The following is a 108961-nucleotide window of genomic DNA, read 5'->3' as shown; positions in this document are numbered from 1 at the left end:
CGACCAGCTTCGGGATCTGAACCGTGGGGTCGTTGCGCTGCCAGGCCGGGTCGCTCGACGGGCCCCACATGGCGTCGGGCTTGTAGCCGCCGGCGTCACCCATCGCCAGGCCGATCAGGCTCGGGCCCATTCCCGAAGACGGGTCCATCAGGGCCGACAGCGAACCCGCGTAGATGAACTGGCCCGGGTGGTAGGCGGCGAGGATCAGCGCCGAGGAGCCCGACATCGAGATGCCGATCGCGGCGCTGCCGTTGGGCTTGACACTGCGGTTGGCGTTCAGCCATTGCGGCAGCTCGCTGGTGAGGAAGGTCTCCCACTTGTAGGTCGAGCAACCGGCCTTACCGCAGGCCGGGCCGTACCAGTCGGCGTAGAAGCTGGACTGCCCGCCGACCGGCATGATGATCGAGAGGCCGGACTTGTAGTACCACTCGAACGCGGGGGTGTTGATGTCCCAGCCGTTGTAGTCGTCCTGGGCCCGCAGACCGTCGAGCAGGTACACCGCCGGGGAGCCGTTTCCACCGCTTTGGAATTGGACCTTGATGTTGCGGCCCATCGCGCCGGACGGCACCTGCAGGTACTCGACCGGCAAACCGGGGCGCGAGAACGCCCCCGCGGTCGCCGCGCCACCGGCAAGACCGATCAGGCCCGGCAGGGTGACAGCCGCAGCTGCACCGACCAAAAGCCGGCGCCCCCAGGCCCGGATCTTCTCGCTCACGTCTGTCATACCTGCCCCTTGTCCGTATGTGATGGCGGTCTCAGCAGGAATTTACCGGGTTATTCGGCCAAATGTCGATTGGGACGCGGTGTTGTCTCGGTTTTATATCGAATTTCGCATTGTGGATAAATGCCCGGCCGCGGGGGCGTATCGGCCGAAACGCCAGGCAGCGGGAGCCGCGACGCCAGGGCGCATGGCGCGACGGGCCCCCGCGACGACCTTTGTAAAGGGCTTCTTGCCGAATGGCGAGTCGATTTGCTCGACGCGGCCCGCCGGATACCGGTCAGCCGAGCCTGCGGGGCCGCCGCCCGCCGATCATGCGCATTTTCGGCGGCCACAAACGGCGATTTCGGGGCGCGGCGCGGGGCCCGGGACCCGCTGCGCGGGGCGCTCACGGGCGTGGCCTGCGAGTTCAACGCGAATTCAATATCGGGGCAGCCGAACTTGCGCAGACCGCGTAGGCTCTCACGAAGCAAGCCGATGGAGACCACACATTCCGGTCCGTTCCGGCCCTCACGAACTGCCGCGCCAGCGAGCTTTTGGCGCGCAATCGCGGGTGAGGGTGGCGGAGGTCCGGGCCGATTGAGGTGCAAGTTTGGACACGGTACTGGGGCTATCACTGACGCCGACCACCGTCGGGTGGGTCCTCGCCGAAGGACACGGCGCCGACGGCACGATCCTGGATCATCAGGAGTTGAGCCTGCCCAGCGGCCGTGGGGTCCGCGCCCTGAGCACCGCCGAGCTGGTGGCGGACGAGGTACTGCGCGTGGATGCGCTGGCCGCCTCGGGCGAGCGTCGAGTGCGCGTGATCGGGCTGACCTGGAGCGACGAAGCGTCCGCACAGGCGGCGCTGGTGTTGGAGGCGCTGACCGACGCCGGGCTGGACAACGTCGTGCCGGTCCGGATGCTCGAGGCCGTCGAGACGCTCGCCTGCGCGATCGCGCCGGTCATCGGCCACGAGCAGACCGCCGTCTGCATCCTCGAGCATGAGTGGGCGACGGTCGTCATGGTCGACACCCACGACGGCGAGACGCAAACGGCCGTCAAGCAGGTGCGTGGCGGCTTCGACGGGCTGAGGTCCTGGCTGAGCGGGATGTTCGAGCGACGGACCGGCTGGCGCCCCGACGCGGTGGTGGTCGTCGGCGCGGACAGCGACCTCAACGGGTTCTCGTGGCAGCTCGAAAAGGCCTTGCCCGTGCCCGTTTTCGCCCAGACCATGGCCCAGGTGACCATCGCGCGGGGCGCGGCGCTCGCCGCGGCCAACAGCACCGAGTTCACCGACGAACGCCTGGTCGCGCACGTCAGTGAGCCCGTCGCCGCGCCCGCGGCGCGGCCCCGGAGGTTGTCCTACACCGGCGCCGCCACGGCATTGGCCGCCGGCGCAATCACTTTCGTCTCGTCGCTGTCGCTCGCCCTGGGTATACAGCTCGCCCCGGCCAGCGAGTCCGCGCCGGCAAAGCGCGTCGTGCACGCGCCGCCGCCGCAGATCGTCGAGGCCGTCGCACCCGCCGTCGCGCCGCCACCCGAGGTGGCCCCGCCCGCGCCGAAGTCGAAGGCACCCGCGGGCGAACCCGCCCCGGAATCCGGGGCCGGCGGGGAGCAGCAAGGCACCCCCGACGAGCCGCAGCCGGACGCGAGCGGCCGCCAGCCCTACTTGACCCGGGTGCTCGAGCACATCCCCGGCGACGCCGGTGACTCGGCGGCCCGCACCCCGACGCCCTAGCGACGCGCGGCCGAGCTCAGGCCTTGGGATGCGTCGCGGTGAACGACACCGACACCTCGTCGGCGACCTTCACCGAGCCCATCAGCAGTGAGTAGGGCTTGACGCCGTAATCGGTTTGCCGAACGGTGCATTCGACCGACATGCGCCACTCGTCGCCGAGATCGGTTGTGCGCAAGTCGATCACGTGCTTGCGGGACTTGCCGCGGATGTGCAGCTTTCCGGTCAGGCGGTACCCGTCGTCGGCCTTGTCGATCGTGTCGGCGGCGAAGCGGATCTCGGGATAGCGCTTGGCGTCCAACGACTTCAACGCGTTCGACTTCACCAGGACCTTCTCCGGACCGGACAATCCCTTGACCCCGCCCTCGCCGTGCAGCACCTCGAACGAATCGACGTCCACGGCCAGCTCCGCGGTGACCGGTTCGGCGCCGGCCCACGCCACGGTGGCCTCCCAGCGCGTCATCGCGATGATGAGCCGATGGCCCATCCGCGCGGCCCTACCGGTCACCCCGGTGCGGATCGACAACTCGCCGTCGGATGCGGTCAGGGTCCACAGGTCGGTCACAGACCGACTGTAGTCACATCGTCAAAACGGTGCGGAAGTGCGCTCGCCCCTGCTCCAGCGCCGCGAACCCCTCGGCCGCCTGCGCCAGCGGCAGCTCCTCGATCCACGCCCGAACGCCGGACAGGACCGCGAAATGCATGGTGTCCTCGACGTCTTTGGCCGTACCGGAGGGATGACCGACGATGCTGACTCCGGGTCCGATCAGCTGGATCGGACTGATCGGCAACGGTTCAGGCGTGACCCCGACGGTGACGAGTTCACCCCGCGGCGCGATCCCGCCGACGGTTGCGGCCATCGCCGGCGAGTTGCCCGCGGTCGCCAGCACCACCGCCGCGCCGCCCAAGGCCTTCAGGGCTTCCGCGGGATCGGTGGCGGTGGAGTCGATGTAGTGGTGGGCGCCCAACTTCCGGGCGTCCTCCTCCTTGCCGCTGCCACGGTTGATCGCGATGGTCTCGAACCCCATCGCCCGGGCGAACTGCACCCCGAGGTGGCCGAGCCCGCCGACGCCGAGGATGGCGACCCGGTCGCCGGGCACCGCCCTCGTGTGACGCAACGCGTTGTAGGTGGTGACGCCGGCGCAGCCCATCGGCGCGGCCTCAGCGTCGGTGAGCCCCGCCGGTATCCGGGCGAGCGCGTTGCCCGGGACGGTCACCGACTCGGCGTACCCGCCCGGGTACTGGTAGCTCGGGACCTTGCCGTTCTCGCAGTGAATGAACTGGCCTTTCCGGCACTGGTCGCAGTGGTAGCAGCAGCCGCCGAACCACCCGACCGCGACGCGATCGCCGACCTCGAAACCCTCGACGCCGGGACCGAGTTCGGCGATCGTCCCGGCGATTTCGTGCCCGGGGGTCAACGGCCACGTCATGCCCGGAAAGCCGCCCGCGACGAAGTGTGCGTCCGTGCCGCAGATCCCGCACGCGGTGACCGTCAGCCGCGCCTCGCCACGGCCCGGCGGCGTGGTTTCGACATCGACCAGTTCTAACGGTGCCCCGGCCGACTTGACGTGGACAGCTCGATGGGTAGCCATGCGGTCGATGCTAGTGCGCGGCAGGTGCTTTCGCGCCGTCGGTGTGGTAATCGACCTGCCAGTGCTTGATCCCGTTGAGCCAGCCCGAGCGCAGCCGTTCGGGTTTTCCGATCGATTCCAGGTTAGGGATGCCGTCGGCGATCGCGTTGAACATCAGGTCGATCGTCATGCGCGCCAGGTTCGCCCCGATGCAGTAGTGCGCGCCGGTGCCGCCGAATCCCACGTGCGGATTGGGGTCGCGCAGGATGTTGAAGGTGAACGGGTCGTCGAACACGTCCTCGTCGAAATTGGCCGAGCGGTACACCATCACCACCCGCTGGCCCTTCTTGATCTGCACGCCGGACAGTTCGTAGTCCTCCAGCGCGGTGCGCTGAAACGACGTGACCGGGGTGGCCCACCGCACGATCTCGTCGGCCGCGGTGGCCGGGCGCTCCCTTTTGAACAGCTCCCACTGGTCGGGGAAGTCGGTGAAGGCCATCATGCCCTGGGTGATCGAGTTGCGGGTGGTCTCGTTGCCGGCCACCGCGAGCAAGATGACGAAGAAGCCGAACTCGTCGTCGGACAGCTTGTGCCCGTCGATGTCGGCCTGCACCAGCTTCGTGACGAGGTCTTCGCCCGGGTTCTTCGCCCGATCGGCGGCCATCTGCATGCCGTACATGATGAGTTCGACCGACGCGGTGATGGCGTCGTTGTTGGCGAACTCGGGGTCCTGGTCGCCGACCATCTCATTGGACCAGTGGAAGAGTTTCTTGCGCTCTTCCTGTGGCACACCCATCAACCCGGCGATGGCCTGCAGCGGCAGCTCGCACGAGACCTGCTCGACGAAGTCGCCGCGGCCCTCGGCGGCGGCTTGCTCGACGATGTGTCGGGCGCGCTCGGCCAGGTCGTCGCGCAGGCGCTCGATGGCCCGGGGCGTGAAGGCGCGCGAGATGATCTTGCGCAGCCGGGTGTGCTGCGGCGCATCCATGTTGAGCAGGACGAACTTTCCGCGCTCGACCTGCTCGCCGACGGTGCCGTCCTTGTAGCGCGGCAGCGCGGTCTTCTCCAGGCTGGAGAAGACGTCGCTGCGCAGCGAAACCTCTTTGACGTCCTTGTGCTTGGACACCACCCAGAAGCCGCCGTCGTCGAATCCGCCCGCCCCGATCGGCTGCTCGTTCCACCAGATCGGCGCGGTTCGGCGCAGCTCGGCCAGCTCTTCCACCGGCAGCCGCTCCGCGTGGATGTCCGGGTCGGTGAAATCGAACCCGGGCGGCAGATTGGGGACCGGCTTGGCCGTTGGCTCTGCGGTTGACATGGCGCGCTCCTCGATACGAAGTCCTCTAGGCATCCTTGTGCAAGGAAACCATTGCTACACCACGGTTGGGAAGCGTTGCAGCAAGATCGACGGCCCGAATTGCAACACGTTCAGCCTCGATGAGTTTCGCGGGCCGCGCCGGTCTGTATGGGAAGCGACAGCACCGATCGACCGAAAAGGGAGCCCATGCGCATCGTTCTCAGTCACTTCATGAGCCTCGACGGGATCGTCCAGGCCCCGGGCGGTCCGGGCGAGGACACCGACGGGGGATTCGCGCACGGGGGCTGGTCCATGCCGTACTTCGAACCGGAGACCATGGGACCCGCCGTTGCCGACACGATGGCCGGCACCGATGCGCTGCTGTTCGGCCGTCGCACGTGGCAGACGATGGCGGCCGCCTGGCCGGCGCGCGCCGGTGACCCCTTCGCCGACCGCATGAACGAGATCCCGAAATACGTGGCGTCCCGCACGCTCACCCAAGACGATCTGAGCTGGACCGGCTCGGCGCTGTTACCGCCCGACGACGCGATCGGCGCGATCCGTGAGCTGCGCGCCCGCGACGGTCGGGTCCTCCAGGTGATGGGCAGCCCGTCGCTGGCCGCGCAGCTGATCGAGCACGACCTGGTCGACGAATACCGGCTGATGATCGAACCGATCCTGCTCGGCGGCGGCAAGCGGTTGTTTCCCGGCGATGGCCGGGCCCGCGCGCTTCAGCTGGTGTCGACGACGGCGACCGGGACCGGCGTGTTGATCTGCACCTACCGGCGTGTTTGACCGGCGGATATGCTTTGGTCCTGGTCACCGGCGACAGGTGGGGTGGAAGATGATTCGGGAACTGCTCAGTGCCGCTTCGATAGCGGGCATCGCGATCGGCATGGCGCCGTCCGCCGCGGCCGATCAGCATTACAACGGCGACGTGCCGGGGATGAACTACGACGCCTCACTAGGTGCGCCCTGCGACAACTACGAGCGCTTCATCTTCGGACGCGGCCCCAGCGGGCAGGCCGAGGCCTGTCACTTCCCGCCGCCCAACCAATTCCCCGCCGCGACGACCGGCTACTGGGTCATCTCGTATCCGCTGTACGGCGTGCAGCAGGCCGGCGCGAAGTGCCCCGGCCCGCAGGCGGCGGCGCAGTCGGATCGCGGACTGCCCATGCTGTGCCTGGGGGACCAGGGGTGGCAAGAGGGCTGGTTCACCGGGGCGGGATTCTTCCCGCCATCGGGATAACCGGCTGAGGCCATGAAGCCGGCAGAGCCCGCCCAGGCGCCGATCCCGCGCTGGCTGCGCTTCGTCCTGGCTTCCGATCGCGCCGGCTCGGCGTGGTACATCGGGGCCGGTTTCTTCTTCGCGCCGGTGCTCGCCGTGCTGTCGCCGTGGCCGGCGCTCACCGCCGCGCTGTGGGCTGTCATCGGGCTGGCCGGCCTGTGGCTCGGCCTGCTCGGCGTCGCGATGGCCGTCGGCCTCGCGCGCGTCTTGCGGTCCGGCGCCGAGATCCCCGAGGACTACTGGCGCACCCTGGTGAACTACTGACGCCCGGGCCCCCGTCTAGAGTCGTACCAAAGACCTTGCAACGAAAGGGAACCGATGGGCTTCAACCCCAGGGACGCAGTCGACGCGGTCAGGGACATCGCGACGAATGCCGTCGAAAAGGCTTCGGACATCGTCGAACACGCCGGCGACATCATCCGCGGCGACGTCGCCGGCGGCGCCAGCGGCATCGTCCAGAACTCGATCGACATCGGCACCTACGCGGTCGACCGCACCAAAGAGGTTTTCACCGGTCCCGGCGCGGAGGACGCTGACGACGTCGACGACGTCGACGACGAATAGGCGTCAGACGGAGGCGGCCTCGTTCAACTCGTCGAGCCTGTTGGTCGCTTCCAGGTACTCCCGCACCCAGCGCTCGATGACGGTCGCCGTCTTCTCCACCTTGGTGAACTGCCCGACCACCTGACCGACCGGGTTGAACGCGACGTCGACGGACTCGTTGGGATACCGGTTGGTGGCCCGCACCGCCATGCCGGAAACCATGTACTGCAACGGCATACCGAGCGGCTTGGGGTTGTCCGGCTGCTCCCACGCCTCGGTCCAGTCGTTGCGCAGCATCCGGGCCGGCTTGCCCGTGAACGAACGGCTCCGCACGGTGTCGCGGCTGCCCGCCTTAACGTAGGCCTGCTGCTGCACCGGCGTGTTCGACGATTCCTCGACCATCAGCCACTGCGAGCCGGTCCACGCGCCCTGCGCACCCAGCGCCAGAGCGGCCGCGATCTGCTGACCGCTGCCGATGCCCCCCGCCGCCAGCACCGGCACCGGGGCGACCTCCTTAACGACCTGCGGCCACAACACGATTGAGCCCACCTCGCCGCAGTGTCCGCCGGCCTCGCCGCCCTGGGCGATGATGATGTCGACGCCCGCGTCGGCGTGCTTGCGGGCCTGGGACGGCGATCCACACAGCGCGGCCACCTTGAGTCCGGCGTCGTGGATGTGCTTGATCATGTCGGCCGGGGGAGTGCCGAGCGCGTTGGCGATCATCTTCACCTTCGGGTGCTTCAACGCCACTTCGACCTGCGGGGTGGCCGTCGCCTCGGTCCATCCGAGCAGTTGCAGGCTGTCGGCGTCGCTGTCTTCGACCGGCACCCCGTGGTCGGCGAGGATCTTCTTGCCGAAGTCCAGATGCTCCTGCGGCACCATCTTGCGCAGCGTCTCGGCCAGCTCCTCCGCGGAGAGGTGGGAATCCATGCCCTCGTATTTGTTGGGGATGACGATGTCGACCCCGTAGGGGTGATCGCCGATGTTCTCGTCGATCCAGTTGAGCTCGATCTCCAGCTGCTCGGGCGTGAAGCCGACGGCGCCGAGCACGCCGAAACCACCGGCCTTGCTGACGGCGACCACGACATCACGGCAGTGGGTGAAGGCGAAGATCGGGAACTCGATACCAAGCTCGTCGCAAATCGGGGTGTGCATGCCTACTCCTGGAAAGCTTGACCGACGCTGGAAGAACTGAAACGTGTTCTAGTTTAGTACCTGCTGCCCTGACGTGGCCAGCCGCCCCCGGCCGGCTCCCCGGCACTACGACGTTTCAGGTGGCTGTCAGGCGCAAGCGCGGGCCGTCCACACGACCAGGAACGCCAGCATGCCCGCGAAGCAGATCAGGTGATCGCGGCAGATGGCCCGCGCCAGACGGGTCTGTTCGGCCGGACCGTCCGTTCGGCGCCCGAGCCGAACGGCGCTCGGGACCGTGTGTGTCAGCGCCAGCAGCACCGGCACCCCGGCGAGCGCGGCCGAGGTCCCCATCAGCCATGCCGGGTCGTGGCCGCGAGCGGCCTGAAACCCCAACGCGGCCAACAAGATGAGCATGACGGCCGCGATGAGGTGGCTCATCGGTCGCGACGTGGTCGTGGCGCGGTGGTAGTAACCCGCGATGGAGACGAGCGCGCGCTCGGGCAATTCCTCAGTGGCACTTCGATATTGGAAGACCTGGACGTCGAAGATCAGATCCATCCACAAGACCGCGAGCAAAAAGCCGCTGCAGGCCGTGAGTAGCGGGGCCACGCCGCTCATCTAACTCCTGTTCACCCGGACGCAAGGAAGGTCGGTGCGACTTCTGGCAAGCTCCTGCCAATTGTTGTAAACATGTCGAATTGGACACCTGCGGCGCCTACCATCCGCTCAGGGCGGGCTAGCTGGAGGTTGTCACATGTCATTTGTGGTTGCAGTGCCCGAGGCAGTCGCGACGGCCGCAGAGAACGCGGCGGGCATCGCGTCGTCGTTGACCGCCGCCAATTCGGCAGCCGCCATCCCGACCACCGGCTTGCTGGCCGCAGCCAGTGACGAGGTGTCGACGGCGATCGCCTCCCTGTTCGCCAGCCATGGCGCGCAATACCAGGCGCTCAGCGCCCAGGCGGCGGTGTTCCACACCCAGTTTGTGCAGGCGCTCAACGCCGCGGGCGGCGCCTACGCGGCAACCGAGGCGGCCAGCGCAAATCCGCTGCAGACGCTGGCGCAAGACGTGCTGGGGGTCATCAACGCGCCGACCAACACGTTGTTGGGTCGCCCACTGATCGGCCCGGGCACCGACGGCGCACCCGGGACCGGGGCGAACGGTGGTGCGGGCGGGATCTTGTGGGGACGCGGCGGAAACGGCGGCTCCGGCGGCGCCGGGCAGGCCGGCGGCGCCGGAGGGCCGGCTGGTTTGTTGGGCGTCGGCGGCATGGGCGGGACCGGCGGTCCCGGCATGGCGGGCGGCCACGGCGGCACCGGCGGGTGGCTCTGGGGCAATGGCGGGCTCGGTGGCGCCGGTGGGACCGGCGGCGGGGCCGGCGGGGCAGGGGGCAACGCCCTGCTGTTCGGCTCCGGCGGCTTCGGCGGGGCCGGTGCGGCCGCCGGGGGTGCCGTGACCAGCGGCGGAGCCGGTGGCGGCGGCGGCCGCGCCGGCTTCTTCGAAGGCATCGGCGGCGCCGGCGGGGCCGGCGGCGACGCCACGACCGGGACCGGCGGTGCTGGCGGGGCCGGCGGCAACGGAACCGGCCTCTTCCTTGGCTTCGGCGGCGCTGGCGGGCACGGCGGCGCCGCCACCGCTGCCGGGGGTACCGGCGGCATCGGTGGCGCGGGCGGCCAGGGCTTCGCCCGCAGCCCGTTGGGGATCGACCTGAGCATGGGCGGCGCCGGCGGGCACGGTGGCGACGCCACTGTCGCCGGGGCAAACGGCGGCGCCGGCGGCGCGGGCGGCGCCAGCGCTTCCTCCGGCTTCTTCGGCATCGACTTGACCCAGGGCGGCGCCGGCGGCGTGGGCGGCGCCGCTGTTAACTCGGGCACCGCCGGGGCCGGCGGCGCCGGCGGTGCCGCGGGGGCCCCAGACTTCATCGGGTTGGGCGCCTCCATCGGCGGCAACGGCGGGGCCGGCGGCGCCGCCAGCGGCAACGCGACGGGCGGCGCCGGCGGTGTCGGGGGCGAAGCGGCCACGGTGACGGGCATCGCCGGCGGCGGCGTCGGCGGGGCCGGCGGCGCCTCGGCCCAGGGCAACGGCGGCGTCGGCGGGGCCGGTGGCCTGGGTGCCGGGCTGGTGGCGGGCATCGGCGGCAACGGCGGGCACGGCGGCGCCGCTCCCAACGGCAATGGGTTCAACAACGGCGGCGACGGCGGCGGCGGCCTTGGGTTCTTCGGCCAAGGCGGCCAAGGCGGCGACGCCGGCACCGGCGGCGGCCCCGCCAACGGCGGCAACGGCGGCAACGCCGGGACCATCGACATGGGGACCTACACCCCGTCGATATTCGGCCTCGGCGGCAACGGCGGCAACGGTTTCGGCGCCGGGCACGGCGGCACCGGCGGCCAGGGCGGCGTATTCGGCGCCCCCGGCGCGAACGGAAAGCCCTAGCGGCACATCCGACGGGCGGCGCGCCGATCCTTGATCGTCTGCGCCGCAACGGGGTAGCGTGGTGCCGGCAATTACGAAACGCCCAGTAGCGTAATTCACGGCCCCCGCCTACCGGAAGGATCGGCTTGATGCGCAGCCGCTACGCCGGCCAGCCCTTCACCACGCCGACGGACGAGATCGCCGCCGCGCTCGAGGATGTCAGCATCCCAACGCTGCTGCTCTCGCTCGTCCACATCACCGGCGACCCCCGGTTCATCCGCGACTTCAAGCCGATGGGCATCTTCCTCAACGAGGTTCAAGGCTTCATGTCCGAGGAGGACAAGGCGCGGGCCCGCGCGGCGGCGCTGCCGGTGCTCACCGACTACCGGGACCGCGGTTGCCCCGAACCCGAGCCGCTGAGCCTCGACCTGATTCGGGAGATGATGGACTGGGCGGCCTGCGAACACGTCACCGACGACTACCTGCCGCTGGTCCTGGAAGAGATGGATCTCGAGGGCGTCGACCCGCGCCGCCCGGCCGCCCTGCCGGCGGAGTCCGCCGCCGAACTGCCCGTGCTGGTGATCGGCTGCGGCGAGTCCGGTCTGCTGGCCGGCGTCCGGCTCAAGCAGGCCAACATTCCCTTCACCATCGTCGAGAAAAATGCCGGGCCCGGCGGAACCTGGTGGGAGAACAGCTATCCCGGAGCCCGCGTGGACGTCGCAAACCACTTCTATTGCTACAGCTTCGAACCCAACAACGACTGGACGCACTTCTTCGCCGAGCAATACGAGCTGCGCGACTATTTCACCCAGGTGATGAACAAGCACGGCCTGGCCGAGCACATCCGGTGGAACACGGAAGTCGTCGAGGCGCGCTGGGACAATGCCAACGGGTCGTGGAACGTGACGCTGCGCGGCCCGGACGGCCAGACGAGCACGATCACCGCGCGGGCCGTCCTGACCGCAGTCGGCCAGCTGAACCGGCCCAACATCCCCGAGTTCGACGGCGCCGATACCTTCGAGGGTCCGTCGTTTCACTCGGCGGCCTGGGACCACTCGGTTGACCTGACCGGCAAGCGGGTCGCGCTCATCGGCGCCGGCGCCAGCGGCTTCCAGATCGCGCCGGCGATCGCCGGCCAGGTCGAGAAGCTCACCGTGTTCCAGCGCACCGCCCAGTGGATGTTCCCGAACACCATGTACCACGACGAGGTCGGCGACGGGGTGCGCTGGGCGATGCGCCACCTGCCCTTCTACGGCCGCTGGTACCGGTTCCTGGTGCTCTGGCCGGGCGCCGACAAGGGGCTCGACGCCGCGGAGGGCGACCCCAACTACGCCGATCAGGACTACGCCGTCAGCGACATCAACGCCGCCGCCCGAATGATGTTCGCGCAGTGGATCACCAGCCAGGTCGGCGAAGGGCACGAGTTGCTGGACAAGGTCTTGCCCGACTATCCCGCGACCGGGAAGCGGACGCTGCAGGACAACGGCAGCTGGCTGCAGACGCTGCAACGCGACAACGTCGAGTTGGTGCGCACGCCGATCCAGCAGATCACACCGCACGGCGTGGTCACGCAGGACGGCGTGACGCACCCGGCCGACGTCATCGTCTATGCGACCGGGTTTCGCCACACCGATGTGTTGTGGCCGCTAAAAGTGATCGGCCGCAATGGGATTGACCTGCACCAGATGTGGGGGAGCCGGCCGTACGCCTATCTCGGGATCACGGTGCCGGGATTCCCGAACTTCTTCATCATCTACGGGCCCGGAACGCATCTCGCCCATGGCGGCAGTTTGATCTTCCAGTCCGAGCTCCAGATGCGCTACATCGACCAGTGCCTCCAGCGGCTGGCCGAGGAGAACCTGCTGTCGATGGAGCCGCGGGCCGAAGCGGCCACCGAGTGGCATCGGCGGACACAGACGCAGATCAAGAAGATGGTGTGGTCGCATCCCGCGGTCAAGCACTCCTACTTCAAGAACGCCGACGGGGAGATCCACACGGTCAGCCCGTGGCGCCTCAACGAGTACTGGGCCGCGGTGCGCGAGCCCGACTGGTCCCAATTCGTCCTGCGGCAAGGAAAGTGAGCGCGTCACCATGCGAACGGTAGTCCTCGACGGGCCACGCAATATCGAGGTCGACACGCGCCCCGATCCGGCACTGTCCGGCCCGGACGGAGCGATCGTCTCGGTCACCGCCGCCGGAATCTGCGGATCCGATCTGCACTTCTACGAGGGCGACTATCCGCTGGCCGCGCCCATGACGCTGGGCCACGAAGCGGTCGGCACCGTCGTCGAAGTCGGGCCCGAGGTGCGCACCGTGAAGGTCGGCGACCAGGTCATGGTGTCATCGGTGACCGGCTGCGGCGCCTGCCCGGGATGCGCCACGCGCGACCCGGTGATGTGCTTTTCCGGATTTCAGATCTTCGGTGGCGGCGTGCTTCCCGGCGCGCAGGCCGACCTGCTGGCCGTGCCCGCGGCCGACTTCCAGCTGCTCAAGACGCCCGACGGGATCAGCACCGAGCAGGCGCTGCTGCTCACCGACAACCTGGCCACCGGCTGGGCGGCGGCCCAGCGGGCCGATATTCCACCCGGTGGGACGGTGGCGGTCATCGGCCTGGGCGCGGTGGGCCTGTGCGCCCTGCGCAGTGCATTCTTTCACGGCGCCGCAACGGTTTTCGCCGTCGACCGCGTCGACGGGCGGCTGGACCGCGCCGCCGCGTGGGGAGCGACGCCCGTCAAGCCGCCGGCGGTGGAGGCCATCCTGGCCGCCACGGGCGGACGCGGCGCCGACGCCGTGATCGACGCCGTCGCCACCGACGCGTCGCTGACCGACGCGCTGAATGCGGTGCGGCCGGGCGGCACCGTCTCGGTTGTCGGTGTGCACGATATGAATCCGTTTCCCCTCAACGCGCTGGGCTGCCTGATTCGCAGCATCACGCTGCGGATGACCACCGCGCCGGTGCAGCGCACCTGGCCGGAGCTGATCCCGCTGCTGCAATCCGGGCGGCTCGACGTCGACGGCGTCTTCACCACGACGCTGCCGTTGGACGAGGCGGCCAAGGGCTACGAGACCGCCCAGGCGCGGTCCGGCGACGAGGTGAAGGTCCTGCTGACGCCCTAACGCCGCCTCCGGACTCGGCGGCGGCCAGACGCGAGGCACATCACCGGCCACCCGTGCGCCGCGGCCGCCGCGGCGAGCCCGGAGCGGGGGTTCACCGGCCGCGGACACCCGACGACCGACATCGACGCCGCATCCTCGTCACCGTCGGCGTAGAAGTAACTCCGCTCCACCGCAACGCCGTTGGCGGAACAGAATTGCTGCACGGCCGCGGCCTTGGTGGCCCCCCACACGATCGGCTTGACGATCCCGCCGGTCAGCCTTCCGTGCTCGTCGAGCTCGAAATGGTTGCACTGCACGTTGGAAATGCCGAGGAAGCGTGCTACGGGCAAGGCCTGAATGGACAGCGCCGACGAACTCAGCACGACGGTGTGCCCGCGCGCCTGGTGCGCCTGGACGATGTCATGCATGTGCGAATACAGCCGCGCGGCAACGCGTTCCGTGAAGAGGCGATCGCCCAGGTCGTTGAGCTCGGTCAGCGACTCCCCGCGCAGGTAACCGGCCGCCCGCACGATGAGGTGTTCGAACTCCAACCGACCGAAGCGGAACCGCAGCGCCGCTTCGAACACCCCGAGGAGTTCGCCGAGCCCGGCCTGGCGCCGACGAATCCGATCACCGACGTGCACCGCGGCGGTGAAGCCGTCCACCAGCGTGCCGTCGAGATCGAAGAAGGCGCCGATCCCGGGCCCCGGTGTGCTGGCGCCGATCTCCGCGATGGCGTCGGCGGGCGAGAGCCTCGTGAGCGGCACCATTCGGCTCACCCCGACCGCGTCGCCGTGATGTATTGGGACCGCATGAACGCGTCGATCTTGACGTCCACCTCCGGCGGGGTCATCCCGTAGCCGGCCTGCAGGTCGAGCGTGTTGCGGACGGGTTCGACGGCCCAGCCGTGCGCGGCGAGCCATTCCGCGGGCTCGCCCTTGGGCTCGTAGGTGAGGGCGGAGAAGTCCACATCTCCGGACATGTTGACCCCGGGGTGGTCGGTTTCCAGGGCGGCGAGCTGCTCGCGGTCCAAGCGGGATCCCAGCGCGCCTATGGCGATTCGGCTGCCCGGGGCGCTGAGCCCGCTGATGCGGGTGAAGAGGGCGTTCTGGGCTTCGTCGGTCAGATAGGGCAGCACGCCCTCCACCGACCAGGCGCTGGGGGTCTCGGTGTCGAAGCCCGCCGTTTCCAACCGCCGCGACCAGTCGGTCCGCAGATCGGCGCCGACCTCGATCCTGCGGGCTTTGGGCGTGGCGCCATGCTCGCCGAGCACGCGCCCCTTGAACTCGAGGACCTTCGGCAGGTCAACCTCGAAAACCGTTGTGCCAGCGGGCCAGTCAAGGCGGTACGCGCGGGAGTCCAATCCCGCGGCGACGATCACCGCCTGCCGGATGCCCGCCGCGCCGGCGGAGGCGAAGAAGTCGTCGAAGAACCGCGTCTGCACGCCGTAGAGGCGCGGGAATGCCGTCTCGTCCTCCGTGGTTCCCGGATTGGCAAGCACGCCCGCCAGATACGGGTCCTGCGCGGCGGCGATGAAAACCCGCGCGTATTCGTCGCGGACCAGCGGCTCCGGGCTGAGGGCGTGCAGCGCACGCCATCCCGCCACCAGCAGCGCGGTGTAGCCCACGCCGCTGACGATGTCCCACTGATCGTCATCGGAGCGAAGCGACCCGAATTCAGGGGAAGTGCTCATGGTCGCCCCCTCACGTCAGGTTCGGTCACCAAGCCGACCTCAACCAAGGTACCTGCGGTGGTGCGGTCAAATCTCGAGAATCACCGTGACCGGTCCGTCGTTGACCAGCTCGACCTGCATATTCGCGCCGAAGACGCCGGTCTGCACGTCGGCGCCCAGCGCGCGCAACGCCTCGGCGAACGCTTCGACCAGCGGTTCGGCCACCGCGCCGGGGGCGGCCGCGTTCCAGGACGGGCGCCGGCCCTTGGCGGTGTCGGCGTACAAAGTGAACTGGCTTACCACCAGGATCGGCGCCTGGACATCGGCGGCGGCCCGTTCGTCGGCGAGAATCCGTAGATACCAGAGCTTTTCAGCCAAACGTCGCGCCTTGCCGGGATCGTCGTCGTGAGTGACCCCGACGAAAGCCAGCAGGCCCTGACCGGCCGGCCGGATAGCGCCCACCAGCCGGCCGTCGACCGACACCGATGCCGACGAGACCCGTTGCACCAGAACCCGCATGGCCCTCGATGCTGCCAGGCCCGGCTCGATAACGGTGGGTAGGCTCGTGACGTGTCCGTACTCGTCGCGTTTTCCGTCACCCCGCTGGGCGTTGGCGAGGGCGTCGGAGAGATCGTTGCCGAGGCGGTTCGGGTGGTACGCCAATCCGGGCTGCCGAATAAGACCGATGCCATGTTCACCGTGATCGAGGGCGACACCTGGGAGGAAGTGATGGCCGTCGTGCAGCGCGCGGTCGAGGCGGTGGCCGCGCGGGCGCCCAGAGTCAGCACGGTGATCAAGGTGGATTCGCGGGCCTCGGCCCGGGACGCGATGACGCAGAAGGTCACCTCCGTCGAGCGCCACCTGTCCGGCGGCTAACCCGACACGGCGTCCCGGAACGCCCGCTCCGCCGCGTCGCCGTGCACGGCGAACACGACTTTCTCCAGCGAGGTCGCCCGGTGCTGCCGGACGACGTCCACCATCAGCCGTGCCGCCTCGTCGAACGGAAAACCGCCGACGCCGGTGCCGAACGCGACCAGGGCCAGCGAGCGGCAGCCCAGTTCGTCGGCCTTGCGCAACGTGGCGCCGGTCGCCCTGGTGATGATCTCGGCCGAGGTCGGGCCGCCGAGTTCCATAGTCGCCGCGTGGATGACGTAGCGCGCCGGCATGTCGCCGGCGGTGGTCTCCACGGCCTCCCCGAGCCCGATCGGCGCCTTGTCGGTCGATTCGCGCTGCACGTCGGGTCCGCCGGCCCGGGCAATGGCCGCGGCGACGCCGCCGCCGTGCCGCAGCTGGGTGTTGGCGGCGTTGGTGATCGCGTCGAGTTCGAGCTTGGTGACGTCGGCCTGCACTACCTCTAACTCGATCATCGGTTCATTGTCCGCCCGTGTGCATTTCCGCTGGAGCTAGCTCTCGCAAACCGGGACGAATACGCTGGTCTGGCTCCACGGAGAGGCGGGTGTGAACGGAATGACCAGCGAAACACCGATGAGTGGCGGGCCCGGCCAACCCGATGAGGCCGGCGGAGCCGGAGGCGTGGGGGGAGCGGGCGGCGCCGGGGGAGCAGGCGGCGCCGGCGGCCGAGGCGGTGACGGAGGCCCAGGCGGTGACGGAGGCGCGGGCGGCCCCGGCGGCCGGGGCGGCGATGGCGGCCGAGGCGGTGACGGAGGCGCGCCCGGCCGCGGCGGCCAACCCGGCCAACCGGGTCAGCCCGGTCAGCCCGGTCAACCGGGCCAGCCCGGCCGGTAGACGAGCCCGACGCGATCGCCACGGCGAGGCTGCGGAGCCTCGCCACGGCCGCACGCCGGTTCAGTAGGCTCATGCCGGTGAGCGCACGCGCGGGCATCGTTGTCACCGGAACCGAAGTCCTCACCGGACGCGTCCAGGACGCCAACGGCCCGTGGATCGCCGATCGCCTGCTGGAACTGGGCGTCGAGCTGGCGCACATCACGATCTGCGGCGACCGCCCCGCCGACATCGAGGCGCAGCTGCGATTCATGGCCGAGCAGGGCGTCGACCTGATCATCACCAGCGGCGGCCTGGGTCCCACGGCCGACGACATGACCGTCGAAGTCGTGGCCCGGTTTTGCGGCCGCGAGTTAATCCTCGACGAGGCAACCGAGAACAAGATCGCCGACATCTTGAGACATCTGATGGCGCGCTTCGAGGGCGTCGACTTCGAGGCCGTACGCGCGGCCAACCGCAAGCAGGCGATGATCCCCGAGGGCGCGCACGTGCTCGATCCGGTGGGCACCGCGCCGGGCGTCGTCGTACCGGGCAAACCCACGGTGATCGTGCTTCCCGGGCCGCCGCGCGAGCTGCAGCCGATGTGGCGCAGGGCCATCGAAACCCCGACCGCGCAGGAAGCGATCGCGGGCCGAACGACCTACGAGCAGAAGATGATTCGCATGTTCGGGTTGCCGGAGTCGGGCCTGGCCGAAACCCTGCGCGACGCCGAGAAGACCGTGCCCGGTTTCGACGCGCTCGAGATCACCACCTGCCTGCGGCGCGGCGAGGTCGAAATGGTCACCCGGTACGAGCCGGACGCCGCGGACGCCTATCAGCAGCTGACCCAGCTGCTGCGCGACCGGCACGCACCGCAGATCTTCTCCGAAGACGGCTCGAGTGTCGACGAGCTGGTTGCAAAACTGTTGGCGGGCCGCTGGATCGCGACGGCGGAATCCTGCACCGCGGGCCTGTTGGCGGCGCGGCTGACCGACCGCGCGGGTTCGTCGGACTATGTGGCGGGCGGGGTGGTGTCGTATTCGAACGACGCGAAGGCCGGGCTGCTCGGCGTCGACCCCGCCCTGATCGAACAACACGGGGCGGTGTCCGAGCCGGTGGCCGAGGCGATGGCGGCCGGCGCGCTGAAACGCTTCGGCGCCGACACCGCCGTCGCGATCACCGGGATCGCCGGTCCGGGCGGCGGCACACCGGAAAAGCCGGTCGGCACAGTGTGTTTCACGGTGATGCTGGCGGACGGCCGCACAGACACCCGGACGCTGCGGCTACCCGGCAACCGGTCGGACGTCCGGGAACGGTCGACGACGGTGGCGATGCACCTGCTGCGGCGCATGCTCGGCGGCGCCGACTGAATTCACGCCATTTCGGTGGGCAGGAAAGCGCTTTCGGCCGTGCCAAAGCGAATGCCCGTGGCATCCTTGCCGATCCACGTCAGGAAGGCCACGGCGATCAGCACCGGCACGATCGTGGCCGCCAGCGCGAAGGGATAGCCGTGCGACTCGGCCAACCGTTCCTGGATGGGCAGGTTGAACGCGGCCAGCAGGTTTCCCAGCTGGTAGGTCACGCCCGGGTAGAGGCCCCGGATCGCGTCGGGCGACATCTCGGTCAGGTGCGCGGGGATGACGCCCCACGCGCCCTGCACGCAGACCTGCATGAGGAACGAGCCGAGACACAGCATCGCCGCGGTGTGGGAGTAGGCGAACAGGGGCACGATCGGCAGGCCCAACAACGCGCAGAAGATGATCGTGTGGCGGCGGCCGAAGCGCTGGGACAGTGTCCCGAACACCAGCCCGCCGATGATGGCCCCGAGGTTGTAGACGATCACGATCCACTTGACGGTGGCGCTGGACAACGCGGCGCCATGGTTGCCGGTCGCGCCCAGGAAGGTCGGGTACACGTCCTGGGTGCCGTGGCTCATCCAGTTGAACGCGGTCATCAACAGCACCAGGTAGATGAATCGGCGGACGATCGCGGCGTCCCGCAGCACGTCGCGAATCCTGGTGCTGGTGAGGCGCATCCGGTCCTGTGCGGCCTCCCAGACCTCGGATTCCTCCACGCGATAGCGGATGATCAGGCTGACCAGCGCCGGGATGATGCTCAGCCCGAACAGCCAGCGCCACGAGAAGCCCAGCCAATTCATCACCACCAGCGAGGCGACGCTCGCCAGCAGATAGCCGAAGGCGTAACCCTCCTGCAGCAGCCCGGAGAAGAACCCGCGCCGCTCGACGGGAACCTTCTCCATCGCGAGCGCCGCGCCCAGCCCCCACTCCCCGCCCATCCCGATGCCGTAGAGCAGACGCAGGATCACCAGCACGGTGAAGTTGGGCGCGAACGCGCACAGGAATCCGACGATGGAATAGAAGATCACGTCGACCATCAGCGGAAGCCGCCGCCCGACCCGGTCGGCCCACAGCCCGAATATCAGCGCGCCGACGGGCCGCATCAGCAGGGTGGCGGTGGTGACGAACGCGACCTCCGCCTTGCTGATATGGAAGGTCTTGGCGATGTCGGCGTAGACCAGCACGACGATGAAGTAGTCGAAGGCGTCCATCGTCCAGCCCAGCAACGCCGCGATGAAGGAATTCCGCTGATCGGACGTCAACTTCTGGCGGGAAGGTTGTGCGCTCACTTGAGCAATCGTGCAGTACCGGGGGGCGATGCGCGAGAGTAAGTTCCGGATACATGCGAATCATCGATGCCGATGGACACGTCGCCGAGAACTCCTCCCTGGCGATCGAAGCGATCAAGCGCTGGCCCGACCACGTCAAGCCCAGCACCGACGGGCGGCTGCGGCTGGTGTTCGAGGGCCGCAACTATCCGGAGGACCAGGGTCCCGGAGCGGGCTGCCCGCCCGAGCACGGGATCAGCAAGGCGCCCGACATCAATTGCCGCTCACCCGAGGGTGTGCTGGGCGACGCCGACCGCGATCACATCGACACGATGGTGCTGTATCCGAGCATGGGGCTGTGCGCGCCCAGCCTCGAGGACCCCGAATTCGCCGCCGGGTTCTCCCGCCTCTACAACCAGTGGATCGCCGATTACTGCGCCTCGTCCGGTGGCCGGTTGCGCGGCGTGGCCGTGACCCCGATCGAGCACGGCCAGGCGGCCATCGACGTCATGACCGAGGCCAAGGAGCTGGGGCTGGTCGCGACGCTGGTGCCGCCCGCGCTCAAGACCCGCAACCTCGACCACCCGGACCTCGACCCCTTCTATGCGGCCGCCGTCGACCTGGAGATGCCGCTGGGCGTCCACGGGGCTCCAGGCATTCACCTGCCGAAGATCGGCGTGGACCGGTTCACCAACTACATCCAGGTGCACTGCATCAGTTTTCCGTTCGACCAGATGACGGCGATGACCGCGATGGTCTCCGGCGGCGTCTTCGAGCGGCATCCCCGGTTGCGGGTCGCGTTCCTGGAGGCGGGCGCGGGCTGGGTGCCGTTCTTCATCGATCGCCTGCACGAGCATTACGAGAAGCGGGGCGACTGGGTCGAGCGCGGCTGGCGCCGCGATCCGCACGAATACCTGTCCGCCGGCAACATCTTCGTGACGTGTGAGCCCGAAGAACCGATCCTGCCCGGCGTGATCGACGTGCTCGGCGCCGACTTCATCATGTTCGCCAGCGACTATCCGCACTGGGACGGCGAATGGCCGGAGAGCACCAAGCACCTGCGCACCCGCGCCGACATCAGCGAGGACGCGCGCGAAAAAATCGGCGGGCTCAACGCCCAGCGCTTCTACAACCTCAACTAACCTCTCGGCGTTTCGATCGCCCAGTTCGGTTATTACCGCGCTCGACTGCCTTCGGGACGTCCGGCCATGGCGCTCCGCCGGCGCTTCCTGCGCGCACCCATACAGGGGTAGCGTTTTCGGTGCGGGCGAGCAACTCCAGCAGTCACAAACACAGTGAGGGCTATCGGCTTCGAGCATTGACATGGCAGGCGTGAACTTCTGGGCTCCTCCGGAGATCACCTCGGCGCTGATTCATTCAGGACCAGGGCCCGGATCGCTGTTAGCCGCTGCCAATGTGTGGCGCAAGCTGGCGCTCGAGCTTCAACAGACCGCCGCTGACTACGCCTCCATTGTGGCGGGCATTCCCTGGGAGGGACCATCAGCCAGGGCGATGACGCTGTCCACCATTCCCTACGTGTCCTGGCTGAACACCACTGCGGCCCAGGCCGCCCAGATGTCGATGGCGGCCAGCACCATGGCGAGCTCATTCGTCGCCGCCCGGACCGCTGTGGTACTTCCCAGCGTCGTCACCGCCAACCGCACACTGCTGGCTGATCTGATCGCGACGAACTTTTTCGGCATCAACTTCCCCGCCATCGCCGCCACCGAGGCCCAGTACGTGCAGATGTGGGCGGGTAACACCACCGCCATGCTGGGCTACGACGTGACCCGGCTGCAGACCATGACGTTACAGCCGTTCACGCCTCCTCCCGCCACCACCAACCCGGCTGGCGTGGTCGCGCAGAGCGCGGCGGTAACCACTGCGCAAGCCATCAGCCTTCCCACGGATCCGATTTTCGAAAATCCCACCATCGCGCTGTTGCTCGTCCACGAGGAGAGCGTCATCCAGAGCGGGTTCCCGTTCAACCTCGTTGGCGCATTCACGGGAGGTCATGATTTCGTGCCCGGTCAGTACCCGGACGTCCTGGCCCCCACCCCCCGCAACCTGGCCATTGCGTACAACCTCACCGGTCCGGAGGCCGTGGGAGGGGCCCCCAATTTTTATGCACCCGCCGCTGCGACCTCTGCATTCGAGGCGTCTGTCACCGCCTCGCTAGGCAAGGGAATGTACGTCGGAAATCTCGTGGTCCCGCCTTCGGCGGTCACCTCCCCGGTCCAGCTCACTGCCACCGAGGCACCGCTGATGGCAACAACAGCCGAGGGTGCTCCACTGGTCCCGATGTTCGTGCCGCCGATGCCACCGGGAGCACGCAAGGCCCAGCGGGACAAGCCGGAAGAGAAAGGCTATGGACCGCCGATCCCCGGCACCATCATGCGGCGACCTCCGTCAGGTGGGTGAGAGGTAAGGGCCATGCCCGCACCCATTCAGCCGGCGACGACAGGGCCGCCATGAGGGGGCACGAGATGAAGGAACGATGAAGAAGGCATTAGCAGTGGCCGCAGCCGCAGCGGTGATAACCCTGGCACCCCTCTGCATTTCGCCGGCGCAAGCACACGCCGACGATCCCTGCGACGGGATCAGCGATCCCGCTGCCCGGCAGACTTGCATCAATCAATCCACGACCGGTGACGCCACGCCCAGAATGGGCGATTGCCAGGCGAGCCCCGATTACGGAGCGGAGGGCCAGTTTTGTCGGAACTTCTGGATCCGAAACTCTGAGTTCCCCCACGCAAGGCCCGCTATGTGGGACTGACTAGAACCACGCGGGGGCAACCCCTTCTGCCTGCTGCCCCGCGCATCACCCAAAGATGTTCAACGACAACCGATTCGATCCCGCGAGGCCGCCGTCCAGCCTCGATCCGCTTCGTCGCGACCCGCCGAAGCCCACAAGAATCGCCGGTGGAGCGCCCGCCGCCCAATGCACAGCAGGAAAACTCGCCGTAACACATCTGACATCACAAGGTGCTCCACTGTGTCTGGGTGGCGACAACGTGGTGGCCATTGGGGGTTCAGGAGAGGACGAACCGATGAAGAAGGCACTAAAGGGCGCATCGGCGGCAGCGGTGATAGCACTGGTAGCCGTATGCATTCCACCGGCGCAAGCACACGCCGACGATCCCTGTGCCGACATCACGGTTCCCACTGCCCACCAGGCCTGCATCGACAACTCGCATCGCGGTAACGCGGTGCGCAGATACCCTCTGGGCGATTGCGAGGGTGCGAGCCCCATCGACGGACAGGTGGGCCAAGTTTGCGGGTAACGTCGGGGTCCGAACGTCCGCGCCGCCGGAGAAAGGCGGGTTGTGCGGAGGCGTCGATGCCCAGCAGATGACTTGGATGTGCTCGTACTCGGATACCATGGACAGAAGCAATTAGCGTCGAAAACCCTACGCGCACAAGACCATACCGACAGTCGGTCAACTAAAGCCGGGCAGGGGCCGCGCAGGGCTGGCATCGAGCCGGCATGTGACTTCCCGCCCGGCCAGTGGCAGGATCTTTCGGCATGGGCCCTTTTCTGCTTCGCGCCGCATTGACCGGCCTCGCCATGTGGATCGTCACCCTGTTTATGCACGGGATGAGATTCGTCGGCGGCAACACCACGCTGCAGACGGTCGCCATCATCTTCGTCGTCGCCGTGATCTTCGGTCTGGTCAACGCGTTCATCAAGCCGATCGTCCAGATCTTGTCGATCCCGCTCTACATCGTGACCCTGGGTCTGATCCACATCGTGATCAACGCCTTGATGTTGTGGATCACCGCGTGGATCACCTCGCACACCACGCACTGGGGGCTGCAGATCGATCACTTCTGGTGGACGGCGATCTGGGCCGCCATCCTGTTGTCGATCGTCAGCTGGGTGCTGTCGCTGGTCATCCGCGACGTCACGCGGGCCTGAGGGCCCTATACCGTCAGCGGGCCTGCCACCGGGGCGGGCGCTTCTCGGCGAACGCTCGGGGGCCCTCCTTGGCGTCCTCGGTCTCGAAAACCCGGTCGCTGTGCCGTGTTTCGTTGTCGTAGGCCGCCCCGAGGTCGAGCGCCAGACCCTCGACGGCCGACTGTTTGGTCGCGAAGACGGCGAGTGGCGCGTTGGCCACGATGCGCTCCGCGTAGTCATATGCCGTGTCCATCAACCGGTCGGCGGGGACCACCCGGTTGATCAGCCCCATGGCCAGGGCCCGCTCCGCGTCCACCATGTCGGCCGTCAGCAGCAGCTCCATCGCGAGCGGGTACGGCATCTGGCGGGGCAGCCGAACGGTGCTCCCGCCGCCGGCGAACAGGCCGCGCTTCGGCTCCATCACCGCGAAGCGCGCCTCGGGCACGGCGACGCGAATGTCCGTGGAGGTCAACATCTCGAAGCCGCCGGCGACGCAGGTGCCGTTGACCGCCGCGACGATCGGCTTGTACACCGGAAACCGATGCAAGACGGCGTGGATCGCGTCGTCCTTGTTCCAGCCCTCGGGCTTGGGCAGGTCCCCGGTGAGTTCCGGGATGAATTTCTTGAGGTCGGCCCCCGTGCAGAAGTCCCGGCCGACGCCGGTGATCACTGCGACCCAGACGCGGTCGTCGTCGCGGAACGCCGCCCAGGCATGGGCCAGATCGCGGAAATGCGCCATGTCCAGCGAGTTGCGCGTCTCAGGACGGTTGATCGTGATGGTCGCGATATGGCCCGCCAGCGCGAAGTCGATGCTCATCGTGCGCCTGCCTCGACCAGGCGCACCACGTCGCGGGCGCAACCCCACGACAGCGTCACGCCATTGCTGCCGTGCCCGTAGTTATGGATGCACCGGGCCCGCCCGAGCGGCTCCGCCTCTACCCGCACTGCCGGCCGGTCCGGACGCAACCCGGTGATCGTCTCGATCACCTCGGCCTCGCCCAGCCGCGGCTCGATGCGGCGGCACCGCTGCAGGATTCGGTCGGTCACCTGGGGATCCGGTGTCGTGTCCCAGCGGCCGGGAATGCTGACGCCACCGCACACCACCCGCTGCGGGTGGGGGAAGAAGCAGGTCCATTCCCGGCCGTGGCTCAGCTCGATGAACAGTTGCCGCACACCGGGATTCCCCAGGACGACGTGCTGGCCGAACAGCGGCCGCACGGAGTCATCGCCGGTCAGCGCTCCCGCGCCGAGCCCGGCGCAGTTGACGACGATCGGCGCGGCGTCGGCGGCCTCGGCCAGCGACCGCACCGGGCGCACCTCGATCTCGCAGCCGGCCACGGCCAGCCGGCGCGCGAGGTAGTCGAGGTAGCGCGGCATGTCGATCATCGGCATGGTTGCCCGAAATCCGGCGCCGAAGCCGTCCGGCACGTCGGCCGGATCGGCCGGCCGCAGATCGGGGATCAGCTTGGCCGCGGGGGAGGCCGCCTCGGCCCCGATGAATTCCCCGACGGCCAGCGCCGGCGCCAGGAGAACCCCCGTGCCGGGGTCGTCGGCCAGTTCCCGAAACACCCGCAGGGAATGCGCGGTCCAGTCCAGGGTCGCCGCGGCGCGTTCGGCCGGGCGAGGGGGCGCCCAGACCGCACCGGCCACCACCGAGGTCGTTTCTTGCGGCATCGCGGCCGCCCACACCCGCACCGGCCAGCCCGCCTCGGCCAAGCAGATGGCCGACGTCAAGCCGCTGACGCCGGCACCGATGACGACAATCTGTTGCGGGCCGGCCGTGTCACTTGCCAAGGGCAGCAAGCTCCCGTCAGGAATGGGGGGGTGGCGGGCCGCTCTGGCCGCCGAGCAGCCCGTTGAGGATGCCGAGAGTGCCCTGCACACCCGCTGGCGGCGCACTGGCCGGCGGGGTGGCGTCGGGTGTCAGCTGCCAGGGCTGGCAGCCGGTTGTCTTGAACGACTTGTCGGTGGGTTCGATCTGCACCACCTGCGGCTTCTTGCTCAGGGCGTTGTCGACCAGGTTGCCGTCGGGGTTACCCGTTCGCTTCCAGTAGCAGGTGCCGTCGCCGACGGGTCCCGCCGAGCTGTAGATGCCGGGGGCGATGTCGCTTCCCACCGCGAACGTGCCGTCGTGGTCCATCGTGGTCTTCGGCGCGGGTGGCGGCGTCGGCTCCGGATCGGCGACGGCGACCGCCCCGGATGCCACCCAGCCGGCAAGCAGCACCCCGGCGACCAGAGACCGTGCCGCCGCGGATGCGTTGACGTTGAACCCCACGAAGGAGCAGTTTACCGGTGCGGGCAGCGCATTTCACGTAGACGTAGACGAGGGTGAAACGGAAGGCTCGATGCGAGGCTCGTTGCTGGCAACTGTGGCATCGGCGATGTCGTAGCGAGCCCACCCCGCGTTGGCTCCCAGACCTCCCGTCCCAATTCCGGCCGCCTTCAACCCGGTGATGGGCGTGAGCGGGCCGGGGGCAAGCCATCCCCCCGCCCCGGGGCTTGGCGTCGGCGTCGGCGACAGTTGGCCGTCGCTCGGTGGCTGGTCGCCGCTATCGCCCGAGCCAAGCATGTCGTCGGCGAGTTCTTCTGTGGGACTGTGATCCCCGTTTGACACCGAGCAGCCGGGGCAGCTGCCCCAGTAGATGACCTCCGCCCCGTCGAGCTGAAAGCCGTTGGTGTCGGAAACGGACAAGCAGGGATCCGCACCGATGGCGCAGTCGACGTCCGCGATGGCCCCGCAGCTCCGGCAGACCATGTGATGGTGGTTGTCGCCCACCCGAGTTTCGTAGCGCGCGACGGAGCCCGGGGGCTGGACGCGTCGCAACAGACCCACGTCGGTCAGCGCATGCAGGATGTCGTAGACGGCCTGCCGGGACACCTCGGGCAGGCACGCCCGCACGGCTCCGATGACCGTTTCCGTGTCGGCGTGTGGATTCAGGTTCACCGAATGGAGCACCGCGATCCGCGGGCGGGTAACCCGCAGGTCGGCCGCCCGAAGGCTCTCCGCGTAGCGCGCCACCGAGGGCACCTGAACCAGGCGGAGGTCTTTTCTGGAATTGATCAAGCCTTCGACCCTTTCCCTCGGACCGTGAAACCCGCTGGCGTTGCGGAGTCTTTGAGACCGTTATGAAAACCGCGGTTTCACGGCGGAGCCCAGATTAGGGTCCTTCACCACCTTGTGGTGGGTTTCGGACAAAATATCGACACCTTTCTGACCTGCGGTTCCGTCAATTAACCAAATTTTGGGTCCGCCGCTGAGGAGGGTTCTCGGCCGAGCAAAGACGCTTCGCGCGGTGTACTGCTGGCATCGGCCCGGAGCTAAGTTTGGGGCGCCCGCCGCCGCCCGTCTGCGCGACCCGGAGCGGCCCGCGCACCCAGCACCGGTTGCGTGGCTCGACCGTTGTTGAAGCTCGCCGACCACGGCCAGCGGCCCCGCCGGTCGGCCCATACGAGTTGACGCCCCCGCACCCCGCCCCCGTAGAGGGCGACCGCGGCGTTCATGTGCACATCCGGGAACTCGACCTCCACGACCTCGACGAGTGTCGGACCGGGGAGGGTGAGCCGGGCACCGGGCTTGGGCGCGCCGACGTCCCAGGCCGCCCGCGCTGCCGAGTCGGCGAGGCCGCCCAACAGCCCCAGCGCCCGCCGCGGCGAGACGCCGGTCACCAACAACTCGGGCAACCCATGGCCGGCCAGGCCGACGGTGTACGCGTACGGAACCCGATCGTCCTCGACGTATTGCACCGTCCAGCCTCGGTTGCGGATCTTGCCGCGGATCACCTCGAGATAGTCGTCCACGGTGCTCCCCGGGTGGTCGCACATCCAGCACATCGCAGGTCCCCTTTCGTCGTGCCTACCGACACGATGCCCGGGGGGTATGACATGTTTTGGCCGCCCGCCATCCGCGGAACGCGAGAAGCGTTGTCCCGGAAGGGGATTGCTACGTCAGGCGACGCACTTTGCCGGCATAGCCCAACGCGTGCTCGTACGTATCGAGGTTGTCGCGGGAAATCCTCGCGTGCACGGGGCGCTCGAGGAAGAAGCGCAGCACCGGATTGTAGGCGTGGTAGGTCTCGTGAAAGGTCAGCACGGTGGTGCCGTCGGGCTGCTCCTCGAGTTCGTGATAGCCCTCGGCGCGGGACCACAACGGCGCCCCGACCGCGACGTAACGCGACAGCTTGTTCATCTTCGCCTCAGTCACCGTCTCCCACGACCGCGCTCGGCCGCCCGACAGCAGGTACTTCGGGACCGGGAAGACACAGGTGCGCACCAGGCCCTCGCCGGCCTCGTTGCCCTCGTTGAGGATCTCCATGCTGCCCGTCGGCCACGTGAGCACCCGCGGCCGGGGCGCGTCCGGCGGAACCGGCGGATGAAGCACCCGCCACACTTTCCTCGGCGGCGCGTCGACGTGAAATCGCACGGTGTAGGACTGCATCAGCGTTCTCCAACCGGGTGTCCCCAGGTGTCCCAATAGGTGATGGTTTCCGCGGGCGGCCGCTTGGCCGGCCGGAAGTCGGTGCCGATCGTGTAGGCGACGGGGAACAGCGCGGCCTGGGTGGCGCTATCCGGGATGCCGAGCAATTCGGCCACCTCGTGTTCCCTGGCCAGGTGCATCGTCGTCCACACCGATCCCAGGCCCCGGGAGCGCAACGCGAGCAGAAAACTCCAGCCGGCCGGGATGATCGACGCCCAGGCCGACGCGGCCGTCAGCAGGTTCGAGTTGTCGATGCGGTTGTCCAGGCACGGGATGACATGCACGGGCACCCGGGCCAGCGTCTCGGTCAGGGCCAGCGCTCCCGCATACACGCGCTGGGTCTGCGGATCGGACGCCTCCTTGGCCGCATACGCCAGGTACTCGGCGCCGACGCGGCGATAGATCTCGGCGATCGCGGCGCGCTTGTCGGCATCGGTGATCACCAACCAGCGCCAGTCCTGCGCGTTGCTCGCGGTGGGCGCCTGCATGGCGAGGCGGATGCATTCGAGGATGACTTCGCGGCCGACGGGCCGGTCTAGGTCGAGGCGTTTACGGACGGCGCGCGTGGTGCTCAGCAATTCATCGACCGTCGCTATGTCCATTGGTTCCTTACGTTGTTGGTTCGACGCCCGATCAGAGCTCGATGGCGCAGGACTGGTCGACGCCCAGCACCGCCAACGAGCGGCCCAGGCCGAGGAACACCGCGACGCAGAGCGTCAGATCGAGGATCTCCTCGTCGGAGAACGCCGCGCGCAGCCGCTCGAAGAACGCGTCGTCCATCGACGCGTGGTTGGTGGCGAAGCGTTCCGCAAACTCGATGGCAAGGCGCTGCCGCGGCGTGTAACCGGGGTAGCTGGCGTAGGCGGCGACGTTGTCGTAGAGCTCGGGGGCGACGCCGGCGTCGAGCACGGACTGGGCACGGAAATCCGAGCAGGCGACGCAGTCGTTGATCTGGGCGATGCGCATCCGCGCGAGTTCCCGCTCCTCGGCCGGCAGGATGCTTTGTTCGTACGCGCCCCGGATCATCCGCTCGACCATGGCGCCGAGTGGTGGCCGCAGCGTCCAGATCATCGCGGGTTCCCCGCCGGGACCATCCGGCACATCGAGTCGGGCCATCCGTGAACTCCTGCCCGGTGAACGTCGTTACCGTATCGAAGCAAACCAGATTCTCGACTCGGCTGTCTAGGTCGGCGAACGCGCCTCATTGTGCACATGTACACCCGGCGCGAGTGGCGAAAGGCGGCCGGGTTACCGTCCGTTGAACGAGGGCGTTTCAAGGCAGAGCGTCGCGTGTTTGGAGGTGTCGGCGTGCTGTTCATGCACGAGGTACACAAGGTGCGCGGCCGCGCGGAAGACGACTTCGAGGCCGCGTTTCGGGAGGGCTGGATGCCCACGCTCGGCGCCGACGACGACGCCCGGCTGCTGTGGTACGCCGACCACGCCCAAGGCAGCGGACCCGCCTACACCGTCGTCACCATCACCGCCGTGAAGGACGGGGCGGCGTGGGAAAGGCTCGCCCTGCGCGTGCAGCAGGGCGACCTGCAGAAGTGGATCCGCGGTGTCGACGAACTGCGCCACGAGGTCGAGGCCAAGTTGCTGGTCCCGCTCACGTGGTCACCGCTGCAGGAAGTGTCGTTCGACGAGGTGCCGACCGACGGCCGAGAGCACGAGCTGACGCTCTACATGGAAGACACCATGTGGCCGTACCAGGACAAGTTCGAGGAATACATCGAGCGCTGCGGCGACGTCTACGCGCGCAGCCTGGAGCGGCCGTCCTCCATGCTGACCATCCAGGCGGCGTTCCAGCCCGCGCTGGGCAGCCACCTGCGCCGCGAGGTCATCCTGATGCAGCGCATCAAGCGGCCGGAGCAACTGCTCGAACTGCTCCGGACCCACATCCCGTCCGAATACCGCGCGCCGGGCACGTGGATGTACGACGCCCTGGACCTGCGCGACCAGTGGACCAGCCGGCTGCTGCGCACCTCCGCGTGGTCACCTCTGTATTAGCCCCACCGATGAACACCGGGACCATCCTCGACGCCGCCGCGACAGGCGACCCGGCCCGGACCGCGCTCATCATCGACGGGCGCCACATCAGTTACGGCGACCTGGCGGCGACGGTGCGGCGCTGCGCCGCCGCCCTGACAGCTCGCGGGGTCGTGGCCGGCCAGCGCGTCGCCGTCGTCGACCACGGGAGCCTGCTGTCGATCGCGACGGTGCTCGGCGCGGCGCGCATCGGCGCCGCGGCGGCCCTGATGAATCCCGCGCTCACGCCGCCGGAGCTGCAGGGGCTCCTGACGAACGCCGGCTGCGCCGACGTCGCGGTCGCGGGCGAGCCGTACGTCGAGCGCCTCCGCGACGCTGGCGCGCCGGCGGTGTTGACGGACTCCGACCTCCCCGACCAGGGGTACGAACCGGAACCGCCCGCCGACGACCCCGACCGGGACGCCCTGGTGCTGTTCACCAGCGGCACGACGGGGCTGCCCAAGGCCGTCGGCATCAACGACCGGCGGCTCACCGCGAGGATCACCGGAATGGCGGCCCCGTTCCGGGCGGGGGCCAGACCCGCGACGGGAATGATGTGCGTCCCCTTCTTCCATGTCGGCGGGGCGCTGGGCACACTCGGCGGTTTGTACTCGGGCAGCACCTCGGTGGTGCAGCCGCGGTTCGACGCCGGGGAATGGCTGCGCCTGGTGTCGGAGCACCGGGTGGCGGCCACCTTCATGGTGCCGGCGATGCTGCAGCGCATCCTCGACCACCCCGACTTCCCGCACACCGACCTGACGTCCTTGGTCGCCATCGCGTACGGCGCCGCCGCCGCGCCAATCACGTTGGTGCGCAGGGCGATGGCCGCGCTGCCGCACGTGGCGTTCGCCAACGTGTTCGGCCAGACCGAGACGCTCGGGGCGTACACGACTCTGTTGCCCGGCGACCACCGGGACCCGGCCCGCGCCGGTTCGGTCGGCCGCCCGCCACCCGGGGTCGAGGTGCGAGTGGTCGACCCCGCCACCGGCGACGACGTTGCGCCCGGAACGGTGGGGGAGCTGTGGGTGAACAGCGGCCAGAACGTGGCCGAAGGCTGGCTGCGCACCGGCGATCTCGCCCGCCAAGATCCCGACGGTTACCTGTTCCCGTCCGGCCGGCTGAGCGACACCATCAACCGGGGTGGCGAGAAGTTCGGGCCGGTCGAGGTCGAAGAGGCGTTGCGTTCCCACCCTGCGGTGAGCGACGTCGCGGTCGCCGGGCTCGCCGACGAGGAGCTCGGCCAGCGGGTCGGGGCGGCCGTAGTGGCTTGCGCGCCGGTGACACTCGAACAGTTGCGGGAGCATTGCCGCGGGTTGATCGCCTATTTCAAGCTGCCCGAGCGGCTGGCGATCGTCGAGGAGATCCCCTACAACGCGACCGGCAAAGTCAGCCGCCGCCAGATCGCCGCGCTCATCGTGGGCGAGACCTGACCTCAACCTGAAACCCCGGGAGTGCCAGTGCTGTTTCTTCACGAGACCCACAAGGTCGTCGGCGCACGGCAGGACGAATTCGAAGCCGCCTACCGCGACGGCTGGATGCCCACGCTGGCCGAGGAGGACGACGCGCGGCTGCTCTGGTACACCAACCACGCCCACGGCAGCGGGGCGTCCTACAGCGTCGTCACCATCACCGGGATCAGCGACGGCGCGGCCTGGGAAAGCCTGGTCCGCCGGGCCCAGACCGGGGACCTTCGCCCCTGGATGCGCGAACTGGACAACCTCCGCCACGAGGTGACGGGCAAGCTGCTGCTGCCGGTCGCGTGGTCACCCCTGCAGACCGTCGACCTGGCCAGCGTGCCCACCACCGCGCAGACCCACCCGCTGACCATGTTCATGGAGGACACCGGCTGGCCTTATGCGCCGTTGGACGACTACATCCGCTCCTGGGATGAGATCTACTACCGCCCGCTGTCGCAGGCGCCGGCCAGGATGCGCATCCTCGACATCCAGGCGTGCTTCCAGGTGGCCCACGGCAGCTACCGCCGCCGAGAAGCCATGCTGTGGCAGAAGATTGACGACTCCAACAACTATGCGGCCCTGGTCCATCTGCTCACCAAGGAGGTCCCGGCCGAACACCGGGCGCCGGGCAGCTACATGTTCGAGGCCCTGAAATTCCGCGACCAGTGGGAGAGCCGCCTGTTGCGGACGTCGGACTGGTCACCGTTGTACTGAGCTGCGCGGTCGCAGGATGCCGGCGGCCTGGGAGACCATGTCGGCGACGACGTCGGTGGCGGGGCGGACTTGGCGAATGCGCCCGATCGCCTCGCCGATGATGATCGCCGCTGTGTCGAAATCCTCCTCGGCCGTTGCCGTTTCGAAGGCTTTCACCGCTTCGTCGACCGAACCTGAGAGTTGTTCCTCCTTGCCATGCCAGGTGTCGAGGAAGGGGTTGCCCAGCGCGCGGACGGTGTATTCGCCCGGCCAATCCAGCCGCCGCACAACGTCATACACACGGGTGCGCACGGTCTCGTCCCCGTTCGCCCCGACGGCGCGCCGCTGGGCCAGCGGCGACACCAACGCCTCCGGGGTCGCCCAGAATCTGGTGCCTACCAGCGCGCCGTCGGCGCCGAGCGCCAGCGCCGCGGCCAGGCCCCGTCCGTCGGCGACACCGCCCGCGGCCACCACAAGCGTGTCGGGCGAGCGTTCGGCGACCAGGTCCACGACATCCGGAACCAGGGTGAACGTCGAACGCACGGTCATCCCGTGCCCGCCCGCCTCGCCACCCTGGGCGACGATGACCTCCGCGCCGGCGTCCAGGGCCTGGCGCGCGTGGTCGAGGTTTTGCACCTGGGCGGTGAGCGGAACGCCGGCGGCGTGGATGCGGTCGGCGAAGGGCCGCAGCTCACCGAACGACAGCATGATGGTGGCCGGGTGGCGCGCCAGTGCCTCGTCGAGCAGCTCGGGCTCGCGGGCCAGGCTCCAGGTGATGAACCCTGCCCCGACCTTCGCCCCGGCGGACAGCTCGAATTCCCGTCGCAGCCAGTCCTTTTCGCCGTAGCCCCCGCCGATCAGGCCCAGGCCCCCGGCCGAAGTCACCGCCGCCGCGAGCCGCCCGCCGGCGATTCCCGCCATCGGCGCGAGCAGGATCGGGTGTTCGATCCCGAAGTATTCGGTCAGGCGGGTGCCCAGGGTCATGTCAGCTCCCCGGTGAGAAACTGCGCCCGGCCGTTACCGAATGACCAATCCTCGTCACCGTTTTCGGTGATCGAGACGATCAGATCGGCCGGGTCGATCCCGCACTTCTCGGACAGGCTCAGCGCCAGCAGCTCGTAGAACTTCTCCTTCATCGCGCGGGTGCGCCGCCGGCTCACCATGTGCACGATCACCTGCCGGGCCGACCGGGTGATGCCGAGACCGGTGTCCCAGGTGACGATCTCGTGGGCGGGATGGGTGCGCACCACCTGGTAGCGGTCGCGCGGCGGCACGCCGAACGCCTCCACCACGGCCTCGTGGACGGCGTCCAGCAGCGCCCGAACCTCCGCCGGCGTGCGGCCCTCGATGAGGTCGATATACAGCAATGGCATGTTGTGTCCTTCTCTCTATGACCCGCCCACGACGCTACGGTCGAAGTGATCGGCTGTGAAATGCCTGCTGTCATCGATCTATGCTTGTCAGGCATGGGCGCGCTGGACGGTGGCCGAGTCGAGTTGCGTCACCTCCGGGCGTTCGAGGCGGTGGCGCGGCTCAAGTCATTCACCCGGGCCGCAGACGAACTCGTCATCACCCAGCCGGCGCTGAGCCGCACCATCCAGCAGTTGGAAGACGCACTGGGAGTGACGCTGCTCGACCGCAGTTCACGCCACGTCGAGACGACCCAGGCCGGACGGGCGTTCCTCGATCACGTCGAGCGGGCCCTCGCCGAGCTGGAGCGCGGGTTCGGCGCCGTCCGGCGGCAGGCGAGCATCCGCCTGGGATTCAGTTGGTTGTTGCCCGATCCGTGGGCGCAGGACACCGTCGCCAGTTTCGAGCGGGCCACCGGGACGGCGGTCACCCTGATCCGCACCGACGACGCGCTGACGGCGGTGCAGCAGGGAAAGGTCGACGTCGCGGTGGTGCGCGGGCAGCTGACGTCGACCGCGGTGCGGGTCGTCCACCTGTTCAACGAGTCGCGGGTGGCGGTGTGCGCGGTTCACTCGGCCCTGGCCGACCGCGCGGAGCTGGACTGGGCCGAGGTGCCGCGGTGGCCTTTGGTGGTCAACACCGCCAGCGGCACCACCGGGCCATGGTCGTGGCCTGCCGGCGCGGGTCCGGAAACCATCGTCGAGACAACGAATTTCGACGAGTGGATCGAGTCCGTCGCGGCCGACCGCGGCATCGGCGTGATACCCGACGTCGCCGTAAGGCGCAACATTCACCCCGGCGTGCGGTTCATCGCGCTGCGGGGAGCGCCGGAGAGCCCGGTCTCGCTTGCGTTCCTGCCTCGCGCGCGCAACGCCGTGCTGCGCCGCTTTGTCGAGGCGGCCCTAGAGAGTGCTCGGGCGATCTGAGCGTGAACCCACGGCCGGCTTCCTCGGCGTGTCGCCGCCGCGGATTGCTTCGGCTCGCGACCAGAGCGGGTTAGCAAGCGCCCGTCAGGGCTTGCAGGCGGGCTCCAGCGGCAGCACGGGTCCGCCCGATTGCAGCGACAGCAGGTACAGATAGGTCGCGAGCGAATGTTCGCAAATCAAGGTGCAGTTCACCAACCGGACGGGGTTGAGCTCGTACGGCGTGAGCACGTGGTCGTAGCCGGCGAACATGGGAGGCAGCGCGGTGATGACGTCCAGGCGGTTGGCGATGCGATAGGAGTTCTTGACCACCTGGTCGAAGGTGCTGGCGAACAGCGGATCCCCGGTGCGCGGGCTGGCAAAGGTGTAGACGACCGGCTCGGTGAAGGCGCTGTTCGCCGCCACATCGAGGGCCAGCAGTGTCGCCAGGGCTCCGCCCAGGCTGTGGCCGCAAATCGTCACGGAGCCGACGGGTTGCGAAAACGAGAGCGTCGCAAGCGCTTTGACGACCGTCGGCGCGCCCGGGTCGGTGCCGGTCCGCAGCGACAGGTACATGTCGGTGAAGCCGTCTTCGGTGTGGCCGGCGCCGGCCAGGAACGGGCATGGCACCAGCGAGAACTCGGCGTCGTGGATCCACTCCAGGATTCCCTCGGTGCCGCGGAGCGCGATCGCGACGTCGCCGGTGTCGTTCTCCTGGCAGATCAGCCCGATGGACACCTTGTCGTCGATTCGGGCCGGATTCATGTCCGTGGCAAGGTCATTGGCGTAGACGGTCGTGACCACGGTGTAGTCGATGCCGCCTGCGCTCAGGGGCTGGCCGGCCTTGTTCGTCAGATCGCCCGGCGACGTCGCATACGTGGCGTTGACGAGTTGGCCGAATTCGATTGCCTTCGTTGCGTCGAACGCCGGCGGTGTCGCGGGCATCAGCCCGCGAACGTTCCGGTGAACTGCGCCCTTCCGGACGCGGCCTGGGCGATGGCCTGGGCCGCCTGCGGCCCGGCGAGTCCCGGCGGCAGCGCGTACGTGGCCGGGAGCTGGTAGAGGGTGAACCGGTAGTGGTGGACGCCGGTGCCCGCGGGCGGGCAGGGCCCGCTGTAGCCGGCCTGGCCGGCCGAGTTGGGCAGGCTGGCCCCGCCGGCCGGCGTCTGCCCGTCCGCGGTGCTGCCGGCGCCGGGCGGGATTCCGACGACGAGCCAATGCACGTACGGCCCACGCGGGGCGTCGGGGTCGTCGACCACGAGCGCCGCGCCCAACGGCGCCGACCATGTCAACGGCGGCGCGACGTCGGCGCCCTTGCACGTGTACTGCGCGGGGATCGGCGCGCCGTCGGCGATCGCCGGGCTGCTGACGGTCAGCGGCCCGTCCGCGGGCGCCTGCGCGACGGTGCGCCCCAGGGTGGTCACCTTCGGCGTCGGCGAACCCGTCGTGTGGCTGCCACCGTTGCCGCCGCATCCGGGCAGCGCCGCGAGAAGCACCAGACCGGCGGCCGCCGATGCGATGCGGTGAAACGATTCCATAAAGGACAGTGTCGCCCCGGAACCGCGGGTCCGGAAGTTACTTGCCGCCCTTGACTTCGAGCACGCGCTTCCGCAAGCCGTCAGTCGCCGTTTCCATCAATCCCTTGGCGCCCCGTTTGACGAGGAATCCCGGAACCGGAGCGGACAGATCGACGGTGAGGTCGAAACGCACCCGGGTGGAATCGCCGTCGGGCGTCAGCGTGTAGCGGCCCTCCTGCGCGCGTTGCTGCTTCGAGCTCTCCAGCGTCCAGCCGACGCCGTCGTCGTGGACGCAATAGTCCAGGACCTGCTCATCGCTGACTCCCACGATCTTGACCGTCTGCCGCGATTTGCTCGGATGGCCCTCGTCGTCGCGCTCGAGGATCTCGACCTTCTTGTGAAACGAGGACCACTCGGTCAACGACTCGAGGTCGAACAGCACGTCCATGATCTCGTCCGGGGTCGCGTCGATGACGACTTCGCGGGAATCGGTGATAGCCATAACGCACTAAATAGCCACTGTCGGGGCAACAAAAACTCAGGGCACCAGGACGACCTTGCCGACGTTCTCCCGGGCCGCCAGGATGCGGTGGGCCTCGGGCGCCTCGGCGAACGGCACCGCCGCGTGCACGACGGGCGCGATGGTGCCATCGTCGAGCGCCCTGGCCAGGGGAGTGATCCAGGGCTCGAGCGTGCCGCGGTCGTCCCACAGGCGCAGCATGTTGATGCCGATGACGGCCTTCGACTCCGAGAGCTGGTCCAGCAGGTTGAATCCGCGCAGCATTGCCAGCGCGTGCGGCGCGGCCGCGCGCAGCGAGCGCTTCTCCCCGTGCTGCATCGCCGAGACCCCGTAGCCCACCAGCCGTCCGCCCGGGCGCAGCAGGGCATACGACCGGCGCAGCGACGTGCCGCCCAGCGCGTCGAGCACCACGTCGTAGGGGTCGAGGTCCTTCCACCAGCCGTCGCGGCGGTAGTCGATCGCCCGGTCCACGCCGAGCTCGGCCAGCCTGGCGTGCTTGGCGGGCGACGCGGTGCCGTGCACTTCCGCCCCGGCGGCCTTGGCGAACTGCACCGCCGCGATGCCGACGCCACCGGCGGCGGCGTGCACGAGGACCCGCTCGCCGGCGCGCAGCGACCCGTAACCGTGCAGCGCGGCCCAGGCGGTCGCGTAGTTCACCGGCACCGCCGCGCCCTGTTCGAAGCTCAGTTGGTCGGGGAGCCGCACGGAGTCGTTCGCCGCGACGTTGACGACCTCGGCGTAGCCGCCGAATCGCGTGCCCGCCAGCACGCGTTCGCCGACGCGGCCGGCGTCGACACCGTCGCCGACCGCCTCGACCGTCCCGGCGACTTCGTAGCCGACCACCGCGGGCAGCTTCGGCGCGTCGGGATACATGCCGACGCGGGCGAGGTGGTCGGCGAAGTTCACCCCGGCCGCGCGCACGGCCACCCGCAGCTGGCCCGGCCCCGGTGGCGGCGGGTCGGGGCGCTGTTGCACCTGCAAGACCGAAGGGTCGCCGTGCTTGGTGATGACGATGGCGCGCATCGCGGTTCCTCCTCGAGGGCTCAGGCCTGGGCGGCGGCGCCGGACAGGCGGGGGAGAACGACGTCGCGCCAGCCGGGGCCCATGCGATTGAAGGCCTCGGCCATCCTTTTGTCATTGAGGTCAAAGCCGCTGTGCTCCAAGAACACTCGAGTCCCCGCACCTTCCGGCTCCAGGCGCCAGCTCAGCGTCCAGGCGGCGGTGAAGGAATACACGAAGCGGTGCGGCGGATCGACCTCGAGCACCTTGCACGGTTGCCTGCCGTACCCGGGCATGTCCAGGGTGAACTGGTGGCCCACCACGGCGGCCACGTCCCCCTCGGCCCACCAGCGCCGCATCAGCTCGGGTTCGGTCAGCAGCCGCCACACCTTCGCCGGTGGTGCGGCAACGAATTGATCGACCCTGATGGTGGCGGGCGCCGTGCCCGCCACGGGTGTCTCGGTCATTCCAGCTCCTCGGCCGCCTCGGCGAGCCCGGCCAGCCGGGCGCGCCAGAACTTCTCGAACGGATGCAGCCACTCACCGAGTTGCGCCAGCGGTTCCGCGGTCAGGCGGTAGATGCGCCGGCGCCCCTGCGGCTCGTCGGCCACCAACCCGGCGTCGCGCAACACCCTGAGGTGCTCGGCGACAGCCGGGCGGCTGAGCTCGAACCGGTCGCTGAGTTCCCCCGCGGACAGCGGCCGCGCCGTGAGGAGCTCCAGCAGCTCCCGACGCACCGGATTCGCCAGCGCGACGAAGACGCGATCAGTGGTGCCCACGCCGCCAAGATATGTCGGGCTTTCCCGACATGTCAACTTTTTCCGACGCGTCCCGCCGCGTCCCCGCTAGGGCTACCGTCCTTCGTGTGCACTTCGCGTGGGAACGGCTGACCGACACCGTCCATCGCTGCCGGCTGGCGTTCTGCGACGTCACGGTCGGGCTGGTGCGCGGCGCCGGCGGCGCGCTGATCATCGACACCGGCACCACCCTCGCCGAGGCCGCCGCGATCGCGGCCGATGCGCGACGGCTCACCGGACGCCAGGTGACCCACGTGGTGCTGACGCACAAGCACTTCGACCATGTGCTGGGTTCCTCGGCGTTCGGCGCTGCCGAAATCCATTGCACCCCAGACGTTGTCGAGTATCTGTCAACGGATACCGACCACCTTCGCGAACACGCGCTGAGCTACGGCGCGCACGCCGCCGACGTCGATCGCGCGATTGCGGCGCTGCGGCCGCCCCGGGTCGGCGGGTACGACGCCACGATCGACCTGGGCGACCGCACCGTCACGGTCACCCACCCGGGGCGCGGCCACACGACCGCGGACCTGGTCGTGGTGGTGCCCGCCCGAGGCGACGAAGAGGACCCGGTCGTGGTCTTCACCGGCGACCTGGTCGAGGAGTCGGCCGACCCGTACATCGACGCCGATTCGGACCTGGCGGCCTGGCCGGAAACGCTGGACCGGCTGCTCGCGCTCGGCGGCCCCCACGCCCTCTACGTCCCGGGGCACGGGCGGGTCGTCGACGCGGAGTTCGTCCGTCGGCAGCGGGATTGGCTGAGCGCCCGCGCGGCGCCGCTGACGAACCCGCCGGCACGGCGCGGCAACGGTTTCGGCTCGGGACCATTGACCCCTGATTGAACCGCCTGCTACGGGGATAAACTCACGTGCAGCGGAAATCGTGAAGAGGAGCGTAAACCCCATGGCCATCATCGAAACGGACACACCGGTCCGCACGCCGTTCGAACAGGACGTCGAGGCTACGCAGCGATACTTCGAGGGTTCGCGCTTCGCCGGGATCACCCGCCTGTACACGGCCCGCCAAGTCGCCGAGCAGCGCGGCACCATCCCGATCGACTACCCCGTGGCGCGCGAAGCGGCCGCGGCGTTCTACGACCGGCTGCGCGAACTCTTCGCGGCGAAGAAGAGCATCACGACCTTCGGCCCCTACTCGCCCGGCCAGGCGGTGAGCATGAAGCGGATGGGCATCGAAGCCATCTACCTCGGCGGCTGGGCGACCTCGGCGAAGGGCTCCACCACCGAGGATCCCGGGCCGGACCTCGCCAGCTACCCGCTGAGCCAGGTGCCCGACGACGCGGCGGTGTTGGTGCGCGCGCTGCTGACCGCCGACCGGAATCAGCAGTACCAGCGCCTGCAGATGAGCGAACAGAAGCGCGCTGCGGCCAAGGAATACGACTTTCGGCCGTTCATCATCGCCGACGCCGACACGGGCCACGGCGGTGACCCGCACGTGCGCAACCTGATCCGCCGCTTCGTCGAGGTCGGCGTCCCGGGGTATCACATCGAAGACCAGCGCCCCGGCACCAAGAAGTGCGGCCACCAGGGCGGCAAGGTCCTGGTGCCGTCGGACGAACAGATCAAGCGGCTCAACGCCGCCCGGTTCCAGCTCGACATCATGCGGGTGCCCGGCATCATCGTCGCGCGCACCGACGCCGAGGCGGCCAACCTGCTCGACAGCCGCGCCGACGAGCGCGACCAGCCTTTCCTGCTCGGCGCCACCAACCTCGACATTCCCTCGTACAAGGCGTGCTTCCTGGCGATGGTGCGCCGCTTCTACGAACTGGGCGTCAAGGACCTCAACGGTCACCTGCTCTACGCGCTTCCCGAAGGCGAGTACGCGGCGGCGACAGCGTGGCTGGAGCGCCAGGGCATCCAGAGCCTGATCTCCGACGCGGTAAATGCGTGGCGCGAGAACGGAAACCAGTCGATCGACGATCTCTTCGACCAGGTCGAGTCGCGGTTCGTTGCCGCCTGGGAGGACGACGCGGGGCTGATGACCTACGGCGAGGCCGTGGCCGACGTGCTCGAGTTCGACGCGAGCGAGGGCGAGCCGCGCGAGATGAGCTCCGACGAGTGGCGTGCCTTCGCCGCGCGGGCCCCGCTCTACTCCGCCCGGGCGAAGGCGAAGGAGTTGGGCGTCAACCCTGGTTGGGATTGCGAGCTGGCGAAGACCCCCGAGGGCTACTACCAGATCCGCGGCGGCATTCCGTATGCCATCGCCAAGTCGTTGGCCGCGGCGCCGTTTGCCGACATCCTCTGGATGGAGACCAAGACCGCGGACCTGGCCGACGCCAAGCAGTTCGCCGACGCCATCCACGCCGAGTTCCCCGACCAGATGCTGGCGTACAACCTGTCGCCGTCGTTCAACTGGGACACCACCGGCATGACCGACGAGCAGATGAAGGAGTTCCCCGAAGAGCTCGGGAAGATGGGGTTTGTCTTCAACTTCATCACCTACGGCGGACACCAGATCGACGGCGTCGCCGCCGAGGAGTTCGCCACCGCGCTGCGGCAGGACGGCATGCTGGCGCTGGCCCGCCTGCAACGGAAGATGCGTCTGGTCGAGTCCCCTTACCGCACACCGCAAACCCTGGTCGGCGGGCCGCGCAGCGATGCGGCGCTGACCGCCTCCTCCGGCCGGACCGCGACCACCAAGGCGATGGGCGAGGGCTCCACCCAGCACCAGCACCTGGTGCAGACCGAGGTGCCGAAGAAGCTGCTCGAGGAGTGGCTGGCGATGTGGAGCGAGTACTACCAGCTCGGCGAGAAGCTGCGGGTGCAGCTGCGCCCGCGCCGGGCCGGCTCGGACGTGCTCGAACTCGGCATCTATGGCGACGGCGAGGAGCAGCTCGCGAACGTCGTCGTCGACCCGATCAAGGACCGGCACGGCCGCAGCATCCTTCAGGTGCGCGACCAGAACACCTTCGCCGAGAAGCTGCGGCAGAAGCGGCTGATGACCTTGATCCACCTGTGGCTGGTGCACCGCTTCAAGGCCGACGCGGTGATTTACGTGACGCCCACCGAGGACAACCTCTATCAGACGTCGAAGATGAAGTCCCACGGCATCTTCAGCGAGGTCTATCAGGAGGTCGGCGAGATCATCGTCGCCGAGGTGAACCGCCCGCGGATCAACGAGCTGCTAACGCCCGACCGCGTGGCACTGCGGAAGCTGATCACCAAGGAGGGGTAGGCGCCCGCCCTGGGCACGACGCGTCCCCGGGAGAATGCCCGTCAGCAATAGTTGCATAGGTGTAGAATTAGGCCATTGCTCCACAACGAGAGGAGTGGCTCATGAAGGCACCAACCAGGGCGGCGATCGTAATGTTCGGCGGTGCGGCCGCGCTCGCCGTGACCGTCGGATTCGGTGGCGTGGGCGTCGGTCCCGTGGGCAGCGCGTCGCCAACGACCCCGTCGTCGCCCGTGGCACCGGCTCCGGCACACCACGCCGCCGTGCACGCGGCGACCCTGACCGGCTGCATCTCCGGCGAGAACTGCTAGTCCCTTAATCCACCCGGGCCGCTGGATCGACTTCGATCCGGCGGCCCCCGTGCGTTTCGGGCCGTCGCTCCCACGGGCAGCGTTTCCACCCGTTTGCACCTCCGTGCACAGGGGTACGGAGAAGTGGACTGCATGAGAGTGGTGCCAGGGGAGAGTGGGGAAGCTGATGAGATCTGGAATCAGGAACACCGTCGCGCTTGTGGGCGGTTCGGCCATGCTCGTGTTGGCGGTCGGATGCGGCGGCGGCGGCAATAAGGGGCCGAGCAGCAGCACGACGCCATCGACCACGACCACTCCTACGTCCAGCGTCGCGCCGTCCCCCGCACCGGGTGGGGGCGGCGGCACGCCGGGCGGTCCCACCGGCGGCGGGGGCCCGGGCGGCGGAGGCGGCGGCGTACCGGGCGGTCCCACCGGCGGCGGCGGTCCCGGCGGCGGAGGCGGCAGCGTCCCGGGCGGTCCGACGGGCGGCGGCGGCCCCGGTGGCGGCGGCGGCAGCATCCCCGGCGTCGGCGGTGGCGGCGGCGGACCGGGCGGCGGCGGCGGTTGCGTCGGCAACCTCTGCGGCGGCTACTGATCGTCGGCGAAGACTTGCTCCGATAGCCGGTGGGGCCATGTGAATCTGGCCCCGCCGGCTGAGCAATATTGGGCGTCCTCCCTTTCGGCCTAACCCACGGCGAGTTGAGTTATGGTTCTCCGCAACTCGACTGCAAGGGGACACCCATGGCCAAGCTCAGGTTTGGATACTTCATCGCCCCGTTCCACCGGGCGGGCACCAACCCGACCCTTGCCCTGCAACGCGATCTGGAGTTCGTCGAACATCTCGACGCGCTCGGCTTCGACGAAGCCTGGATCGGCGAGCATCACTCCGCCGGGAGCGAGATCATCAGCTCCCCGGAAGTCTTCATCGCGGCGGCCGCCGAACGCGCCAAGCGCATTCGCTTTGGGACCGGCGTCATTTCGCTGTCCTACCACAACCCGCTCTGGGTCGCCGATCGGTTGATGCTGCTCGATCACCTCACCCATGGGCGGATCATCGGCGGGGTGGGTCCCGGTTCGCTGCCCACGGATTCCTCGATGATCGGGCTGAATCCCACCGACACGCGCGAGCTGCTCGAGACCAACCTCGACATCGTGGTTCGGTTGCTGGCGGGGGAGACGGTGAGCGCCAAGACCCCCACGCACCAGCTCTTCGACGCCAAGTTGCAGCTGGCCCCCTACTCCGAAGGCGGGATCCCGCTGGCGGTCGCCGCGGTGGCCTCGCCGACCGGGGCCCGGCTGGCCGGCAAGCACGGCACCGGGCTGCTGTCGATCGGGGCGACGCTGATCGTCGAGGGCTTCGACGCGCTGTCCTATCACTGGAACATCGTCGAGGAGCGCGCCGCGGCCTTCGGCACGCAGGTCGACCGCAGGAACTGGAGCCTGGTCGGTCCCATGCACATCGCCGAGACCGACGAACAGGCCCGCGCCGACGTCAAATTCGGCATCGAGTCGTGGTTCAACTACTTCCAGAAGGTGGCGGCCTTCCCGCAGATGACCATGCCGGGCGAGCAGCTCGACGAGATGATCGACATCATCAACGACAACGGGGCGGGCGTCATCGGCACGCCGGAGCGGGCCCGCGCCCAGGTGCAGCGGCTGTGGGATCAGTCCGGCGGCTTCGGCTGCTTTTTGCAGATGGGCCACGAGTGGGCGAACCCCGCGGCCACCAAGCGGTCGGCCGAGCTGTTCGCCGCCGAGGTCATGCCCCACTTTCAGGGCCTGGCCCAGCCGACGCTGGACGCCGCGGCGCGCGCCGGTCAGGTGCGCGACGACCTGGCGCAGTCGCAGCTGCAGGCCGTCGAACACATGGCCAAGAAGTACGAAAGCGAAAAGGGTAGCGGCTGAGCCGGCGCTTGCCGAGCGTCCGGCGCGAAAGTCAATCCCAGTCGGCTCGGGCAGCCCTCTTGCGATAGCTCCACACCACGAGCGCGCCGCTAGCCGGTCCCGCGATCAAGACGCCGAGCCCGAACCCCGGCAAGCACGCGCTTGCCGTATACGCGGTGCCGCCGCTCACACGAACATCCATCGTCGACCCGACGGACGGCGCACCGAACAGCCGCCCGGTTTCGATGTCGCCGGTCTGTAATTCGCCGTCGAGGCTCCACGTGCCCTTGGTGCTGGCGCCCCTCCCGCCGCCAGGTTGAGTGACGGTCGCGGTTGTCGGTGTCCCGGCGTGATACCCGTAGTAGGCGTGCGCGCCCCAGGCGAATCCGACAATCGCAAATGCCGCGGCGATGAGGTTGCGCCACCACATCCCGGTCGACCGGCGCTCCGTGTCACGCTTGGGCTGCCACGCCGGCGGTGCCGGCGGGCGTTCCTCGGCGTCGTCCGCCTCCATCAGCGGATGATTTCATATGACGGCGATAGCCGCTTCCCAGCGTGCAGCTAGTCACGGGAGCGAGCCTCAACGCATGACGATCCAGGAAACCGGCACGCCGCGTCGGCAATGGCGGCGGCTCCAACTACTTTTCGCCGGGGCCGCGGCCCTTGCGACGCTCGCGCTGTTCGGCACGGCGCGCGCCGACGTGGCCCTGGCCGCTCCGACCAGCGGCCCCGTCGGGGGCTTCGCCGCCGACGACAGCGACGACGAGGCCCAGTTGCAACAACAGCTCGCTCAGCAACAGCTGCAGCAGTCCATGCAACAGGCCGAGGAACAAAACGAACAGGCCCAGCAGCAATTCCTGCAGGACATGCAGCAGGCTCAGCTCACCGAGCAGCAGGCCAACAACCCGTAGCTAGCGTCGAACGACGAGTTGTGTTGGCAATTCCCGGGATTCGTCGACAACAAGTCGACGCTCGGCAGGGAAATTCCTAGGACTCGCGCTCGGCCGCCCGCACCAGCCGGCCCGAGAAGAACCGCACCGCCCCGCCCAGCGCGGCCCGCATCATCGGGCCCGTCCCGCGCGCCCCCTCGACGAACTCGCCCGTCCAGCGGATGTCGGTGCCGCCCGACGCGTTCGGCGTGAAGACCACCTCGCCGAAGTAATCCTTGGCCGGGCTGGGCGGCCCGACCAACTTGTAGGTGTGGCGGCGGTCCTGCTCGTAGGCGACGGTTTCCTCCTGTACCAACAGCGGCCAGACCCCGACCTTGCGGACGGCGCCGACGCCGCCCGGCGCCGGATCCCCTTGTCGCGCCCAACTCGATTGAAGGACGATCGGCTTGGCCCACTTCGACCAGTTGGCGCCGTCGGCGACCAGTCGAAACAGCGTCGCCGCGGGCGCGCTGCTGGTGCGGTTGATTTCGAACGAATACTTGCGACCCGACATGCCGCGTACCCTACGCGCCGAGTGTGCGGCCTACGCGCGGATAGAGGTGGTTTCGCCTACCTGGGGCCCGCCGTCGGTGATCGCGCTGACGGTGCGGCCGTCCTCGAGCTCGATCGTGCTCAGCGCCATGCCGGCGGGCGGGTCCGCGAGCAGGCGCCCCAGGCCGGCTTCCGAGATCCGGAATAGTTCCCCGTCCGACCGCGCCCGTTCGGCGCTGAGGTGGCCGGTGTGGCGGGCGCCGAGTTGTTCGAGTCGCCCGCGGACGGATCTCGAACCCAATAGCGCTATCTCGCAACCGGTTTCGACGAGAAGCGGAGACGGCACACCGCGGAGGCGGGCCGCGATGTCGACCGCTACCTGGTCATGAAACGCCGGGACGACGACCGTCACCCCGAATGGGCCGCCGTCGGCGGTCGGCACACCCGGAACGGCGATCGCGGCCATGTCGAGCGGGTTGCAGAAATTGGTGAAGGTGCCCATGCGGCGGTTAATCGAATAGGGATCGGCCCGCACCTGCTCCAGCGTGGGGTGTTCGGTGGTGGTCGGGAGCAGCACCGCGTCGAACCCGGCGAGCAGCTCTCCGGCGTCGGCCCGCGCGCGTGCCAGCGCATCCAGATCGGCGGCGAAGGCCGGGCCGGTGATCGCGCGCGCCGCGGTGATGATCGACGCCACGACGGGGTCTGCGCCGGCCGGTGCGGTGTCGAGGAATTCGCCGACGGCGGCGTACCGCTCGGCGACCAGCGCGCCGTCGTAGAGCAGCCGCGCCGCGTCCAGCAGCACCGAGATGTCGACCGGTTCGACGCTCAACCCGGCCTCGCCGGCGCGGGCGACGGTGCGCTCGAACGACTCCCGGTAGGCGTCGCTGAGCGCGGTGAGGTTCGCCGCCTGCGGGATCGCCAGCCGCGGCGCGCGGGGCGCGGCGAGTGGGACGTCGGCGGGCCAGCGCCGGCTGCGGGGGTCGCGCGAGTCCGGGCCGGCCATGGTCGCCGCCGCGGCGGTGGCCAGGCCGAGGTCGGCCGCGAGCACGGAGACCGCGTCGAAGCTGGCGCTCGCCGGGACGACGCCGTGGGTGGGGATGATCCCGAGGGTCGGTTTGATGCCGACGATGCCGTTGAGCGCGGCGGGGACCCGGACCGATCCCGCGGTGTCGGTGCCGACGCCGATGTCGGCGATGCCCAGCGCGACGGCCACCGCCGAGCCGGAGCTGGACCCGCCCGCGACCCGTTCGGGATCGAGCGAATTGCGAACGGCGCCATAGGGACTGCGGGTGCCGACCAGGCCGGTGCCGAACTGGTCGAGATTGGTCTTGCCGAGCACGATCGCCCCGGCGGCGTTGAGCCGCTGCACCGCGGGGGCGGTGGTCGCCGGGACGTACGCGAATTCGGGACACCCCGCGGTGGTGGGTAGGCCCGCGACGTCGATGTTGTCCTTGACCGCGACGACCAACCCGGCCAACGGCAGCCGCTCGCCCGCGGCGAGGCATTGCTCGATGGCAGCGGCCTCGGCCAGAGCGTCGGCCCGGTCGCGCACCGTGATCCAGACCTCCGGGCGCTCGACCTCGCCGATCCGCCGGTACGCGGCGCGCACCCGGTCGACGGGGGAGCGACGCACCTCAGATGACATATGGCGCGATCAGGACCGCAACGCTGGAGACGGCAAACCCGATCAGGAAGGCGATGACGGTAAAGCCCATCACCTGGCGGACGTTGAGCTTCGCGATGGCGAGCACCGGCAGCAGCCAGAAGGGCTGAATCATGTTCGCGACGGCCTCGCCGTCCGCGACCGACATCGAGATCAACCCGAGGTAAGTCCGCGAGTGCTGCCCGATGGCCAGCGCCGAGTCAACCGCGATGGGCCCCTGCACCGCCCAGTGCCCACCGCCGGACGGCACGAACAAGGAGATGAGGACCGAACCGACGAAGGTCAAAAACGGCAGCGTGTATTGGTCGGCGCCCCGGACCACCGCCTCGGCGAGCACCGTCTGCAGCGCCTTGCCCGAGCCCGATGGCAGATAGCCCAGCAGGCCGACGATCCCGCCGTACAGCGGATACTGCAGCAGCAGCGGGCCGGACACCTTGGCCGCGCCCGAGAAAGCGCGGATGAACCGGATCGGCGTCCGGTGCAGCAGCGCGCTGGTGATGGTGAACAACATGATCATCGACGAGATGTTGAGCGCGAACCCGCTCAGCACGAAATACGTGATGCCCGCGGCGAACACAATGACGTTGAGGATCCACAAGTTCTCCAGCCACTCGGCGAACGTCCGCCTGCCGGTCGGCGCGGCCGGCTCCGGCTCCTCGTCGAACACGGCCGGATCCGGCTCGAGGCCCTGACTGGGCGCCATGCGCCAGATCGCGACCGAAAGCAGGGCGACCACAGCGATCACCGCGACCCAGTTGTAGGGCTGGAAGACCGTCAACGACAACGGCACCGTCATGCCGGTGATCTTGTGAATCACGTTGATGGGGCTCGTCGTGTCGGTGTTGGCGAGCGCGATCGACGACGACAGGCCCTGCGTCCAGACGATGTACCCCATGAACCCGGTCGCGATGAGGTAGCCGAAGTGCGCACCCCGCAGGCGTTTTGCCACCTGCCGCGCGACCAGCGCGCCGGCCACCAGGCCCAGGCCCCAGTTCAACAGCGAAAAGACCGTGCTGACACCGAAACACAGCAACGCCCCCTGCACCTGGTTGGTCGGCTTGCTCGCGACCCGGACGATCGCGCGCTTGAGAACGGGCGCCTCGGCCAGCGTGTAACCGGTCACCAGGACGAGCACCATCTGGAACGCGAAGGTGAAGATGTTCTGCGCGCCCCACACCCCGCCGTACCACGCCTTGAGCACGCCGGCCGCCGTGGCGCCCCGGACCAGCAGCGCCACCAGCGCGACGACGATCAGGGTGAGGATGACCGCGAACAAGTAGGGGTCGGGCATCAGGCGCTCGACGTACCGGACGCACAGCTCGGTGAACCGCTGGATCAAGCCACGTCGTTCGACCGGACGCGCCTGCGTTGTGGTCATCTGTTTCCTTCGTCTATCCGTTCCGGCAAACCTGGCCCAAGGCAACCCCAAACATATTTCGGCCGGGTGAACTCAGGGCGCTTCGCGGGCGATGACAACTCACGTTGCCAGAGGATGCCGCCCGCCCCTGCCGTGACCCCGGGAAACTGAGGCGCCACATCGCGATGAGTTTCGGTGCCGGAACTTGTCTATATCCGTAGTTCGAAGCCCCTGCACGCCCGTGCGGGGGCTTTTTCAGTTGAGAGAGGTTTGTGATGGACCCAATCGCGGACAAAGCAGTTCTGATCACCGGCGCCAACCGCGGCATCGGCCGGGCCCTGGTGTCGGAGGCCCTGCGCAGGGGGGCGCGGCGGGTGTACGCCGGCACGCGGGGCGTCTCGCCGTCACCCGACGAGCGGGTGGTCGCGCTGACGCTCGACGTGACCGACGCCGCGCAGATCCGCGCGGCCGTCGCCGCGGTCGGATCGCTTGATGTGCTGATCAACAACGCCGGGATCGCGCTCTATGACGATCTGCGCGATCCCGGGGTGCTCGAACGGCACCTCGCCGTCAACCTCTTCGGCACCTACGCGGTGACCCAGGCCTTCCTGCCCGCACTGGTTCGAACCCAGGGCGCGGTGGTCAACAACCTGTCGGTCAACGCCCTGGCGCCCCTGCCGCTCATTCCCGCGTACTCGGCCTCCAAGGCGGCGGCGCTCAGCCTCACCCAGTCGCTGCGCGCCCTCCTGGCCCCGCAAGGCGTGCGGGTGCACGCGATCTTCACCGGCCCCGTGGACACCGACATGAGCCGGGACCTCGACATACCTAAGGCAACCCCGCGGTCCGTCGCCGCCGCGGTGTTCGACGCCCTGCAGCGCGGCGAACACGACATCTTCCCCGACCCCATGTCGCAATCCATCGCCGACGGCTGGCACAGCGGCCCGGCCAAGGAGCTGGAGCGGCAGTACGCCCAGCTGCTCGCGGCGACACCCCCCGCCACGGCACACGCCTGACGGCACAACCAGGAGGACAAGATGAACAACCTATCGGGCAAGACCGCACTCGTCGTCGGCGCAAGCCGCGGGCTGGGCCGGGGCATCGCACTGGCCACGGCCACGGCCGGCGCCGCGGTGATCGCCGTGTCCCGCAGCGCGACAACGTTTTCCGAGTCCAGCGGCGGCGGCAGCATTGAAGCGGTGATCGCCGACGCGGCCGACCCCTCGGTGCCGGGCAGCCTGCTGGACCGATACGACCCCCAGCTCGTGGTTTTGGTGGCCGGGGCGACCCCGCTGGTCCGCCCACTGCAGCACCAAACCTGGGAGACGTTCTCGGCCAACTGGAACACCGATGTCCGCATCGCCTTTCACTGGCTGCGGGAGGCACTGCTGAAACCGCTGCGGCCCGGCAGCACGGTGGTGGTCGTGAGCAGCGGCGCCGCGCTGGCCGGCTCGCCACTCAGCGGCGGGTACGCCGGCGCCAAGGCCACCCAACGCTTTATCACCGGCTACGCGCAAGAGGAGGCGGACCGCGCCGGCCTCGGTATCACCTTCACCGCCGTGCTGCCGCGGATCACCCCGCTGACCGACCTCGGCCGCCCGGCCGTGCGGGCCTACGCGGCCCGCAACGGTCAATCCGAGGAGGAATACGTCAGCCAGCTCGGCGAACCGGTCAGCCCGGGATCGGCCGGTGCGGCGGTCCTGGAGCTCGCGCAGGCCGAGACCGCAAGCCTTGCTCCCGGCTACCTGCTGACCGGCGCGGGGCTGCAGAAGCTCGCCTGAAATGCACTGCACCACAACCGAAAGGCCAACGATGAACATGCAGACACCCCCGATCGCATCGGCGCAGGACTGGGAGGCCGCACGCCAGCAGCTGCTGGTCAGGGAAAAGGAGGTCACCCGGGCGCGGGACGCGCTGGCCGCCCAGCGCCGCCGCATGCCGTGGCTGCCGGTGGACAAGCCCTACCAATTCGACGGGCCCGACGGCAGGGTCGGCCTGGCGGACGTGTTCGCCGGCCGGCGCCAGCTGATCGTCTACCGCGCCTTCCTGGAACCCGGGGTGGACGGCTGGCCCGACCATGCGTGCCGGGGCTGCTCGATGATCGCGGATCACATCGGCAACCTGGCGCATCTGAACGCCCGCAACACCACGCTGGTGTTCGCGTCGCGCGCCGGCCAGCCCGACATCGCCCGGGTGAAGGCCCGGATGGGTTGGCACATGCCGTGGTACACGATCACCGACGACTTCGACCGCGACTTCGGCGTCGACGAGTGGCACGGCACCAACGCCTTCATCCGCGACGGCGAGCGGGTGTTCCGCACCTACTTCATCAACAATCGCGGCGACGAGGCGCTGGGCACCACCTGGAGCTACCTGGACATGACCGCCCTTGGGCGCCAGGAGGACTGGGAAGACTCCCCGCAGGGCTACCCGCAAAGCCCCGCGTACGCATGGTGGAACTGGCACGACTCGTACGGCGACCAGCAACCGCAGTGGTGGGACGACCCCGACCCGGGCGAGCGCGACCCCAACGATCCGCGGCCGCCGCGCCGCGAATCGTGAAAGGCTTCGGAGATGGCGGACACCGGCATCGATGATTTCGCACAGGTCGCCGAACGGTACCGGCCGGAGTTGCGGGCGTACTGCTACCGCATGCTCGGATCCGTCGACGAGTGCGAGGATCTGGTGCAGGACACCTACCTGCGGGCGTGGCAGGCCTACGAGGGGTTCGAGGGCCGATCCTCGGTCCGGCTGTGGCTCTACAAGATCGCCACGAACACGTATTTGAACGTGTTGCAGACCCGCAGGCGCCGTCCCCTTCCTTCCGGGCTCGGCGCTCCGGCCGACACCGCGGCGGTCGCGCTGGCCCCGGCGCAATCGGACATCCCGTGGTTGCAACCGGCACCGGACAGCCTGTTGTACGGCGCCACCGACGACCCCGCCGTCGTCGTGTCCGTGCGCAGCAGCGTCCGCTTGGCGTTCGTCGCCGCCCTGCAGCATCTGTCGCCCCTGCAGCGCGCGGTCCTGGTGCTACGCGAAGTATTGGGTTGGCAGGCAAGCGAAGTCGCCGAAATGCTGGAGACGTCCACCGCCGCCGTCAACAGCGCCCTGCAGCGCGCCCGCGCGCGACTGGCCGAGGCCGGCCCCAGGCTCGACGAGCTCGGCGAACCCAGCGAGCCCGAACTGCGCGACGTGGTCGATCGCTACATGGCCGCCTTCGAACACGCCGACGTCGACGCATTGGCGCAACTGCTGCGCGCCGACGTCGAGCTCGAAATGCCGCCCATTCCAACATGGTTCACCGGACGGGACGCGGTGTGCGCGTTTTTGGCCCGGGTCGTGCTGCACGCCGCGGACCAATGGCGGCTCGCGCCCACCCACGCCAACGGCGCCCCGGCCCTCGCGATGTACAGGCGGGCACCGGACGGTTCCTTCCAGGCCCACGGGCTGGACGTGCTGTCCCTGGCCGGCGGTCGCATCTCGCGCATCGTCGCCTTCAACGACGCGGCGCTGGTGACAAAGTTCGGCCTGCCGGAGACGTACGTGGCGCCGGGGAGCTGAAGGGCCGGACCGTGTCCGACACCGACGAGCGGGCCGTACTGACTGGGGCGGCCCGCTACCTGTTCCAGAATCTCCTTCTGGTTGGTGAGGCCGACCTCTCGGCGCCGACGCCCTGCCGGGAGTGGGATCTGCGCCGCCTGCTGCACCACCTCGGCGCCTCGTTGGCGGAGGTCGCCGACGTGCTGGCCGCGCGCGACGTCGTCGCGCCGACCCTGCCGGCGGCGGGTTCCGATCCGGTGCGCGCGCTGCGGGCCGCGATCGTCGACTTCATGCTCGTCTCGGCTTCGCTGCCCGCGACGGGTCGGTGGTGCGACATCCAGGGCCGGAGGCTGCCCGCCAAAACCGTTGTCCACGTTGGGTCCATCGAGATGGCCGTGCACGCGTGGGACATCGCCCAGGCCTGCGGAATCGACCGGCCCATTCCCTCGGCCATCGCTTCGGCGCTGCTGTGGGTTTCGCCACCCCTGGCCCGGGCCGGGCTGGCCGGGCACGTGTTCGCCGCACCGCTGCCGGCCCCGGCGGCCGCGACGCCAAGTGAGCAGCTACTGGCCCTCTTCGGCCGTCGGCGCGCCCCGTTGTGAGCGCCGGCCGGGGGCGCCTCGCCGCCTCGCGCGGAGCGTCCCGAGCGCCGCGCGGGCGAACCGGTCGGCCGCGGCGGGCACCTAGACTGCGCTCATGGATTGCGGTTCCCGGCACAGCGCCGCGGCTCCAAAGGGCCTGCTACTGATAGAGGACTGCCTGGACGCCGAGGGCGGCGTCGCGCTGCCGCCGGGCACCACCCTGATATCACTCATCGAGCGCAACATCGCCAATGTCGGTGATGCCGTGGCGTATCGCTTCCTGGACTACGCCCGCTCCGAAGGCCACGCGATAGAGGTGACCTGGGCCCAATTCGGGGCCCGGTTGCGGGCCATCGCCGCGCGGGTGCAGCAGTTCGCCGGCGAGGGCGACCGGGTCGCGATCCTGGCGCCGCAGGGCATCGACTACGTCGCCGGCTTCTACGCCGCCATCAAGGCGGGGACCACCGCGGTGCCGTTGTTCGCGCCCGAGCTGCCCGGCCATGCCGAACGCCTGGAGACGGCGCTGCGCGACTCCCGGCCCGCCGCGGTGCTCACCACGGCCGCCGCGAAAGAGGCGGTGGAGGGGTTTCTGCTCAACCTGCCCGATCTGGGGAAGCCGCAGCTGATCGTCATCGACCAGATACCCGACTCGGTGGGGGAGCTGTTCGTGCCGGTCGAACTCGACATCGACCGCGTTTCGCACCTGCAATACACCTCGGGTGCGACGCGGCCCCCGGTCGGCGTCGAGATCACCCACCGCGCCGTCGGCACCAACCTCGTGCAGATGATCCTGTCGATCGACCTGCTGGACCGAAACACCCACGGCGTCAGCTGGTTACCGCTCTACCACGACATGGGCCTGTCGATGATCGGCTTTCCCGCCGTGTACGGCGGCCACTCCACCCTGATGTCGCCCACCGCCTTCGTCCGCAGGCCGCTGCGCTGGATCCACGCGCTGTCCGCCGGGTCGAAGCAGGGCCGGGTGGTGACCGCCGCCCCGAACTTCGCCTACGAGTGGACGGCCCAGCGCGGGCTGCCCGCGCCCGGTGACGACGTCGACCTCAGCAACGTCGTGCTGATCATCGGTTCCGAACCGGTCAGCATCGAGGCGATCCGGACCTTCAACAAGGCCTTCGCCCCGTATGGGTTGCCGCGCAGGGCATTCAAGCCCTCGTACGGCATCGCGGAGGCGACGCTGATGATCGCCACCATCGATTCCTCCGCGGAGGCGTCCGTCGTGTACCTCGACCGCGAACAGCTGAGCGCCGGTCACGCGGTGCGCGTGGCGGCCGACGCCCCGAACGCGGTGGCGCAGGTGTCCTGCGGCCGGGTCGCTCGCAGCCTGTGGGCGGTGATCGTCGACCCCGAAACCGGATCCGAACTGCCCGACGGCGATGTCGGCGAGATCTGGCTGCAGGGCGACAACGTGGGTCGCGGGTATTGGGGGCTGCCCGACGAGAGCCGGCTGGCGTTCGGCGCCACGCTGGGCTCGCGGCTCGCCGAAGGCAGCCACGCCGAGGGCTCGACGGCGGGGCGGCCCTGGCTGCGGACCGGCGACCTGGGCGTGTACCTCGACGGCGAGATCTACGTGACGGGCCGCATCGCCGACCTGATCACCATCGCCGGCCGCAACCACTACCCGCAGGACATCGAGGCCACCGTCGCCGAAGCATCGACCATGGTGCGACGCGGCTACGTGACCGCGTTCTGCGTGCCGGACGGCGGCGAGCAGCGCCTCGTGGTGATCGCCGAACGCGCCGCCGGCACCAGTCGCGAGGATCCCCAGCCGGCGATCGAGGCGATCGGGAACGCGGTGTCCCGCCGGCACGACGTGCCGGTCTCCGACGTGCGCTTTCTGCCGGCCGGCGGCATCCCGCGCACCACTAGCGGCAAACTGGCCCGCCGGGCCTGCCGCGCGCAATACCTCAGCGGCACACTGGGAGTGCACTAACAAGGCGAAGCCGCCCTCGCCGGAAGGCGCTGCGGTGGCATCCTGGCGGGGTGGGTCTGCTCATCCGACTGGCGGAGCTCCTGATCGTGATCCTGCCGCTGACGGGCATGGTGATCGCCGCGGTGCGGGCGTTCACCGCCAACAGGCGGCGCGCTGAACGGCCGCGGGAGCTGGATCAAACGCGCCCGGCGGAAGTTGCGGGAACGCCGAGCAGCAACGCCAATAGCCAAGCGGCGCAATGGCGTTCGCTCCGGCGCGTCATCGAGGAGCACACCCGCACCGACGCGCGGTGGCTCGAGTACGAACTCGACGTCGCCAAGCTTCTCGACTTCCCGCTGATGACCGACATGCGCGATCCGCTCACGGTCGGCTTCCACAAAGCCAAGCTGCGGGCGGACTTCCTGCGCCCCGTCAAGGCCGAAGACCTCCTGGACGATCGGGAGGCCGCGGCGCGGTACCAATCCGCGGTCGAGGACTACGTGACCGCGTTCAACGTCGCCGAGGCCGAGGCCACGCGCAGGCGCCGCAGCGACTTCTCGGCCGAAGGCCGGCAGCGCATCGCGCGCGCCCAGAGCCTGCTGCGGGTGGCCGCGGACCCCGCCGCGGCGCCGCAGGAACGGCAACAGGCGTTCGACCTGGCGCGCAAAGAACTCGACGGCCTCATCGTATTGCCCGCCACGACGCAGGCCAGCATCGAGCGGGGGATCTCCGGTCAACTGGAGGGATAGGCGGCAAAGACGTGCCACGATGATCGCATGGCCGTCCCTCCCGAGCTTCCGGACGCGCGACCGGGTCTCGCGGGGTACCCGGTCACGCCGCCGCGGCTTGCGGGCCGAGTCACCTTCGAGCAGCGCTGGGCCGATCTGACGTTCATCCACTGGCCGGTGCGGCCCGACAGCGTCGAAGCGCTGTACCCGCCGGGCACCCGCCCGGACGTCTTCGCGGACGGGATGACCTATGTGTCGCTGATCCCGTTCGTGCTCGACAGCACCCGGGTTGGCACCGCGTTGCCGTTGCCGTACTTCGGCCGTTTCGCCGAGACCAACGTCCGGCTCTATTCGATCGACGACGCCGACCGGCACGGCGTGTTGTTCCGGTCGCTCGAAACCGCGCGCCTGGCCGCCGTGGCCGCGATACGGATGGGCCTCGGCGTGCCCTACACCTGGGCGAAGATGCGGGTGACGCGCCGCGGCGACCACGTCACCTACGACAGCGTGCGCCGCCTGCCCCACCGCGGCCTGCGCAGCCGGGTGACCGTCGTCCTGGGCGACGTGGTCGAGCCGACACCGCTGGAGGTCTGGCTCACCGCACGGTGGGGCGCGCACACCCGCAAGGCCGGCCGGACCTGGTGGGTGCCCAACGAGCACGACCCGTGGCCGATGCGCGCGGCCGAAATCGTCGAATTGAGCGACGAATTGGTGGGCGCGGGCGGGGTGCGGCCCGCCGGCGAGGGCCTGCGCGCCCTGTTCTCGGAGGGCGTGCGGGCGCGTTTCGGTCGCCCCTGCCTGGCGGACCGACGCGCGATCAGGGGCAGGAATAGCCGCCGTCGATGACGATGTCGGAGCCGGTCATGTAGCTGGACGCCTCGCTGGCCAGATATACGTACAGGGCGCCGAGTTCCTCGGGCCGGCCCAGGCGGCCCATCGGTATCTTCGGCTCCCACTGGGCGTGCAGGTCGACCATGGGCATGACGAGCTCCGTGAGGATGTAGCCCGGACTGACGCTGTTGACCCGGATGTGGTGCGGCGCAAACTCGACGGCCATCGCCTTGGTCAGGTGAATGACCGCCGCCTTGGACGCGCAGTAGTGGCCGACCTGCTGCGGGATGTTGATGATGTGCCCGGACATCGACGCCGTGGTGATGATGGCCCCGCCTCGCCCCTGCGCAACCATCGCGCGCGCCGCGGCCCGGGCGGTCAGGAACACCCCCGTCACGTTGGTGTCCTGGATGCGCTGGAACTCCTCGGGCGGCATGTCGAGCATCGGTGTGACGGTGATGATCCCGGCGTTGCACACCGCGATGTCGACGCCGCCCAGCTCCGCGGTCACCCGGTCCAGCATGCCGTCGACCTGGTCCGGCCGGGTCACGTCGCAAGTGACGGGCAGGACCCGGCCGCCGGCCGCTTCGAGCTCGGCGGCGATCTCCTCCAACGCCTCGGAATGTCGGGCCGCGATCGCCACCTCCGCGCCGGCTTGGACGTAGGCCAGCGCCACTTCCTTGCCGATGCCGCTGGACGCCCCGGTGACCAGAGCCTTCTTGCCGCGCAAGTCGAACAAGTTCAGCACGCCCATGCTTTGTCCCCATTCAGAGCAGTCACCTTGCATCGAAGCACGTTCTAGTGTGTCCGCTATGGGCAAATTCAGCAGGACCGAAATCGAGCAAGCCGTCGACCACTACACGACGGTCGTCGAGGGGTGCAGCGCCTCGGGCGACTGGAGACCGTTCGCGGATCTCTTCACCGAGGACGTCGTCTACACCGAGCACCACTACGGCGTCTTCCACGGCCGCGAGGCGGTGCGGGACTGGATCGTCGCGGTGATGGCGCCCTTCCCGCACATGCGTTTTCCGAACGACTGGATTGCCTACGACGACGACAACGACGCCGTCGTCATCATGATCAAGAACCTGCTCGACCACCCGACCGATCCGGACGGCGAGCCGTTCTGGTTTCCCAACTGGACTCGGCTGGTCTACGCCGGCGACGGCCTGTTCGCCAGCGAGGAGGACATCTACAACCCGAACCGCGACGCGCCGGGTGCCGTGGGGGCGTGGCTGCAGGCCGGCGGCCAGCTGGCGTCTACCGAATTCCTCCAGCCCAACGCGTAGCGGGCCCTGCCGGCCGAGTGTGCAATCTGCGACGCTGCCGCAGCGTGTCGCGTCGTGAAATGCACGCTCGGCGTCGGAATCAGTGCGCGTCCGCCGGGATGGCCCGCCTGCGCCGGCGCGACCGGACCGCACCCAGCGCCTGATCCCATGCCAGCAGGGTGGTGGCCTTCAGGTTGGCGGGCTTGACGCTGTCCCTGGACAGCAGCGCCGTGGCGGCGGCCTTCGTGGTCGCCGACGCCTTGGACATGTGACCGGAGTCGAACGGCGGTTGCGGGTCGTATTCGATCGCGAGCTGGATCGCCTTGGCGCGCCCCTCGCCGCCGATCTGGCCCGCCAACCACAGCGCGAGGTCCAGCCCTGCAGACACTCCCGCACTCGTGATCACCTTGTCCTCGTGCACGATTCGCTCGTCGGACACCGGGGTGGCGCCGAATGCCTTCAGCGCGGGAAGGGCGATCCAGTGGGACGTGGCGCGGCGGTCCTTGAGCAGGCCGGCGGCCGCCAGGATCACCGAGCCCGAGCACACCGACGTCGTCCAGCCGGCGGTCGAATGCGCCCGGCGCAGCCACTCGAGCAGCGCCTCGTCGCGGGCGTGCACCGGGGTCGACGGGCCGCCCGGCACGAGAATCACGTCGGGGGAGGGGGTTTCGGCCAGCGAGTGGGTGGCGCCGATGACCAGCACGCCGGAATCGGCGGTGACGGGCCCGGATTCGTGCCACACGAATCGCACCTCGGCGCCGGGCAGGTTGCGCAGCACCTCGTACGGGCCGATCATGTCCAGCGCCGTGAAGCCCGGGTAGGCCACGATAGCGATTTGGGTCTGGGACATCGGGGGTGATCCTTTCTCGATCAGGCGAAAGCCTTGCGATATTGGTCCGGCGAAATGCCGACGCGCCGAATGAAGTTGCGCCGCATCGTTTCCGCGGTCCCGAAGCCACACCGGGCCGCGATCGCGACGACGGTGTCGTCGGTCTCCTCCAGCTGGCGGCGCGCGGCTTCGGTGCGAATGCGTTCGACGTAGTGTCCCGGGGCCTCACCCACCTCGTCGGTGAAGACACGGGTGAAGTGGCGCGGGCTCATCGCCGCGCGGCGGGCCAGCTCGCCGATGCTGTGCTGGCCGCCCGGTTGGGCCTCGATGGCCTCCTGCACCTCGCGAACGGAGGTGCGTTTGGCGCGCGGCATCCACACCGGCGCCGCGAATTGTGTCTGGCCGCCCGGGCGGCGCAAGTACAGCACCAGCCAGCGGGCGACCGTCTGCGCGACGTCGGTGCCGTGGTCGTCCTCGACCAGGGACAGCGAGAGATCGATGCCGGCGGTGACGCCCGCGGCCGTCCACACCGTCTCCGAGCTACGGACGAAGATCGGGTCCGGATCGACGTCGACGGCCGGGAATTCCCGGGCCAACCGCCCGGCGAACGCCCAGTGTGTGGTCACCCGGCGGCCGTCCAGCAGGCCCGCCTCGGCGGCGAGGAACGCGCCCGTGCAGACCGTGACCACCCGGCGGGCATTCCCGGTGACCCTTTTGATCCAGTCGAGCAACTCCGGATCGGACCGCGCGTCCTCGACCCCGCCACCGCCCGGCAGCACGACGGTGTCGATGGCGTCGCTCGGGTCGGGCAGCGGCCGGGCCAGGAAGGCCAGGCCGGTGGCGGTGGTCACCGGCTGGCCGTCGACCGAGGCCACCAGGACGTCGTACCCGCCGTCGGTCAGCAGCGACGCGCCGGTGAACACGTCGTGGGGTCCCACCACGTCGAGCGCCTGAACGCCGGGAAAGCCGACGATCACAACCCTGCGAGCCATGCAGTCAGTCTCGGCCAGAGGCGGTTATGGCGTCTACGCCTAGTAGCCCACGAATTAGGACATGCGGACCTGACCCGAGGCCTCCGCACGGGGCTTGGCAGACTGTGCCCCATGGCACAGATAACCTTGCGTGGAAACCCGATCAACACCGTCGGCGAGCTCCCTGCCGTCGGATCCCCGGCCCCGGCTTTCAACCTGGTCGGCACGGATTTGGGCGCGGTCAGCAACGACCAGTTCAGCGGTAAGCCCGTGGTGCTGAACATCTTTCCCTCCATCGATACCCCGGTGTGTGCGACGAGCGTGAGGACCTTCAACCAGCGCGCGGCGGACAGCGGCGCGTCCGTGTTGTGCGTGTCGAACGATCTGCCGTTCGCGCAGGCGCGCTTCTGTGGCGCGGAGGGCATCGAGAACGTCAAGACCGGGTCGGCGTTCCGCGACAGCTTCGGCCAGGACTACGGCGTCAGCATCGTCGACGGACCGATGGCCGGGCTGCTGGCGCGCGCGGTGGTCGTGGTCGGCGCCGACGGCAAGGTCGCCTACACCGAGTTGGTGCCCGAGATCGCGCAGGAGCCCGACTACGACGCGGCGCTGGCGGCGGTGGGCTGACACCGTCGTTTGCAGTAGCTCGCGGCCGCATGCTCTGAGCAGTGAGATCGCGGCCGTCGCGTGTTAGCCTCAGCGATGGCAAACCGCAGGGTCACCGTCGTCGCCGGCATGCTCGCAACCCTGGTCGTCGCGACCGCGTGCAGCCCCAAGTCCACCGTCAAACCAGAGGGCGCGGCGCAGTCCGTCGTCGACGTCGTCTCCAGCCAGACGGGCTTTCACCCGACCGACGTGCACTGCCCGTCGGGGGTGGAGGCCAAGGTCGGCCAGGAGTTCGACTGCCACTTCACCGGCCCCGAGGGCAAGCCCTACACCGCGCACATGCGCATCACCAAGGTCGACGGTGAACGGGTCGACTTCGACGTCAGAAGCCGTCCGTCGTAATCGGCCCCAGCGGGGGCGCGGTCACCGGCCGCGCGGGTCGATGAGGTCGCGAAAGCCCGCCGCGGGGTAGACGGAGGCGCCCAGCGTCGCGACCCGATCGGTCAGCCCTTTGTCCGATGTCACCACCCGGATGTCGTGCGGCCGCGCGTCGGCCGCCACCAGTCGGACGATCTCGTCGTCGGCGGAGTTCGCGGCCGGCCTGGGGGCGTACGCGACCTCGATCACGGCCGATTCGATGGCGGTCGCCGGCGGGCGCTCAAACACCACGGTCACCTGCTCTCCTTGCCCCGCCGCCCATCGGTCGAGCCTGTCCACCAGCGTGACCATGGCGCGGCCGCGGTCCTTCCACCACCCGTCGGGCCGTGTTCCGATCACGTTCATGCCGTCGACGATCCACCGCACAGACACACGGTAGGGCACACCGGTTGCAGCGCAGTCATTTCCAGGCCAACTGGGCGAGGCTGAACAGCACCAGCACCGTCAGCGTCAGCAACTGCGGCCAGGGTCGCCACGGCGCGTCCTGGATCGCGTACGACATCTCTTTCAGCGGTGAGGTGGGCGGCGGGGCGGCCCGCTCCCGCGCCACCGGCCGGTGAAACCGGTGGAAGTACAGCTGGATGAGCGTCGCACCGACCCACAGCCCGCCCAGAAAGCCCGCGGGGTCCGCACCGCGCCACAGGAACAGGGCGGCGATCGCCACGGTGAAGGCCATCAGCACCACGTCGGACGTGTCGGTGGCCGAGGCCTTGCCACCGTACTGTTTGTCCAGCAAGGCGCGCCGTCTGCGGTACGGCAGTGCGAAAAACGCGAACTTTGTGATGATGTGCAGGCCGAGTACTACGGCGGCGACGGTCGCGATGGTATTAACTACGGTCACCGGTATCAGTGTTGTCCACTGATGCCTCACACCGATGATGGGAAACGCCGATGACGTCGTTAGCCGACACGGAAGACCGGGTGGTCTCGCTGGCCCGCGGCATGCGGGACCTCGTGCAGGCCCAAGCCGCCGAGTCCGAGCGGGCGCGCACGCTGACCCCGGCGATCGTCGACGAAATGTGGGCCAGCGGGCTGATGTCGTCGTTCAACCCCGCCGAGGCCGGCGGCGTCGAGCCGTCGTTCACCGAGATGATCGAAACCTGGATCGAAATGGCTTGGCAGGACGGATCGTTCGGGTGGATCGGCATCGCCAACCTGCCGTCGTCCTTCGCCGCCGCGGCGTACCTGCCCGACGAGGGCTTCGCGGAGGTGTTCACGGCGCACGACAACCGGGTGACGCTGGGCGGGCAGTTCTTTCCCAATGGGCAGGGCGCCGCGGTCGACGGCGGGTACCGGGTGACCGGGGCGTGGAACTTCGGCTCGGGCATCGGCCACTCTGAGTACGTCGCGGCCGGGTTCCTGCCGATGGACAACGGCGAAATGCGTTGGGTCAGCGAGGGCTTCCCGGAGATGCGCGTCGCGGTGATTCCGCGCGAGCAGATCAGCTTCAACGACGGCTGGTACGTCCAGGGCCTCAAGGGAACCGGCTCGTACGACTACAGCGTCGAGGACGTGTTCGTGCCGTCCAGCCGCACCTTCGAGCTGTTCGTCCGGGAGCCGTACCGCGGCAGCTCACCGGCCACGCGGATGGGGCTGATGCCGGTCACCGCGGCCGGTCACGCCTCGTGGGCGCTCGGCGTCGCCAAGAGCATGCTCGACGACGTCCAGGAGCTGGCGGCGACGAAGTTCCGGATGAGCGACATGGCCTCGCTGGCCAGCCGCCCGACGTTCCAGAAGGGGCTGGCGCACCATCGCGCGGCGTGGCGCGCCGCGCGCCTGCTGGTGATCGACGCGTTCACCACCGCCGAGGCCGCCGTCGCGGCCGGCGACGACCTGACGCCGGCCCTGCGCGCCGACATGCGGGTGGCCGCCGTCTATGCGACCGACACGGCCCGGGCCTGCGCCGAATGGGCGCATCTGGTCGCGGGCACCAGCTCCATCCGTGAGGGCAGCCGCCTGGAGCGCGCCTTCCGCGACATCTACACCGGAACCCAGCACGCCTTCATCAGCGAGAAGGTCGCCATCGACGTGGCGCAGATCTGGCTGGGCATCATCGAGGACCAACCGGGTCTGTAAGCCTCGCTTGGACGCCGAAATCGACGCGAGCGCGCTTGCCACTCGAACTTCTCCGCGCCGGCGTCGATTTCGACGAAGGGCCCTGCCTCAGCCGGTGACACACCCCTGAGCACAATGCGCAAAACCGGGTAATCGTCGCTTATTTCGACTATCGCCCACAACCGCGACACCGGCCACGGCGCGCCGTAATTTCGGTTTCAACAGATAACCGAATACACCGCACCAACGCGGCGCGACGGCCCAATTCGCTTCAGCGCGAACGTGATTCGCAAACTCCGTCCGACGCTGCGCCGAAAAGTGCGGAGCAATGGAGGGACGGGGAATGGTCACATTAGGAAGCATCAACGGATGGCAGCCGGCCGACGGTCCGGTCACCACGTGGATGGCCTCGCCCGCGGCGCGAGCCGCGGCCCACAACGCGCGGCGCAGCGATCTGGCACCGAGCTACCAGCGGATGCGGCACCTGCGGGCCGCGCGCGACGCCAAAGCGAGGGGCGCGCAGCTGCCCCGGCTGATGGTGGTCGCGTGGGAGATCCCCGGCGTCTGCGACATTGCGGCCATGACGGCGGCGATCAACGCGCACGTCCGCCGCCACGACGCCTACCACGACTGGTTCGAATTCGAGGGCGACACCATTGTCCGCCGCACCATCGACGACCCCGAAGCCATCGACTTCGTCCCCATCGACTTCGGGACCATGGACACCGAGCGGATCCGCACCCACGCCCTGGCGACGACTCCGGAGACGCTGCAGTGGGACTGCTTCACCTTCGGCATCGTCCAGCACGCCGACTCGTTCAGTTTCTACGCCAGCGTCGACCATCTCCACATCGACGGCATGTCCGCCGGCCTGATCTTCTTCGACGTCCACCTGATGTACCACCACCTGTCCCAAACCGGGGGACAAGCCAGCCTCCTGCCGGGCGTGGCGAGCTACCGCAGCTTCGCCGCGCGCCAGCACGAGGCGGTGGCGAGCCTGACCCTTTCCTCCCCGGGGATCCGGGAGTGGATCGAGTTCGCCCGCGACACCGGCGGCGAGTGGCCGAGCTTTCCGCTCCCGGTCGGTGACAGCGAGTCCACCACCAAGGGCAACTTCCTCACCGTCGACCTGCTGGACGCCGCCGACACCGAGTCGTTCGAGAGCGCCTGCCGCGCGGCCGGCGCCCGGTTCAGCGGGGGAGTGCTGGCCTGCGCGGCCTTCGCCGAGCACGAGTTCACCGGCAGCGACACGTATCACGGCTTCACGTCGTTCGACACGCGCACTCCGGGCATCGACTCGATGACGGTGGGCTGGTTCGCCAACCTGGTTCCGGTCACCGTGCCGATCTGCACCGCCACGTTCGCCGAGGCGGCCCGGGCGGCGCAGGCGTCGTTCGACGCAGGCAAGCCCCTCGCGGGCGTGCCGGTGGAGCGGGCCATCGAGCTGGCGACTCAGCTGCAGTTGGCGATCAAGCCGCCCACTGCGCGGGCAATGATGGTGTCCTTCATGGACTTTCGCAAGATCCCCGCGGTCGACCTGTTCGAGCAGACCAACTGGGGCACCTACGCGGACAGCCTGTCGCACGGCGGCATCAACCTGTGGATCAACCGGCAGACCGACAAGACCACGGCGACGATCTCCTTCCCGGACAACGCCGAAGCGCGCAAGTCGGTGCACCGTTACCTCGCGGCGCTGACCCAGGCGTTCACCTACGCGATCAAGACCACCCCCGACTGGGTGGATGCCGTTGCGGACCATGCGAATTCGGACCACGGCATACCGGTCATCAGCCGCTGACAAACCCCTGCCACGAAAGGACCAAGCAAATGACCAACGTACTCGACCTGTTCGACCAGACCCTGTTTCGCTTCGAGGAGGCGACCGGCGTGACCAGCGTCGGCCAGTGCGTCTGGGTGTACGACCGCGCGATCGACATCGACGGCCTGCGCCGGTTCCACCGACACCTGCAGCGAGGCAGGCTGGCGCGCCGCATCGAACGCTCGCCCCTGCCGTTCGGGCGGCACCGCTGGGTCGCGCCCGCCGACGCCTCCGAGCTGGAGATCGTCGCGACGCCCCGTCCGCGCGAGGAGTTCGAGGACTGGCTGCGCGAGCAGGCCGCGACGCGCTTGGACGCCGAGCGCGGGCCGGGCTTTCACCTGGCGGTGCTCCCGTTCACCGACGGCGGCGCCGGGGTGAGCCTGGTGGCCCTGCACAGCCTCGCCGACGGCATGGCGGGCTGCCTGGCGGTGGTGGAGGCGGCCTGCGGCTATGACAGCGCCATGGACTGGCCGGCGGCCGGGTCGCGCCGCCGGTGGCAGGCGCTGCGCGAGGACGCCCGCCAGACGGTGCGCGACCTTCCCGAGATCCGCCGCGCCGTGAAAGCTGCTGTCGCCGCGGCACGCTCGGCACGGGGCGACGGTGCCGCTCAGACCGCCCCACCCGCCGGCGGGGACGAGCCCGTCACCATCCCGACCACCACGATCTTCATCGACGCCGACGAGTGGGACGCCCGCGCGGAGGCGCTCGGCGGGACCAGCAACGCGCTGCTCGCGGGGCTGGCGACCCGCCTGGCGCAGCGGGTGGGACGGGTCACGGCCGACGGCTCGATCACCCTGGCGATCCCCGTCAGCGAGCGCACCGCCGACGACACCCGCGCCAACGCCGTCGCCAACGTCGACGTGACCGTCGACCCCGCGCCCGCGGCGACGAACCTGCGCGGCATCCGCGCCGCGATCAAGGAAGCGCTCATTCACCGCCAGGAGGCGTCCGACGAGCGGGAGGCGCTGCTGCCCCTGGTTCCGCTGCTGCCCAAGCGGATCGCCAAGCGGTGCGTGGGCGTCGCCACCGGCAACGCGACCGGGGTCGTCTCCTCGAACCTGGGTGCCGCGCCCGCGGCCGTCAACCGGCCCGACGGCACCGACGCCGACTACGTCTCCGTCACCTCGCTGTACCCGGGCATGACGAAGGCGACGATGGAACGCACCGGCGGAGTGCTGGCCCTGCTGTCGGCGCGCGTGCACGGGCAGGTCTTCGTCTCCGTCCAGGCGTACCAGCTGGGACGGCACAACTCCGAAGACGGTTTGAAGCAAGCCCTTTCGGGCGCGCTCGCGGACTTCGCACTCCACGCGACCAACGGCTGGCCGGCCCCCGTGGCCGCCGCACGATAGAGAGGACCTCACGACCATGAACACCACACTCGACCTCTTCGACCAGACCTTCGCCACCCTGGAGCGGGCGACCGGCGTCCTCGGACAGCTGCAGTGCGTCTGGGTGTACGACCGGGCGATCGACATCGACGGCCTGCGCCGGTTCCACCACAACCTGCGGCGGGGTCGGCTGTCGCGCCGGATCGAGCGCTCGGCCCTGCCGTTCGGCCGCCATCGCTGGGTCGCCGGCGGCGGTCGCTCCGAGCTCGAGATCGCCGCGCCGCGGCCGCGCGAAGGATTCGACGCCTGGCTGCGCGAGCAGGCCGCGACGCCCCTGGACGTCGAGCGCGGGCCCGCATGGCATCTCGCGGTGCTCCCGTTCACCGACGGCGGCGCCGGGGTGAGCCTGGTCGTCCCGCATGCCCTCACCGACGGGATCGGGCTGTGCGACGCACTGGCGGACGCCGACTTCGGGCGCGGCGACCCGATCGACTGGCCCGCCGCGGGGTCGCGGCGGCGGTGGCAGGCGCTGCGCGACGACGCCCGCCAAACCGCGCGCGACATCCCCGGCATCGGCCGCGCCATCAAGGCCGCGGTCGCCGCCGCCCGCCCCGGCGACGACGGCGCCGCGCCGCCCAGCGTGGGCGGCCCCGACGAATCCATCACGCTGCCAACGGAAACGGTCTTCGTCGGCTCGGACGACTGGGACGCCTGCGCGAAAGCGCTTGGCGGAACCAGCAACACACTGCTGGCGGCCCTGGCGGCCCGGCTCGCCCAGCGCGTGGGCCGGCTCACCGCGGACGGCTCGGCGACCGTCGCCATCCCCGTCAACGAGCGCATCGCGGGCGACACCCGCGCCAACGCCGTCGCCAACGTCGGCATCACGGTCGACCCCGCGCGTGCGGTGACCGACCTGCGCGACATCCGGGCCGCAACCAAGGACGCGCTGACCCGCCGTCAGGACGTTCCCGACACGCGGCGCGAGTTGCTGCCCCTGGTTCCGCTGATGCCGCAGCGCCTGGTGCGCCGCATCGTCGGCGTGGCCGCGGGGAGCCCCACCACCGTGGTGGCCTCCAACGTCGGGGTGATCGACCCGGCCGCCTGCCGCCCGGACGGCACGCCGGCCGACCAGTTCGCGATCAAGGCCCCGCACCCGGACACCACCACGGCGATCATGGACCGGTTCGGGGGAATGCTGTCGCTGGCGTCGGGACGGGCGAACGGACAGGTGTTCGTCTCCGTGGTGGCATACCAGCCGGGTCGGGCCAACTCGAACCGGGCCTTGCGCCAGGCGCTTTCGGCCGCCCTGGCCGACTTCGCGCTCACCGCCACGATCGGCTTTCCGCGCCCCGTGCCGGCCGGCGCGGCGGGGTAGCCGCGAGCCGAGCACAACGCGCAAAACCGGTGAATCGTGGCTAATCCCGGCTATCGCTCACAAGCGAGACACGGGTCCGCGCGCCGCCATAAATTCCCAGGTAACCGAAGCGAACTTGAGGGGTTTCACCATGATCGAACAGTCATCCAAGGCGGCCAGCGGCGCGTTCGGGATTCTGGGGCGCGCCGCCGTGCGCGCGCCCTGGCTGGTGATCGCCGCCTGGGCCGCGGTGGTGGCCGTGCTGGCCGTGGCCTTCCCCCCGCTGACCAAGGTGGTCGAGGGCCAGACGGTGCAGCCGCTGCCGGCCAAGGCCATGGCCGCGGCCGAGCAGATGGCCAAGGACTTCGGTGAATCCGCCCAGAACGTCCTGATCGTCGTCCTCACCGACGACCGCGGCCTGCAGCCGGCCGACGAGGACGCCTACGGCAAGCTGGCCGCCGCGCTCCGCGGCCAGGCCGGAGACGTGAGCGGTGTGCAGGACGTCGTCGGCACGCCCGCGCTGCGCCCGCTGCTGGTCAGCGCGGACCACAAGGCGTTCTACCTGGCGGTGATGCTGCGGGCGCCCGCCGGATCGCCCGAGTCGTCGGCGGCGTACCAACGGATCGCCGACGTCGTCAAGCGCTCGACCGCGGGCACCCCGCTGACCGCGAACGTGACCGGGCAGGCCGCCATGGTCGGCGACATGTCGATCGTCACCGCCCGCGACATGCACATGACCGAGATCGTCACGGCGTTGTTCGTGCTGGTCATCCTGCTGGTGATCTACCGGCGGCCCGTGACCGTGCTGCTGCCGCTGATCACCATCGGAGTCTCGGTAGCCTCGGCGCAGGGGGTGGTGTCCGGGCTTGCGCAGGTCGGGCTCGGGGTGTCGGCGCTGACGATCGCGTTGATGACCGCCATGATCTTCGGCGCCGGCACCGACTATGCGGTCTTTTTGATCAGCCGCTACCACGAGTACATCCGGTCCGGCGTCGATTCCGACCTGGCCGTGCGCAAGGCGCTGAGTTCCATCGGAGAGGTCATCGCGGGCTCGGCCGCCACCGTTGCCGTCACGTTCCTGGGCATGGTCTTCACCCGGCTGCCCGCGTTCACGAGTATCGGTCCGGCACTGGCGATTTCGATCGCGATCGCGTTTCTGGCCGCCGTCACGCTGCTGCCGGCCATCCTCGTGCTGGCCGGTCGGCGCGGCTGGGTGGCGCCGCGGTCCCCGTTGACCGGCCGCCTGTGGCGGCGGTCCGCCGTTCAGCTGGTTCGGCGGCCGAAAACCCATCTGCTGGTGAGCCTGTCGGTGTTGATCGCGCTCGCGGGGTGCGCGGCCTTCCTTCGGCCCACCTTCAACGACCGCCTGCAGTTGCCGCAGGCGGCGCCCAGCAACGTCGGCTTTTCGGCGATGGAGAGCCACTTCTCGACGAGCGCCCTGCTGCCGCAGTACATCTACGTCCGCTCGCCGCACGACCTCCGGACGTCGCGGTCGCTGGCCGACCTCGACCAGATGGCGCAACGCGTCTCGCAGTTGCCCAATATCGCTGCGGTGCGCGGCATCACGCGGCCCGACGGCCAGCCGCTCGACCAGGCCAAGCTCAGCTCGCAGGCCGGAGCCGTCGGCGGCAAGCTGCAAGACGCCTCGACGCAGATCAACGACCGGACCACCGACCTCGACGCGCTGACGAGCGGCGCCGACAAATTGGCGGCCAGCCTCGCCGAGGTTCGCGACCAAATCCGGGCCGCCGCCGGGCCCGCGACGCAGCTCAGCGCGACGGTCGCCCAGGTGCAGCAGCAGCTCTCGGGCGCCCAAGGCGTGCTGGACACCATCCGCGGTCTCGCGAACGGGTCGGTGTCGGCACTGGTCGCCACCGTGGCGGCGGCGGCCGGCCCGATGTTCAACGGCGCGACCGCACAACCCGCGGCCAGTGGCATCCAGGCCGGGGTGCAGAACCTGACCGCGCTGTTGGCCTCGGCGAGCAATGGTTTGCGGACGGCGGCGGGCAGCACCGCCGGTGTCCAGCAGAAGATTGCGCAAATGCAGGCGGCCGCCGATCAGTTGGCCGACGGCAGCCGGCGGCTGGCCGACGGCGTGCGCGCCCTCGTCGACCAGACCAAGAAGATGGGCCTGGGCATGAATCAGGCTGCGGACCTGCTGCTGTCGATGAAGCGCGACGCCGCCGGCCAATCCATGTCGGGCATGTACATCCCGCCCCAGGCGCTCAGTTCGGATGACTTCAAGAACGCCGCGAAGCTGTTCTTCTCGCCCGACGGGCACTCCGTGCGCTACCTGGTGGAGACCAAGTTCGACCCGTTCAGCACGGCCGCGATGGACCAGGTCGCGTCGATTCTCGACACGGCCCGCGGCGCCCAGCCGAACACCTCGCTCTCGGACGCATCGATCTCGCTGGTCGGGACGACCGCGATGTACAGCGCGATTCGCGGCTACTACGACAACGACGTCCGCCTGATCGTGGTCATGACGCTCCTGATCGTGTTCGTCATCCTGGTGCTGTTGCTCCGCGCGATCGTGGCCCCGCTGTATCTCATTGCCTCCGTGGTGATCTCGTTCCTGTCGGCCGTGGGGGTGGGAGTCGTCTTCTTCCAGTTCGTGCTCCATCAGCCGATCTATTGGAACGTGCAGGCGACGGCGTTCATCGTGTTGGTCGCCGTCGGGGCGGACTACAACCTGCTGTTGATCACCCGGATTCGGGAAGAGTCGCGCACCGGCGTCCGCTCGGGCATCATCCGCGCGGTGCGTTCGACGGGCGGCGTGATCACCTCGGCGGGCATCATCTTCGCCGCCTCGATGTCCGGGCTGTTGTTCGGCAGCCTCTCGACGATGGTGCAGACCGGGTTCATCATCGGCATGGGCATCTTGATCGACACCTTCGTGGTGCGCACCGTCACGGTGCCGGCCCTGGCGGCGCTGGTCGGCGAGGCCAACTGGTGGCCCGCCAGGCCAAGGCGCGTCGAGCCTGCGCACAGATCGCGGTTGGCCGGCAAAATCGCGCGCTGAACGCAATCTCGACGCGACCGCTTCTGCCAGTCAGCGCGGCAGGCGGGGGCGGCGCTTGTCGGCCGCGGCGAACTCCTGTTCGGGTCGGCCGGTGGTGCCGTAGCGCAGCCCGACGGCGACGTCACCGGCGGTGGCCAGCGCAGCCAGGTAGCGCTGCGCGGTGGCCCGCGAAATGCCGATCGCCGCGGACACCTCCGCCGCCGACATCGGCTTGTCCGAGGTGCGCAACGCTTGCAGGACAAGCTGTTTGGTGGACGAAGCCGCGATGGTGGCGGGCGCCGGGGGAGCGACCCTGGGTCGCAGCGCGTCGAGCGCCGCGTCCACGTCGCCGGAGCTGAGTTCGGGGCCGGCCAGGATCTTGCGGTAGCGGGCGTAGCCGGCAAGCCGCGCGGCCAGCTCGGTGGTCGCGAACGGCTTGACGAGGTAGCTCAGCGCGCCCGCCGACATGGCCGCGCGGATGGTGGCCGCCTCGGTGGCCGCGGTCAATACCATGCTGTCGCCGTGCAATTCGCGGACGAAGTCGACTCCCGAACCGTCGGGCAGGTACACGTCGACGAGGGCGAGGTCGATGTCGGGCGCCTCGGCGAGCGCCTTGCGCGCGGCCTCGAGGGTGTTCACCGTGGCGGTCACGGTGAAGCCGGGCAGGGTGTTGACGACCTCGGCATGCATGTTGGCGACCCGAAAGTCGTCGTCGACCACCAGCACGGTCAGGTCTGCGTCGCCCATTGCGCCTCCTCAACCATCACGCCCGGCAGCCGGGCGATGAATTCCGCTCCGCGCAGCCGCAACTCCGCGTTGCCGGCACTGGCCAGCAAGAGATCGCCGCCGAGCGCGCGAGTGATCTGCCGCGACAGCGCGAGGCCGATGCCCCGGCCGCCCGGTATGCCGGAGTCCGGCTTGGTGGTGGTTCCCTCCGTGAAGAGCTGGTCGACGAAGCCGGGCGCGACGCCGTCACCGCTGTCGGCGACCGTGATGTGCAGCGTCGTACCGTCTTGCAACAGCTCGACTTCCACCTCTTTGACGGCGTTGCCGCTCGTCCGGACCGCGTCGATCGCGTTGTCGAGCAAGTTACCCAGGACCGTGGTGACGTCGACGGGCAGCACGAGCCGGCCGGGCACCCAGGTGTTTTCACCGATGGTGAGCGTCACGCCGGCTTCGCGCGCGGCCGCGCCCTTGGCCGCCAGGAACGCCTGCAGGTACGCGTCACGGATCGCGTCGATGCCCGGCAGGGCGGAGCCCAACGGCCCGGACCCCAGCAGCTCCTCGAGGTATTGCAGCCCCTCCTCGACATGACCGCCGTGCAACAGCCCGGTCAGCAGGTGCAGCCGGTTGGCGAACTCGTGGCGCTGGGCGCGCAACACGGTGCTCATCACCTGCACCGCGTCGAGCTGGCGGGTCAGCGATTCGACGTCGGTTCGATCCCGCGCGACCAGCACGGTGCCCAGCTCGCGGCCCTCGCGCGACACGTGCCGCGCCGAGACGACCACGATGCGTTCGCCGACGGTGGCCAGACTGGGGGTCGCATCCGCGGCCTTGAACACGTCGAGCACCCGCGGAGTGAGCCCGATTTCGTCGACGGGCCGGCCCGGTTCGTTGCCGATTTCGAGCAGCCGGCAGGCCTCGTCGTTGACGAAGGTCGTCTTGCCGGTGGTGTCGGCGGCGACCACGCCCTCACCGATGCCCTGCAGCACCGCCGCCTGGCTGCGCACCAGCCCGGTGATCTCGGCGGGCCGCAGGCCGAGCGTCAGCCCCCGCCATCGGCGCGCCAGCGCCGCGGAGCCGGCGCCGCCGATCAGCAGCGCCACGACTCCCAACGCGGCCAGCACGCGCAGGTTCTTCGAGAACTGGTCGTCGAAAGTCTTCGTGGAGATGCCGACGATCACCACGCCCAGTACGCGATTCGAAACGGGTTCCAGCACTGGGACTTTGGCGACGATCGCCCGTCCGAAGACCGTGGAGTCGTGCGACACCACCTCGTGCCCGGCCACCGCCTGCGAGATATCCGCTTCGATGTGGGCTCCCAGCCTGTTGCGGTCGGGGTCCGCGAGCCGGACGCCTTGCGTGCTGCCGACGACCACGAACCGCACGTGCGTACGCTGCTCGACACGCGACGCGACGCTCTCGATCGGACCGGCCGCCAGTTCGTCGGTCAGTGCGGGGCTTGCCTTCAGAGCCGGATCGTCGTAGCGGGAGATGTTGTTGACGACCGTCGGGGACGAGGCCACCACGCGAGCGATATCCAGCGCGTGGACGTGATATTGGCTGTCCAGGCGCTGACGGTTGAACCACGCGAACATCCCGAACGCGAGGATCAGCGTCAGCGTCACGATGACGAGCTGCAGCAGCATCACCTGGGTGGCGAGCCGCAAATCGATACGACCCCTGGAGGCCATGCCGAGACCCTACCGCGCGGGTGAGCACAATGCGCGAAAGTCGGGCGGCGTCGTTGCCGCGAAGGCACTTTCGTGCCGCGCCGTCCCGTCAGACGGAGGGCTTGTCGCGCAGCCTCGTCGCGCCCGCCGCCGATTCGACGTATTCGGTGACGGCCTCGGGCGCGACCAGCCCGAACCGGACTTGCAGGTCGATCGGATTCAGCCCGAAGTAACTGGCCGCCCGGATCAGGTTGTCGGCGGTGATCAGCCTGCCCTCGCGAGCCGCCTTGTAGTAGGCCGACTTGCGGTAACCGAACGCCGCGTAGACCTCGGTGGCGGCGAGGGGCCGGCCCACCAGGTACCGCAAGACCACCGTCGGGTCCTTGTCGCGGTCGTCCATAATCCGAAAACATAGCCGACGGGGGCTGACGGCGCCTGGTATGAGGACACCGTCGGTCTCGGCGGCCGCCAGCGCCTACTATCAGCGCATGCGCGGCTCAAAGATCTTGATCACCGGCCCGACCGGTCAACTCGCCACTCCCATCGCCCTGGCGCTGGCGTCGGAAAACGAAGTGTGGGGCATCGCCCGCTTCAGCAATCCCGCCGCACGAGAAGCCCTCGAGAAGGCGGGGATTCGGTGTCAGACCGTCGACCTGGCGGCCGGGGACTTCACCGGCGTGCCGGACGACTTCGACTACGTCCTGAACTTGGCGGTCGCCAAGAGCGGGCATTGGGACAAGGACCTCGGCGCCAATGCGGAATCGGTCGGCCTGCTGATGGCCCACTGCCGCGGGGCGAAGGCCTTCCTGCACTGCTCCTCGGCGGCCGTCTACGACCCGCCCGACGACGAACCCCGAACCGAGCAAGCCGCGCTCGGCGACAACCACAAGTTCTTGTTCCCCACCTACTCGATCTCCAAGATCGCCGGGGAGGTCGTCGCCCGGGCGATGGCGCGCATCCTCAACGTGCCGACGACCATCGCCCGCCTCAACGTGCCCTACGGCAACAACGGCGGGTGGCCGTACTACCACATGGAGATGATGCTGGCCGGCATCCCGATCCCGGTCCCGCCCGGCGGACCGGCCCGCTACAACCCGATCCACGAAGACGACATCATCGCCACGGTCCCCAAGCTGCTCGAGGCGGCGTCGGTCCCGGCGACCACCGTCAACTGGTGCGGCGACCAGGCCGTCAGCCTGCAGGAGTGGTGCGCCTACCTCGGCTCGCTCGTCGGCAAGGAGCCGGTGTTCGAGGAAAGCGCGCACGCGCTGCGGGGCAATCCGACCGACGGGGAGCGGATGCACGAGCTCATCGGCGGCACGAAGGTCGACTGGCAGGACGGGTTGCGCCGCATGGCGGCGAAGTTCCATCCGGAACTGGTCGGCGCGTAGGGCGAACGCCCGATCACCGGCGGCCTGACGGCTCGCTCTCGACGGGCTTGACGATGCGGGCGGCCGCCTCGACGGCCGCGGCGCGGCGGCGCGCGACAACCTTCGCGTCAGTCGTCACGGCGGCGGGGTCGGGCCAATGCGCCCAGGCCAGGCCGACCGCGAACAGGAGCACCAGCAGCTGCTGCGGATCCCAGGAAGGGTCGACGTGGCCGTCGGCTTGGGCCTGTTCCAGTGCGGCGAGGGCCTTTTCGGGTGGGTGCTCTCCGTCGAACTCCGGCTTGTCGAGCGGGAAGCCTTCCAGCTGGGCCCAGGTGATCATCCGCAGGTGTTCGGGCCGCCGCTGCGCCAGGTCGAAGACGCCGCCGACGAACTCGGGCACCGCCTCGGGGCGCAATTCGACGGCGTGAAAGAACTCCGCGCCGTCGGTGGCAACGACGTCCCGAAAGAGGGTCTCCTTGTCGCCGAAGTGCGCGTACAGCCGTTCCTTGCTGGCGCTGGCCGCGCGAGCGATGCGGTCGATGCGCGCCCCGGCCAAGCCGTACTGGGCGAACTCGGCACGGGCGGCCGCAAGTATCTCGCCGCGCAACTCGGTCTTGGTCCTCACGGGAATATCATAGACAGACGAACCGGTTCGTTTGTTATGGTGGTGACGAGAACGGACTGACAACGACGAAGGAGGCCGCGATGGCCACGACCGATGTGCTGCAGGCAGACATAGCGACCATGCCCCGGGGCGGCCCCGACGCGTCGTGGCTGGACCGTCAGTTCGAGACGGATGCGCTGGAGTATCTCGACCGCGACGACGTGGCGGACGAGGTCAAGCAGAAGGTCATTCGGATGCTCGACCGGATGGGCACCCTGACCAAGCAGCACGAGAGGCACGCGCGCACCGCGCTGGAAGTCGTCGCCGACATTCCGCATCCGCGCATCCTGGAGATCGGTGCGGGGCACGGAAAGCTTTCGGCGCAGATCCTCGAGCTGCACCCGACGGCCACCGTCACGGTCAGCGACCTGGACCCGACGTCCGTGGCCAACATCGCCGCGGGCGACCTCGGGAAGCACCCGCGGGCGCGGACGCAGGTGATCGACGCGACGGCGATCGACGCCGCCGACGACAGCTACGACCTCGTGGTGTTCGCGCTGGCGTTTCATCACCTGCCGCCGGCCGTGGCCAGCCGGGCGATCGCGGAGGCCACCCGGGTGGGCAAGCGCTTCCTCGTCATCGACCTCAAACGGCGGGGTCCGTTGGCGGTGCTGCTGTTTCCGGTGATGGCGCTGCCACTCCACCTGGCGCTGATGCCCTGGTCGTCGATTCAGCCCGGGCTGCACGACGGTTTCATCAGCGCACTGCGTGCCTACAGCCCGTCGGCGCTGAAGGCCCTTGGCCGCGCCGCCGACCCCCAGATGAAGGTCGAAATGCTGCCCAGCCCAACGCGACTCGGCCCGCCCTCGCAAACCGTCGTGTTCTCCCGTCCGGAAGCCGACGATCGTGGCTGAGAACACCGGCCTGGCCACCATCACGGAGCCCAGCGCGCGGGTGCAGACGCTGCGCCGGCTGCTCGACACCGTGAGCGACCGCCTGCACCCCGTCTTCGCGGTTTCCCGACCCTACGTGGACGGCATCGAAAACCTTCCCGGCGACGGGCGATTCCTGTTGGTGGGCAACCACACTCAGTTCGGCTCCGAGGTCTTCTTGATCTCCGATACGGTGCGACGCACGATCGGAACCCGGGTGCGCCCGCTGGCGGAACGGGGCTTCGGACGGATGCGTGGACTGCCCGCCGACCTGATCGCAGCGTTCGGTGCGGTGGTCGGCGCGCCGGAGACCGCGCGGGAGCTCATGCGCGACGACCAAACCATCCTGGTGTTCCCCGGGGGCGGCCGCGAGATCGCAAAGTTCAAAGGGGAGGAGTACACCCTGCGCTGGCAGGGACGCGCGGGATTCGCGCGGCTTTCGGTGGAAAACGGCTACCCGATCGTGCCGGCCGCCCTTGTCGGCGGCGACGACGTCTATCGCAGCTGGACGACCCGCGATGGCGCGTACGGAAAACTCAGCGAGGCGTTGGGCCGCAGGCTGAACGGGCGCCCGGACATGGCGATGCCCTTGCTGCGGGGGATCGGGCCAACCCTGATTCCCAGGCCCCAGCGCATGTATCTGCGGTTCGGGTCGCCGATCGATACCAGCAGGCCGCTGGGTGTCGACGGCCCGCAGTGGGTCGAGCTCGTCAAGGACCAAACGCAACGCGCGCTCGAGGAAAGCCTGGCGGACCTCCGAGCGCTGCGCGCCACCGACCCATACCGCAACCTCAATCCGTTGGCGTGGCGCGACGCGGCGACGCCCTAGGCCCGGGTGGCAACATGGCCAACGTGACCGCCATGCCCACCCAACAGCAACTGCGCGACCTCGCGCTGCTGCGCCGCGTCCGCGACCGGATCGACCGGGACTACGCGCAGCCGCTGGACGTCGAGGCGCTCGCCCGCGGGGTGCACATGTCCGCCGGGCACCTCAGCCGTGAATTCCGGCGCGCCTACGGCGAATCGCCCTATTCCTACCTGATGACGCGGCGCATCGAACGGGCGATGGCGTTGCTGCGTCGCGGCGACCTCAGCGTCACCGAGGTCTGTTTCGCGGTCGGCTGCTCGTCGCTGGGCACGTTCAGCACCCGGTTCACCGAGCTGGTCGGCATGCCGCCCAGCGCCTACCGGCGTCGGGCGGCCGACGCGACCGCGGGCATACCGCCGTGCGTCGCCAAGCAGGTGACCAGACCGATCAGGAATCGAGAAGCGCCCGTCGGCGGGCCGCACCTAGCCTGACGCCATGGACATCACGATTCACTCGAGCTTCCTCCCGCACGACGACCCGGAAGCCTCGCTGGCCTTCTATCGCGACACCCTCGGCTTCGAGGTCCGCCTCGACGTCGGGCAGGGCAAGATGCGCTGGATCACCGTCGGGCCCCCGGGCCAGCCGGGCACGTCCATCGTGCTGACCCCGCCGGCCGCCAACCCCGGCATCACCGACGACGAACGCCGCACCATCGCGGAGATGATGGCCAAGGGCACCTACGCGATGCTGCTGCTGGCCACCAAGGACCTCGACGGGGTGTTCGAGCAACTGCAAGCCGCCGACGCCGAAATCGTCCAGGAGCCAACCGAACAGCCCTACGGGCTCCGCGACTGCGCCGTGCGCGACCCGGCGGGTAACCTCATCCGCATTCAGCAATTGCGCTGAGCCGACAACGGGAAAAGTCCCGAATCTCAAGCAGATTCGGGACTTTCCGCTTCCGGCGGGCCGGATCAACTGCCCTTGAAATAGCGGGTCAGGAACGCGAAGGCCACGACCCCCGAGATGACACCGATCACGACCCAGAGCAGCAGCTGCGGAATCATGGCGCCGGCGACCCAATCGAAGGTCATTGCCAGGTAGAACCCCCAGATCACGCGGTAGACGCTCCAGACCGCAACCAAGGCGTTCGCGATCCCGATGTACAGGCTGCGCTGACGGTCGACCCGGTTGACCTGCTGTTCGAGGCTGGCGGGAACAAGCTTCATCTGTCTGACTTCCTTTCACGTGGCGCCGCCTGGTTGGCGTCGTCGTTGCGGCAAGTACAGAACGCGCGATTGGCTACCGATCCCAAGAACCCCCGGCCGCGGAGCGGCGTCAGGCGGCCCGGTCGAGTTCGGCCTGGAAGTGGCGGTACCGTTCGGCGCGCCCGGGCCGGCGCCGGACGACGAGCCAACCGGCCGCCAGGGCCACGAACCACAGCGGAAACCACGCCAGGGCGATCGCGGTTTCGTGTTCGGTGCACAGCGTCCAGATCACGAACGCGAAGAAGCCGAGGATGGCCCAGCACATCACCACGCCGGCCGGCATCTTGTACGCGGACCGGGCATGACGTTGCGGGTGGCGGCGGCGGTAGACGAGGTAACTGACGACGATCATCGCCCAGACGAACATGAACAACAGCGACGCCACGGTGGTCACCAGCGTGAAGGCGCCCATCACGGAACCGCCCACGTACAGCAGCGGAATGGCGGTCAGCAGCAGCGCCGCCGTCAGAAAAAGCGCCCTCGCCGGCACCCCGCCGCGGTTCAGCTTCCGAAACGGAGCCGGGGCGCCGCCCTTGTCCGCCAGACCGAAGAGCATCCGGCCGGTGGAGAACACGCCCGAGTTGGCCGACGAGGCCGCCGCGGTGGTGACCACGAAGTTGACGATCGAGGCCGCGGCGGCAAGCCCCGCCAGCGAGAACATCGTCACAAACGGCGACTGGCCGCCGGCGAAGCGGCGCCACGGGACGACGGTGAGGATCGCCAGCAGCGCGCCGATGTAGAAGATCCCCACCCGAAGCGGGACCGCGTTGATGGCCCGCGGCAGCGTGTGGCGCGGGTTGGCCGTCTCGGCGGCCGCGGCGCCGACGAGTTCCACGCCCACGAACGCAAAGAACGCGATCTGGAACCCGCCGACGATGCCCAGGAATCCCGTGGCGAAGAATCCGCCGTCGTTCCAGAGGTTGCCCACCGCCGCCCGATGGCCTTGCGGCGAAACGAAATCCGTCGCCACGAGCACGGCGCCCACCACGATGAGACACCCGATCGCGGCGACCTTGATCAGGGCGAACCAGAACTCCATCTCCCCGAAGTTGCGGACGTTGAACAGGTTCAACGCGAGAATCAGGCAGCCCGCCACCAGCGCCGGCAACCACAGGGGCACGTTGGGCCACCAGAACTTCGAGTAGCCGGCGATCGCGACGATCTCCGCGATCCCCGTGACGATCCAGGCGAACCAGTACGACCAGCCGACGAAAAAGCCCGCCGCGGGCCCCAACAGGTCTGCCGCGAAGTCGACGAACGACTTGTACTTCAGATTCGACAACAGCAGCTCGCCCATCGCCCGTAGCACGAAGAACACGAAAAACCCGATGATCGCGTACACCAGCAGTACCGCCGGGCCGGCGAGCGAGATCGTCTTTCCGCTGCCCATGAAGAGCCCGGTGCCGATCGCCCCGCCGATCGCGATCAATTGGATGTGCCGGTTGGCGAGACCCCGGCGCAGCTGGGGGACGGCGTCCGCGGCCGTCGTGGGTGAGGGAACGCGGGATGCCATGGCGAAGACATTAGAGGCGCGGCCTTGCGACCGCGATAGATATGACTTGGCCCGGCTTATGCCAAAAAGGTGCCTGACGAGGTGATTACGTCCCCGGCGGCAAGATCGTTTTTGTCGAGCGCCTTGAAAAGCAAACCGACGTTGTCACCGGAAGTCGCGGTGTCGATTTTCTTGCGCAGAGCCTCAATCGCGTCCACCCGGACGGTCGGCCCGTCGTTGATCTTCACCTGGTCGCCGACGCGCAGCTCCCCGTACTCCACGCGGCCGGTGGCCACCGCCCCGCGACCGCGGATCACGAACACGTCCTGGACCGTCATGCGAAACATGTAGCTAGCTCGACAATTTCACGACGAGCTTGCCGACGTTCTTCCCGTCGAACAGCATGTTGATCGCCGTCGGCAGCTGCTCGAAGCCCTCGACGACGGTCTCGAGCGGCGTGAGCCTGCCGTCGGCGATCAGGCCCGCGATCTCGCCGGCCGCCTCCGGCGCCCGCCCGAGGTGGTCGAGGACGATGAAGCCCCGCACCGTCGCGCGCTGGATGAGCAGGTTGCCGAAGGCGCGCGGTCCCGGCGGGGGATCGGCCGCGTTGTAGCCGGAGATCAGGCCGCACAGTGCAACGCGCGCACCGATATTCAGCCGCGCGAAGACGGCGTCCATGATGTCGCCGCCGACGTTTTCGAAGTCGACGTCGATGCCGTCGGGGGTGGCCGCGGCGAGCTGGGCGGCCCAGTCGGCGGCGCGATGGTCGACGGCCGCGTCGAAACCGAGCTGCTCGGTGAGCAGGGCACACTTCTCGGGGCCGCCGGCGATCCCGACGACGCGGGCGCCGTCGGCCTTGGCGAGCTGCCCGGCGACCGACCCCACGGCGCCCGCCGCCGCGGACACCACGACCGTCTCGCCCTGCTTGGGCTTGCCGATATCGCGGATGCCGATCCAGGCGGTCAGCCCGGTCGACCCCAGCGCCCCCAAGTAGGCGCTCGGCGAAATGCCCTCGGCGATGTCGACGGGCATCACGAACGCGGTGGGCGAGATGACCGCGTAGTCCTGCCACCCGAGCAGTCCCTGCACGGCCTGACCGACCGCAAAATTCGGGTTCTTCGACGCGACGACCTCACCCAGGCCGGCAGCGCGCATGACCTCGCCGATGCCCACCGGCGGCAGGTATGTCGGCGTGTCGTTGATCCACATCCGGTTCGTCGGGTCGAGGGAGATCCAGCCGACGCGGACCAGCGCCTCGCCGTCGCCGATGTCGGGCACCGCCTCCTCGCTCAGCTCGAAGGTGTTGGGGCCGATGCGTCCGGTGGGGCGTTCGCGGAGCAGGAAGCGACGGTTTCGTTCGGCCATACGCGCACCGTACCCTCCAACCATGTTGCGAGTTGCCCTGATGCCCGTTGCCGTCATGACGGTCGCGGCCCTGTCGCTGGCCGGGCCGGCGGCCGCGGACCCACCGCCCACCCAGCAGATCAGCGTGATGGCCGTCGGGCCCGATGGTCAACCGATGAACGGGTATCGGGAGTCACCCCCGGAGGGCAACGTCGTCACCGTCGAAGGCTGCGAAGCGTCACCGTCGGCGACGGCCGACAACGTCTACTCCTGCTCGCCCAGCGCGGCCGGCGCCGGCACCTGCTGGCCGTCGACGCCCGGATCGCTGCTGTGCGTGAACAATCCCTGGACCAAGACCATGCACCGGGTGAGGTACAACGGTTCCCTCCCGCCGGTGCAGCCCACCGCCACACCCGACCCGTTCGCCCTGACCCTCGACGACGGCACCCAGTGCCAGCTCCGCAACGGCGGCGCGGGAGGTGGCCGCGCCGACGGATACGTGGCCGCCTTCTACTGCGCCGACCCCCACGCAAACGTCAACGTGTTGTGGCTGCCCAGCCAGGGCGCCGGGAGCTGCATCGACCGCTCGTCGGCGACGTGGACGGTCAAGGTGGGTCCGGTCGGCACGCCGGACACCGCCTATCCACCTCCCCAGACCCGCGCGGTGGCATCGGCTTGGTTCGCCGGACCTAAGGCCGGTCAGTAGGGCAGCGGGGCGGCTGCTATAACGCAGGTATGTCAGCCCCCAGACACACGATCACCCACGTCTCGGACACTGCCCGATGGACGGCGTTGCACCGAGCGACCGAATCGGCCCGCCCCGACGCGCTTTTCAGCGACCCGCTCGCGGAGCGACTCGCGGGCGAGCATGGCCGCGAAATCGTCGCCAACGTGCCGCGCTCGACCCGCAACGGCTGGTGGCTCGTCGCGCGCACCAAGCTGATCGATGAGGCCATCGCCGACGCGATCGCCGCCGGCTGCGACCGGGTGCTGAACCTGGCCGCCGGCCTGGACACCCGCCCGTATCGTTTGGAGCTGCCGGCCGATCTGACGTGGGTCGAGGCGGATCTGCCCAAGCTGCTCGAGGAAAAGACGCAGCTGCTGGCCGACGAGACTCCGCGCTGCCGGCTGACGCGGACCGCCGTCGACCTGGCCGACGCGACGGCCCGTGCCGCGTTCCTCGACGAGGCGCTGGCCGGCGCCGGCAAAGCGCTGGTGCTGACCGAAGGCCTGTTGATGTACCTGGAGGAAAGCGACGTGGTTGCGCTGTCCGCGGCGTTCACGCGAACCGAAATCGCTTGGTGGATGCTGGATTTCGGGGGCCCCGGCCTGAAGGAGATGATGAATAAGAAGATGGCCGGAATACTGCAGAACGCGCCGTTCAAGTTCGCGCCCGACAACGGCTTGGCCTTCTTCGAGGACCTCGGCTGGCGCATCGTAGACGCGCAGCCGCTCTACCTCGCCGCCCGCCGGTTCCGCCGATTGCCGCTGTGGATGCGCCCGATGACCTGGCTGCCCGAGCCGGACCCGCGTAACCCCGGCGGCAGGGTCTGGAGCGCAACCGCGCTTCTGACGCACTGATTCCGCGACACCCGCAGCCGACTCCGCTTGTGCGGGCTTGTTTTTCGGGGCTTTGTTCCCCGCGTTCTGGCAGCTCGGCCCCGCCAAGCCGTTCCGCGGGGCGTATGCCCTGCTCGAATTCGGCTGAGCGGCAGCGGGGGTCCTACCAGACTCGGATCCAGTCGATGAGCATGTCCGCGGGATAGGTTCCCGGCCCGGGGTCACCGCCGCCGGAACCGGCGACCGCGAGGTTGAACACCGGGAAAACGGTGTAGCCGGGGTTGTTGAACGGCCAATCCGGCAGGGAACTCGCCGGCACGTCGAAATAGGGCTGCGCCCCGTCGGTGTAGTCCTTCCAGAACCGGATGCCGGCCGCGTCCCACTGGGTCCGCCAGGTGTGCCAGCCGCTGTCGACCGGGATGTTGTGGGTCTTCCACTCGCCGCCGTTCGCTTTGGCGTGCACGGTGGTGGCCGACGGCCAGTTGCCGTTGCCGTACCACTCCATCACATCGATCTCGCCCTGATCGTCGTTGCCCAGCCAGTAGGCGGGCCAGGCGCCGGCGGTCAGGCAATTGAGCTTGATCCGGGCTTCCCACGTGTGGCCGACGCCGCCGCGCCACAGGCTTTGCACCTTGCCGCTGAAGTACGTCGGACCGTCCTTGGCGGCGCGCAGGACGAGGTTGGAGTTGCCGTCGAGAAAGACGTTCTTGCGGTCATCGCGGTACTGCCCGATGTGCTCGGGCAGCTCCCAGTACGTCGGGTCCTTGATCGTCTCGCGGGCTTTCGCCACGGCCCACTTCGACCCGTCGGGGGCCGAGCCGGCCGGGCCGTCGAACTCGTCCTGGAAGATGTAGGACCCGGCCTGGCCGCTGGGCGCGGCGGGCGGTGGGGCCTCGGGCGATCCCGGTCGGCGGGGGGAGGCCTGGGCGTTCGGAAGCGGCAGCGCGGCTGCCAGCACCCCGATCCCGGCCGTCAGCATCATGCGGCGGCGGTCGATCTCTGGCATAAGCAACGCACGATAGCAGCCGGCGCCACCCGGGCGCGAAACGGGAAATCTTGTCGGTGCCCCTCGTCAGGGTGTGGTGGGCCGCGGGCAGCAAGTTCGGATTACGCCAAAATTGAGGGGTCGCGAGGACTCTCTCGGTACCTACTCGCCCGTTTGGTCCTAGTTGCCGGCCGGTCGCAGCTTCCGGCCCTGGCCGTCCTTGACGGCCCCCGTGAACATCATGATCGCGTCGATGAACACCCAGACCGCTACGACAAACATCGTAAAAAAGCCGATCAGCACAACGCTGAGCATGACGCTGACGAGGGTACTGACCAGCTGCAGGACCCCAACCGTGGTTGACCCGATGTAGAACCGGCCGACGCCGAACCAGCCGAGGAAAAGTTGCATCAGTCCAGCGGCGAGCGCGGACTTATCGGACAGCGGTTCTCCGGTGGCCGGGTCGCGTCCGTATGGCGCGGCGGGGTCTATGTAACCGGCTGGGTAGCCCGGCGTCGGATACGCGGGGTGGGCGGCCGGCTGGTTCGGAGCGCCGGGATAACCGGAGTAGTTGGGATATCCGTAGCCGGGCGGCTGGTATGGCTGTGGGCCGTCAGCGAAAGGTTCGTCTGGCTGGTTTGGCGTTGACATCACTCGCTCTCCTCTTTCTCAACGCGCCCGACCGACGTCAGGCGATTGAGGCTCGCTCCGTAGAGGCGCTGACGCCGCGTGTGTCGGGCGCACCGGCAATGCTGCCATTCGCGGCTTGGCCGCGGAGTCTGTTGCTCGAGAATCCGCTGTGAAGCGACGTCGGCCGGCCACAACCTCGGCTACCGGCCCCGAAAGAAATTCATGGCCAATTCTCACCTTGGCGTGTGGTTTGGTCTCAGGAATGCCAGGGCATTCTGGAATCACGAACCGATAACCGCTGTTGACAGTTTCGCGGGTTGCTCGGGAGGAGTTGGAATCGTGGCGGATGCACCGGGGGCGACGGTCATTTTCCTTCAATCTCATCCGGCGTGGATTGCCGCCCGCCGGCTCGAACGCGAGCGCCGCGCAGCGATGCGCCGTCATCCCTCGTACTTGGCCCGCCGGCAGGCGGCCGCGTCGGGCGGGGTCACCCGCGACTTCAAGCTGTACTCGGGCACCGACACTCCGGCCTGAATTTCGCTGGCCTAGAGCGTATCTCAGCGCGATAACTATATCGCCGAAGACATTTGCGGCAGCCCCGCTGTTTCTTATCCGGCGGCCGGCGGCTTTGCCATTACCGCGGGCTTGAAACCGTAGGTGGGAAGAATGCGCCCGTAGCGGTTTGCGCCCAACTGACCGAAGGGGGCCATCGGAAGGGCATTCATGCCTTCCGCCGAGGCCGGCGCCACCGCGTTGGTGAGTGCTCCCACCGCGGGATTGGTGATGGCGTTCACCGGGGCCCAGCTCGGCGGCACCGACAAGGAGCCCAGCGGAAGCGCGTGGCCCAGACCCGCCGCGACGCCCCCGAGATTCGGGGCGGCGTTGGCCGCGCCCGCCCCCGCCGCCGAAGCGGCGCCTTCGAGCGCCTTTGCCGCCGGGGCCAACCCCTTCGCGAAAGTGGTCATCGCCGTAATACCGTTGCTGACCTGCCCGAAGGACTGCGTCGATTGGATCATCGCGGCCAGCGACGAAATGTACGGCGAGAGGTACTTGCTGAACAGCGTCACCGCGTCATCGAGCGGGGTGTTGGCCACGATCCAGTCGTCGATCGGCTTGGCCTGCAAGGGTGCGGACAGGGTTTTCAAGATGTCGGAAACCCTGGGGTTGACGACCGCGCCCAGGTTGGCGGCGCTGCGCTGCACGACATCGTTTTCCGCCTTGAAGACCGCGATGGCCTGGTCGACCAACCCGATCGGGTTCACCACTTCGGCCGGTTCCCCGAATTCGCTCAATTGCGACGCCGCCGCGGCGGATCCCGCGTAGCTGTACATCGCCCCCGCGTCCTGGGCCCAGAATTCGAAGTATTCCGCCTCGGCGGCCGCGATCGCCGGGGTGTTCTGTCCGAGCAGGTTCGTCGCGATCAGCTCGGCCAGCAGGGCCCGGTTGGCCGCGATCACCGGCGGGGGAACGGTCGCCGCGAACGCCGCCTCGTAGGCGGCGGTGGCGGCCCCCGCTTGGCCGGCGGCCTGGGCGGCCTGTTCGGCGCTGGTCTGTAACCAGCCCACGAACGGTGTGGCGGCCGCAACCAGCGACGCTGAGGACGGTCCGAGCCAGGGACCGCTGGTCAGCCCGGAGATCACCGACCGATGACCCGCCGCGGCCAGTTCCAGATCGGCGGCCAGCCCGGCCCACGCCGCCTCGGCGGCGACCAACGAACCCACCCCTGGCCCCGCGTAGATGCGTGCGGAGTTGATCTCCGGCGGCAACAACCCGTAGTCGACCATGGTCAGCCCGCCGACGCCGCGTTCGCCGCCTCGGTGGCCGCATACGACGCCGCACTCGTCGCCAACGTCGCCGCCAGGGCCGCCTGAATCCTGGCCGCGCGCGCACTGAGCTCTTGGAACCGCGCGCCATGGGCGGCGAACTGTGCGGCCGTCAGCAGCGACACCTCGTCGGCCGCGGCGGGAACAACCTCGGTCGTGGGCACGGCAGCGGCGTCGGTTCCGGCGTTCAATGCAGCGCCGACCGACTGGAGGTTGCCCGCCGCCGCGGCGAGCGCCGCGGGATATGCGTTTACGAAAGACAATGGAGTTTCCTTCCGGGAGCGGTGGACTGGCTCGAACATAAACGGGGCATCGGAGGGTTCAATGCGGGCAGGTCGCGACGAATCGAGCTTGATCTTTGTTTTTCGCGAATATTCACGCTGATTTTTACTCTGATATGGCTTTTCGATCCGGACTCTCGGCGTTTGGATCGGATTTGCTGTGGCGCGGGCGGGTCGTCGCGCATGCGGCCCAGGCGTACCGCCGATTCCGGCATGCGCCGCGCGGTCCTGCAGAATCGAGGCGCGCCACGGTTCGTCGCACGATGCTGCCGCCGTCGATCCGCCCTCAAGAAGCGTTGCCAGCCGCGACCGGAAGGTGCCGCGCGTCGGAATATGTGAATCCGACATAAGATTTATCCCCGCGACGGGCCATGTGGCTTTTACGTTCGGTTTGAAAATATCAATTCTATGAGGAAGACAGTAATACTCGAACGAGTTTATGAATTCGGCATGACAATTACGGCATGGTTGTCACCCGCGCAAGGCCATGCCCGGCGATGCCAGGGCGCTGGAAACGGAAATTTCACCAGCGACACCGTGACCGTGGTGTATGGTCCAGCCAGTTCCAGGGGTTGATCAAGCAGTCGGTCCACCACATTCATCGACGCGCTCTGCGGAGCGAAGGGGACCCGATGGCTCTGACGACCGGCGACGCACCCAAGACGGCAACCCTCTCCCTGGGAGCGAGGCTGTCGCGGACCACTATCCGCCTCGCCATCGCGGCCCTGCAGCAGCGGTACGGGCTGGACGACCAGGCGGCCTTCGAAGTACTGCGCGACGTCTCCCAGCGCCGCAACGTCAAGCTGCGCGCCGTAGCCGCCGGATTGCTGTCGCCTACTAGCGAGCGATCCGGCCCGGCCGCGCCGCCGCCGCCCCTGCCGTTCACCATCGGGGGCCGGGCCTGCGCGAACCGCAGCGAGGTCCTCGCGGAGCTGATGCGTGCCGCCGTCAGTCGCTGCGGCGCCGAGCGGGGGACCGTTCAGCTGCGCGACCCGGTGCACGGCGGGCTGCAGATCGAGGGCAAGCGCGGTTTCGGCCAGGACTTCGTCGACGCCTTCAGCTACCTGGACGAGCCGGGGACGCCCTGCGGGCACGCGTTCGGCGATGCCCGGCAAGTGGTGGTCTCCGACGTCGACACCTCGCCGTTGTTCAGCGAATCCGCCCGGGAAGTCCTGCAGGCGAACGAGGTTCGGTCGTGCGTGTCCACCCCGATGGTCGACGCCGACGGGAAGGTGCGGGGCGTCGTGTCGACCCATCAGCGTCAGCGCGACGCCGTTCCGGACGAGACCGACCTACGCCACGTTCGGATGCTGGCCAGCCAATGCGGTCACTGGCTGCAGTGGTACGACGGCGCGGTGCTGCCCGTCATAGTGGGCGAGGTCCATCAGGCCGCGGCGGCCCAGGCCAAGGGCGCGGGCGCCGCTCGGGCCGCGGGTCGCGTGGAGCCGCCCGCCACCGTCGCCGCCGCCGCTCGGCTGCTCTCCGAGCGCTACGGCGTCGAAGCGAGTCACGCCCAGGCCGTGCTTGCGTCACTCGCGGCCCAGCGGGGGATCGCACTCGAGGACTTGGCCGCCCAGCTGGTCGGCTAAAGCTTGCCCGCGACGAAGTCGGCGGCCTGGTTGGCCATGCCGGCATCGATGTACGCGCTGGCCAGATGCTGCGGCCAGTTCTCTTTCCAGGTGTTCGGGTCGGCGGGGTTGCAGATGGGATCCGCGCCGTGGCACAGCTCGATGGTCCTGTCGTTGTAGAGCGGGTTGAAGTTGGTGATCGGACCGACCCACTGGCTTCCGTTGCCGAACAGCGCGACGGCGGCGATGTGCTGGTCGATCCCCGGCGGCAGCGGGCTGTCGAAACCGAAAGCGCTGATGGGCGCCGCCAGCACCACGTCGGTGACCGCCGCGCCCAGCGAGTAGCCGCCCAGCACCAGGCGGGTGTCCGGGCAGTCGTTGACCATGCCCTGGATGTGGTGGCTCATGTCGTTGGCGCCGATGTCGATCTGCGTGTCGGCCGGGTAATTCACGGCGTAGACGCCGATGTTCTTCGACACCTTGGACCGCAGCGCGCTGATGAACGCGTTGCCGAGCGCCCCGACGCCCGGCGATTCGTATCGTCCGCGCGCGAAGACGACCTGAACCGGCGGGCAGCTCGCCGCGGCGGCCGTCGGCGTGGTGGACGGCAGCATCGTCAGCCCGGCTGCGCTCAGGACGACCGCCAAGCCGGCAACAACCCATTTGCGGGCAGACACGCGCACAGCATGATCGTAAAGCGATCGCGACGATCCCGCTGGCCCGATGCTCGACCGCGCCAGATAGGTTCGGCTCATGAGCCGCGCCGACGTCAACTCAACCGAGCGCCTCTTTGCGATGGCCGAGGACGTGCAGGGCTTCATGCCGCCCGACGAGGGACGCGCGCTCTACGACGCCGCGCTGCGGTACCTCAGGGGCGGCGTCGGCGTCGAGATCGGCACCTACTGCGGCAAATCCACCCTGTTGCTCGGCGCGGCGGCGCAGCAGACCGCCAGCGTGCTCTACACGATCGACCATCACCACGGCTCGGAGGAACACCAGGCGGGCTGGGAGTACCACGACGCCACCATGGTCGACGACGTCACCGGGCTTTTCGACACGCTGCCCACCTTCCGCCGCACGCTCGACGCCGCGGGCCTCGACGACCACGTCGTCGCGGTGGTGGGCCGCTCACCGGTGGTGGCGCGAGGCTGGCGAACGCCGCTGCAGTTCTTGTTCATCGACGGCGGCCACTCCGAGCAGGCCGCGACCGAGGACTTCGACGGCTGGGCGAAGTGGGTGGAGGTCGGCGGCGCGCTGTTGATCCACGACGTGTTCCCCGACCCGCGTGACGGCGGGCGCCCGCCCTACTACATCTATCGCCGCGCGATGGATTCCGGTCAGTTCCGCGAGGTTTCGGCCACCGGGTCGCTGCGGGTGCTCGAGCGCACCGGCGGGCAGGCGGGTGCCGCGGTAGACCAGGGCGGGGTCACCAACCCGGGCCGCTGACCACGCATTCGCAGTCGAAGTCGGTCTGCAGCCCCATCGGCAGCCCGTCACCACGGAAGATCGCGCTGCCCTTGGTGGTGTCCGACAGCGCGTCGGCCGCCAGGATCATCGCCGCGCCGGTCCAGGTGGTGCGTTCCTCGGGCCAGCGCTTCCCGTCGGCGAAAACCAGGCCCGTCCAATAGGACCCGTCCTCTTCGCGCAAATGCTGCATCGCGGCGAATTGCCGATGCGCGGCGGACCTGTGGCCGATGGCGTCGAGAGCCATCACCAGTTCGCAGGTTTCGGCGCCGGTCACCCACGGCCGGTCGCCGACGCAGCGGATGCCCAGATCGCCGACCACGAAGTCGTCCCAGCGCTCCTTGATCCGCGCGGCGGCCGCCGGGCCGCGCAGGGCACCACCGAGGATCGGGTAGTACCAGTCCATCGAGTAGCGGTCCTTTTCGGTGAACGCCTCCGGGTGCGCGGCGATCGCATGGCCGAGGCGCCCCAGCGCCAGTTCCCACTCCGGTTGCGGTTCGCCGACGAAGGCGGCCAGGGCCAGTGCACAGCGGATGCTGTGGAACACGCTGGCGCAGCCGGTCAGCAGCGCTTCCGGCAGCGGCCCGTCTTCGCTTCGGGCCCAGGCGATCTCGCCGTAGCCGAACTGCAGGTCGATGACGAAATCGATCGCCTTGTGCACCACCGGCCACATCCGGGCGGCGAACGACTTGTCGCCGGTGATCAGCACGTGATGCCACACACCGGTGGCGATGTACGCGCAGAAGTTGCTGTCGCTGTTGTGGTCTTCGACCACACCGGCCCGGGTCTGGATGGGCCAGGAGCCGTCGAGGCGCTGCGTGCGCCGGCTCCACTCGAACGCGGCCCGCGCCGGCTCCCACAACCCGGCGACCGTCAGCGCCATCGCGCATTCCACGTGGTCCCACGGATCGGTATGCCCACCCTCGAACCAGGGGATGGCGCCCGACGGTTCCTGGGCGGCGGCTATCGACCGCGCGGTCTGCCGGCATTGCTCGGATGTGAGAACACCCGGAACGGCCGGCGCGCTAGCCCGATGCAACTGAATACCCCGGGGCCGCTTCGCTTTCCGTGCCACTCGACTTCGTGAAATACATCGCCACGCTCTTGCCGACGAGCGGGTTGAGCAGCGATTCGGCCAGTTGCGTGACCTTGGGCCGTTGCATCAGGTCCCACACCAGCAGCTTGTGGTAGGCCGCCACCGCGGGATGGTCGGGGTTCGACACGCCCACAGCGCATTTGAGCCACCAGAACGGCGAGTGCAGGGCGTGCGCGTGATGGGTATGCGTCAATTTCATACCGCCGCCGGCGATCTTGCCGCGCAGCTCGCTCGCCTTGTAGATGCGCACGTGGCCACCCTCGTTGGCGTGGTATTCGTCGGACAGCAGCCAGCACACCCGCTCGGGAAGCCAGCGCGGGACGCTGACCGCCAGCGTGCCACCGACTTTGAGGACCCTGATCAGCTCGGCGATCGCGGCGTCGTCCCGGGGCACGTGCTCGAGGATTTCCGACGCGATGACGCAATCGAACGTCTCGTCGGCATACGGCAGGCTCAGCGCGTCCCCGAGGACGACCTTCGCCGACGCCGCCGCCGGCGCCTCGCCGGTTTCGGCCATCGCGCGCAGAATGGTCTCCACGGAACGCAATTCGGACTCGTCGCGGTCGAAGGCGACCACGTCGGCGCCGCGCCGATAGGCTTCGAACGCATGCCGGCCCGCCCCGCAACCGACGTCGATCACCTTGGTGGACGGTCCGATGCCAAGCCGGTCGAAATCGACGGTCAGCATCGCGCGATCGCCCGCTCGTAGACCCGCACGGTTTGAGCGGCCACCGCCTCCCAGCTGAACACGCTGATCGCGCGCTCGCGGCCCGCCTTGCCCATGGTGCGGCGCTTTTCCGGCGAGTCGAGCAGCTCGCCGAGCGCGCGGGTCAGCTCGTCGACGTCGGCGGGCGGCACCAGCTGGGCGCAGGCGCCGTCGGTGCCCAGCACCTCGGGGAGCGCGCCCACCCGGCTCGCCACGATCGGCGTGCCACTGGCCATGGCCTCGACCGCGGGCAGCGAAAATCCTTCGTAGAGAGACGGAATGCAGGCGACCTCGGCCGAGGCGAACAGCGCGGCGAGCGCCTCGTCGGAAAGCCCGCTGGTGATGTGGACGATGTCCGAGATACCCAGTTCGGCGATGAGTTTGTGGGTGGGCCCGTTGGGCTCTACCTTGGCCACCAGCCGCAGCTCGACGTCGCGGCGGGTGCGCAGCTTGGCGACCGCGTGCAGCAGCGTGCGGACGCCCTTCAGCGGGGTGTCGGCGCTGGCAATCGCGATGATCCGGCCCGGCTGCCGGGGCAGCGAACTCGGTTGGAACAGTTCGGTGTTCACCCCCAGCGGCACCACGTGCAACTGCTCGGGGGAGACGCCGAAGTCGGCGACGATGTCCGCGGCCGACGACGACGAGACCGTCAGCAGGTCGGGGATCCGGCGCGCCACCTGTTCCTGCATCTTGGAAAAGCCGTACCAGCGGTGCACCAACGGCTTTCGCCACCACCGCGCGGCCGCCACGTCGAGCACCCGGTCGCGGGTGATCGGGTGGTGCACGGTGGCCACCACCGGGAGCCCCGCGTCGGCGATCGCCAGCAGTCCGGTGCCCAGGCTCTGGTTGTCGTGCACCAGGTCGAAGTCGTTCGCCCGTTCGGCCAGCAGCCGGGCGACGCGCATGGTGAACGTCCGCGGTTCGGGGAAGCCCGCCGTCCACACCGTCAAAAGTTCCAGCAGGTCGATCGAGTCGCGGATCTCGCTGGGGCGCGGCACCCGGAACGGGTCGGGCTCGCGGTACAGGTCCAGGCTGGGCACCTTGGTCAGCCGCACCCGCGGATCGAGCAGCTCGGGATAGGGCTGGCCGGAGAAGACCTCGACGTCGTGGCCGAGCTCGACCAGGCCGCGGCTGAGATGGCGCACGTAGACGCCCTGTCCGCCGCAATGGTCCTTACTGCGATAGGACAGCAGGGCAATTCGCATACTCAACTCTTATCCGCCGACGAAACAACGCGGGCGACCGCCCCCCAGTCCAGCGCTCTCAACGGACTCCCGAACCCCGCGACAGCAAACTGGACATGTGTCCAGACTATAGTTCGCCACCTAAATGACGCAACGAGGCCGGGACCGCGGCGTTTGAGTGTGCGGCCAGGGCTTTCCGTGTGAGCCCAGGGCGCGATGCGGCGCCGATTTACGCCCTCGGCTCACACTCAAAACCGTCAGCGCACAACGGCGTGAACCGCTCGGCTCGGCAATTCGTGCAGTCAGGTATAGGTAGCTATACCCAGCCACGATCGAGGAGCAATCAGTGGGTGCTGTGTTGGAGGCGCATTACGACGTCATCGTGTGCGGGGCGGGGTCGTCGGGCTCGGTGATCGCCGGCCGGTTGGCGGCGAACCCCGACGTCAAGGTGCTGTTGCTGGAGGCCGGCGGCAGCGACGACGTCCCCAGCGTCACCGAGGCCGGCCAGTGGCCGCTGAACCTCGGGAGCGAACGCGATTGGGGCTTCGCGTCCGAGCCGGACCCGCGGATTCACGGGCGCTCGATCCCGTTATCGATGGGCAAGGTGCTGGGCGGCGGCTCCGGCATCAACCTGATGGTGTGGGCGCGCGGGCACCGCAGCGACTGGGAACACTTCGCGGCCGACTCCGGCGAACGGGCCTGGGCTTACGAGCCGGTCCTGGACCTGTACCGGCGAATCGAGGATTGGCATGGGATCGGCGAGCCCAACCATCGGGGCAGGGGCGGTCCGGTGTTCGTACAACCCGCGCCCGACGCGCATCCGCTGGCCGCGGCGACGCTGGGTGCCGCGCGGGCGCTGGGAATTCCCACCTACCAAAGCCCCAACGGCCGCCTGATGGAGGACACCCGGGGCGCGGCCATCGCGGACCTGCGCTGGCGGGCCGGGAAGCGCCTGTCGGTGTTCCGCACCTATACCGCCCCGCACCTGGACAAGCCCAACCTGACGGTGCTGCCGCACGCGCTCGTCGCCCGGGTGGTTTTCCAAGGCAACCGGGCCGCCGGCGTCGAGGTCGTCCACGGGGGAGCGGTGCATCGCATTGCCGCCGACGTCGAGGTCGTGCTGTCGCTCGGCGCGATTCACACGCCCAAGGTGCTGATGCAATCCGGCGTCGGCGACGAAGCGGAACTGCGTGGCGTGGGAGTGACGGTCCGCCAGCACCTGCCCGGCGTCGGACAAAACTTCCAGGACCACTTCGGGTTCGATTGCGTGTGGGAATTTCCAGAGGATCTGCGGGGCAGTACTCAGGTCGCCGCTGCGCTGTTCTGGGACTCCGGGGCGGCCGACATCCAGGGCCCGGATCTGTTCGCATGCTTGGGGCCCTTTCCCAAATCCACGCCGGAGAGCGTCGCGAAATATGGCCTGCCCCAGAACAGTTGGGTCCTGTTCGGCTCGCCGACTCACCCCAGCAGCCGAGGGCGACTGCGCTTGTCGGGCCCCGACCCGTCCGATGCCATCCGAATCGAGGCCAACGCGCTGTCGGACCCCGAAGACCTCAAGACCGCGACCGCCTGCATCGAGACCCTGCGCGAGATCGGCAATGCCCCGGAGCTTCGTCCGTTCGTCGCGCGGGAGGTCATGCCGGGCGACCTGTCGGGCGCCGAGTTGGACCGCTACCTGCGCGACGCCGTGACCACCTACTGGCACGAATCCGGAACGGCGAAGATGGGCCGCGACTCCATGTCGGTGGTCGACGGACGTTTGAAGGTCTACGGGCTGGAGAACCTGCGCGTCGCCGACGCGTCGATCATGCCCCGCATCACCAGCGCCAACACGATGGCGCCCTGCGTGGTGATCGGCGAGCGGGCCGCGCAATTCATCAAGGCCGAGCACGGGATCTGACTTTGTTACCATCGCGCCGTGCGATCGGTTTCACGGCGCGACGTCCTCAAATTCGCCGCACCGGTTCTCCTGGGCCTGGGCGCGGCGGCCGCGCCGGTCAACGAGGCGCGGGCCGCCGACGTGCGGCTGATCGACTTCGCCGAGCGGCGCATCGCGCCGGAGGAGATCAAGGGCGCCGGCTACGCCGGGGTGGTGAACTACGTGTCCGAGTCGCGGCCGGGCGCGAACTTCGAGGCGAAGCCCATCACGCGCCAGTACGCGGACTCGCTGCGGGCGGCGGGTCTGCAGATCGTCAGCAACTTCCAGTACGGCAAGCCCGGCTGGCCCGATCCGTCGGACTCCACCCGCGGCTACGACGGCGGGGTGGCCGACGCCCAGACCGCACAGCGGCTGCACGCCGCGGCCGGGGGACCGGCCTCGGCGCCGATCTTCTTCAGCATCGACGACAACATCGACGAGAACTTCTGGAATACCTCTGGGGTGCAATGGCTTCGGGGAATCAACTCGGTGCTGGGCGTCGGCCGCACCGGCGTCTACGGGCATGCCCAGACCTGCGGATGGGCGATCCGGGACGGCGTCATCGGCAACTCCAGCACACCCGGCCACCGGTGGGCGTGGCAGACCAGGTCGTGGTCGAACGGGGCGCGGGAACCGGCGGCGGTGCTGTATCAGGCCGTCGTCAACAGCCCGTCGAACCCGAGTCCGCTGCTGGGCGGGATCAACGTCGACATCGACGACGTCCTCGCGCCCGACTACGGCCAGTGGGATTTCGCCCGCTGAACCCGACCTGACCTGAACGCACGACGCCCCGCGGGCCGATGACCCGCGGGGCGTCGCTTGCTATCCGGCTGTTACTTGAGGTCGAACCGGTCGGCGTTCATGACCTTGACCCAGGCCGCGACGAAGTCCTCGACGAACTTCCCCGCGTTGTCGTCCTGGGCGTAGACCTCGGCCAGCCCCCGCAGCACCGAGTTCGACCCGAACACCAGGTCGTTGGCGGTGGCCGTCCACTTCTTCTGTCCGGACTTGCGGTCGACGACCTCGTAGACGTTCTCCGCCGACTCGGACGCCTTCCACGCGTTGTCCATGTCGAGCAGGTTGACGAAGAAGTCGTTGGTCAGCGTGCCCGGCCGGTCGGTGAACACGCCGTGCTTGCTGCCGCCGTGGTTGGCGCCGAGGGCCCGCAGCCCGCCGACGAGCACCGTCAGCTCCGGACCGGTCACGCCCAGCAGGTAGGCCCGCTCGTGCAGCAACTGCTCCAGCGGCGCCTTCTCGCCGGCCCGGATGTAGTTGCGGAACCCGTCGGCCCGCGGTTCGAGCACCGCGAACGACTCCACGTCGGTGTTCTCCTGGGTGGCGTCGGTCCGCCCGGGCGCGAAGTGCACCGAGATCTCGTAGCCGGCGTCCTTGGCCGCCTTCTCGACCGCCGCGGATCCCGCCAGCACGATCAGGTCGGCCAGCGAGATCTTCTTGCCGCCTGACGCCGACGCGTTGAAGTCCTGCTGGATCTTCTCCAGCACGGGCAACACCTTGTCCAGCTCCGAGGGCTCGTTGACCTCCCAGCTGCGCTGCGGCTCGAGGCGCAGCCGCGCCCCGTTGGCGCCACCCCGCTTGTCGGTGCGCCGGAAGCTGGACGCCGCGGACCAGGCCGTCTTGACCAGCTGCGGCACCGACAGCCCGGAGTCGAGCACCTTTTGCTTCAGCGCAGCGACGTCGTTGTCGTCGACCAGCTCGTGGTCGACCGGCGGAACCGGGTCCTGCCACAGCTGCGGCTCGGGAATCCACGGCCCGAGGTAGCGGCTGATCGGGCCCATGTCGCGGTGCAGCAGCTTGTACCAGGCCTTGGCGAACGCCTCGGTCAGCTCCTCGGGGTGGTCCAGCCAGCGCCGGGTGATGTCGCGATAGATCGGCGACTCCCGCATCGAGATGTCGGTGACCAGCATCGTCGGGGCGCGACCCGGCCCGCCGAACGGGTCGGGGATGGTGCCCGCACCGGCGCCGTCCTTGGCGACGAACTGCCACGCGTCGCCGGGGCTCTTGGTCAGCTCCCACTCGTAGCCGTACAGCGTCTCGAGGAAGGTGTTGTCCCACTTGGTCGGCGTCGGCGTCCAGACCACCTCCAGGCCGCTGGTGATGGCGTCCTTGCCCACGCCGGTGCCATACGAGCTCTTCCAACCCAGGCCCTGTTGTTCGATCGGGGCGGCCTCCGGCTCCGGGCCCACCAGATCGCCGCTGCCGGCGCCGTGGGTCTTGCCGAAGCTGTGCCCGCCGACGATCAGCGCGGCGGTCTCCTCGTCGTTCATCGCCATCCGGCCGAACGTCTCGCGGATGTCGATCGCGGCGGCGATGGGATCCGGCTTGCCCTCGGGGCCTTCCGGATTGACGTAGATCAGGCCCATCGTGGTCGCGCCGTACGGCTGCGCCAGGTCACGCTCGCCGGAACCGTAGCGCTTGTCGGTGCCCAGCCAGGTGTCCTCTTCGCCCCAGAGGATCTCCTCGGGCTCCCAGACGTCCTCGCGGCCGAACGCGAAGCCGAAGGTCTTGAATCCCATCGACTCGAGCGCGCAGTTGCCGGCGAAGATGATCAGGTCGGCCCACGAGATCTTGTTGCCGTACTTCTTCTTGACCGGCCACAGCAACCGGCGGGCCTTGTCCAGGCTGACGTTGTCCGGCCAGCTGTTGAGCGGGGCGAAGCGCTGCATGCCCTGGCCGCCGCCGCCCCGGCCGTCGAAGATGCGGTAGGTGCCGGCCGCGTGCCAGCTCATCCGGATGAACAGGCCGCCGTAGTGGCCGTAGTCGGCGGGCCACCAGTCCTGCGAGGTGGTCATCACCGAGATCACGTCCGCCTTGAGCGCGTCGACGTCGAGCTTGGCGAACTCCGCGGCGTAGTCGAAGTCGTCGCCCAGCGGGTTGGACTGCGGGTTGTGCGGCTGCAGCGTCGATACGTCGATCTGGTCCGGCCACCAGTCCCGGTTCGTCAGGGGCGCATTGGATTTCGGTTTGGGCGACGGGATCGCCGGGTTTTCGCTTTCACTGGCGCTCGCCGTCTTGGCGTCGTCGTGAGGTGGACGGCTTTCAGATGTATCGGATGACACAGCGTTCCTTTCCAGTGGTTGTGATGCGGGCTGCGATCACCGGAGTGATCAAGAATCTGCGGTCGAGCAATCGGGGCACATGCCCCAGTAGATGACTTCGGCCTCGTCCAGGACGAAGCCCTCCAGCACGTTGTTGTCGTCCAGCGGGGTCAAGCACGGCGCCTCTCCGACCGCGCAGTCGACGTCGGCGATGATCCCGCAGGCGCGGCACACGACGTGGTGGTGGTTGTCGCCGACCCGGGCCTCGTAGCGGGCGACCATCCCCAGTGGCTGGATCCGGCGAACCAGGCCCACGGCGGTCAGCGCGCTGAGCACGTCGTAGACGGCCTGGCGCGAAACGTCGGGCAGATCGTCGCGCACCGCGGTGAAGATCGTGTCGGTGTCGGCGTGGGGGTTGGCGTGCACGACGTCCAGGACGGCAAGCCTGGGCCGGGTCACCCGCAGGTCGGCCATGCGCAGCCGGTCCGCGTTGCTCGCCGATGAGGACACGTGGTCCATATCACTCCCTTATTTGGAATCAGTCAAGACTTTCCTGGGGGAGTGTCGCGCGAGTACGCGGTGAACATTGACCGTCGGGGCGCCGAGCGGCGCCGTCCATGGCTCGAATGACGTTGGGTCCGAGGGCAACTCGGCATCGAGGTTAAGACGGCGGCTGCAGCGCGCTGCCCTTGCGCCACTGGTCCCAGCTCAGCGTCCAGTCGCCGTTCTGGGCCAGCGTCAGGGGCGGTCCGCCGCTGTTGCGGACCTCGACCACGTCGCCGGGCACCGAGAAATCGTAGAACCACTTTGCGTTGTCGGCGTTGAGGTTCAGGCAGCCGTGGGAGGTGTCCCGGTGGCCCTGGGCCCACACCGTGGCATCGAGCTCGTGCAGGTAGATGCCGTCGGTGCTGATCTTGGTGGCCCAATTGATGGTCTCGCGGTAGCCGAGCCGCGAGTTCTTGGGCAGCCCGAACGTCGAGGAGTCCATCACGACAGGGTTGCCCTTGTCGAGCACGGTGTAGACGCCCGGCGGGGTCCACAACGAGATGGTGTGCCCGGCGACGTCTTCGGTGCCGCCCATGCCCATCGACGTGGGCATCGTCCGGACCAGGGCGCCGTTGTTGAACACGCTGACCTGATGGGTGGCGTCGTCGGCGATGGAGACGTGCGCGTCGCCGATCCGGAACGACACCCGCGTGTCGTCCTGCCCGAATAGGCCGTCGCCCAAGGCGATTCCGTAGATCTTGGCCTCGGCGGTGACGGTGGTTCCCGGCGCGTAGTAGCGCTCAGGCCGCCAATGCGCGTTTTGCCCGTCGACCCAGAACCATGAGCCCGGCACGGGTGGGTCGGTCGTCACCTTGAGCTGCCGTTCGGCGGCGGCCCGGTCGGCGATCTGCTCGTCGAAGTGCGCGACGACCACCGTTCCGACGCCGTAGGTGCCGCCGTCGTGCAGCGCGGCCTCCGCCGTCGTGGTGAACGAGACCTTGGTCTGGTTGGACGGCTTCAGCGTCGAGAACGACGAAACCTGCGTGGCCGCAACCCCGTTGGGTCCCTTGCCGGTGGCGGTCACCGTGTAGGTGCGGCCGTAGCCCAGCGGGACGGTGGGCTTCCAGACGGTGTTATCCGGGGTCATCACGCCCTCGATGGATTTGCCGCTTTCATTGACCATCCGCACGTCGGTCAGCGTCCCCGCGTCGGCTTTCACCGTGACCGGTGCCAGCGGGTCGACATCGTGCGCCCCCGAGGCGGGTGTGATGTTGATCCGTGCGGGCTCAGGCGGTTTCGCCGCTTCGCCGTGCTTCGCGCAGCCGGCGACAAGCGCGACGGCGACGAACACGGCCAGCACCAACCGGCGGGCCTGGCCGAACGCGCCGCCGCCCTCGGACTTCCTCACGATGTCGCATCCCATGTTGTGCTACAAGTAGCCCGGCGCGTTCACACTGAAACGTCGGCCGAGGATCATGGCGTCATGGCCGACGACGAACTCGACAGTCTCTACTGGGCGGAACCCGACGCCTTCACCGCACTGCGCACCCAACTGGCCGCCCAGGCCAAGGAGCGCGGCGACGCGGCGGCCGCCCGACGGATCTCGGCGGCGCGCAAGCCGACGACGGCGGCCTGGATCGTCAACCGGCTGGCGCTCAAGCGTAAGGACACCAAGAAGCGCCTGTCCGACCTCGGCGACCGCCTGCGGGCCGCACACTCGGAGATGGACGGCGAACGCATCCGCGAGCTGTCGGCCGAGCAACACAAATTGATCGACGAACTGACCCGGGCCGCATTGGAAGCCGCCGACGTGAAGCGGCCGTCGGCAGCGGTGCGCGAGGACCTGACCGGCACGCTGCAGGCCGCGGTCGCCGACCCCGACGTCACCCGGCGGCTGGGCCGGCTGACCAAGCCCGAGCGCTGGTCGGGGTTCGGCTTCGGCGACGCGGCGCCCGTGTCGGCGCCGGCCAAGCGATCCGCGACGCCCGCGCAGCGGCGCCTGGAGAAGCTCAAGGCGGCCGTCACCGACGCCGAGCGGGAGAAGGCCGAAGCCGACGACGCCGTGTCGCGGCGAAAGTCCGAACGCGACGAAGCGCGCGCGGTCGTGCGCGAAGCCGAGCGCCAACTCGAGAAGGCGGAAGCCGCGTACGACAAGGCCGAGCGGGCCACCCGCGCCGCCGCCGAAAAGCTCAAAGAGGCGAAAGCGCAGCTCAAACGGGCGTAATCGCCGCTGCGTCGGCGCCGGCCAGGTTTTCGCGGCTGCTCCGCGGGTATCAGCCCAGCCGTGACTTCTTTATGGTTGGCCGACCGAGCCGAACAGCCTTGGGCTGCAAGCCAGCTTGACGACGGTCCCCGTTCGGCCGACGTGATCGTCGTCGGCGCCGGGATCACCGGGCTGATGACCGCCGTCCTGCTGGCCCGCGCCGGCATGGACACGTTGGTGCTGGAGGCGCGCACCGTCGGCGCCTGCGCCACCGGAAACACCACCGCCAAGATCAGCCTGCTGCAGGGCACCCAGCTGTCGCGGCTGCTGCCGAGGCACGGCAGGGACACGGCGCGGGCATACGTCGACGGCAACCGGGAGGGCCAGGACTGGGTGCTGCAGCACTGCGAGTCGCACGGCATCCCGGTGCAGCGCGAAGACGCCTACACCTACGCCCAATCCGCCAAGGGCGTCCTGTCCGCGCGCGCGGAGCTGAAGGCCTGCGAGGCGGTGGGGTTGCCCGCGGTGTGGGACGACGACGCGGACGTGCCGTTCCCGTACCACGGCGGCGTGCGCCTGCCCGACCAGGCGCAGTTCGACCCCATGCCGTTCCTGGACTCGCTGGCCACCGAGCTCCTCGATCGCGGGGGACGGCTGGTCGAGCACACGCGGGTCCGGCGGGTGTCCTGGCGCGGCAAGGGCGTGCGGGTGCACGTCAACGACGCCGCGCAGCGCGACGTCGAACTCGAGGCCGGCCAGCTGGTGCTCGCCACCGGCATCCCGATCCTGGATCGCGGCGGCTACTTCGCGCGGGTGAAGCCGAGCCGGTCCTACTGCCTGGCCTTCAAGGTCCCCGGCAACATCACCCGGCCGATGATGATCTCCACCGACTCGCCGACGCGTTCGGTGCGTTACGCGCCCGTCGCCGACGGCGAGCGGCTGATCGTGGGCGGCGCCGGCCACACGGTGGGCCGCAAGAAGAGCCCGTCGAAATCGTTGGCGGAACTGTCGGATTGGGCGCGCAAGCACTATCCGGGCGCCGTGCAGACCCACTTCTGGTCGGCGCAGGACTACACGCCCATCGACCACCTGCCGTACGTCGGGCCCATCCTCCCGGGCTCCGAAACCATCTTCGTCGCAACGGGATTCAACAAGTGGGGGATGACCAACGGCCCCGCCGCCGCGCTGGCGCTGTCGAGCCGCATCCTGGGCGGGCGGATGGATTGGTCCCGCGCGTTCGCCAGCTGGAGCCCGCATGAGCTGTCGGGTCTGCTGACGGCCATGCAGGCCAACCTCGAGGTGGGGTTCGACCTGGCGAAGGGCTGGATCACGCCGGCGATCCGGACCGGGCGTCGCAGCCCGGTCAACGGCGAGGGCGGCGTGGTGAGCGGGCCGCCGTGGCATCTGGAGGCGCGCTGCCGCGTCAACGGCACCGAGCATCGCGTTTCGCCGGTGTGCCCACACCTGGGTGGGATCGTGAACTGGAACGACGCCGACAACGCGTGGGAATGCCCGCTGCACGGGTCGCGCTTCGCGCCGGACGGCACCCTGCTGGAAGGACCGGCCACCCGCGACCTCACCGCCTAGAGGTCCTGCGCCGAACGTGCACTCAGGGCGACAAAATCGCCGAATCCCCGCCGTGAATGCACGTTCGGCGCAACGGATTCAGGCCGACTTCTGATAGACGAGCCAGCGCAACTCGATCGGCGACTCGTCGCGCGGGACATCGAAGACGTCGAGGCCGCTGGACCAGCCCTCGAACCAGCCCGTGGGGGGCCAGGCGCCTTCGGGCAGGTGGGCCTTCTCGTATTCGTAGGCCGAGTCGTCGCCGACCAGCTCCAGCGGCAGCTCCGCCGCGGCGCCGGCCACCTCGTCGCGGGTGAAGATCATGGTGTTGCACTGCTGCCCGAGTTCCCGCGCCGCGTTGTCGGGGGTGTAGCCCGGCCGCGCCAAGAAGGTGTTGAACACCAGGCGCCCGCCGGGGGCCAGGCAGTCGGCGGCGAGGTCGAACAGTCCGCGCAGCTCGTGGGTGGTCCGGAAATCGGGCACCACCTCCGACAGCACCATCAGCTGATACTCGTCGTGGACATCCTCGACCGCCGTGAAGACGTCGCTTTGGATGACGCGCACCCCGAGCGATTCGCGTTCGGCCTCCGCGCGCATGACGTCGGCGAACTTCGGGGCCATCTCGACCGCGTCGACGGGGTGCCCGAGCCGGGCCAGGGCCAGCGCGTTGCGGCCGGTTCCGGCGCCGACGTCGAGCACCCGAAACGTCGCCGGATCGGCCGCCTCGCGGGCCAGCGCCACCACGCGCGCGTCGGGTTCGGTGCCGAACAGCGGCGGCGGCCGGGTGGCGACCCAGTTGTCGTAGTCGGCCTCCACCGTTCGCCATTCGGCTTTGACCTGGTAGTTCAGGCCGGTGCCGAAGGGAAGCTGAAACGAGATCGCGATGTCGGAACGCTGCGAGGCCTTGAACGCCTTCGCCAGCTCGCCCTCCAGCACCTTCCTGAGCTGAATCGATTGTTCCGGCGTGTAGGGCACCCCCAGGGTGGCGCACAGGTTGGCGCACAACTGGACGTACTCGTCGATCATGCCCGGGACGGCCGGTACCGTGATCTGGCCCTCGGCCAACGACCGCCGGTACAGCCGCCTGACCATCGCCTGGTGCAGCGCCGAGCGATCGAACGCCTTGGGAGCCTCGTCCACCAGACTCTTCTACACGACCCGGTGCATCCATCGCACGGTGGCCGCCTTGGTCATCGAGGGTTAACCCGCCCGTTCGGCGCGGTATTGGCAATGTTGGGGTGGCGGACATGTACTACTGAAGGAAGCGATCGTTTGCTGGCTCGGTTCTGGCTGTGCCGCCCAGTACGCGTCACCGAAGCCGCCAATGCCTGGCGGTTTTGAACCGATCGGAGGGAACGACATGGACTACGCAGCGCTGCCGCCGGAGGTCAACTCCGCGCGCATGTACGCCGGTCCCGGATCGGGTCCGATGCTGGCCGCGGCGTCGGCTTGGGACGGATTGGCCGCCGCCCTGCAGTCGGCGGCGAGCTCCTATCAATCGGAGCTCGCGGCGTTGACCGCCGGGCCGTGGCTGGGCCCGTCGGCGGGGTTGATGGCCGCCGCGGCCACCCCGTACGTCACGTGGACGAGGGTCTCGGCCGCGCAGGCCGAGCAGACGGCCAACCAGGCGGCGGCCGCGGCCGCGGCCTACGAGACGGCGTTCGCCGAGACGGTGCCGCCGCCGGTGATCGCGGCGAACCGCAGCCTGCTGCTGGCCCTGGTCGCGACGAACATCTTCGGCCAGAACACCCCGGCGATCGCGACCACCGAGGCGCAGTACGCCGAGATGTGGGCCCAGGACGCGGTCGCCATGTACGGCTACGCCGCCGCTTCCGCGCTGGCGACGGTGCTGACGCCGTTCTCGGCGCCGCCCCGGAGCACCAACGCCGGCGCGCCGTCGGCGCAAGCCGCCGCCGTGGCGCAGGCCGCCGCCACCCCCGCGGGCAGCGTGCAGAGCGCGGTGTCTGCCCCGCAGGCGATCTCCGGGGTGCCCGCCGCCCTGAGCAGCCTGGCGGCCACGCCCGCCCAGTTCGGCCCGCTGGACCTGCTGGCCGTGCTCGCGAACCTCAGCGGGGTCTTCATCGACCCCGAGCTGAGCGCGGCGAGCCTCGGCGTCGACACGGGGGTGGCGCTGCCGGCGCTTCCGTTCGACGTCGCCGGTGCCCTGACGGGTTTCCACACCGACGACATCGTCAGCGGCTGGGCCGGGGTCCAGCCGTGGCCGGGCGACGCGCCCGTGCCGCCGACGCCGTTCCCGGTGATCACGAACCTGGCCGGCGGCTCGGCCGTGACGGCTGGCCTGGCCGAGGCGAAAACGATTGGGGCGCTGTCGGTTCCGCCAGCGTGGACCTATGAGACCACGATGATCCGGCCCCTGGCCGTCGCGTTGCCGGCGGCCACCGCGGCCGCCGCGGATGCGTCCGCCGGCAGCGCGGGAAGCCTGTTCAGCCAGATGGCGCTGGCCGGCATGGCCGGGCGCGCGATGGCCGGCACCGGCGGCGCCGGCGGTGGTCCCGGGCGGCGGGAGCGCATCGGGATGCCCACCACGAGCGGAAAGACCGATGCGAAGGACGCGCCGCCCGAGCCCCCGGCCGGCGGCCCGGTCACCAGCATCGCCGCGGAGCTGCGCGAGCTGGCCTCCCTGCGCGACGCGGGCGTGCTCACCGAGGAGGAATTCACCGAGCAGAAAAAGCGCCTGCTGGCCCATTGAGCCCATAGAAAATTGTCGATCAGGGCAATAGTTGCCATTCGACGGCAAGTAACCCCGAGTATTCGATCGCTTCGCATTCGGGTCCGCTTGTTAACCGCTTGTTGCCACTTCTCGCCGTTCCGGGAATGTGAGAGTCAGCTGTGCGATTTTCCGCCAACAGCGTTCATCAGCGACGTCATGCGGCCCGCGCACCGGCGACGACGCCCCGATCGGCTCGCCCGCAGTTTCGATATTTTTAATATCCGTTTGTCGTGAACGCCCATATACTGACGACACACTGAACGCGGATAACAAAAGAAGGGGCACGAAATGTCTGCACCTCGCTGGCTGACGAAACTGACTATCCCGGTAATGGTCGGCGCTGCCCTGACCGCAAGCACCGCAATCGCATCGGCCGACGGCACCGACGACGCATACCTGGCCAAGCTGAAGAACCTCGGCTTCTCGTGGCCCTCATCGAGCGACACCGACATGATCGCGATGGGGCATGCGGTGTGCGCCGACCGGATGGCCGGCAAGACGCCGGATGCGATCGCCTCCGACTTGCACTCCAGCATGAGCGCGAAGGGCTTCTCGTTCGCGGACATGACCGGCTGGGTCAGCGCCGCGGAGTCGACCTACTGCCCGGGCTAAACGTTTCCCGGCCGCACGGCCGACTGCCGTAACCGCATACGCTTTCCCCGGACATTGGACGCACGGTCTCTCGCGGGGGAAGGGTTGTGGAGCAACAGCTGCGGGTCGAAAGTTTGCGCCGGTACCCGGTGAAGTCGATGCTCGGCGAGAGCGTGGAGAGCCTCTTCGTCGACGAGGGCGGCGCCGAGGGCGACCGGCGGCTGGCCCTGATCGACACCGAAACCGGGCACGTGGCCAGCGCCAAACAGGCACGGCTGTGGCGCGGGCTGCTGAAGTGCACCGCCAACGCGAACACCGGACGCGTGAGCATCTCGCTGCCCGACGGGACGAGCCTCGCATCCGACGACCCCGCGGTCGACGACACGCTGTCGCGGCTGCTGGGACGCACGGTCCGGCTGGTCAGGCAGCGACCGGCCGGCGCAACGCTGGAGCGCCCGGACCCGGAGAAATTGCTGGAGCTCGGGTTGGACGCATCGGAGGCCGAGGTCGGAGGCCGCATCCTAAAGATCGCCCAGGCGACCCCGGGCGACTCGTTCACCGACGAGGCCCCGCTGCACGCGATCACCACGGCCACCCTCGACCACATCGGCGTCGAGGCGCTGCGCTACCGGCCGAACCTGGTGATCGCGACGCCACCTGGCTACCCGCCGTATGGCGAAACCGACTGGATCGGAAGGGAAGTCACGGTGGGGCAGGCGCGACTGCGCGCCCTGACCTCCACGTCGCGGTGCGTGGTGCCCACGCTGGAGCACGGGCCGTTGCCCCGGGCCCCGCAGGCGCTTCGGACGCCCGCGGCCGAGAACCGTTGGAACACGGGCGGTCACGGACCGCAACCGTGCGCGGGCGCGTACTTCGAGGTGCTGTCGGCGGGCGTCATTCGCGTCGGCGACCCCGTCGCCCTTAAGCCGTAACCACTTTCAATCCGCGACCGCGGCGAAGTCCACCCACAGGTGTCGCGGCCCGCGGAACACCTGGTTGTGCCGATACGGCGGCGGGTCGACGACCAGCTTCGGGGATTCGACGCGGCGCAGGAAGACTTCCAGCGCCAGGTTGACCTCCAGGCGCGCCAACGGGCCACCCATGCAGGTGTGAATGCCGCTGCCCCAACCGAAATGCTCGTTGTCCTCGCGCAGCGGGTCGAAGCGATCCGGGTCGTCGAACCGCCGCGGATCCCGGTTCGCCGCCGCGTAGATCAGGTGCACCGCCGACCCGGCCGGGATCAGCGTCCCGCCGATCTCGATGTCCGCCGTGGCGCTGCGGCTCGGGAAGAACTGCACCGCGGACTGCAGCCGCTGCACCTCCTCGATCGCGCGCGGGATGAGCTCCGGGCGCTGCCGCAGCAGATCCCAAGCGCCGGGGTTGCGCAGCAGTGTCATCACGCAATTGGCGATGGTGTTCACGGTGGAGTCGTGGCCGGCGACCAACAGCAGCATGGCATTCGACGTCGTCTCCTGCTCCGGCATCGGGCCGTCGGGCCCGTCGTCGTGCAGCAGCTTGGACAGCAGGCCGTCACCGGGCGCTTGCGCGTACTTGCGCACCAGGCCGCCCAGGTAGTCCTGTAGCGCGGCCGTGCTGGCGCGGCCCTTTTCGGCCAGGGCCTGGCCCTCTTCGGTGGCGCCCTCGGGGCCGAGGTCGCTGCCCATCATGAAGTCGAAGATCCAGCCGTGAAACATCGGCTCGTCTTCGACCGGCACCCCGAGGATCTTGCAGATGACCGCGACGGGTATCGGATAAGCGAAGTCCTCCACCACGTCCAGGCGGGTCTTGCCGCCGGCCCGCACCCGGTCCAGCATCTCGTTGGCCAGTCGCACGACGAACGGCTCCATGCCCGGGATCAGGTCGGGGGAGTGCGGCGGACCGAAATGGCGCATCACCTGGCGGCGGGCCCGGTCGTGATCGGGCGGGTCGGAAACGATGATGCTCGGGGAGCGGCCGTAGGCCTCCATGTGTTCGCTTCCCGCAGCGGGCTTCTCGCCGCCCAGCCCCGCCGGGCTGCGGCGGGTGTCGGAGCTGATCCGCGGGTCGTGGGCCAGCGCGAGCAGCTCGCGGTACCCGGTGACGACGTAGGTGTTCGGCGAGACCTTGGCCACCGGCGTCTCGCGCAGCTGCCGGAAGAAGGGGTACGGATTGGGGCGATTCTCGAACTTCATTGCCTCCGCCCAGGCGGTTTCGGCGTCCATCATCGGCTCCTGGGCCGGAATTCCGCACCGCGGGAGGTGGGATCGTGTCCGGTCAGCACGACGTCGGGGATGGCGGTCGGCTCGCGGGGGTCGGGGAAGCGGGCCGGCATCGGTTCGAAGATGACGGGGCGGTCGTAGCCGGGCGGGGGCGGCGGGAACGGCGCGGACCGCTCGATCAGCGACGCGTAGTACGGCAGCCACTTGCCGTGGTTGAACGTCACCGCCCCGACGATGCGGCCGCGATACCCATAGGCGGCGGCGAACCGGCGTTGCGCGGGGGAGCCCTGCGTGAACACGATCTCGTCGCCGAACGAGCACACCCCGACGCTCTTGATGTTGACGCCGAACTGGCCGGACCAGAACGACGGCAGCGGCAGGTGCGGCCGTCGTCCCAGCTCCAGGCTGATCATGTTGTTGGCCGCCACCTCGGCGCCGAAAACCGCGTTGTCCCAATGCTCTTGGCTCATGAATTGGTATTCGTAGAGGACGTGGGGGGCGCGGGCCACGTCGCCGGCGACGAAGATGTTGTCGGTCACCACGCCGTTGATGTCGAACGCGCGGCACCCGGCGTCGCACGCTACGCCCCAGAAGCCGGCCGCCAGCTGCGCGCCCTCGAGCCATTCGACGTTGCGGATCGAGCCCAGGCAGGCGACCACTACATCGACGTCGAGCACGGTGCCGTCGGAGAGCCGGGCCGCGCGGACGTGCCCGCCGTCGTCGCCGTCGAGCGCTTCCACCGCCACACCAGTGCGCAGGTCCACCCCGGCGTCGATCTGCATCTGGGCGGCGATGTCACCGATCACGCCGCCGAGCGCGCCGGTCAGGGGCGCCTTGCCGCGCTCGGCCACGGTCACCGGGAGATCGAGATCGCGGCAGACCGAGGCGATTTCGGAGCCGACGAACCCAGAGCCGACGATGAGCACGCGGCGCGGTCGCTCCCGCAGCGCGGCGGCCAGCGCTGCGGCGTCGTCGCACGTGCGCACTGTGAACAGCCCCTGCAGGGCGGCCTCGTGGGCGTTGAACCACGGGCGCGCCCTGGTCCCGGTGGCGATCAGCAGGCGGTCGTAATCCACCTTGTCGCCGTTGGCGAGCAGCACCTGGCGGTTCGACCGGTCCAGGCCGACCGCCGCCACGCCCAGCCGCCAGTCGGCGTCGACCGGACGCAGCCGGGGGAGCTTCGTGTGATCGGCGGGCACCCAGCCCTTGAGGACCTGCTTGGACAGCGGCGGGCGGTCGTAGGGCTCGTGTGGCTCATCGCCGATGATCGTGAGCGGCCCGCGAAAGTCCCTCTCCCGCAAGGCTTCCGCCGCCCGCAGGCCGGCCAGCGACGCACCCACGATGACGATGCGGCCCTCGGCCTTGAACGCGTCGACGAGCCGGCCGACGAGCGAGGCGGCCGTCATCGGGTGTCCCGGTCGGCCGGCGGATCGACCTCCAGGATGATGGCTTGCACGGGGCAGGACGCCGCCGCGCGCAGGACTCGCTGACGCTGGGAGTCATCGGGGTTGGGGTCGTACGCCAGAGCCTCCTCGCCGGCCATCTGCAGCACCTCGGGCGCGAGCGGCACGCATTGGGCGTAGCCCTGGCACTTGTTGAGATCGACCACCAACCGCATATCCCGAGCCTTCCGCCCGTGGGCTACCTGACCCCCTGGCGCGCAGAGTACTTGCCCGGGACGGGCCGCGACAGCCATCGCCGGAATTCGCCCGGCGGGCCGGTGCGCTCAGGCGCCCAGATTGCGCACCGCGGTGTCGAGATCCTCGGCCTGCTCGGCGAGCTCGCGATCCGACAGCCGCTCACCGCCGGCCCGCTGCACCACGTCCCGGCGCGTCGCGATCTGCAGGGCGCCGCGGTAGTCCGCGGAGTCCAGCTGCGCCGGGGTGGCCACCTCGATGCGGCCCTCGAGCGCGACCAGCGCGGCGTCGTCCTGGTCGCACGCCAGCAGGCGCTGGACGTCGTCGGCGGTGACGGTCATGCCCGGCATCTCAGCCCACCCCAACGATTTTCATCACGAGCAGCACCGCGACCGCGATGAACACCACCGCGAAGATGCACACCCCGGCGACCGTCAGCACGGCGCTGGGCGTCATCCGCCGCGTGTTGGGGGGTTGATGCTCGGCGACACCGGAGGTCTGCGGGGCCGCCGGCGGGGTGGTTCCGGGCGCGACGCCCCCGCCTGGCTCGAGGCCGGGCGTCTGCGTGGGATCGGGGTCGGGAGGTTGCGCGGTCATGGGTCCTGTGGCGGTACCCGCCCAAACAGGAGCCAAACCGAGCGCGCCGAGATCTACCTCGTAGCGGCGGGGCGGGGCGCGCTCAGCGCCACTTGATGCCGCACCCGATCGACGGGCGCTGATCGGGGTCGACGGGCTGCCCGGCGAGTACGGCGTCGACGGCCGCGCGGACGTCGGCCGCCGTCACCGGCTTGTCGTTGCCCGGGCGGGAGTCGTCGAGCTGGCCGCGGTAGACGAGCCGGCGCTCGCCGTCGAAGACGAACGTGTCGGGCGTGCACGCCGCGGAGAACGCGCGGGCCACGTCCTGGGTCTCGTCGTAGAGGTAGGGGAACGTCCAGCCGTGGGCGCGGGCCTCGGCGACCATCTGCTCGGGGCCGTCCTGCGGGTAGGTGACGACGTCGTTGCTGGAGATGCCGACCATCGCGACGCCCTTGTCGGCGAGGTCGCGGCCCAGCGCGGCGAGCCCGGCGGCGACGTGCTTGACGTACGGGCAGTGATTGCAGATGAACGTGACGACGAGCGCGGGGCCGGTGAGGTCGTCGAGGCTGACCGTGGCCCCGGAGGCGGGGTCGGGCAGCGAGAACGACGGTGCGGGGGTGCCGAGGGCGAGCATGGTGGACTCGATGGCCATACCGGCCAGACTAGCCCGGCGCTACAGCTTGGAGCCCAGCCCCGCAACGAGATTGATCGTGACGGCCAGGACCACCGCGCCGAGGAGGTAGGACAGCAGCGCCTGGCGCAACACCGTCGCCCTGATCGAGCTCAGCCCGATCTCGGTGTCCGACACCTGATAGGTCATGCCCACGGTGAAGGCCACGTAGGCGAAGTCGCGGAACCGGGGCGGCTCGGGATCGTGAAAGTTGATCCCGCCGGGTTCGTCGACGTAGTAGAGCCGCGCGTAGTGCACCGTG

119 protein-coding genes and 1 pseudogene (2 of these 120 cut by a window edge) are annotated in these 108961 nt (G+C 69.1%); 57 read left to right on the top strand and 63 right to left on the bottom strand.

The genetic code is table 11. The annotated features are described in order from the left end of the window. Nucleotides 1-724, bottom strand: partial view of a diacylglycerol acyltransferase/mycolyltransferase Ag85B gene (gene ag85B, locus AWB89_RS10265; RefSeq protein WP_085100472.1) — the 5' portion only. The gene continues 269 nt to the left of window position 1, outside the view; only the first 724 of its 993 coding nucleotides appear in the window; it begins with the start codon at nt 722-724; its stop codon lies beyond the left edge, outside the window. Between the two features lie 586 nt (nt 725-1310). Here ag85B and AWB89_RS10260 point away from each other — a divergent pair. Then, entirely contained in the window at nt 1311-2438 is a 1128-nt protein-coding gene (locus AWB89_RS10260) for a DUF7159 family protein (protein ID WP_085173305.1), read from the top strand. A 16-nt stretch (nt 2439-2454) separates the two neighbouring features. On the opposite strand, the gene AWB89_RS10255 is transcribed toward AWB89_RS10260, so the two are convergent. From AWB89_RS10255 to AWB89_RS10245, 3 genes are read right to left on the bottom strand one after another with little or no spacing between them, the layout of a single operon-like run. After that, the gene (locus AWB89_RS10255; protein WP_085173556.1) at nt 2455-2991 is read right to left on the bottom strand and encodes a YceI family protein; all 537 of its coding nucleotides are present in this window, start codon (nt 2989-2991) and stop codon (nt 2455-2457) included. Nucleotides 2992-3013: 22 nt separating this feature from the next. Further along, entirely contained in the window at nt 3014-4027 is a 1014-nt protein-coding gene (locus tag AWB89_RS10250; RefSeq protein ID WP_085173303.1) for an alcohol dehydrogenase catalytic domain-containing protein, read from the bottom strand. Between the two features lie 10 nt (nt 4028-4037). Beyond that, nucleotides 4038-5321 carry a cytochrome P450 gene (locus AWB89_RS10245; RefSeq protein WP_085100463.1) on the bottom strand — a complete coding sequence of 428 codons (1284 nt, stop codon included), beginning with the start codon at nt 5319-5321 and terminating at the stop codon, nt 4038-4040. Nucleotides 5322-5507: 186 nt separating this feature from the next. On the opposite strand from AWB89_RS10245, the gene AWB89_RS10240 reads away from it, so the two are divergent. The 4 genes from AWB89_RS10240 to AWB89_RS10225 are packed head-to-tail and all read left to right on the top strand — an operon-like array spanning nt 5508 to nt 7152. Continuing rightward, nucleotides 5508-6095, top strand: coding sequence for a dihydrofolate reductase family protein (locus AWB89_RS10240; protein ID WP_085100460.1), 588 nt, complete (start codon nt 5508-5510; stop codon nt 6093-6095). 49 nt (nt 6096-6144) lie between these two features. Further along, complete coding sequence (locus tag AWB89_RS10235; RefSeq protein ID WP_085100457.1) at nt 6145-6549, top strand: hypothetical protein; 405 nt, start codon at nt 6145-6147, stop codon at nt 6547-6549. 12 nt (nt 6550-6561) lie between these two features. Then, the gene (locus AWB89_RS10230) at nt 6562-6852 is read left to right on the top strand and encodes a hypothetical protein (protein ID WP_085100454.1); all 291 of its coding nucleotides are present in this window, start codon (nt 6562-6564) and stop codon (nt 6850-6852) included. Between the two features lie 54 nt (nt 6853-6906). Further along, entirely contained in the window at nt 6907-7152 is a 246-nt protein-coding gene (locus AWB89_RS10225; RefSeq protein ID WP_085100451.1) for an Rv1893 family protein, read from the top strand. Nucleotides 7153-7155: 3 nt separating this feature from the next. Here the strand turns inward: AWB89_RS10225 and AWB89_RS10220 are convergent, their stop codons facing one another. Both AWB89_RS10220 and AWB89_RS10215 read right to left on the bottom strand, forming a co-directional pair. Further along, nucleotides 7156-8286 carry a nitronate monooxygenase gene (locus AWB89_RS10220; protein WP_085173301.1) on the bottom strand — a complete coding sequence of 377 codons (1131 nt, stop codon included), beginning with the start codon at nt 8284-8286 and terminating at the stop codon, nt 7156-7158. Nucleotides 8287-8412: 126 nt separating this feature from the next. Further along, the gene (locus AWB89_RS10215; RefSeq protein ID WP_085101441.1) at nt 8413-8874 is read right to left on the bottom strand and encodes a hypothetical protein; all 462 of its coding nucleotides are present in this window, start codon (nt 8872-8874) and stop codon (nt 8413-8415) included. 145 nt (nt 8875-9019) lie between these two features. Between AWB89_RS10215 and AWB89_RS10210 the strand changes: the two genes are divergently transcribed. The 3 genes from AWB89_RS10210 (at nt 9020) to AWB89_RS10200 (ending at nt 13792) form a co-directional block, all read left to right on the top strand. After that, nucleotides 9020-10696, top strand: a complete 1677-nt coding sequence (locus AWB89_RS10210; protein WP_085173299.1) for a PE family protein — start codon at nt 9020-9022, stop codon at nt 10694-10696. 128 nt (nt 10697-10824) lie between these two features. Further along, a complete protein-coding gene (locus AWB89_RS10205; RefSeq protein ID WP_085173297.1) occupies nt 10825-12756 on the top strand; it encodes a flavin-containing monooxygenase in 1932 nt (643 codons plus the stop codon). Between the two features lie 10 nt (nt 12757-12766). Further along, nucleotides 12767-13792 carry an alcohol dehydrogenase family protein gene (locus AWB89_RS10200; RefSeq protein WP_085173295.1) on the top strand — a complete coding sequence of 342 codons (1026 nt, stop codon included), beginning with the start codon at nt 12767-12769 and terminating at the stop codon, nt 13790-13792. On the opposite strand, the gene AWB89_RS10195 is transcribed toward AWB89_RS10200, so the two are convergent. The 3 genes from AWB89_RS10195 to dtd all read right to left on the bottom strand — a co-directional run bounded on the left by AWB89_RS10195 (nt 13789) and on the right by dtd (nt 15962). Continuing rightward, complete coding sequence (locus tag AWB89_RS10195) at nt 13789-14541, bottom strand: HAD-IB family hydrolase (RefSeq protein ID WP_085173293.1); 753 nt, start codon at nt 14539-14541, stop codon at nt 13789-13791. The genes AWB89_RS10200 and AWB89_RS10195 overlap by 4 nt on opposite strands. A 5-nt stretch (nt 14542-14546) precedes the next feature. Continuing rightward, on the bottom strand, nt 14547-15464 hold the full coding sequence (locus AWB89_RS10190; protein ID WP_085100435.1) for a class I SAM-dependent methyltransferase: 918 nt from the start codon (nt 15462-15464) through the stop codon (nt 14547-14549). 66 nt (nt 15465-15530) lie between these two features. Next, nucleotides 15531-15962 carry a D-aminoacyl-tRNA deacylase gene (dtd, locus tag AWB89_RS10185; protein ID WP_085173291.1) on the bottom strand — a complete coding sequence of 144 codons (432 nt, stop codon included), beginning with the start codon at nt 15960-15962 and terminating at the stop codon, nt 15531-15533. Between the two features lie 51 nt (nt 15963-16013). Between dtd and AWB89_RS10180 the strand changes: the two genes are divergently transcribed. After that, nucleotides 16014-16319 (top strand): MTH1187 family thiamine-binding protein, encoded by a 306-nt coding sequence (locus AWB89_RS10180; RefSeq protein ID WP_085100430.1) that lies wholly within the window; start codon nt 16014-16016, stop codon nt 16317-16319. On the opposite strand, the gene AWB89_RS10175 is transcribed toward AWB89_RS10180, so the two are convergent. Further along, entirely contained in the window at nt 16316-16810 is a 495-nt protein-coding gene (locus AWB89_RS10175; protein WP_085100427.1) for a macro domain-containing protein, read from the bottom strand. The two genes, AWB89_RS10180 and AWB89_RS10175, sit on opposite strands and share 4 nt — an antisense overlap. Before the next feature lie 122 nt (nt 16811-16932). Between AWB89_RS10175 and AWB89_RS27745 the strand changes: the two genes are divergently transcribed. Further along, a complete protein-coding gene (locus AWB89_RS27745) occupies nt 16933-17256 on the top strand; it encodes a hypothetical protein (protein WP_158089817.1) in 324 nt (107 codons plus the stop codon). A 10-nt stretch (nt 17257-17266) separates the two neighbouring features. Beyond that, complete coding sequence (locus tag AWB89_RS10165) at nt 17267-18535, top strand: competence/damage-inducible protein A (protein WP_479494846.1); 1269 nt, start codon at nt 17267-17269, stop codon at nt 18533-18535. 2 nt (nt 18536-18537) lie between these two features. On the opposite strand, the gene AWB89_RS10160 is transcribed toward AWB89_RS10165, so the two are convergent. Further along, complete coding sequence (locus tag AWB89_RS10160) at nt 18538-19812, bottom strand: sialate:H+ symport family MFS transporter (protein WP_170929163.1); 1275 nt, start codon at nt 19810-19812, stop codon at nt 18538-18540. Nucleotides 19813-19865: 53 nt separating this feature from the next. On the opposite strand from AWB89_RS10160, the gene AWB89_RS10155 reads away from it, so the two are divergent. From AWB89_RS10155 to AWB89_RS10145, 3 genes are all read left to right on the top strand, one after another. After that, nucleotides 19866-20933 carry an amidohydrolase family protein gene (locus tag AWB89_RS10155; protein WP_085100420.1) on the top strand — a complete coding sequence of 356 codons (1068 nt, stop codon included), beginning with the start codon at nt 19866-19868 and terminating at the stop codon, nt 20931-20933. 181 nt (nt 20934-21114) lie between these two features. Then, nucleotides 21115-22212 (top strand): PPE family protein, encoded by a 1098-nt coding sequence (locus AWB89_RS10150; RefSeq protein ID WP_085173287.1) that lies wholly within the window; start codon nt 21115-21117, stop codon nt 22210-22212. Nucleotides 22213-23317: 1105 nt separating this feature from the next. Continuing rightward, complete coding sequence (locus AWB89_RS10145; RefSeq protein ID WP_085100415.1) at nt 23318-23710, top strand: phage holin family protein; 393 nt, start codon at nt 23318-23320, stop codon at nt 23708-23710. Nucleotides 23711-23723: 13 nt separating this feature from the next. Here the strand turns inward: AWB89_RS10145 and AWB89_RS10140 are convergent, their stop codons facing one another. From AWB89_RS10140 to AWB89_RS10105, 8 genes and pseudogenes are all read right to left on the bottom strand, one after another. After that, complete coding sequence (locus AWB89_RS10140; protein ID WP_085173285.1) at nt 23724-24506, bottom strand: enoyl-CoA hydratase/isomerase family protein; 783 nt, start codon at nt 24504-24506, stop codon at nt 23724-23726. After that, on the bottom strand, nt 24503-25483 hold the full coding sequence (locus AWB89_RS10135) for an FAD-dependent oxidoreductase (RefSeq protein ID WP_085173283.1): 981 nt from the start codon (nt 25481-25483) through the stop codon (nt 24503-24505). The genes AWB89_RS10140 and AWB89_RS10135 overlap by 4 nt, the downstream gene beginning before the upstream one ends. 16 nt (nt 25484-25499) lie before the next feature. Next, entirely contained in the window at nt 25500-25964 is a 465-nt protein-coding gene (locus tag AWB89_RS10130; RefSeq protein WP_085100407.1) for a hypothetical protein, read from the bottom strand. Nucleotides 25965-26303: 339 nt separating this feature from the next. After that, a pseudogene (locus AWB89_RS27940) lies at nt 26304-26717 on the bottom strand (Fur family transcriptional regulator); the annotation flags it as partial. 290 nt (nt 26718-27007) lie between these two features. Then, nucleotides 27008-27487 (bottom strand): DUF4262 domain-containing protein, encoded by a 480-nt coding sequence (locus tag AWB89_RS10120; protein ID WP_308206615.1) that lies wholly within the window; start codon nt 27485-27487, stop codon nt 27008-27010. A gap of 142 nt (nt 27488-27629) precedes the next feature. Then, nucleotides 27630-28124, bottom strand: a complete 495-nt coding sequence (locus AWB89_RS10115; RefSeq protein WP_085100401.1) for an SRPBCC family protein — start codon at nt 28122-28124, stop codon at nt 27630-27632. Further along, nucleotides 28124-28765: a nitroreductase family protein gene (locus AWB89_RS10110; protein ID WP_085173279.1), complete on the bottom strand. Its 642-nt coding sequence runs from the start codon at nt 28763-28765 to the stop codon at nt 28124-28126. The genes AWB89_RS10115 and AWB89_RS10110 overlap by 1 nt, the downstream gene beginning before the upstream one ends. A 31-nt stretch (nt 28766-28796) precedes the next feature. After that, nucleotides 28797-29279: a carboxymuconolactone decarboxylase family protein gene (locus AWB89_RS10105; RefSeq protein WP_085173277.1), complete on the bottom strand. Its 483-nt coding sequence runs from the start codon at nt 29277-29279 to the stop codon at nt 28797-28799. A 174-nt stretch (nt 29280-29453) separates the two neighbouring features. Here AWB89_RS10105 and AWB89_RS10100 point away from each other — a divergent pair, with 174 nt between their 5' ends. Genes AWB89_RS10100 through AWB89_RS10090 form a run of 3 tightly spaced genes read left to right on the top strand, consistent with a single transcriptional unit; the run spans nt 29454 to nt 32359 of the window. Continuing rightward, entirely contained in the window at nt 29454-30170 is a 717-nt protein-coding gene (locus tag AWB89_RS10100) for a hypothetical protein (protein WP_241519402.1), read from the top strand. A gap of 8 nt (nt 30171-30178) precedes the next feature. Beyond that, on the top strand, nt 30179-31618 hold the full coding sequence (locus tag AWB89_RS10095) for a class I adenylate-forming enzyme family protein (RefSeq protein ID WP_085173275.1): 1440 nt from the start codon (nt 30179-30181) through the stop codon (nt 31616-31618). 27 nt (nt 31619-31645) lie between these two features. Continuing rightward, nucleotides 31646-32359, top strand: coding sequence for a hypothetical protein (locus AWB89_RS10090; RefSeq protein WP_085173273.1), 714 nt, complete (start codon nt 31646-31648; stop codon nt 32357-32359). Here AWB89_RS10090 and AWB89_RS10085 read toward each other — a convergent pair. Both AWB89_RS10085 and AWB89_RS10080 read right to left on the bottom strand, forming a co-directional pair. Then, nucleotides 32345-33322 carry an NAD(P)H-dependent flavin oxidoreductase gene (locus AWB89_RS10085; protein ID WP_085173271.1) on the bottom strand — a complete coding sequence of 326 codons (978 nt, stop codon included), beginning with the start codon at nt 33320-33322 and terminating at the stop codon, nt 32345-32347. The two genes, AWB89_RS10090 and AWB89_RS10085, sit on opposite strands and share 15 nt — an antisense overlap. Beyond that, the gene (locus tag AWB89_RS10080; RefSeq protein WP_085173270.1) at nt 33319-33711 is read right to left on the bottom strand and encodes a tautomerase family protein; all 393 of its coding nucleotides are present in this window, start codon (nt 33709-33711) and stop codon (nt 33319-33321) included. Before AWB89_RS10080 ends, AWB89_RS10085 begins: the two co-directional genes overlap by 4 nt. A 93-nt stretch (nt 33712-33804) precedes the next feature. Here AWB89_RS10080 and AWB89_RS10075 point away from each other — a divergent pair, with 93 nt between their 5' ends. After that, nucleotides 33805-34674, top strand: coding sequence for a LysR family transcriptional regulator (locus AWB89_RS10075; RefSeq protein WP_085173268.1), 870 nt, complete (start codon nt 33805-33807; stop codon nt 34672-34674). 84 nt (nt 34675-34758) lie between these two features. Here the strand turns inward: AWB89_RS10075 and AWB89_RS10070 are convergent, their stop codons facing one another. The 6 genes from AWB89_RS10070 to AWB89_RS10045 are packed head-to-tail and all read right to left on the bottom strand — an operon-like array spanning nt 34759 to nt 38464. Next, complete coding sequence (locus AWB89_RS10070) at nt 34759-35595, bottom strand: lipase family protein (protein WP_085173266.1); 837 nt, start codon at nt 35593-35595, stop codon at nt 34759-34761. Beyond that, nucleotides 35595-36188 (bottom strand): YbhB/YbcL family Raf kinase inhibitor-like protein, encoded by a 594-nt coding sequence (locus tag AWB89_RS10065; protein ID WP_085100372.1) that lies wholly within the window; start codon nt 36186-36188, stop codon nt 35595-35597. The genes AWB89_RS10070 and AWB89_RS10065 overlap by 1 nt, the downstream gene beginning before the upstream one ends. A 37-nt stretch (nt 36189-36225) precedes the next feature. Then, the gene (locus AWB89_RS10060; protein WP_085173264.1) at nt 36226-36669 is read right to left on the bottom strand and encodes an SRPBCC family protein; all 444 of its coding nucleotides are present in this window, start codon (nt 36667-36669) and stop codon (nt 36226-36228) included. A 36-nt stretch (nt 36670-36705) separates the two neighbouring features. Continuing rightward, complete coding sequence (locus AWB89_RS10055) at nt 36706-37710, bottom strand: zinc-binding dehydrogenase (RefSeq protein WP_085173262.1); 1005 nt, start codon at nt 37708-37710, stop codon at nt 36706-36708. Between the two features lie 20 nt (nt 37711-37730). Then, nucleotides 37731-38153, bottom strand: coding sequence for an SRPBCC family protein (locus tag AWB89_RS10050; protein WP_085173260.1), 423 nt, complete (start codon nt 38151-38153; stop codon nt 37731-37733). After that, a complete protein-coding gene (locus AWB89_RS10045; RefSeq protein ID WP_085100360.1) occupies nt 38150-38464 on the bottom strand; it encodes an ArsR/SmtB family transcription factor in 315 nt (104 codons plus the stop codon). The genes AWB89_RS10050 and AWB89_RS10045 overlap by 4 nt, the downstream gene beginning before the upstream one ends. Nucleotides 38465-38550: 86 nt before the next feature. On the opposite strand from AWB89_RS10045, the gene AWB89_RS10040 reads away from it, so the two are divergent. The 5 genes from AWB89_RS10040 to AWB89_RS10025 all read left to right on the top strand — a co-directional run bounded on the left by AWB89_RS10040 (nt 38551) and on the right by AWB89_RS10025 (nt 43866). Further along, entirely contained in the window at nt 38551-39324 is a 774-nt protein-coding gene (locus AWB89_RS10040) for an MBL fold metallo-hydrolase (protein WP_085173259.1), read from the top strand. Nucleotides 39325-39385: 61 nt separating this feature from the next. Beyond that, nucleotides 39386-41674, top strand: a complete 2289-nt coding sequence (gene aceA, locus AWB89_RS10035) for an isocitrate lyase ICL2 (RefSeq protein ID WP_085100354.1) — start codon at nt 39386-39388, stop codon at nt 41672-41674. Between the two features lie 101 nt (nt 41675-41775). Continuing rightward, nucleotides 41776-41982: a hypothetical protein gene (locus AWB89_RS27265; protein ID WP_158089816.1), complete on the top strand. Its 207-nt coding sequence runs from the start codon at nt 41776-41778 to the stop codon at nt 41980-41982. A 166-nt stretch (nt 41983-42148) separates the two neighbouring features. After that, nucleotides 42149-42556 carry a hypothetical protein gene (locus tag AWB89_RS27630; protein ID WP_158089815.1) on the top strand — a complete coding sequence of 136 codons (408 nt, stop codon included), beginning with the start codon at nt 42149-42151 and terminating at the stop codon, nt 42554-42556. A 146-nt stretch (nt 42557-42702) separates the two neighbouring features. Beyond that, nucleotides 42703-43866, top strand: a complete 1164-nt coding sequence (locus tag AWB89_RS10025) for an LLM class flavin-dependent oxidoreductase (protein WP_085173256.1) — start codon at nt 42703-42705, stop codon at nt 43864-43866. A 31-nt stretch (nt 43867-43897) separates the two neighbouring features. Here AWB89_RS10025 and AWB89_RS10020 read toward each other — a convergent pair whose 3' ends face one another. Continuing rightward, nucleotides 43898-44359 carry a hypothetical protein gene (locus AWB89_RS10020; protein WP_085173254.1) on the bottom strand — a complete coding sequence of 154 codons (462 nt, stop codon included), beginning with the start codon at nt 44357-44359 and terminating at the stop codon, nt 43898-43900. 73 nt (nt 44360-44432) lie between these two features. On the opposite strand from AWB89_RS10020, the gene AWB89_RS10015 reads away from it, so the two are divergent. Further along, a complete protein-coding gene (locus tag AWB89_RS10015; protein ID WP_085100345.1) occupies nt 44433-44756 on the top strand; it encodes a hypothetical protein in 324 nt (107 codons plus the stop codon). 76 nt (nt 44757-44832) lie between these two features. Here AWB89_RS10015 and AWB89_RS10010 read toward each other — a convergent pair whose 3' ends face one another. Genes AWB89_RS10010 through AWB89_RS10000 form a run of 3 tightly spaced genes read right to left on the bottom strand, consistent with a single transcriptional unit; the run spans nt 44833 to nt 48307 of the window. Next, nucleotides 44833-45288 (bottom strand): SRPBCC family protein, encoded by a 456-nt coding sequence (locus AWB89_RS10010; RefSeq protein WP_085173252.1) that lies wholly within the window; start codon nt 45286-45288, stop codon nt 44833-44835. Nucleotides 45289-45318: 30 nt separating this feature from the next. After that, on the bottom strand, nt 45319-46911 hold the full coding sequence (locus AWB89_RS10005; RefSeq protein ID WP_085173250.1) for an allophanate hydrolase: 1593 nt from the start codon (nt 46909-46911) through the stop codon (nt 45319-45321). Next, complete coding sequence (locus AWB89_RS10000) at nt 46901-48307, bottom strand: TIGR00366 family protein (protein WP_085173248.1); 1407 nt, start codon at nt 48305-48307, stop codon at nt 46901-46903. The genes AWB89_RS10005 and AWB89_RS10000 overlap by 11 nt, the downstream gene beginning before the upstream one ends. 254 nt (nt 48308-48561) lie before the next feature. Here AWB89_RS10000 and AWB89_RS09995 point away from each other — a divergent pair, with 254 nt between their 5' ends. From AWB89_RS09995 to AWB89_RS09960, 8 genes are all read left to right on the top strand, one after another. Next, the gene (locus AWB89_RS09995) at nt 48562-49299 is read left to right on the top strand and encodes an SDR family NAD(P)-dependent oxidoreductase (protein WP_085173246.1); all 738 of its coding nucleotides are present in this window, start codon (nt 48562-48564) and stop codon (nt 49297-49299) included. A 21-nt stretch (nt 49300-49320) separates the two neighbouring features. Then, entirely contained in the window at nt 49321-50064 is a 744-nt protein-coding gene (locus AWB89_RS09990; protein WP_085173244.1) for an SDR family NAD(P)-dependent oxidoreductase, read from the top strand. A 37-nt stretch (nt 50065-50101) separates the two neighbouring features. Continuing rightward, on the top strand, nt 50102-50845 hold the full coding sequence (locus tag AWB89_RS09985; protein WP_085173554.1) for a DUF899 domain-containing protein: 744 nt from the start codon (nt 50102-50104) through the stop codon (nt 50843-50845). A 12-nt stretch (nt 50846-50857) separates the two neighbouring features. After that, nucleotides 50858-51844 (top strand): sigma-70 family RNA polymerase sigma factor, encoded by a 987-nt coding sequence (locus AWB89_RS09980; protein ID WP_085173242.1) that lies wholly within the window; start codon nt 50858-50860, stop codon nt 51842-51844. 11 nt (nt 51845-51855) lie between these two features. Beyond that, nucleotides 51856-52425, top strand: a complete 570-nt coding sequence (locus AWB89_RS09975) for a TIGR03086 family metal-binding protein (protein WP_158089814.1) — start codon at nt 51856-51858, stop codon at nt 52423-52425. A 94-nt stretch (nt 52426-52519) separates the two neighbouring features. Further along, nucleotides 52520-54355 (top strand): fatty acyl-AMP ligase, encoded by a 1836-nt coding sequence (locus AWB89_RS09970; RefSeq protein WP_085173240.1) that lies wholly within the window; start codon nt 52520-52522, stop codon nt 54353-54355. 50 nt (nt 54356-54405) lie between these two features. Beyond that, nucleotides 54406-55083, top strand: a complete 678-nt coding sequence (locus AWB89_RS09965) for a hypothetical protein (RefSeq protein WP_085100318.1) — start codon at nt 54406-54408, stop codon at nt 55081-55083. Nucleotides 55084-55110: 27 nt separating this feature from the next. Next, a complete protein-coding gene (locus AWB89_RS09960) occupies nt 55111-55908 on the top strand; it encodes a YqjF family protein (protein ID WP_085173238.1) in 798 nt (265 codons plus the stop codon). Here the strand turns inward: AWB89_RS09960 and AWB89_RS09955 are convergent. Continuing rightward, nucleotides 55880-56647 (bottom strand): SDR family oxidoreductase, encoded by a 768-nt coding sequence (locus AWB89_RS09955; protein WP_085173236.1) that lies wholly within the window; start codon nt 56645-56647, stop codon nt 55880-55882. The two genes, AWB89_RS09960 and AWB89_RS09955, sit on opposite strands and share 29 nt — an antisense overlap. Before the next feature lie 58 nt (nt 56648-56705). On the opposite strand from AWB89_RS09955, the gene AWB89_RS09950 reads away from it, so the two are divergent. Continuing rightward, nucleotides 56706-57182 carry a nuclear transport factor 2 family protein gene (locus tag AWB89_RS09950; RefSeq protein WP_085173234.1) on the top strand — a complete coding sequence of 159 codons (477 nt, stop codon included), beginning with the start codon at nt 56706-56708 and terminating at the stop codon, nt 57180-57182. A 79-nt stretch (nt 57183-57261) separates the two neighbouring features. Here the strand turns inward: AWB89_RS09950 and AWB89_RS09945 are convergent, their stop codons facing one another. Both AWB89_RS09945 and AWB89_RS09940 read right to left on the bottom strand, forming a co-directional pair. Beyond that, nucleotides 57262-58011 carry a DJ-1/PfpI family protein gene (locus AWB89_RS09945; RefSeq protein WP_085173232.1) on the bottom strand — a complete coding sequence of 250 codons (750 nt, stop codon included), beginning with the start codon at nt 58009-58011 and terminating at the stop codon, nt 57262-57264. A 20-nt stretch (nt 58012-58031) separates the two neighbouring features. After that, nucleotides 58032-58982: a GlxA family transcriptional regulator gene (locus AWB89_RS09940; protein WP_085173230.1), complete on the bottom strand. Its 951-nt coding sequence runs from the start codon at nt 58980-58982 to the stop codon at nt 58032-58034. A 111-nt stretch (nt 58983-59093) separates the two neighbouring features. Here AWB89_RS09940 and tpx point away from each other — a divergent pair, with 111 nt between their 5' ends. Then, entirely contained in the window at nt 59094-59588 is a 495-nt protein-coding gene (tpx, locus tag AWB89_RS09935; RefSeq protein WP_085100300.1) for a thiol peroxidase, read from the top strand. A 75-nt stretch (nt 59589-59663) separates the two neighbouring features. Then, nucleotides 59664-59969 carry a DUF4333 domain-containing protein gene (locus AWB89_RS09930; protein WP_241519400.1) on the top strand — a complete coding sequence of 102 codons (306 nt, stop codon included), beginning with the start codon at nt 59664-59666 and terminating at the stop codon, nt 59967-59969. A 21-nt stretch (nt 59970-59990) separates the two neighbouring features. Here AWB89_RS09930 and AWB89_RS09925 read toward each other — a convergent pair whose 3' ends face one another. Together AWB89_RS09925 and AWB89_RS09920 are read right to left on the bottom strand one after the other, a co-directional pair. Next, a complete protein-coding gene (locus AWB89_RS09925) occupies nt 59991-60371 on the bottom strand; it encodes an NYN domain-containing protein (protein ID WP_085173228.1) in 381 nt (126 codons plus the stop codon). A 34-nt stretch (nt 60372-60405) separates the two neighbouring features. Continuing rightward, nucleotides 60406-60846: a hypothetical protein gene (locus tag AWB89_RS09920; RefSeq protein ID WP_085100294.1), complete on the bottom strand. Its 441-nt coding sequence runs from the start codon at nt 60844-60846 to the stop codon at nt 60406-60408. Nucleotides 60847-60896: 50 nt separating this feature from the next. Between AWB89_RS09920 and AWB89_RS09915 the strand changes: the two genes are divergently transcribed. The 5 genes from AWB89_RS09915 (at nt 60897) to AWB89_RS09895 (ending at nt 69583) form a co-directional block, all read left to right on the top strand. Beyond that, on the top strand, nt 60897-62081 hold the full coding sequence (locus AWB89_RS09915; RefSeq protein ID WP_085100291.1) for an acyl-CoA dehydrogenase family protein: 1185 nt from the start codon (nt 60897-60899) through the stop codon (nt 62079-62081). A gap of 322 nt (nt 62082-62403) precedes the next feature. Beyond that, on the top strand, nt 62404-63858 hold the full coding sequence (locus AWB89_RS09910) for a condensation domain-containing protein (protein WP_085173226.1): 1455 nt from the start codon (nt 62404-62406) through the stop codon (nt 63856-63858). 29 nt (nt 63859-63887) lie between these two features. Beyond that, complete coding sequence (locus tag AWB89_RS09905) at nt 63888-65228, top strand: hypothetical protein (protein ID WP_085173224.1); 1341 nt, start codon at nt 63888-63890, stop codon at nt 65226-65228. Between the two features lie 16 nt (nt 65229-65244). Beyond that, nucleotides 65245-66582: a hypothetical protein gene (locus tag AWB89_RS09900; protein WP_085173222.1), complete on the top strand. Its 1338-nt coding sequence runs from the start codon at nt 65245-65247 to the stop codon at nt 66580-66582. Between the two features lie 130 nt (nt 66583-66712). Then, entirely contained in the window at nt 66713-69583 is a 2871-nt protein-coding gene (locus AWB89_RS09895; protein ID WP_085173220.1) for an MMPL/RND family transporter, read from the top strand. Between the two features lie 30 nt (nt 69584-69613). On the opposite strand, the gene AWB89_RS09890 is transcribed toward AWB89_RS09895, so the two are convergent. The 3 genes from AWB89_RS09890 to AWB89_RS09880 all read right to left on the bottom strand — a co-directional run bounded on the left by AWB89_RS09890 (nt 69614) and on the right by AWB89_RS09880 (nt 72355). Next, nucleotides 69614-70309, bottom strand: a complete 696-nt coding sequence (locus AWB89_RS09890; RefSeq protein WP_085100276.1) for a response regulator — start codon at nt 70307-70309, stop codon at nt 69614-69616. Then, on the bottom strand, nt 70291-71976 hold the full coding sequence (locus AWB89_RS09885) for a sensor histidine kinase (protein ID WP_241520456.1): 1686 nt from the start codon (nt 71974-71976) through the stop codon (nt 70291-70293). Before AWB89_RS09885 ends, AWB89_RS09890 begins: the two co-directional genes overlap by 19 nt. 88 nt (nt 71977-72064) lie before the next feature. Beyond that, nucleotides 72065-72355, bottom strand: a complete 291-nt coding sequence (locus tag AWB89_RS09880) for a hypothetical protein (RefSeq protein WP_085100273.1) — start codon at nt 72353-72355, stop codon at nt 72065-72067. Nucleotides 72356-72443: 88 nt separating this feature from the next. Between AWB89_RS09880 and AWB89_RS09875 the strand changes: the two genes are divergently transcribed. Further along, nucleotides 72444-73346, top strand: a complete 903-nt coding sequence (locus tag AWB89_RS09875; RefSeq protein WP_085101425.1) for an NAD-dependent epimerase/dehydratase family protein — start codon at nt 72444-72446, stop codon at nt 73344-73346. Nucleotides 73347-73359: 13 nt separating this feature from the next. On the opposite strand, the gene AWB89_RS09870 is transcribed toward AWB89_RS09875, so the two are convergent. Then, the gene (locus AWB89_RS09870; RefSeq protein ID WP_085173218.1) at nt 73360-73950 is read right to left on the bottom strand and encodes a TetR/AcrR family transcriptional regulator; all 591 of its coding nucleotides are present in this window, start codon (nt 73948-73950) and stop codon (nt 73360-73362) included. Between the two features lie 80 nt (nt 73951-74030). Between AWB89_RS09870 and AWB89_RS09865 the strand changes: the two genes are divergently transcribed. From AWB89_RS09865 to AWB89_RS09850, 4 genes are read left to right on the top strand one after another with little or no spacing between them, the layout of a single operon-like run. Next, on the top strand, nt 74031-74843 hold the full coding sequence (locus AWB89_RS09865; protein ID WP_085173216.1) for a class I SAM-dependent methyltransferase: 813 nt from the start codon (nt 74031-74033) through the stop codon (nt 74841-74843). Then, nucleotides 74836-75690 carry a lysophospholipid acyltransferase family protein gene (locus tag AWB89_RS09860; RefSeq protein ID WP_085173214.1) on the top strand — a complete coding sequence of 285 codons (855 nt, stop codon included), beginning with the start codon at nt 74836-74838 and terminating at the stop codon, nt 75688-75690. The genes AWB89_RS09865 and AWB89_RS09860 overlap by 8 nt, the downstream gene beginning before the upstream one ends. 14 nt (nt 75691-75704) lie before the next feature. After that, the gene (locus tag AWB89_RS09855; RefSeq protein WP_170929160.1) at nt 75705-76160 is read left to right on the top strand and encodes a helix-turn-helix transcriptional regulator; all 456 of its coding nucleotides are present in this window, start codon (nt 75705-75707) and stop codon (nt 76158-76160) included. A gap of 4 nt (nt 76161-76164) precedes the next feature. Continuing rightward, on the top strand, nt 76165-76575 hold the full coding sequence (locus AWB89_RS09850) for a VOC family protein (RefSeq protein ID WP_085100261.1): 411 nt from the start codon (nt 76165-76167) through the stop codon (nt 76573-76575). Between the two features lie 65 nt (nt 76576-76640). Here AWB89_RS09850 and AWB89_RS09845 read toward each other — a convergent pair whose 3' ends face one another. The 4 genes from AWB89_RS09845 to AWB89_RS09830 form a co-directional block, all read right to left on the bottom strand. Next, nucleotides 76641-76895 carry a hypothetical protein gene (locus AWB89_RS09845; RefSeq protein WP_085100258.1) on the bottom strand — a complete coding sequence of 85 codons (255 nt, stop codon included), beginning with the start codon at nt 76893-76895 and terminating at the stop codon, nt 76641-76643. A 109-nt stretch (nt 76896-77004) separates the two neighbouring features. Next, nucleotides 77005-78447 (bottom strand): amino acid permease, encoded by a 1443-nt coding sequence (locus AWB89_RS09840; RefSeq protein WP_085173212.1) that lies wholly within the window; start codon nt 78445-78447, stop codon nt 77005-77007. Nucleotides 78448-78503: 56 nt separating this feature from the next. Beyond that, nucleotides 78504-78773 carry an EF-Tu/IF-2/RF-3 family GTPase gene (locus AWB89_RS09835; protein ID WP_085173210.1) on the bottom strand — a complete coding sequence of 90 codons (270 nt, stop codon included), beginning with the start codon at nt 78771-78773 and terminating at the stop codon, nt 78504-78506. A gap of 4 nt (nt 78774-78777) precedes the next feature. After that, the gene (locus AWB89_RS09830) at nt 78778-79791 is read right to left on the bottom strand and encodes an NADP-dependent oxidoreductase (protein ID WP_085173209.1); all 1014 of its coding nucleotides are present in this window, start codon (nt 79789-79791) and stop codon (nt 78778-78780) included. 22 nt (nt 79792-79813) lie between these two features. Between AWB89_RS09830 and AWB89_RS09825 the strand changes: the two genes are divergently transcribed. Together AWB89_RS09825 and AWB89_RS09820 are read left to right on the top strand one after the other, a co-directional pair. After that, nucleotides 79814-80476, top strand: a complete 663-nt coding sequence (locus AWB89_RS09825) for a hypothetical protein (RefSeq protein WP_085173207.1) — start codon at nt 79814-79816, stop codon at nt 80474-80476. Between the two features lie 29 nt (nt 80477-80505). Next, nucleotides 80506-81351 carry a class I SAM-dependent methyltransferase gene (locus AWB89_RS09820; RefSeq protein WP_085173205.1) on the top strand — a complete coding sequence of 282 codons (846 nt, stop codon included), beginning with the start codon at nt 80506-80508 and terminating at the stop codon, nt 81349-81351. Nucleotides 81352-81493: 142 nt separating this feature from the next. On the opposite strand, the gene AWB89_RS09815 is transcribed toward AWB89_RS09820, so the two are convergent. Then, nucleotides 81494-82336 (bottom strand): glycoside hydrolase family 16 protein, encoded by an 843-nt coding sequence (locus AWB89_RS09815; RefSeq protein WP_085100241.1) that lies wholly within the window; start codon nt 82334-82336, stop codon nt 81494-81496. A gap of 159 nt (nt 82337-82495) precedes the next feature. Further along, entirely contained in the window at nt 82496-82966 is a 471-nt protein-coding gene (locus AWB89_RS09810) for a TM2 domain-containing protein (RefSeq protein ID WP_085100238.1), read from the bottom strand. 318 nt (nt 82967-83284) lie between these two features. Between AWB89_RS09810 and AWB89_RS09805 the strand changes: the two genes are divergently transcribed. Next, nucleotides 83285-83479 (top strand): hypothetical protein, encoded by a 195-nt coding sequence (locus AWB89_RS09805; protein ID WP_085173203.1) that lies wholly within the window; start codon nt 83285-83287, stop codon nt 83477-83479. Between the two features lie 74 nt (nt 83480-83553). Here the strand turns inward: AWB89_RS09805 and AWB89_RS09800 are convergent, their stop codons facing one another. Continuing rightward, nucleotides 83554-84729, bottom strand: coding sequence for a PPE family protein (locus AWB89_RS09800; RefSeq protein WP_085173201.1), 1176 nt, complete (start codon nt 84727-84729; stop codon nt 83554-83556). 2 nt (nt 84730-84731) lie between these two features. Then, complete coding sequence (locus AWB89_RS09795; protein WP_085100227.1) at nt 84732-85031, bottom strand: PE family protein; 300 nt, start codon at nt 85029-85031, stop codon at nt 84732-84734. Nucleotides 85032-85681: 650 nt separating this feature from the next. Here AWB89_RS09795 and AWB89_RS09790 point away from each other — a divergent pair. Next, nucleotides 85682-86638 carry a GAF and ANTAR domain-containing protein gene (locus AWB89_RS09790; RefSeq protein WP_085245176.1) on the top strand — a complete coding sequence of 319 codons (957 nt, stop codon included), beginning with the start codon at nt 85682-85684 and terminating at the stop codon, nt 86636-86638. Here AWB89_RS09790 and AWB89_RS09785 read toward each other — a convergent pair. Further along, nucleotides 86635-87231 carry a cutinase family protein gene (locus AWB89_RS09785; protein ID WP_241520465.1) on the bottom strand — a complete coding sequence of 199 codons (597 nt, stop codon included), beginning with the start codon at nt 87229-87231 and terminating at the stop codon, nt 86635-86637. The two genes, AWB89_RS09790 and AWB89_RS09785, sit on opposite strands and share 4 nt — an antisense overlap. 139 nt (nt 87232-87370) lie before the next feature. Here AWB89_RS09785 and AWB89_RS09780 point away from each other — a divergent pair, with 139 nt between their 5' ends. Continuing rightward, complete coding sequence (locus AWB89_RS09780; RefSeq protein WP_085100217.1) at nt 87371-88063, top strand: class I SAM-dependent methyltransferase; 693 nt, start codon at nt 87371-87373, stop codon at nt 88061-88063. Here the strand turns inward: AWB89_RS09780 and AWB89_RS09775 are convergent. From AWB89_RS09775 to AWB89_RS09765, 3 genes are read right to left on the bottom strand one after another with little or no spacing between them, the layout of a single operon-like run. Next, complete coding sequence (locus AWB89_RS09775) at nt 88044-89120, bottom strand: MMP endo-(1,4)-3-O-methyl-alpha-D-mannosidase (RefSeq protein WP_085173194.1); 1077 nt, start codon at nt 89118-89120, stop codon at nt 88044-88046. The genes AWB89_RS09780 and AWB89_RS09775 overlap by 20 nt on opposite strands. Continuing rightward, on the bottom strand, nt 89107-89865 hold the full coding sequence (locus tag AWB89_RS09770; RefSeq protein WP_085100211.1) for a class I SAM-dependent methyltransferase: 759 nt from the start codon (nt 89863-89865) through the stop codon (nt 89107-89109). The genes AWB89_RS09775 and AWB89_RS09770 overlap by 14 nt, the downstream gene beginning before the upstream one ends. Continuing rightward, complete coding sequence (locus tag AWB89_RS09765) at nt 89859-91088, bottom strand: MMP alpha-(1->4)-mannosyltransferase (RefSeq protein ID WP_085100208.1); 1230 nt, start codon at nt 91086-91088, stop codon at nt 89859-89861. Before AWB89_RS09765 ends, AWB89_RS09770 begins: the two co-directional genes overlap by 7 nt. A gap of 325 nt (nt 91089-91413) precedes the next feature. Here AWB89_RS09765 and AWB89_RS09760 point away from each other — a divergent pair, with 325 nt between their 5' ends. Further along, nucleotides 91414-92967 carry a GMC family oxidoreductase gene (locus AWB89_RS09760; protein ID WP_085173192.1) on the top strand — a complete coding sequence of 518 codons (1554 nt, stop codon included), beginning with the start codon at nt 91414-91416 and terminating at the stop codon, nt 92965-92967. Nucleotides 92968-92985: 18 nt separating this feature from the next. After that, a complete protein-coding gene (locus AWB89_RS09755; protein WP_085100201.1) occupies nt 92986-93747 on the top strand; it encodes a DUF1906 domain-containing protein in 762 nt (253 codons plus the stop codon). Nucleotides 93748-93818: 71 nt separating this feature from the next. Here the strand turns inward: AWB89_RS09755 and katG are convergent, their stop codons facing one another. From katG to AWB89_RS09740, 3 genes are all read right to left on the bottom strand, one after another. Beyond that, on the bottom strand, nt 93819-96062 hold the full coding sequence (gene katG / locus AWB89_RS09750) for a catalase/peroxidase HPI (RefSeq protein WP_085100198.1): 2244 nt from the start codon (nt 96060-96062) through the stop codon (nt 93819-93821). A gap of 48 nt (nt 96063-96110) precedes the next feature. Next, a complete protein-coding gene (locus tag AWB89_RS09745) occupies nt 96111-96560 on the bottom strand; it encodes a Fur family transcriptional regulator (protein ID WP_193791121.1) in 450 nt (149 codons plus the stop codon). Nucleotides 96561-96702: 142 nt separating this feature from the next. Beyond that, on the bottom strand, nt 96703-97935 hold the full coding sequence (locus AWB89_RS09740) for a L,D-transpeptidase (RefSeq protein WP_241520455.1): 1233 nt from the start codon (nt 97933-97935) through the stop codon (nt 96703-96705). 75 nt (nt 97936-98010) lie between these two features. Here AWB89_RS09740 and AWB89_RS09735 point away from each other — a divergent pair, with 75 nt between their 5' ends. Beyond that, entirely contained in the window at nt 98011-98751 is a 741-nt protein-coding gene (locus AWB89_RS09735) for a hypothetical protein (protein ID WP_085173188.1), read from the top strand. Nucleotides 98752-98811: 60 nt separating this feature from the next. Then, nucleotides 98812-100317 carry an FAD-dependent oxidoreductase gene (locus AWB89_RS09730; protein WP_170929159.1) on the top strand — a complete coding sequence of 502 codons (1506 nt, stop codon included), beginning with the start codon at nt 98812-98814 and terminating at the stop codon, nt 100315-100317. A 78-nt stretch (nt 100318-100395) separates the two neighbouring features. On the opposite strand, the gene AWB89_RS09725 is transcribed toward AWB89_RS09730, so the two are convergent. Further along, complete coding sequence (locus AWB89_RS09725; protein ID WP_142282504.1) at nt 100396-101388, bottom strand: class I SAM-dependent methyltransferase; 993 nt, start codon at nt 101386-101388, stop codon at nt 100396-100398. A 268-nt stretch (nt 101389-101656) separates the two neighbouring features. Here AWB89_RS09725 and AWB89_RS09720 point away from each other — a divergent pair, with 268 nt between their 5' ends. The 3 genes from AWB89_RS09720 (at nt 101657) to AWB89_RS09710 (ending at nt 104550) form a co-directional block, all read left to right on the top strand. After that, a complete protein-coding gene (locus AWB89_RS09720; protein ID WP_085173184.1) occupies nt 101657-103006 on the top strand; it encodes a PPE family protein, SVP subgroup in 1350 nt (449 codons plus the stop codon). Nucleotides 103007-103357: 351 nt separating this feature from the next. Then, a complete protein-coding gene (locus AWB89_RS09715; protein ID WP_241519398.1) occupies nt 103358-103639 on the top strand; it encodes a DUF732 domain-containing protein in 282 nt (93 codons plus the stop codon). Nucleotides 103640-103725: 86 nt separating this feature from the next. Beyond that, on the top strand, nt 103726-104550 hold the full coding sequence (locus tag AWB89_RS09710; RefSeq protein WP_263993087.1) for an MOSC domain-containing protein: 825 nt from the start codon (nt 103726-103728) through the stop codon (nt 104548-104550). A 6-nt stretch (nt 104551-104556) separates the two neighbouring features. On the opposite strand, the gene AWB89_RS09705 is transcribed toward AWB89_RS09710, so the two are convergent. The 7 genes from AWB89_RS09705 to AWB89_RS09675 all read right to left on the bottom strand — a co-directional run. Beyond that, nucleotides 104557-105819, bottom strand: a complete 1263-nt coding sequence (locus AWB89_RS09705; protein ID WP_085173182.1) for a cytochrome P450 — start codon at nt 105817-105819, stop codon at nt 104557-104559. Then, entirely contained in the window at nt 105819-107222 is a 1404-nt protein-coding gene (locus AWB89_RS09700) for an NAD(P)/FAD-dependent oxidoreductase (RefSeq protein WP_085173180.1), read from the bottom strand. The genes AWB89_RS09705 and AWB89_RS09700 overlap by 1 nt, the downstream gene beginning before the upstream one ends. Continuing rightward, on the bottom strand, nt 107219-107434 hold the full coding sequence (locus tag AWB89_RS09695; protein ID WP_085100173.1) for a ferredoxin: 216 nt from the start codon (nt 107432-107434) through the stop codon (nt 107219-107221). The genes AWB89_RS09700 and AWB89_RS09695 overlap by 4 nt, the downstream gene beginning before the upstream one ends. Nucleotides 107435-107542: 108 nt before the next feature. Beyond that, nucleotides 107543-107794: a hypothetical protein gene (locus tag AWB89_RS09690; protein ID WP_085101414.1), complete on the bottom strand. Its 252-nt coding sequence runs from the start codon at nt 107792-107794 to the stop codon at nt 107543-107545. Between the two features lie 10 nt (nt 107795-107804). Next, on the bottom strand, nt 107805-108050 hold the full coding sequence (locus AWB89_RS09685; protein ID WP_085100170.1) for a DUF6480 family protein: 246 nt from the start codon (nt 108048-108050) through the stop codon (nt 107805-107807). A gap of 82 nt (nt 108051-108132) precedes the next feature. Then, nucleotides 108133-108681, bottom strand: coding sequence for a thioredoxin family protein (locus AWB89_RS09680; protein WP_085173178.1), 549 nt, complete (start codon nt 108679-108681; stop codon nt 108133-108135). 21 nt (nt 108682-108702) lie between these two features. After that, nucleotides 108703-108961 carry the end of a DUF1345 domain-containing protein gene (locus AWB89_RS09675; RefSeq protein ID WP_085100163.1) on the bottom strand. 392 nt of this gene lie beyond the right edge of the window, so 259 of the gene's 651 nt are visible here — the last part of the coding sequence; its start codon lies beyond the right edge, outside the window; its stop codon occupies nt 108703-108705.

The organism is Mycobacterium paraense (genome assembly GCF_002101815.1).
GTDB classification, from domain to species: Bacteria; Actinomycetota; Actinomycetes; order Mycobacteriales; family Mycobacteriaceae; genus Mycobacterium; species Mycobacterium paraense.
Note: the sequence above shows the minus strand (reverse complement) of the source record. Positions and strands in the feature narration are given on the sequence as shown.

Bases quoted from the DNA above. Each gene is read 5' to 3' on its own strand.
- AWB89_RS10015 (WP_085100345.1), top strand. From the start codon at position 44,433: ATGACGATCCAGGAAACCGGCACGCCGCGTCGGCAATGGCGGCGGCTC.
- AWB89_RS10085 (WP_085173271.1), bottom strand. From the start codon at position 33,322: ATGACCCTGGGCACCCGCCTGACCGAATACTTCGGGATCGAACACCCG.
- AWB89_RS09905 (WP_085173224.1), top strand. From the start codon at position 63,888: ATGACCAACGTACTCGACCTGTTCGACCAGACCCTGTTTCGCTTCGAG.
- AWB89_RS09825 (WP_085173207.1), top strand. From the start codon at position 79,814: ATGTTGCGAGTTGCCCTGATGCCCGTTGCCGTCATGACGGTCGCGGCC.
- AWB89_RS10235 (WP_085100457.1), top strand. From the start codon at position 6,145: ATGATTCGGGAACTGCTCAGTGCCGCTTCGATAGCGGGCATCGCGATC.
- AWB89_RS10225 (WP_085100451.1), top strand. From the start codon at position 6,907: ATGGGCTTCAACCCCAGGGACGCAGTCGACGCGGTCAGGGACATCGCG.
- AWB89_RS09770 (WP_085100211.1), bottom strand. From the start codon at position 89,865: ATGCTGACCGTCGATTTCGACCGGCTTGGCATCGGACCGTCCACCAAG.
- dtd (WP_085173291.1), bottom strand. From the start codon at position 15,962: ATGCGGGTTCTGGTGCAACGGGTCTCGTCGGCATCGGTGTCGGTCGAC.
- AWB89_RS09895 (WP_085173220.1), top strand. From the start codon at position 66,713: ATGATCGAACAGTCATCCAAGGCGGCCAGCGGCGCGTTCGGGATTCTG.
- AWB89_RS10110 (WP_085173279.1), bottom strand. From the start codon at position 28,765: ATGGACATAGCGACGGTCGATGAATTGCTGAGCACCACGCGCGCCGTC.
- AWB89_RS10055 (WP_085173262.1), bottom strand. From the start codon at position 37,710: ATGCGCGCCATCGTCATCACCAAGCACGGCGACCCTTCGGTCTTGCAG.
- AWB89_RS09910 (WP_085173226.1), top strand. From the start codon at position 62,404: ATGGTCACATTAGGAAGCATCAACGGATGGCAGCCGGCCGACGGTCCG.
- aceA (WP_085100354.1), top strand. From the start codon at position 39,386: ATGGCCATCATCGAAACGGACACACCGGTCCGCACGCCGTTCGAACAG.
- AWB89_RS09890 (WP_085100276.1), bottom strand. From the start codon at position 70,309: ATGGGCGACGCAGACCTGACCGTGCTGGTGGTCGACGACGACTTTCGG.
- AWB89_RS10065 (WP_085100372.1), bottom strand. From the start codon at position 36,188: ATGGAATCGTTTCACCGCATCGCATCGGCGGCCGCCGGTCTGGTGCTT.
- AWB89_RS10220 (WP_085173301.1), bottom strand. From the start codon at position 8,286: ATGCACACCCCGATTTGCGACGAGCTTGGTATCGAGTTCCCGATCTTC.
- AWB89_RS09850 (WP_085100261.1), top strand. From the start codon at position 76,165: ATGGACATCACGATTCACTCGAGCTTCCTCCCGCACGACGACCCGGAA.
- AWB89_RS10150 (WP_085173287.1), top strand. From the start codon at position 21,115: ATGGCAGGCGTGAACTTCTGGGCTCCTCCGGAGATCACCTCGGCGCTG.
- AWB89_RS09745 (WP_193791121.1), bottom strand. From the start codon at position 96,560: ATGGACCACGTGTCCTCATCGGCGAGCAACGCGGACCGGCTGCGCATG.
- AWB89_RS09810 (WP_085100238.1), bottom strand. From the start codon at position 82,966: ATGTCAACGCCAAACCAGCCAGACGAACCTTTCGCTGACGGCCCACAG.
- AWB89_RS10175 (WP_085100427.1), bottom strand. From the start codon at position 16,810: ATGATCGAGTTAGAGGTAGTGCAGGCCGACGTCACCAAGCTCGAACTC.
- AWB89_RS10075 (WP_085173268.1), top strand. From the start codon at position 33,805: ATGGGCGCGCTGGACGGTGGCCGAGTCGAGTTGCGTCACCTCCGGGCG.
- AWB89_RS10195 (WP_085173293.1), bottom strand. From the start codon at position 14,541: ATGGTGCCGCTCACGAGGCTCTCGCCCGCCGACGCCATCGCGGAGATC.
- AWB89_RS10145 (WP_085100415.1), top strand. From the start codon at position 23,318: ATGGGCCCTTTTCTGCTTCGCGCCGCATTGACCGGCCTCGCCATGTGG.
- AWB89_RS09815 (WP_085100241.1), bottom strand. From the start codon at position 82,336: ATGCCAGAGATCGACCGCCGCCGCATGATGCTGACGGCCGGGATCGGG.
- AWB89_RS09970 (WP_085173240.1), top strand. From the start codon at position 52,520: ATGGATTGCGGTTCCCGGCACAGCGCCGCGGCTCCAAAGGGCCTGCTA.
- AWB89_RS09940 (WP_085173230.1), bottom strand. From the start codon at position 58,982: ATGGCTCGCAGGGTTGTGATCGTCGGCTTTCCCGGCGTTCAGGCGCTC.
- AWB89_RS09715 (WP_241519398.1), top strand. From the start codon at position 103,358: ATGGTCGGCGCTGCCCTGACCGCAAGCACCGCAATCGCATCGGCCGAC.
- AWB89_RS09765 (WP_085100208.1), bottom strand. From the start codon at position 91,088: ATGCGAATTGCCCTGCTGTCCTATCGCAGTAAGGACCATTGCGGCGGA.
- AWB89_RS10210 (WP_085173299.1), top strand. From the start codon at position 9,020: ATGTCATTTGTGGTTGCAGTGCCCGAGGCAGTCGCGACGGCCGCAGAG.
- AWB89_RS09995 (WP_085173246.1), top strand. From the start codon at position 48,562: ATGGACCCAATCGCGGACAAAGCAGTTCTGATCACCGGCGCCAACCGC.
- AWB89_RS09720 (WP_085173184.1), top strand. From the start codon at position 101,657: ATGGACTACGCAGCGCTGCCGCCGGAGGTCAACTCCGCGCGCATGTAC.
- AWB89_RS09950 (WP_085173234.1), top strand. From the start codon at position 56,706: ATGGGCAAATTCAGCAGGACCGAAATCGAGCAAGCCGTCGACCACTAC.
- AWB89_RS10000 (WP_085173248.1), bottom strand. From the start codon at position 48,307: ATGACCACAACGCAGGCGCGTCCGGTCGAACGACGTGGCTTGATCCAG.
- AWB89_RS10010 (WP_085173252.1), bottom strand. From the start codon at position 45,288: ATGTCGGGTCGCAAGTATTCGTTCGAAATCAACCGCACCAGCAGCGCG.
- AWB89_RS10240 (WP_085100460.1), top strand. From the start codon at position 5,508: ATGCGCATCGTTCTCAGTCACTTCATGAGCCTCGACGGGATCGTCCAG.
- AWB89_RS09845 (WP_085100258.1), bottom strand. From the start codon at position 76,895: ATGAAGCTTGTTCCCGCCAGCCTCGAACAGCAGGTCAACCGGGTCGAC.
- AWB89_RS09780 (WP_085100217.1), top strand. From the start codon at position 87,371: ATGAGCCGCGCCGACGTCAACTCAACCGAGCGCCTCTTTGCGATGGCC.
- AWB89_RS09735 (WP_085173188.1), top strand. From the start codon at position 98,011: ATGGCCGACGACGAACTCGACAGTCTCTACTGGGCGGAACCCGACGCC.
- AWB89_RS09915 (WP_085100291.1), top strand. From the start codon at position 60,897: ATGACGTCGTTAGCCGACACGGAAGACCGGGTGGTCTCGCTGGCCCGC.
- AWB89_RS09875 (WP_085101425.1), top strand. From the start codon at position 72,444: ATGCGCGGCTCAAAGATCTTGATCACCGGCCCGACCGGTCAACTCGCC.
- AWB89_RS09790 (WP_085245176.1), top strand. From the start codon at position 85,682: ATGGCTCTGACGACCGGCGACGCACCCAAGACGGCAACCCTCTCCCTG.
- AWB89_RS09855 (WP_170929160.1), top strand. From the start codon at position 75,705: ATGGCCAACGTGACCGCCATGCCCACCCAACAGCAACTGCGCGACCTC.
- AWB89_RS09680 (WP_085173178.1), bottom strand. From the start codon at position 108,681: ATGGCCATCGAGTCCACCATGCTCGCCCTCGGCACCCCCGCACCGTCG.
- AWB89_RS09800 (WP_085173201.1), bottom strand. From the start codon at position 84,729: ATGGTCGACTACGGGTTGTTGCCGCCGGAGATCAACTCCGCACGCATC.
- AWB89_RS27265 (WP_158089816.1), top strand. From the start codon at position 41,776: ATGAAGGCACCAACCAGGGCGGCGATCGTAATGTTCGGCGGTGCGGCC.
- AWB89_RS10025 (WP_085173256.1), top strand. From the start codon at position 42,703: ATGGCCAAGCTCAGGTTTGGATACTTCATCGCCCCGTTCCACCGGGCG.
- AWB89_RS10060 (WP_085173264.1), bottom strand. From the start codon at position 36,669: ATGGCTATCACCGATTCCCGCGAAGTCGTCATCGACGCGACCCCGGAC.
- AWB89_RS10245 (WP_085100463.1), bottom strand. From the start codon at position 5,321: ATGTCAACCGCAGAGCCAACGGCCAAGCCGGTCCCCAATCTGCCGCCC.
- AWB89_RS09980 (WP_085173242.1), top strand. From the start codon at position 50,858: ATGGCGGACACCGGCATCGATGATTTCGCACAGGTCGCCGAACGGTAC.
- AWB89_RS09865 (WP_085173216.1), top strand. From the start codon at position 74,031: ATGGCCACGACCGATGTGCTGCAGGCAGACATAGCGACCATGCCCCGG.
- AWB89_RS27630 (WP_158089815.1), top strand. From the start codon at position 42,149: ATGAGATCTGGAATCAGGAACACCGTCGCGCTTGTGGGCGGTTCGGCC.
- AWB89_RS10050 (WP_085173260.1), bottom strand. From the start codon at position 38,153: ATGACCGAGACACCCGTGGCGGGCACGGCGCCCGCCACCATCAGGGTC.
- AWB89_RS09990 (WP_085173244.1), top strand. From the start codon at position 49,321: ATGAACAACCTATCGGGCAAGACCGCACTCGTCGTCGGCGCAAGCCGC.
- AWB89_RS10205 (WP_085173297.1), top strand. From the start codon at position 10,825: ATGCGCAGCCGCTACGCCGGCCAGCCCTTCACCACGCCGACGGACGAG.
- AWB89_RS10140 (WP_085173285.1), bottom strand. From the start codon at position 24,506: ATGAGCATCGACTTCGCGCTGGCGGGCCATATCGCGACCATCACGATC.
- AWB89_RS10095 (WP_085173275.1), top strand. From the start codon at position 30,179: ATGAACACCGGGACCATCCTCGACGCCGCCGCGACAGGCGACCCGGCC.
- AWB89_RS09705 (WP_085173182.1), bottom strand. From the start codon at position 105,819: ATGGACGCCGAAACCGCCTGGGCGGAGGCAATGAAGTTCGAGAATCGC.
- AWB89_RS09820 (WP_085173205.1), top strand. From the start codon at position 80,506: ATGTCAGCCCCCAGACACACGATCACCCACGTCTCGGACACTGCCCGA.
- AWB89_RS09785 (WP_241520465.1), bottom strand. From the start codon at position 87,231: ATGCTGCCGTCCACCACGCCGACGGCCGCCGCGGCGAGCTGCCCGCCG.
- AWB89_RS09840 (WP_085173212.1), bottom strand. From the start codon at position 78,447: ATGGCATCCCGCGTTCCCTCACCCACGACGGCCGCGGACGCCGTCCCC.
- AWB89_RS10020 (WP_085173254.1), bottom strand. From the start codon at position 44,359: ATGGAGGCGGACGACGCCGAGGAACGCCCGCCGGCACCGCCGGCGTGG.
- AWB89_RS09930 (WP_241519400.1), top strand. From the start codon at position 59,664: ATGGCAAACCGCAGGGTCACCGTCGTCGCCGGCATGCTCGCAACCCTG.
- AWB89_RS09835 (WP_085173210.1), bottom strand. From the start codon at position 78,773: ATGTTTCGCATGACGGTCCAGGACGTGTTCGTGATCCGCGGTCGCGGG.
- AWB89_RS09690 (WP_085101414.1), bottom strand. From the start codon at position 107,794: ATGACCGTCACCGCCGACGACGTCCAGCGCCTGCTGGCGTGCGACCAG.
- AWB89_RS10200 (WP_085173295.1), top strand. From the start codon at position 12,767: ATGCGAACGGTAGTCCTCGACGGGCCACGCAATATCGAGGTCGACACG.
- AWB89_RS10105 (WP_085173277.1), bottom strand. From the start codon at position 29,279: ATGGCCCGACTCGATGTGCCGGATGGTCCCGGCGGGGAACCCGCGATG.
- AWB89_RS10190 (WP_085100435.1), bottom strand. From the start codon at position 15,464: ATGAGCACTTCCCCTGAATTCGGGTCGCTTCGCTCCGATGACGATCAG.
- AWB89_RS10250 (WP_085173303.1), bottom strand. From the start codon at position 4,027: ATGGCTACCCATCGAGCTGTCCACGTCAAGTCGGCCGGGGCACCGTTA.
- AWB89_RS09945 (WP_085173232.1), bottom strand. From the start codon at position 58,011: ATGTCCCAGACCCAAATCGCTATCGTGGCCTACCCGGGCTTCACGGCG.
- AWB89_RS09685 (WP_085100170.1), bottom strand. From the start codon at position 108,050: ATGACCGCGCAACCTCCCGACCCCGATCCCACGCAGACGCCCGGCCTC.
- AWB89_RS09955 (WP_085173236.1), bottom strand. From the start codon at position 56,647: ATGGGCGTGCTGAACTTGTTCGACTTGCGCGGCAAGAAGGCTCTGGTC.
- AWB89_RS09880 (WP_085100273.1), bottom strand. From the start codon at position 72,355: ATGGACGACCGCGACAAGGACCCGACGGTGGTCTTGCGGTACCTGGTG.
- AWB89_RS09985 (WP_085173554.1), top strand. From the start codon at position 50,102: ATGCAGACACCCCCGATCGCATCGGCGCAGGACTGGGAGGCCGCACGC.
- AWB89_RS10070 (WP_085173266.1), bottom strand. From the start codon at position 35,595: ATGCCCGCGACACCGCCGGCGTTCGACGCAACGAAGGCAATCGAATTC.
- AWB89_RS09700 (WP_085173180.1), bottom strand. From the start codon at position 107,222: ATGACGGCCGCCTCGCTCGTCGGCCGGCTCGTCGACGCGTTCAAGGCC.
- AWB89_RS09695 (WP_085100173.1), bottom strand. From the start codon at position 107,434: ATGCGGTTGGTGGTCGATCTCAACAAGTGCCAGGGCTACGCCCAATGC.
- AWB89_RS09900 (WP_085173222.1), top strand. From the start codon at position 65,245: ATGAACACCACACTCGACCTCTTCGACCAGACCTTCGCCACCCTGGAG.
- AWB89_RS09885 (WP_241520456.1), bottom strand. From the start codon at position 71,976: ATGGCCTCCAGGGGTCGTATCGATTTGCGGCTCGCCACCCAGGTGATG.
- AWB89_RS10230 (WP_085100454.1), top strand. From the start codon at position 6,562: ATGAAGCCGGCAGAGCCCGCCCAGGCGCCGATCCCGCGCTGGCTGCGC.
- AWB89_RS10115 (WP_085100401.1), bottom strand. From the start codon at position 28,124: ATGCAGTCCTACACCGTGCGATTTCACGTCGACGCGCCGCCGAGGAAA.
- AWB89_RS09830 (WP_085173209.1), bottom strand. From the start codon at position 79,791: ATGGCCGAACGAAACCGTCGCTTCCTGCTCCGCGAACGCCCCACCGGA.
- AWB89_RS09960 (WP_085173238.1), top strand. From the start codon at position 55,111: ATGGCCGTCCCTCCCGAGCTTCCGGACGCGCGACCGGGTCTCGCGGGG.
- tpx (WP_085100300.1), top strand. From the start codon at position 59,094: ATGGCACAGATAACCTTGCGTGGAAACCCGATCAACACCGTCGGCGAG.
- AWB89_RS10155 (WP_085100420.1), top strand. From the start codon at position 19,866: ATGCGAATCATCGATGCCGATGGACACGTCGCCGAGAACTCCTCCCTG.
- AWB89_RS09725 (WP_142282504.1), bottom strand. From the start codon at position 101,388: ATGGTCAGGCGGCTGTACCGGCGGTCGTTGGCCGAGGGCCAGATCACG.
- AWB89_RS10080 (WP_085173270.1), bottom strand. From the start codon at position 33,711: ATGCCATTGCTGTATATCGACCTCATCGAGGGCCGCACGCCGGCGGAG.
- AWB89_RS10005 (WP_085173250.1), bottom strand. From the start codon at position 46,911: ATGTCATCTGAGGTGCGTCGCTCCCCCGTCGACCGGGTGCGCGCCGCG.